Source organism: Nocardia sp. NPDC004711, from assembly GCF_053601595.1.
Window position 1 is genome coordinate 1 of the sequence record NZ_JBSGCB010000036.1, and the last position, 106,816, is coordinate 106,816.

The following is a 106,816-nucleotide window of genomic DNA, read 5'->3' on the forward strand; positions in this document are numbered from 1 at the left end:
AGCACGATGATGATCATGCCGAAGATCGAGGTGTCGTCGAGGATGTCCTTCTGGCAGCCACGCAGCAGCTGACCGCGGGAGGCGAGCGCGACCAGACCGGTCGACTGCAGCACGGCCAGCGCGATCGACAGATACCGCGTGTACTGGGTCATCTTGTTCTGACCCGACTGGCCTTCTTTGCGCAGTTCCTCGAACCGCGGGATGACGACCGTCAGCAGCTGGATGATGATGCTCGCCGTGATGTACGGCATGATGCCGATCGCGAACACGGACAGCTGCAGCAACGCGCCGCCGGAGAAGAGGTTGATCAGCTGGTAGATACCGGCGTCATTGCCGCCGTTGACCAGGTTGATGCATTCTTGAACGTTCTTGTAACTGACGCCCGGCGAGGGCAGCGACGCACCGAGCCGGTAGAGCGCGATCAGTCCCAGCGTGAAGAGAATCTTCCGCCGTAAGTCCGGGGTCCGGAAAGCCGACACGAAGGCGGAAAGCACAGATCCTCCTGGCTAACGACATGGGTCAGGCCACGGATTCAGCGATGGGCTGGTTTAGCCGAAAAACGCCGAGAACCATGACGGTGTTGGCAGACAACACTTGAACTCTAACAGCGGCACCGGGCGAGCTCGCGACTCGCCCGGTGCCATTGCTATTTCAGGTTACCGTCAGGCCAGCTCGGTGGCAGTGCCACCCGCCGCGGTGATCTTCTCCTTGGCGGAGCCGGAGAACTTGTCGGCCGAGACCTGAACGGCCACACCGATTTCGCCCTCGCCGAGCACCTTCACGAGCTCGTTCTTGCGAACGAGGCCGTTGGCGACCAGCTCGGCCTTGCCGATGGTGCCGCCCTCGGGGAACACCCGGGCGATGTCACCGACGTTCACGACCTGGTACTCGGTGCGGAACGGGTTGGTGAAGCCCTTGAGCTTGGGCAGACGCATGTGAATCGGCATCTGACCGCCCTCGAAGCGGACCGGGACATTCTTGCGAGCCTTCGTACCCTTGGTACCGCGGCCCGCGGTCTTGCCCTTCGAGCCTTCACCGCGACCCACACGGGTCTTCTCGGTCTTGGCACCGGGGGCAGGACGCAGGTGGTGCAACTTGATGGTCATGCGGAAACCTCCTCAACAACAACGAGGTGGCGCACGACGTTGATCAGGCCGCGGTTCTGCGAGTTGTCCTCGCGCACCACGGTCTGGCGGATACCGCGCAGCCCGAGGGTGCGCAGCGACTCCCGCTGGTTCGCCTTGGCGCCGATGCTGGACTTGATCTGGGTGACTTTCAGCTGTGCCATATCAGGCTCCCTGTCCCGCACGCGCACGCAGCATGCCCGCCGGAGCCACGTCCTCGATCGGCAGACCGCGGCGCGCGGCAACCTCTTCGGGACGCTGCAGCATCTTGAGGGCAGCAACGGTGGCATGCACAACGTTGATGGCGTTGTCGCTACCGAGCGACTTGGCCAGAACATCATGGATACCGGCACATTCGAGCACGGCACGGCACGCGCCACCGGCGATCACACCGGTACCGGGCGAAGCCGGACGCAGCATGACGACACCGGCGGCCGCCTCACCCTGAACCGGGTGGGTGACGGTGGAGCCGATCATCGGAACGCGGAAGAAGTTCTTGCGAGCCTCTTCGACGCCCTTCTGGATGGCCGCGGGAACTTCCTTGGCCTTGCCGTAGCCGACGCCGACGAGACCGTTGCCGTCACCGACGATCACGAGGGCGGTGAAGCTGAAGCGACGACCACCCTTCACGACCTTGGAGACGCGGTTGATCGCGACGACGCGCTCGAGCTGGTTCTTCTCGGCGGCAGTGTCGCGACGGTCGCCACCGCCGCGGCGGTCGCGACCGCCACCGCGCTGATCGCGGTTGTCGCTGCCACCATTCTGTCCGGCGGGACCGTTTCCGCCGTCGCGCCGCTGACGTCCCGGCATCAGACGTTCCTTCCGTTCGCAGTGTTGATCATCAGAACTTCAGCCCACCTTCACGGGCGGCGTCAGCGAGAGCCGCGATACGGCCGTGGTAGTCGTGACCACCACGGTCGAACACGACCGCCTCGACGCCGGCAGCCTTGGCGCGGGCGGCGATCAGCTCGCCGACCTTGGCGCCCTTGGCGGACTTGTCACCCTCGAGAGCGCGCACATCGGCCTCGATGGTCGACGCGGCGGCAATGGTCTTGCCGGCGGAGTCGTCGATCAGCTGGGCGTGGATGTGGCGCGAGGAGCGGTTGACCACCAGGCGCGGACGCGTGGTGGTGCCGACGACCTTCTTGCGCAGACGGAAGTGACGACGCGTCTTGGACAGGCGGCGCGCGGTCGAGGCGTCCTTGCCGATCGGCTTGCGAGCGGCCTTCTGCTTTTCGGTTTGTGCCATGGCTTACTTACCCGTCTTTCCGACCTTGCGGCGAACGACCTCGCCGGCGTAGCGGATGCCCTTGCCCTTGTACGGGTCGGGCTTACGCAGGCCGTGGATCACCGCGGCGATCTGGCCGACCTTCTGCTTGTCGATGCCGGACACCGAGAACTTGGTCGGGGACTCCACCGCGAAGGTGATGCCCTCGGGCGCGTCGACCGGAACCGGGTGGCTGTAGCCCAGGGCGAACTCGAGGTTCGAGCCCTTGGCCTGCACGCGGTAACCGACGCCGAAGATTTCCATCTTCTTCTCGTAGCCCTGCGTCACACCCACGATCATGTTGCTGATCAGGGTGCGGGTCAGACCGTGCAGGGAGCGGTTCTGGCGCTCGTCGTTGGGACGAACCACCTCCAGCTCACCGGACTCGGCCTTGGCGACGGTGATCGGCTCGGCGATCACGTGCGAGAGGGTGCCCTTGGAACCCTTCACCGTGATGCTCTGGCCGTCGATGGTCACCTCGACGCCGGCGGGAACCGGGATCGGCTTCTTACCGATACGCGACATTGTTCCTACCTCCCTTACCAGACGTAGGCGAGGACTTCGCCGCCCACGCCCTGCTGCTTGGCCTGACGGTCAGTGAGCAGACCCGAGGACGTGGAGATGATCGCCACGCCCAGGCCGCCGAGCACCTTGGGCAGGTTGGTGGACTTCGCGTAGACCCGGAGGCCCGGCTTCGACACGCGGCGCACACCCTGCAGGGAACGCTCACGGCTCGGGCCGTACTTCAGGTCGACGATCAGGTTCTTGCCGACGGGCGCATCTTCGACGCGGAAGTCGGCGATGTAGCCCTCGCGCTTGAGGATCTCGGCGATGTTCACCTTGAGCTTCGAGTGCGGAGCCTTCACCTGATCGTGGTACGCCGAGTTGGCGTTGCGCAGACGGGTCAGAAAGTCTGCGATCGGATCAGTCATGGTCATGTGTTTGACCGGTACCTTCCTGCCGCGGTTCCCATTCAGCACCGTCTGAGATCGGCGGTCGTGGGCCTACGACAATTCGGGGCGGTCCAGCCGGGAACGCCCGACTGGAGAAAACGCTTGCGCCCGGAGCAAAAAGGCCGCACACGCGAGGCGCATGCGGACACAGGTGTGCCCGAGCAACCGGTCTAGTGTAGACAAGGGCTGATCAGCGGCCAAATCGAGGCCGCCGTCACACCCGACGACGCCCGCTCCCGACGCCGCGGATCAGTGGGCTGCGCCGAGGCATAGAGCCTTGGGGATGTCGCCGGGGCGTTCGTATGAGTAGGTGGCGATGGAGCCCTTGATGTGGTCGCACATGGACTTGTCGAGGAGCGAAGCCAGCAGTTTGTATTCGGCGTCGGGGCTGGTACAAGGAGTCAGTTCGACATCGTTGGCGCCCGACTTCCGCAGGCAGTCGCCTTCCTTGGCGTTGTCGACGGTGCGCGTCGCGTCGGAATCCTTTGCGATCAGGCAGAAGACGATACCGGTGCCGAATGCTCCGATCCCCTTCTTGGCCTTCAGCAGGTAGCTGTAGGTGGTCTGGGTGCCGGGGACGTCCTTGCAGGCCATGTCGGTCATGAACTCGGACCCGTCGGGGCGGGCCAGGACGCGGTAGACGGCGGTGCGGTCGCCGCAGTCCACCTTCTGCACGGTGCTGCCGGCGGTGTCGGTGAGGCAATCGCCCTTCTGGGCGGCGTTCGCGGCGTGTGCCGGGTCGGCGCCCTTGATGCCGACGCAGATGGAACCGCTTCCCTTGTCGGTGTAGACGTATTCGGTGCCGGCGACGTCTACGCAGCGGTCATGGGCCTTGCCGGTGCCGGCTCGGTCGAGCACGACGAATCCGGCGTCCGATGCAGAGCAGGACACCTTGTCGAAACCGTTGTCGCCGGCCTTCTTCAGGCAGTCGCCCTGCTGGACGGCGCTCGCGGAACCGTCGATCAGGCCGCATCCACTCGTGAACAATGCCAACAGCAGCGCGGAAACGGCCACCACCCAACGCATTCGGAATCCTCCCCCGATTCAAACCCGTCATTTCCGACGAATCGCCACGGTAGCGTGCTGCGGCGACGACCACCAATCGCCGATCCCCGCTCTGCCATGCCGCGCGAAGTGCGTGGCGGTTGATCTGACGGTTCCGCACGCGAATTCGATGGAATGGCAAGGGGTTGGGCCGGCGCCCTATGTGACCACCGACGAGGGGACAACGGTCCACTACCTGGGCACCGAGATCGACGGACCGGCCCTGGTGCTGGGGCACGGGTTCTTCATGGACGGCGAGATGTGGCTGCCGCAGTTGGAGGGGCTGGCCGATCGGTATCGCGCGATCGCGGTGGATGTGCGGGGGCACGGCAGGACCGAGGATGCCGGGAATCCGTTCACCTATTGGGATCTCGCGTGGATGCGTGGAAGGTCGTCGTCGATCGGCACCGCGCCCCCGACCCAGCTCTCGAGGAGGTGGCCAGGCCTTCAACCATGGCCACATGCAAGGGCTCGCAACAGGATTGGGCGGTCCGGCGCGAGTACAGACGATTTCCGCGGATACGGCCACCGATATCTGCAACCTCACCCATCCCGAGCTGGTGAATCCCGAGATCAGGGAACTCCTGGACGGACTGCCGGCTTGATCAAGCCCCGGCTCCGGCCGGGAACCCGATGACCAGCCAGCCCGACGCCTCCGGAATGACAGACTCCCGCAGCACGCGTCCACTAGCGATCGAACACGGCTTCGACGCACTGCCGTTCTGCACCGCGTCCGCTCGACGGTTCACCTCCATGGCGAAACTCGTTGTCGCATCGGGCCGTAGCCCAAAACCCCGCAAAATGGATTTGATGATCGCGGCCATCGCCTCGGCGAATGACCTGCCTCTGTTCACCCGCAATGCCGACGATTTCAAAGGACTGGAACCGCTGCTGACCGTCGTAACGGTGTAGGTGGCGATGGAGCCGGAAACGATGCCCGAACGACGTTGGCGCGAAGAACGCCGAAGGCCCCCGCCGAGTCGGAACTCGGTGGGGGCCTTCGGGTTTGGTATTACCAGGTCACCAGGACCGGTAAGTCACCAGGACGACTTGTGGACGCCCGGGAGTTCGCCGCGGTGGGCCATCTCGCGCAGGCAGACACGGCACAGGCCGAACTTGCGGTAGACGGCGTGCGGGCGGCCGCAGCGCTGGCAGCGGGTGTAAGCGCGCACCGCGAACTTCGGCTTGGCGTTGGCCTTGTTGATCAGAGCCTTCTTAGCCATGGATCAGTTCTCCTTGAACGGGAAGCCGAGGTGCTTGAGCAGGGCCCGGCCTTCTTCGTTGTTGGTGGCGGTGGTCACCACGGTGATGTCCATACCACGCGGACGGTCGATCTTGTCGACGTCGATCTCGTGGAACATGGACTGCTCGGAGAGACCGAAGGTGTAGTTGCCGTTGCCGTCGAACTGCTTCGGCGACAGACCGCGGAAGTCGCGGATACGCGGCAGCGCGATCGAGATCAGACGGTCCAGGAACTCCCACATCCGGTCGCCGCGCAGGGTGACCTTCGCGCCGATCGGCATGCCCTCACGCAGCTTGAACTGCGCGATGGACTTGGTCGCCTTGCGGATCTCGGGCTTCTGGCCGGTGATCAGGGTGAGGTCGGCGACCGCACCGTTGATCAGCTTGGCGTCACGGGCGGCGTCGCCGACACCCATGTTGACGACGACCTTCACCACGCCCGGGATCTGCATCACGTTGGCGTAGTTGAACTCGTTGTTCAGGGCCGGCTTGATTTCCTCGCGGTAGCGGGTCTTCAGGCGCGGCTGCACCTTGTTCTCAGTAGAAGTCATCTCAGATGTCCTTCCCGTTGCGACGGGAGATGCGGACCCGCTTGCCGTTCTCATCGGTGCGGTAGCCCACGCGGGTCGGCTTGCCGTCGGAGTCGACGACCATCACGTTGGAGGCCTGGATCGGCGCTTCCTGGGTGACGATGCCGCCCGAGCTGGCGCCACGCTGGTTCGCGGAGTTCGCGACGTGCTTCTTGATGCGGTTCACGCCCTCGACGAGGACCTTGCCGGTCGCCGGGTAGGCCTGGATGACCTTGCCCTTGGCGCCCTTGTCCTTGCCCGAGATCACGATGACCGTGTCGCCCTTGTGCACCTTCATGGTTACAGCACCTCCGGGGCCAGCGAGACGATCTTCATGAAGCGCTTCTCACGCAGCTCACGGCCGACCGGGCCGAAGATGCGGGTGCCACGCGGATCGTTGTCCGCCTTGATCAGCACCGCGGCGTTCTCGTCGAACTTGATGTACGAGCCATCCGGGCGACGACGCTCCTTGACGGTGCGCACGACGACGGCCTTGACGACCTCGCCCTTCTTGACGTTGCCGCCGGGGATGGCGTCCTTGACAGTGGCGACGATGATGTCACCGATGCCGGCATAGCGACGCGACGAACCACCGAGAACGCGGATGCAGAGGATCTCCTTGGCACCCGTGTTGTCGGCGACGCGCAGCCGCGACTCCTGCTGAATCACTTCAGCTCCTCCTAGACCTGGACGATATGCACGCCGGATTGCCGACCCGACGGGCATGGTCAGTTGCCCTTCAGCTGAGCCAATGGCCCGCTCCGCGGATACGCGGGGCAGCGCCTGCCAGCGGTTTTTCACCGAACAGGAGAACAACCACTGTGGGTTCGCGGCCGAAGTGCGGGCATAGCTCCCGCAGGCAACCGGAACAGTTTAGCGAAGACCCTGCTCAGGGTGAAATCGGGGGCGGAGCCGACGGCTCGGCGCGGATTCAGATTTTCCTCAGTCGGGTCAACTAGCGTCGGCGCGAGCAACGTCCGAGCTGTTCCGATCATCCGGTAGAGGAGATTCGCGTTGTCCGAGCGCCCCATCGCTCTCGACCGCCGTACGTTCCTGATCGCCCTGGGCCTGGCGCCCGCGGTGGCGGTATTGCCCGCCTGCTCCCCGGAATCCCAGTCGTCGAAACCGCCGACGGGCCCGGACATGTCCGGGTCGGATCCGACGGTGCGGCCGCAGGACGATCTGTACCGGTTCGTCAACGGGAAGTGGCTGCAGGAGTATCAGCTGCCGCCGGACAAGTCGTCGTTCGGGACCTTCGACGACGTACAGGAGCGCGTCCAGGGTCAGCTGAGGGAGATCATCGAGGGGATCCGCGATCCCAAGGCCGGGTCGGACGAGCAGAAGATCCGCGACCTCTACGACGCGCGGATGAACCGGGACGAGATCGAGACGCTCGGCATGACGCCGCTGCAGGATCTGTTCGATCAGATCGACAAGGCCGCGACCAAGCCGGATCTCGCGCATGTGATGGGCGGATTCACCAGTGTGGGTCTCATCGGCCTGAGCGTGGGCCCGGACCCCAAGAACTCCAATGCCTATCTCCCCTCGGTCGAGCAGTCCGGGCTCGGCATGGGCGAGCAGTACTACCGCAAGCCCGAATACGCCGCCCGGCTCGCCGCGTACCGGACGTTCATGCAGCGCCTCGCCGCCGGAGCCGGGTTCCCCGACCCGACGGCGATGGCCGACCGGGTGGTGGACCTGGAGACCCGCATCGCCGGATTCCATTGGGACAATGTCAGAACCCGCGACACCGACGCGACCTACAACCTGATGGCCTGGACCGAGCTGACTGCGCTGGGACCGCAATTCGACTGGGACCCTTGGCTTTCGGGGAACACCGACCGGCCGAAGAACATGTTCGACAAGGTCGATGTGGCCGAGCCGTCGTTCGTGACCGGCGCGGGGCAGCTGTGGGCCGGCGTCGACCTCGCCGCCTGGCGCGAGTACCTGAAGCTGAGCCTGGTGCGCGCGTACGCGCCCTATCTGCCCAAGGCGATCGCCGACGCCAATTTCGATTTCATGGGCAAGGTGGTCCAGGGGCTGCGGGAACAGCCGGAGCAGTGGCGGCGGGCCGTGGAAACGGTCAACGGCGCCGTGGGCCAAGCGCTCGGAAAGCAGTACGTGGACAAGCATTTCCCGGCCGAGGCCAAGCAGCGGGCACTCGAGATGGTCGACGATCTGCGCGCGGCGTACCGGGAGAACTTCCAGAATTCGACGTGGATGTCGCCACCCACCCGGGACGCGGCCATCGCGAAACTCGGGAAGATCAACGCCAAGATCGGCTACCCGGACAAGTGGGAGGACTACTCCAAACTCACGGTCACCAGGGGCAGGCTGGTCGAATCCCTGCGCGCCGCAGACGCTTTCGAGGCGAAGCGGATGTTCGATCGGCTGGGGACGCCGGTGGACAAGTCGGAATGGGTCATGCCGCCGCAGACGGTGAACGCCTACTACAACCCCAGCGGCAATGAAATCGTGTTCCCCGCGGCCTTTCTGCAGCCGCCGTTCTTCGATCCGGATGCCCAGCCCGCGGTGAACTACGGTGCGGGCGGCGCGGTCATCGGGCACGAGATCGGCCACGGCTTCGACGATCAGGGCTCCAAGTACGACGGGGACGGCAATCTGAAGGATTGGTGGACACCGGAGGACAAGGCGGCCTTCGCGGCCAAGACCAATCAGCTGATCGCGCAGTACAACGCGCTGGTGCCGGCGGGCCTGCCGCCCGATCAGCACGTCAACGGCGAGCTCACGGTCGGCGAGAATCTGGCGGATCTGCGAGGACTCGAGATTTCGCTGTCGGCCTATCGGATGGCCGAGAAGCGCAAGGGGACGGATACTCCCGACTATCGGCCGATGTTCGAATCCTGGGGCCGGACCTGGCGCACCAAGATGACCACCGAGGAGCTGCAGAGTCAGATCGCGTCCGATCCGCACTCCCCTGCCGAATTCCGGTGCAATCAGGTGGTGCGGAATCTGGGCGAGTTCTACAGCACCTATCACCTGAAGGACGGTGACAAGGAATACCTGCCGCCGGACCAGCGCGTCACCCTCTGAGAACGCGACAACCCGCGCGAGGCCGCCGTCCCCGGTAGCCTCGCGTCGGTATCGCAGCTTCGGGGAGAGGTAGTGCCTGTGAGTTCGTCGGATCGTCCGGCCGTTATGGACCGTCGTCGTTTTCTGATCGCGCTCGGTCTCGCGCCGGCCGTCGCCACGCTGGTGGCGTGTGGCAGCGATACGAAGAACACGGTCACCTCGACCCAGCTCACCGGCCCCGACATGTCCGGGTCGGACGCGACGGTGCGGCCGCAGGACGACCTGTACCGGTTCGTCAACGGCAAGTGGCTGCAGGAGTATCAGCTGCCGGCGGACAAGGTGTCGTTCGGGACCTTCGACGATGTCGCGGATCGGGTCCAGGGCCAGCTGCGCGAGATCATCGAGGACATCAAGGATCCCAAGGCGGGCACACCCGAGCAGCAGATCCGCGATCTGTACGACGCCCGGATGGATGTCGACACCATCGAGCAGCTGGGCCTCACACCGCTCGCCGACATGTTCGCCGACATCGACAAGGCCGCGGGCAAGCCGGAGCTGGCCAAGGTGATGGGCGCGCTGCCGATCGGCGGGCTGATCGGGCTGGGCGTCTCGGTGGACCGGAAGAACTCCAGCGCGCACATCGCCTCGGTCGGCCAGTCCGGAATCGGCTTGAGCGAGCAGTACTATCGCAAGCCCGAATACGCCGACAAGCTGGCCGGATACCAGGCCTTCCTGGAGAAGATCGCGACCGGGGCCGGATTCCCGGACCCGGTGGCCATGGCGGGCCGGGTACTGGATCTGGAGAAGCGGATCGCGGCCGGATTCTGGGACAACATCAAACTGCACGACACCGAGGCCAGCTACAACAAGATGTCGTGGACCGACATGGTGGCGCTGGCGCCGCAATTCGATTGGGATCCCTGGCTTTCCGGGAACACCGATCGGCCCAAGAGCCTGTTCGCGACGGTGATCGTCGGCGAGCCCTCGTTCGTCACCGCGGCCGGACAGCTGTGGCACGACGTGGATATCGCGGTGTGGCGGGACTACTTGAAACTGGCGGTGGTGCGGGAGTTCGCCCGGTTCCTGCCGAAGACGCTCTCCGACGCCAACTTCGAATTCTTCGGCACCGTGATGAGCGGGCAGCAGCAGCGGCCGGAGCGGTGGAAGTCGGCGGTCGGCACCGTCGACAGCACGGTGGGCGAGCAGCTCGGAAAGCTGTACGTGGCCAAGCATTTCCCGCGTGAGGCCAAGGATCGGGCGATGGACATGGTGGCCGACCTGGTCGCGGCCTACAAGGACAACTTCACCAATTCGACGTGGATGTCGCAGCCCACCCGGGACGCCGCGCTGGTCAAGCTGGGCAAGATGGGCGTGAAGATCGGTTATCCGGACGAGTGGGAGGACTACTCCGGGCTGACGATCACCCGCGGCCAGCTCGTCCAATCCCTGCGCGCCGCCAATGTTTTCGGCGCCAAGAAGATGTTCGACAAGCTGGACAAGCCGGTCGACAAGACCGAGTGGGGTATGACGCCGCAGACGGTGAACGCCTACTACCAGCCGGTCAACAATGAAATCGTGTTCCCCGCAGCCTTTTTGCAGCCGCCGTTCTTCGACCCGAAGGCCGAGGCGGCGGTCAACTACGGCGCGGGCGGCGCGGTCATCGGGCACGAGATCGGCCACGGCTTCGACGATCAGGGCTCCAAGTACGACGCCGACGGCAACCTGAAGGACTGGTGGACCCCCGAGGACCGGGCGAAGTTCGACGCCCGCACCAAGAAGCTCGTCGACCAGTACAACGGCCTGGTCCCCGCGGGTCTCGACCCCGCGCACCACGTCGACGGCACCCTCACCCTCAGCGAGAACGTGGCCGACAACCGCGGCCTGCAGATGGCCTTCGCCGCCTATCGCATCAATCAGAAGCGGGCCGGCGTCGAGAACCCCGACTATCAGCCCATGCTCGAATCCTGGGGCCGCAACTGGCGGTCCAAGCAGACCTCGCAGTACACCGAGAATCTGCTCGCCAACGACTCCCACTCGCCCGACGAGTTCCGTGCGAACCAGGTGGTCCGCAACCAGGCCGAGTACCACGCCGCCTTCACCACCAAGGACGGCGACAAACTCTTCCTGGCCGAGGACCAGCGCGTCACCTTCTGACCCAGCCCGATCGCGGCGGGATCCGGCCGTTCAGGCCGGATCCACCAGTTCCCGGGGTGCGGCCAGCCGCCAGGAGTCGGTGACGATGGCCGTCAGTTCGTCGTGATCGTCCAGGGCGGCGAGTCGCACCCGCACCCACGCGTTCCCGGCCTCGTGCGGGGCGATCCAGAATTTCTCCGGCTCGGCCTGCACCAGTTCGTCCCGATCCACGGTGGGGCACCGGACCGCCATGGAGGTCTCGTTCTCGGGCAGGGTGAGGAACAGTTTCCCGGCCACCCGGAAGGTGGGCATCTGCCATTCGAACTGCTCGGTGGTGCGCGCCAGCGCGAGCGCCACCGCCCGCACCTGATCCCCGGTCGCCGTCATGATCTCGATGCTCCCAGCCGGGTATGACACCCGGACTAGCAGGTCCCGGCGGGGGTGCCGAGGATCATGCTGCCCACATTGCATTCCTCCAGTTCGTCGGCACCGGTGGCGGCGGTGAAGGCGGCGGTGTCGGAGAAGCCCTGGGCCACCGCGCCGAGGTTCATGGCGGTGGCGGTGAGATAGAGGGTCTGCATGAGGACCCCGACGTGTTTGAGGATATTGGCGTAGGCGACCGACTCGTAGGACCACATGACCCGGCCCGCCCGAGCCGAGATCAGCAGCAGCAGTTGGGGTTCGGCGGCGTTGGCGAGGGTGGCCGTGGTGGTGCGCAGGAGTCGCTGGACCGCGGGGGAATCGGCGGGGGCGACGAGGCGCAGGGCATGCTCGAAGGAGTCGTAGTGGTACATGCCGGGGGCCAGGCCCTCGACAGTGCGGACCACCGGATACAGCTCCAGTTCGTGAACGCTGCCGCCGGAAGGGTAAGGGCGGGAAGGAAGTTCGCCGCCGTCCGGGGTGGACTCCACCGAGCGGGTGCGGGCGCTGCGGTAGAGCAGTTCGGCCAGCTGGGCGACGGTGATCGGCCGGGCGTCGTCGAAGGACCGGCAGGAGCGACGGTCCTCGAGGACGGCGGTCAGAGCGGGGTCGGTGGCGCGGAGGGTGGCGAGGTCCGGCGCCGGGAGCACGATCGGGGCGCCCGGGTAGGGCGCGCGCTGCGCCGGGCGTTGCGGGAACTCGTCTTTCGCCCATGCCGTGGGACCGAAGTTGTCCCAGCTGACGGTGCGGGAGCCGAGCGTGCTGCGCCGGTGGAACCAGAGGTCGGGGGCGCTCCAGCTGCGGGTGGTGAACTCGCGGTCCTCGGCGGTGGGGTCGGCGGTGAAGCCGCCCCAGCGCAGGTCGGCGGCGATGCGGGCCGAAAGGGACTCGGGCAGGCCGAGTTCGGTGGGATCGGCACCGGCGGCGAGGGCCAGCAGGCGGGGGTCGTGAACGCGCAGGTCGCACCACGAGGTGGGGTGTTCCAGGACCAGGCCGTCCGGATCACGGTGGATGACAGTGAATTTCGAGAGGACCGTGCGCGGCGCGCCTCCAGCGCTCGGCCGCGCGGGCGGGGTGGCGAAGGGGCGCAGGGTGTAGAGGTCCCGGTCGCCGTCGCGGATGGTGACCTCCAGCCAGCCCGCCCCGGCCAGCCGGTCGAGAAGGGTTGCCACCGAGTCGGATTCGGCCGCGAGCTCGCGCGTCGTCGCCGGACCCCGATTGAGGGTCTTCAGCGCCTGGCTCTGGGCCGCGGTGAGCCCGGTCAGTTTCTCGTTGTGCGGCGGGTTCAACAGGACCGCGCCGCCGGGGACGGTCAGGCAGGTGACGCCGGGGCGGAGGGCGTAGCGGATGTCGTCGGTGCGGATCATTTGGCGGCGTTGGCGAGAGCCGGTTCGAGCTTGTCGAGCAGGTAGGGCAGGGCCAGCGGGGTGGGCTGGTTGATGGCGCTGATCTCCTGGACGGTGAGGAAGACCGCCGAGTTCTTCTTGACCGAGGGCAGCGCGCCGAATCCCGGCAGGCCGCGGTACTTCTCGTCCATGCCGGGCGAGTAGCCCGCCAGCAGCAGGTCGGAGTCGAGTTCGTCGAGGCGTTCGGGCGAGAGCGCCAGGCGGCCTCCGGAGCCGCCCTGGTCCACCAGGTGCTGCGGGATGGTCATGCCGAGCTGGGTGAACAGGCGGCTGGACCCGTCCTTGGGGTCGGTGAGCACCATGAGCTGCGACGGCCCGGCCAGCCAGGAGCTGATGAAGGTCTTGTTCTGCAGGCCCGGATTGCGTTGCGCGATACCGTCGATGCGGCCGTTCAGGTCGGCGATGAGCTTGTCGGCGGCGTCGGTCTTGTGCAGCACCTGGCCGAGCGCGCGCACCTGGTCGGCCCAGGGCGTGACGGCCTCCTTGGTGAGCCCGGGCAGGGTGGGCGCGACCTTGGACAGGTCGCCGTAGGTCTTGACGTCGGCGATGAACGGGTCGGCCAGGATCAGGTCCGGGTTCAGCGCGGCCACCTGTTCGGCGAGGTTGCCGGTTGTCTGCAGCGCGGTGGACTTTGCCAGCGCGGCCGGTTCCCACGGCGGTGCGCCCTTGCTGAGCACCGCGATGTTGTCGATGTAGCCGACCGGGGTGACGCCGAGCGCCTGCGCGGTGTCGAGCCACTGATTGCCCAGCGCCACGATGCGGGCCGGGGTCCCGTTCACGGTGGTCTGCCCGAGGGCGTGGGTGATGGTGACCGGTTCGCCGCCGCCGGCGGCAGAGTCGTCGGACTTCGATCCGCAGGCCGCGAGCCCGAGGGCGAGCAGGCTCACCACGGCCGCAATCGCGGCTCGCGCGGTGATCGATCGCCCGCTACGCGCGGTGAACGCCGACTTCATCGTGACTCTCCTGTCTGCCGATGCCCGCCCGTTCGGAGTGAGCGGTAGGTGAGCCTAGCCTAATTTTCTCAAGGGGTGGGGGCCGTTGTCGCCGATTCGATCCCCTACGGGGTGGTCGATCGTGCCCTTGATCGATTAGGTTAGGGTTGCATAAGTTAGAAACCGGGGGTTTGGAACGATGGAGCGAGCGGTGCCGGAAACCTTGTCCGCCGTCGAGCGTCATCGGCTCGTGGACGAATGGGCCAATGGCGTCGAACTGTACGACGTGCCGTCGGTCTCCATGCTCATCGAATGCGGGCGCCGCGTGCCCTCTCTGCGGACCGCCGTGCGCTGCGGCGATCACATCCTCACCTACGCCGAGCTCTTCGAACGCCTCGACGGCGGCGTCACCGGGACCGCCGGGCCCACGCTCGACGATCTGGCCCGCGTGCTGTGCGATATCGCCGCGGCCGCCGAATTCGGCGCGGTGCTGGCCGAACTCGGGCCACACGGCACCGGCATGAAGCCCGTCGCGGTGGCCGCGGCCGCCGACGATCGCCGCGCGGTTGCCGCCGATCAGCGCTCCTGCCCCATCGACCGGGCCTACGGCTCGCCGGATGTGCGGCTGCTGGCCATCCGCTGGGACACCACCGACGCCGCGGTGGAACTGCTGGCCACGCTGGCCGACGGCGCGACCCTGGTACTGGCCACCGCCGCTCAGCGCGCGGACGCGGCCGCCCTGGCCGAGCTGATCGCCCTGAGCGCCTCGACCCATGTGGTGGCCGACGCCGGGACCCTCGCGAACCTGGCCTTCCTGCCCACCCCCGCGCTGCCGACCGTGCGGCGCTGGGATGTGTTCGGAAACGACTGCCCGGCAGCGCTTTCCGCCCTGCTCCGCGAACTGGCCCCCGGATCGTGCACCGGATTCGCCTACACCACACCGGAATACGCGGGCGTTGCGGCGCGCGGACCGCTGGACGGCTCCGGCCGGGTGCGGCCCATCCCGGGCGCGCGGCTGCTGGTGCTGGACGAGTCGCTGCGGCTGGTGCCGCCGGGCCGCTCCGGACGGGTGTACATGGGCGGTTCCGCGCTGGCGCTGGAATTGGACGGTGCCGCCGAGGGTTTCGTGGACGACCCCTTCGTGCCGGGCGGCCGGCTGGTACGCACCGACACGCACGGCGGCTGGACCGCCGATGGCTGGCTGCTGCTGGACATGATCGAATCCGTGTCTTCCGCGGCGCCTTCGGCCACCGAGCCGACCTCCGCACCGGGCCGGGACGACACCACCGGCTACGCCGCGGCCTGACGACCCCGCACCTGTCCTCGGCCGGCCGCGCAGCTTCTCCTGCGGTACCGGCCGCCCGCCTGTTCTCCCGCGGCGGACGGCCCCTACCGCCCGGGTGATCAGGACACGGCGGCTGCCAGGGCGGCCAGGCTGCGCTGCCAGAGTTCGGTCAGGCGGTTGGCTTCCGCTGCGGTGAACAGGGTTTCGCTCCAGCGCCAATTGGTGCTGAGCTGCGGGCCCTCCGAGGTCGAGCCGATGCCCGCGATGACATCCAGCGCGTAGCGCAGGGGTAGGTCGGGTTCCGGGTCCAGGGGCAGCGCCTCGTTGAGCGAGCCGGTGAGCAGGGACCAGGATCGGGGGTCCTGGCCGCTGAGGTCGACTCGGCCGAGGTAGTTGAACTCGATCTGGGGGTGCCGTGCGGTGGCCAGTTCGGGCACGCGGGCGGTGTAGCGGAGCAGGCCGTAGTCCAGGCCCTGGCCGGGGATGGCGGACAGGTACGCGGTCACCGACTCCAGGAGGGCGCGGGCCGCGGCCGGATCCTGTTCCGCCCGTTCGGCATCCACCGTCTCGCCCGCGCCGAGTCGGATCGGGAACACGGTGGTGAACCAGCCGAGGGTGTTGCTGGTGTCGGCGCCGAGCAGGTCGTCGGCGCGGCCGTGGCCCTCCAGGGCGAGCAGGGCGCCGTGGGAAGGATCCTGGGCGCGCTCGCGCCGCCAGCTCGCCAGGGTGATGGTGAGGGCGGTGAGCAGTAGTTCGCGCACCCCCTCGTCGCGGGTGAGCGCGGCGAGCAGGCGGGCGGTGACCTCGACCGGGGTCACGGCGGTGGCGACCCGGAGGGAGGACCACGTGTCGGTGTGCGGGTAGGGGATGCGGCGCCCGATGGCGGGGTCGGGCGCGGCGAGCTGGTCGCGCCAATAGTCGTGCTGTGCGCGGACTTCCGCGGACTCGGCCCGCTCCGCCATGCGGCGGGAGAACTCACGGTACGAGGTGGATTCGGGCAGGGCGGCGCCCTCGTTCAGGGCGGCGATGAGCAGGTGCCAGGAGACCACGTCCACCGCCAGGTGGTGGATGGTGAGCAGCAGGACATCGCCGTGCTCGGTGCCGGAGAACCAGACGGCGCGCACCATATCGCCGGTGCGCGGGTCGATCTGATCCATGACCGTCCGGGCCGCGGCATGGACGGCCGCGGCGGTGTCGGCCGGATCGGCTGTCTGCGTGAGGATGTCGGCCGCGCGGACCGTGCCCGGCGCGGCGGTGACCAGACGCGGGCCGTCGTCGGTGTCGACGAGGCGTGAGCGGAGGGTGTCGTAGCCGTCGAGGACGGCCTGCAGCGAAGCCTCGAGGGTGTCGCGGTCGATGCCGTCGGGCAGCCGGAGCAGGGCCGTCTGGGTGAAGCGGCGGTAGTTGCCGTACTCGTACATCCAGGAGACGACCGGAAGCGGCTGCACCGCACCGTAATCCGCCATGCGCTCCGCGGCGTTCGAGTCCGCGGCGTCGAGGGCGGCGGCGAGTTCGCGCAGGGTCGGAGTGGCCAGCACCATGCGCGGGGTGAGGGTGAGGCCGCGGCGGCGGGCCTTGTTGACCAGGGAGATGGCGACGATGCTGTCCACGCCGAGGGCGAAGAAGTCGTGGTCGAGGCCGGGGGTGCGGCCATCGAAGAGTTCGGCCAGGACCTCGGCGAGCTCCTTCTCGGTGGCGGTACTGGGCGCGGCGCCCGACCCGGTGTCGGCGAGGGCGGCTTCGGCGAGCCGCGTCAGCTCGGGACCGTCGAGTTTGCCGTTGGCGTTCACCGGCAGCCGCGGCAGGGCGAGCACGCGGGCCGGAATCATGTAGGCGGGCATGCGTTCCGCGAGCGCGGCGCGGGTGCGCGCGGGATCGAGGGACTCGCCCCGCTCCCCCACGACGAAACCGACCAGGCTCGCCCCGCTCGCGCGGCGCACCACGGTGACGGCGGCGGTGTCCACGCCGGGCAGTCGCCGCAGGGCAGTCTCGATCTCGCCGATCTCGATGCGGTAGCCGCGCACCTTCACCTGCGCGTCGGCGCGGCCCAGGTAGCCGAAGCCGCCGTGGGGGAGGCGGCGGACCAGATCGCCGGTGCGGTACATGCGGCGGCCGGGCCGGAAGGGGTCGGCGACGAAGCGGTCGGATGTGGTTGCGGCGCGGCCGATATAGCCCCGGGCCAGCTGCGGCCCGGACAGGTACAGCTCGCCGACGACGCCGCCGGGGACCGGGCGCAGCCTGGAATCCAGGACATAGCCGGACATTCCGGTGTTCGCGGTGCCGATGGTCGGGGTGCCGAAGTCGGCGACCGGGGCCACCACGGCCTCGACGGTGGTCTCGGTGGGTCCGTAGCAGTTGTAGACCGCGGTGCCGGACCGGCCTTCGGACGGGGCCAGCGCGCGCAGCCGCGCCCACAGCGCGGCGTCGATGGCCTCACCGCCCAGCGCCAGCACGGGCAGCTCGCGGTCCACCAGCCCGGCGGCGTTGAGCTGCGCGAACATCGACGGGGTGGTGTCGATCATGTCGATGTCGTGGGCGATCATGCCCGCACACAAGCGTTGCGCGTCACGCATTTCCGTGGCGTCGAACAGGTGGATGGTCTGCCCGGCGAGCAGGCCCACCATGGGCTGCCAGGAGGCGTCGAAGCTCAGCGACCAAGCGTGCGCGATGCGCAGTGGCCGGCCCAGGCGGGCCATGGCGGGCCGGTAGACCCGGTCGCGATGGTCGGCGAAGTAGGCCATGAGGGCGGCATTGGTCCCGGCGACGCCCTTGGGTTCACCCGTCGAGCCGGAGGTGAAGATGAGGTACGCGAGCTGGTCCGGGTGGCGGACGACGTGCGGGAGTTCGACCGGGGCGGTCGAGGGTTGTCCGGCGGCAAGGGGATCGCCGAGGAGCAGCACCGGCACCCGATGCTCGCCGACGGCTGCGACACCTGCACCGGACTGCGGGGAATCGGCAGTTTCGAGCAGATCGCGGGTGTTGTCGTCGGTGACCACCAGCGTCGGCCGCGCCTGCCGGAGGATCGACTCGATGCGTGCGGCGGGCAGCGTGATATCCACCGGCACATAGGCGCCGCCCGCCGCGAAGGCCGCGAGCACCGCCACAATCGATCGCACGGTGCGTGGGAGCACCATCGCTACCACCGTTTCCGGACCGATACCCTGCGCGGCGAACTCGGCGCCGAGCCGGACGGCCGCGTCGTGCAGGGCGCGGTAGGTGTAGCGGGAGCCGGAGCTGTCCTGGAGTGCAACGGCTTCCGGCGTAGCGGCCACCTGCCGCTCGAACAACTCCCAGACCGAGCCGGCGTCGGCGACCGCGGTCGTGGACCCTTCCGTCGTCGCGGCGGGCGAGACGAGACTGATCGGCGCGGCGGACATCTCCTGCTCCGACGCGGTGAGCACGCTGAGCGAATCGGGCGTGGCCGCACCGGTTTCCGGTAGTTGCCGCAGCAGCGCGAGCAGCCGCTCGCCCAGGTCCGCGGCCGGGAAGTAGGGCAGCGCGGCGGGCATCACCTCGAGCTGGACCAGCAGCTCGTCGCCGCTCATGTGCGCGACGACCGTGAGCGGGTAGTGCGCGAGGCTCTCCATCTCGATCGGACGGAAGCAGGCGCCGTCGGGGGCGGTGACGGTGCGGATGGCGTCGTCGATGGGGGCGTTCTCGAAGACGAACAGCGTGTCGAAGAGGGTGCCGTGCCCGGCGGCGCGCTGCACGGCCGACAGGCTCAGGAAGCCGATGTCGCGCATGGCGGCGCACTCGCGCTGCAGGCGGGCGCACTGGTCGGCGATGGAGGTGCCGGAGTCCAGATGGTGGGCGACGGGCACGGTGTTGATGAACAACCCGACCATGCCCTCCACGCCCGGAAGCTGGTCGGGCCGACCGGAGATGGTGGTGCCGTACACGATGTCGCGGCGATCGGTGAGCCGCCCGAGCAGCACCGTCCAGGCGAATTGCACGGCGGTGTTGAGGGTCAGCCCGTGCGCACCGGCCCAGGTACGGACCCGGTCGGTGTCGGCGGCGGACAGCAGCAGGCGGGTCTTCTCCGGCACGGCGTCCGGGCCGACCGGCGCGCCGTCCGCCAGCATGAGCGGACCGCTCACCCCCGCGAGGTAGTCGACCCAGCGCTGGGTGACCGCGGCGGTGTCCTGTGCGCCCAGCCACGCGATGTAGTCGCGGTAGGGACGCGGTTTCGGCAGTGCCGCAACGGATCCGCCGGACCGGTAGACGGCGAGCAGTTCGGTGAAGAACACCGCCACCGCCCAGCCGTCCATCAGGATGTGGTGGGCGGTGAGGATCATGCGCCGGGTGCCGCTGTCCGGCACGGTGAGCAGCAGGATACGCAGGGCCGGGCCGCGGCTCAGGTCGAACGGCGCGTGGCGTTCGGCCGTGGCGATGGCGTCGAATTCCGCAGGCCGAGCCAGCTTTTCGGTCCAGGGCAGTTCGGCCTGTGCGGGCACGATCTGCACCGGCCGCGGCACGTTCTCGTCCCAGAAGGCGGCGCGCAGGTTGGGATGCCGGTCCAGCATGGCCTGCGCGCTGCGCCGCAGCAGCTCGGTGTCCAGCGGTCCGTCGATATCGACCACGAACTGCATGGTGTACAGGTCGAGGCCGTCGCCGCTGAGGCGCGACAGCGAGAACAGCCCCTCCTGCAGCGGGCTCAGCGCCAGCACGTCCTCGATCTGCGCTGGCGCGGTACGGTTTTCGGTGGTGGTCATCGGGCCTGCCAGGACGAGGTGAGGGCGGCGAGGGCGGCGGCGTCGAGGCCGGAGGCGCTCATGGGGGCGGATTCCTCCTGCGGGATCGACTCCGCTTGCACGGCACCGGGTTCGGCGGCGTCGACGGCGGCGGCGAGTTCGGCGATGGTGAGGTGCTCGAACACCAGCTGCGGGCTGAGCGGCAGGCCGAGCGCGGTGGCGCGGGCCGACCACTGGATGGAGATGACGCTGTCGCCGCCGAGGGCGAAGAAATTGTCGTCGGCCTCGACCTCGCTGATATCCAGCAGCTCTTCGAGCAGTTCGATGAGCGCGCGTTCGGTCCGGGCGTGGTCGCCGGTGGCGGCGGCGCGGGTCGCCGCGGCGGGGGCGGGCGCGGCGAGCAGCCGCGCCAGCCGGTCGACGGGCAGCACCTCGAGCTCGGCCACGGTGCGGTCGGGCGCGGTGGCGTACGCCTCCAGGGTGGTGGCCAGCGCGGTCGCGATGTGCTGCACGGTCTCCGGGTCGTACAGGTTGGCATTGGCGACCACGCGCACGGCCAGGCCGCCGTCACCGGTGACGTTCACGGAGACATTGAGGTCCAGGAAGGAGACGTCGAAGTCGACCGGCAGCACGGTGGCGGTGGTCGCGCCCGCCACGGCCAGGGTGGCGGGCGCCCAGTCCGCGCCGCGGAAGTGCAGCATGCTCTGGAACAGCGGGTTCCGGGAGCGCGAGCGCGGCGGGTTGAGCGCCTCCACCAGGCGTTCGATCGGAAGTTCCTGGTGCGCCTGGGCATCCAGGACCACGTCGCGGCCGCGCAGCACGGTGTCGCGCAGGGTCGGGGTGGCCGACAGATCGTTGCGCAGCACCGCCATATTGGCGAACAGACCGACGAGCGGTGCGGTCGCATCGTCGACGCGGCAGGCCACCGGGGTGCCGAGGGTGATGTCCGTGCCGCCGCCCAGCTTGTGCAGCAGGGTCGCGACGGCGGCCTCGTACACCATGAATTCCGTTGCGCCGCAGGCTTCGGCGAGCGCGGCCAGCCCGGAGCGCAGGGCGGCCGGCGCCGCGAAGGTGGCGACCTCGCCGCGCTTGCCGAGGACCGCGGGCCGCGGCCGATCAGGGGCGACATCGATCTGGTCCGGCACACCGGCGAGGGCGGCGCGCCAGAAGTCCAGCTGCGCCCGGCCGTAGTCGCCGGGCTGGCCATCCGCACCGGAGGCGAACGCATCGTGCTGCCACAGCACGTAATCCGGGTACTGCACGGCAAGCGGGGTCCACTGGGGCGCCCGCCCGCCCTCGACCCGCGCACGGTAGGCGGCGATCAGGTCCTCGAGCAGGATGCCCAGCGACGCGTGGTCGGCCACGATGTGGTGGACCAGCAGCGACAGCACATGCGTGCCCGGGTCGAGGACCAGCAGGCGCGCCCGCAGCAGCGGCTCGGCTTCGACTTCGAAGGGATAGCGGCCGATCTCGGCGAGCTCGTCCGTCAACCGGTCTGCATCGATGCCGGCGACCTCGAGCTCGACCGCCCCGGCGGCTCGCACCACCTGGTACGGAACGCCGTCCTGCTCACCGAAACCGGTGCGCAGCGCCTCGTGCCGCGCCACCACATCGGCGAGGGCGGCCCGCAGCGCGGCGATATCGATGCCGCCGTCGAAGCGGACGGCGAAGGGCAGATTGCCGACCGCGCTCGGGCCCTCCATGCGGTACTGGAACCACATGGCCAGCTGCGAGTAGGACAGCGGCAGCCGGTCCGGACGCGGGCGCGCGGTGACGGCCGGACGCCCGGAAGCCGGTGCGGTCACGGCGGTCTCGGCCGTGTCCACGTCGTCGTCCATGGCATCCAGGTCGATGCCGAACTCGTCGCGGAACCGCGCGACCAGACCGGCGGCCAGCCCGGCCGGGGTCGGGGTGTCGAACACGATCCGCACATCCAGCTCCACACCGAATTCGGCGCGGATCTGCGCGACCAGGCGCGCGGCCAGCAGCGAATGCCCACCCAGTTCGAAGAACGAATCATCCGCGCCCACCGTCGGAATCCCGAACAGCTGGGTGTAGATGGCGCACAGGCGGCGCTCGGTGGCGGTGGCGGGCGCGCGGTGCACCCGCTCCACCGCGGGCGCCGGCGCGGGCAGCGCCCGCTTGTCCAGCTTGCCGTTGACGGTCAGCGGGATCTCGTCGATGACGGCGAAAGCGCTGGGCACCATGTACTCCGGCAGCGCGGCGGCGGCGTGGGCGCGCACCTGGTCCACTTCGACCGTCGCACCGGCCGCGGGCACCAGGTAGGCGGCGAGCTGTGCGCCCACGGCCGGATCCTCGGTCACGATCACCACGCAGTGCCCGACGCTCGGATGCGCGGTCAGGGCCGACTCCACCTCGCCGAGCTCGATCCGGAAGCCGCGCACCTTGACCTGCTCGTCGGCGCGGCCGACGAAGTCCAGTTCCCCGAACTCGTTGCGGCGGGCCAGATCTCCGGTGCGGTAGAGCCGCGCGCCGGCGGTGAACGGATCGGCGACGAAGCGGCTCGCGGTGAGTGCGGGCCGGCCCAGGTAGCCGCGCGCCAATTGCGCACCACCCAGGTAGATCTCGCCGACCACCCCGGCGGGCACCAGCTGCAGGGCCTCGTCGAGCACATAGGCGTGCACGTTCTGATTGGGTACGCCGATGGGCACGATCCCGGTGCCCTGCGGGCCCGCCACCGGCTGATGGGTCGCGCACACCACGGCCTCGGTCGGCCCGTAGTGATTGCGCAGTTCGGCGTCGAAGACGGCGGCGAACCGGTCGGCCACCTCGCCCGGTAGCGCCTCGCCGCCCACTGGAACATGGCGCAGCGCACGCCATTCGCTCACCTCGGGCAGCAGCAGGAAGGTGCCGAGCATGGACGGCACCATGTGCAGCACGGTCACGCCGCGGCGGGTGATCAGGTCTGCGACATAGCGGATGTCGCGGAAGGCATCGGGTTTCGGCACGATCAGCCGCGCGCCCAGCGCCAGGGTGACGAAGATGTCCAGCAGGGAGGCGTCGAAGCTCACCGAGGACGATTGCAGCAGCCGGTCGTCGGCGGTCATGCCCCATTCGGCGGTGAAGCTGAGCACGTGCTCGGCGATGGCGGCGTGCGAGACCGGAACGCCCTTGGGCCTGCCGGTCGAACCCGAGGTGTAGATGACGTAGGCCAGATTCGCCGGAACCAGCGGGCGGACGCGGTCGGTGTCGGTGGGATCGGTGTCCGGCAGCCCGGCGGCGGCGTCCTCGGCGGCGTCGAGTTCGACGCGGCCCAGCACCAGGCGCGGGCCCGCGTCGGCGATCAGGTAGTCGATGCGGTCGTCCGGGTAGGCCGGGTCGATGGGCAGGTAGGCCGCGCCCGCCTTGAGCACGCCGTAGACGGCCACGATGAACTCGACCGAGTTGCTCAGGCGCAGGGCGACGATGTCCTCGCTGCCGATGCCCTCGCGAATCAGCCAGTGCGCCAGGCGGTTCGCGCGGCGGTTCAGGTCGGCGTAGGTGAGTTCGAGGTCGTCGGAGACCAGGGCCAGGGTGCCGGGTCCGGCGGCGACACTGGCCTCGAACAGGTCGACCATGCTGGCCGGGCCGGTCGGCACGTCCGCGCCGCGCGACTGTTCCAGGATGGCGAAGCGATCGTCACCGCCCAGCATGTCCAGGTCGGCGAGCCGGCCGCCCGGGGTGCTCAGCGCCCGATCCAGCAGCCGCACATAGTGTTCGAGCATGCGCCGCACCAGTGGCCGGGGCAGCACGTCCACCTGGTATTCGGCCTCGAGCGCCGCGCCGTGCGCGCTCTCGGTCACGACCGCGACGGCCAGCGGGACCTGCGCGGTGGGGGCGCCCAGTTCGTCCAGCTGGGTCGAGGTGACGCCGTCCAGCGCGAAGCCGTCGGCGCTCTTGCGGACGCTGAAGCCCAGGCGCACCAGCTGATCCATGCCGTCCCGTCCGGCGACGCGCTCCGGGTTCACCTCGCGCACCACGCGGTCGATGCCGACGGCCTGATGGGCGAAGGCGTCCAGGCAGGTGCGTTTGGTGGCCGCGACCAGGCCGGTGAAAGTCTCGGCGGGGTCGAAGGTTTCGCGCAGCAGCAGGGTGTTGCCGAAGTAGCCGATGAGCTGTTCGGCGGCCGCCGACCGGCGATTGGTGACCGGGATGGAGACCAGGAAATCGCCGGCGGCGGTGTAGCGCTGGATCAGCGCGGCGTAGCCGGCGAGCAGCACCATGAACGGGCTGGCCGCCTGCTCGCGGGCGAAGACGTCCACCCGGTTCAGGAGGTCGGCCGGTAGCGCGACGGTGCAGCGGTCGGCCCGCTTCGACGGCGCGACCACGGCCGAGCCGGGCAGTTCGAGGGGTTCCGGCAAGGGGCGCAGGGTGTTCCGCCAGTAGGCGATGTCCGCCTCGTCCTCGGCCGGGGCGTCCAGGACCTCGAGATCGACGAACTGCGCGGCCGGGGCGGCGGTCCGGGCTCCGTTGTAGGCGGCATTGAGGTCGGTGAAGAACACGCCCCAGGCGTCGTCGTCCCAGCAGCTGTGGTGCGCGGCCAGCAGCAGCACCCACTCCGCGGTTCCGGTGTGCACCAGCGTGATTCGCAAGGGCAGCTCGGTGGCCAGGTCGAAGGGGCGGCCGAATTCCCGGCGGGCCAGCACCTCCACCCGCACCGGGCGGGCGGACTCGGCCAGGTCGGTCAGATCGTGCGATTGCCACGGCAGCGTGATGTCGTCGGTGAACACCTGGAACGGCTCGCCGTCCGCGTCCGTACCGAAGGTGGTGCGCAGCACGTCGTGCCGGGCGAACACCGCCGCCACCGCGGTCCGCAGGCGCTGCTCGTCGAGCGCGCCGGTGAGCCGGTACGCCACACAGATATTCAGTGTGGTGTCCTCCGGGTCGCGCGTCTGCAGGAACCACATGCGGCGCTGCCCCGCCGACAGCGGACGCCGTTCCCCGGCCCGGGTGCGGCGCACCGGCGCGGTGGTGGCGGCGGCGAGGCCCTGCTCGGCGAGCCTGCGCCGCAGCAGTTCCCGGCGGCGGTCCGCGACGGAGGTTCCGGCCACGGTCACGGTGGCATCGGTGTCTGACATGAAATCTGGCCCCTAGCCCTAGTTGGTGTTCTCTGCCATCAGCAGCACGACATCGTCCAGCGACGCGCCGCCCAGGATCGCCGCGACCGGCAGCTCCCGGTCCAGCGACGCCTGGACCCGCTTGCGGAAGTCCAATGCCTGCACCGAATCCAGGCCCAGTGCGACCAGCGGCGTGGAGCGGTCGATGGTGTCGCCGGCATCGACGCCCATCACCCGTTCGAGTTCGGCGAGCACCTGGTCCGCCAGCGGGCGGTCCGGTGCCGACGCCACCGGCTGGTGATCAGCGGCAGGTACTGGCGGATTCGTCTCTGCGACAGGCTGATTCGCACCCACCACGGCAGCTGCCGTATCCGCGATACGCGACGGCGCAATCGTCTGCGGCTCCTGCACCTCCGACAGCACAGCAGCCTGGCCGAAGGCTCCCATGACGTCACGCAGGAACGGCCAGTCGGCGGAGATCACCACCGCGTCGGTCGGCTGCCCGGTGAACCCCGCGGCGATGGCGTCGGCCGGATTCATGGGGTACACCCCGGCGCTCTCGACCCGCGCCATACCCGCCGCATCGAGCGGACCCGCGACACTCCACAGGCCCCACGCCAGTGCGGCGCAATCGATCCCGCGCTCGCGCAGGCGGCGGGCGAGAATATCCAGCATCCGGTTGGTGACGGCATACAGAATCTGTCCGCGCCCACCGAGTGTCGCGGCCATGGACGAGCACAGCAGCACCCGGCCGTTCGGACGCAACGGCACCGCGTCGAGCACCGCCTCCAGGCCCAGCACCTTCGACGCCGCGGCGGTGGCGACCATCTCGGCGGTGATCTCCGCGATCCCGGCGTCCACATAGTTGACCGCCGCATGGACGAGCAGGCTCATCGGCCGCTCCCCCAGCCCTGCCGCGAGGCGCGCGACCGCGTCCGCATCGCTGACATCACAGGCCGCGACCACGATCTCGGTGGCACCGAGCGCACGCAGTCGCGCCACTTCCGCGGCGGCCGAGCCGGATTCGCCGGACCGGCTCACCAGCGTGATCCGCCCGGCGCCCTGCCGCGCGAAATGCTCGGCGAACAACAGCCCGAGCTTGCCGGTGCCACCCACGATCAGCACATGATCGAGCTCAGCGGCCTCCCCCGGCACAGACTCGTCCGCGACCAACCGCTTGACGAACACCTTTCCGCCACGCAGCGCCACCTCCGGCTCACCCGCCGTATGCAGCGCCGCGACAACCCGATTCGCCTCCCCGGCCCCGGCATCGGCCGCGAGATCCAGATGCCGGAACAGCACCCCGGGCTTCTCCACTCCGACACACCGGAACCCGGACGCCACGGCCCCGTGGAACAGCTGCGGCACCGTATCCTCCGGCACCACAACCTCACCCCCGACCGTCACCAGCCAGACCTCACCGCCCGCACGCACATCCGACACCGCGGACAGCCAGGTGCGCCCGGCGAAGAACTCCGTCAGCTCCATTACCGCCTCCACAGCGGTCGACTCGGGCAGCGCGGGCCACAGGATCACCACGCTGTCGAAGTCCGCCTGCTGCGGTGATTCCTTTCCGGTGCCGCGACCCGGGCCGGACAGCGTCGAGGCGGCTTCGACGGCCAGCGACTCGCCGAGCGCGCCCGGACCGGCGTTCTCCGCGGCGACCGCCGCCATTTCGGCCAGATCCAGCACCGAGCCGATATCGAAGCGGCCGACCGCTGTGCGGCCCAGCGGTTCCCGCTCGGCGCTACCGGAAGTCGCGGCGAGCGCGGCCGGCTCGAGGGCAATGGCCGTGGCGCCGTAGCGGTCTGCCGCGGCGAGCAGGGCAGCCACCTGTTCCGCGCAACGGCCGGTCGGATCGACGAAGGCCAGGCGTCGGGGCGGGGTCAGGGCGCGGCGCTCCCACGGGGTCCACTTCTCCACCAGGCGTTGAGGTTTGGGGACGGCCGGGGTCGGCGGGTCCACCGTGTCGGGGGCGTAACCCGGGTTGGCCCACAGGCGCTTGGGGTTCATGACCGTGTGGGGGAAGTCGCGCAATGGGAGGGCGGGGGGCGCGTCGGCGCGCAGGGCGGTCCAGTCGTAGGCGAGGTCGTGGACGGCGATGGCGGCCAGGTTGCGGGTGAATTCGCGCAGGGAGGTGGCGGTGCGCAGGGAGGTGCCGAGCACCTTGAAGTCGCGGGGGCCGCGGGACGGGTCGCGCGGGACCAGGGAGAGGTTCTCCTGGAGGGCCAGTTGCAGGACGGGGTGCTCGACGACCTCGATGAGGGTGTCGATGCCGTCGGTGGCGGCGGCGACCACGGCGCGGTCGAAGCGGACCCGGTTGCGCAGGTTCCAGTACCAGTACTGTTCCTGGATCAGGTCTGCGGTGATGGGGGCGCCGAGAGTCGCGCCGTAGCAGGGGATGTCGGTGTCCGTGAAGGCCGGGTCGCTCAGCTCGCCGCCGAGGAAGCCTTCGAATTCGGTGCGCAGCTCCGCCACGATCGAGGTGTGCGCGGGGTAGGCGACGCCGATCTCGCGGGCGAAATGGCCGCGTTCGATGGCGGTGGCGACCATGTCGGCGATGGTGTCGCGGTCGCCGGAAATGGCCATGATGTGCGGGGCGTTCACCACCGACAGCTCGGCCCAGCCCGAGTGGCGGGCCAGCAGCGCCTCGCAGTCCTCGCGGTTCATGGCCAGCACGGCCATGGCGTAGCCGCGCGGCGAGAGGCGCTCCACCAGGCGCGCGCGGTGGGTCACCACCAGCACGGCGTCGCGCACCGACATGACCCGCGAGACCGCGCCCGCGGCCAGCTCGCCCTGGCTGTGGCCGATGGTGGCGGCCGGGCGTACGCCGGCGGCCTGCCACATGGCGGCCAGACCGGCCATGTGGAACATCAAGGCGGGCTGCACCTCCCACACGGTGTCCTGGTACGCGCCCGCGGTGCCGAGCAGATAGTGCAGCGGCTGATCGTGGCCGAAGCGCTCGGCGTGCACGGCCGCGCACTCGTCGACGGCGGCCCGGTAGTGCGGCGACAGGTCGTAGTACAGCGCGCCCATGCCGGGACGCTGGCTGCCCTGACCGGGGAACACGAAGCCGATCCGGCGCGCGGTGGCGGGACCGTCACCCAGCACCACCGCGGGATGCGAGGTCCCGTCGGCGACGGCGCGCAGGGCATCGAGCAGGTCCGCACGCCCGGTGACCATGACCAGCGCCCGGTAGCGGCGGGCCGGGCGGGTGCGGAACAGCATGTCCGCCACCCGATCCGGGGCGACGGCGGGCCGCTGCTCCAGGTAGGCCAGGATGCCGGCGGCCTCGGCGCGCACGCCGGCGGCGGTGTCGGACGAGAGCAGGACGGGGATGCTGCCATCGGGCAGCCGGTGGCTACACATCGCTTTCCTCCAGCTCGGGCAGGCTCACGAGGGCATGGGCATTGGTGCCCGCGACACCGAACGAGGACACGGCCGCGTATCGCATGCCGTCCACGGCCGGCCAGGGTTCGAGTTCGGTGGCGAGCCGCAGAGTGGTCTCGGCCCAATCGATTTCGGCGGTCGGCCGGTCGGCGTGCAGGGTGGGCGGGATCTGCCCGTGCACTCCCGCCAGCAGCACCTTGATCAGGCCCAACACCCCGGAGGCGGCCTGCGCGTGACCGGCATTGGACTTCACCGAGCCCAGCCGCGGCCCCGCAGCGGACGGGAGGCCGTAAGTGGCTGCGAGCGCCGCCAATTCGAGCGGATCGCCCACCGGAGTGCCGGTGCCGTGACCCTCGATGAGCCCGACCTGTCCCGCGGAGATCCCGGACACGGCCAGGGTGTCGCGGATGAGCCGCTCCTGCGCCGCGGCGCTCGGCACCGCGATCGGCGCGCCCTTGCCATTGTGGTTCACGCGCGAACCCAGCAGCCGCCCGTACACCCGATGCCCGAGCGCACGCGCCCGCGACTCCCGTTCCAGTACAACGACTCCCGCTCCCTCGCCCCACAGCGTGCCGGTGGCGTCGGCGGAGTAGGACCGGCAGTGGCCGTCGGCGGCCAGCGCATTGTTCTTGGAGAACTCGTAGAACGCGCCCGGCGAACCCATGACGCACACCCCGCCCGCCAGCGCCCACTCACACTCCCCCGCCCGAATGGCGGCGGCCGCCTGATGCACGGCGGTGAGCGCGGACGCGCACGCGGTGTCGACGGTGACCGACGGCCCGATCAGGCCCAGCCCGTGCGAGATCCGCCCGGCCACCGCGCCCAGCGCGGTGCCGGTGGCCCGGTACCCGCTGTACTCGTTGACCGAGGCCGCCCGCGGCCCGTACTCCATGACCGAGGCGCCCATCCAGCATCCGGCCGAATCACCGTCCACCGCACCGGGATTGATCCCGGCCTGCTCGAGCGCCCGCCAGGCCACCCGCAGGCCGACCCGCTGCTGCGGATCCATGGCCACGGCCTCGCGCGGCGTGATGCCGAAGAACAGCGCATCGAAGTCGGTGGCGCCGGTGAGGAACCCGCCGGCGTCCGGCACCGCGCCCCAGCCCTCGTGCCGGTCCAGGGTCAGCAATTCCGCCAGCGGCCATTCCCGATCACGAGGAAAGGGGCCGAGCAATTCCCGCCCGGACGCCAGGGCCGCCCAGAATTCCGGCAGGGTGTCGATGCCACCGGGCGCCTCGATACCCATGCCGACGATCACAATGGGATCGCCGGAATCCAGCGCGCTCACGCGACGACGCTCTTCTCGGCTGCCAGCAGTTCGGCGATGCCGTCGACATGGTCGTTGAGATAGAAATGCCCGCCCGCGAACAGGGTCACCCGAATTCCGCCGCGGCTGTGGCTTTCCCATGCGTACAGGTCACGCGGCGCGACGAATTCGTCCTCGTCGCCGCCCAGCACCAGAATGGGCGCGTCCACGGCAATATCCTGCGCGCACGAATACGCGTCGAAGGCCCGGTAGTCGGCCTTCATGACCGGCAGCGCCATGCGCAGCACCTCGCGACTGCCCAGCACCTCCGCACCGGTGCCGTTGAGCGCCGACATGTGGTCGAGCAGGGCCTCGTCCTCGGTGGGATGCCCCGGCAGCGCGGCGACCCGGGCGGGTGCGGCGGCCGAGGAGGCGACCAGCAGTCGCACGCTCAGCCCCGCGGCCTCGGCCAGGCGGGCGAATTCGAACGCGATCACCGCGCCCATACTGTGCCCGAAAATCGTGAGGGGAACACCGTTTTCACGCGCCGATTCCCGGAATTCGGCGAAGGCCCCGGCCGCGATGTCGGGCAGCGTTTCCAGGGCCGCCTCGCGGGCCCGGTCCTGACGGCCCGGGTACTGGAACACCACGACATCGAATTCGGCAGCCAGCGTCTTGGCGAAAACCCGATAGGCGGAGGCGCCCGCACCGGCGTGCGGGAAGATCAGCAGCGGTGGCGCGGATTCCGCACTCGGGGCCTGAAATTGCCTGATCCAGCCGAGTTCCCGTGGCATTTCCCGCATCTCTCCTACGCAACTGCCCGACCGCATTCGGCGTCGGTTCCGCTTGTCCCCCTTGCAATGTCCGGGCAACCGTAACACCACCTACTTAGTATAGGCTAGCCTTACCAAGCAGGGTGATCAAGCTAACCGACGAACGGAGCGCCACAGCGATGAACCGGACGACCTACGTCCTCGCGCGCGAACTCACGGACCTTCCCGACCACATCCGCCGCGCGCCCGCACCGGTGCTGCCCGAGTTCGCCGCACCGTTCACGCTGCGGCCGGTGGACCTCGACTCCCGCGATCCGGAGACCATCACCGAATGGATGCACCGGCCGCACCTGCTCGAGACCTGGGAACAGGCCTGGGACGCCGATCGCCGCCGCGCCGACTGCGCGGCCCAGCTCGCCGGAACCTTCTCCCGCCCGTGCATTCTCGAATACGACTTCGCCGCCCTGGACCGCCCCGACCTGGGCAACCGCGAGGTGGCCTATGTGGAGTTGTACCGCCCCGCCAAGGACGAGATCGCGCGCCTCTACGACGCCGACGCCCGCGACATGGGCTTCCACATCGCCACCGCGGACACGACGCTGCTGGGCCGCGGCGTCATGTCGGGCTGGATGCGCCTGCTGGGGCAGGCGATCCTGGCGGCCGAACCCGAATGCCGCCGGCTGCTGTGCGAACCCGATCATCGCAACACCCCCATGCGGAAGGCGTTGGAGAAGATCGGGTGGCAGCACCTGGGCGACTTCGACATCCGGCCGGATCGGCGCATCTCGCTCTACGCGCTGCCGCGTAGCGCCGCCGACCTGCCCGAGATCCGGTAGCGCGGCGCGGGATTCACCGCCGGCTGCAGGATTCGGTCCGAAAGCTCCCCCAGGCAGCTGAGATTCGGGAATCCCGGACCCTGCGCCATGGCGGCCATGTTCGGCAGGTACAGCTTGGCGTCCAGCCCGGACACCGCCAGGTCGAAGCCGATGGCCGCCTCGATGCGCGCGGTCTCCAGCGGGCCGCCCACCGCCAGTTCGAGCAGATCGGTTGCGGCCGAATCGAACAGATCCAGGAACCACAGCGGTTGACCGCCGGTGGCGTCCACCACCAGATCGAAGGTATGCACCTGATCGGCGCGCAGGTCGTTGCGCAGGGTGAGGGCGACCCGGTCGTCCTGGTCGGCGAGGTTCACCACCCGGCCCTGCAGATGGTGAACCCGGTTGTCCCCCAGCAGGCTTTCCTGTACCCGCACCGAGAACACCCCGCGATCGGTGCGCCGGATGACATCGCGGCGCTCGGCCATGCCCAGGCCCGCCCACTTGGTCGGATCGCTGTAGAGCGAGTTCTCGAAATAGCTTTCACCGCGCGTGTACAGCGTCGCTTTGGGCGAGATCACCGAGACGGTGAGCATCTCGTGGCGAACCAGTTCGTCCAGCGCCGAACCCGCGGTCTCGCCGCCGCCGATCACCGCCACCCGCGAGGACGGGGGCAGTTCGCGGCGGCCCGCCAGCTCCCAGAATTCGGAGATGCTGAGTACCTTCGGGTGCTCGGCCAGGGCCCGGTCGCTGCGGCCGGGTCCGGTGATCATCACCGCGTCGCAATCGATCTCGTCCAGGTGGCCGGCGGTGTCGTCGGTGCGGCCGGCAGTGTCGGCGACCGACACCAGCCAGCCGTCGGCCGCGGCGGCGATGCCGGTCACCGTGCCCTGGACCAGATCCAGGTCGATGCGCCGGGCCACCCACTGCAGGTATTTGGCCCACACGTGATGCTGCGGGCTGGGCCGGCCGCGGTCGATCCACTCGGCGTAGGTGCCGTGCTCGACCAGGAAGGCGGTCCAGCTGAAAGCCCGCATGGCGGCGTCGATCTCGCGGTTGTGGCCGCGCGCCCAGGTCGAGTGGTACGGGAAGCCGACATCCTTCTCGGGGCTGGTGCCCAGGCGGTGCCGGCCGTCGGTCCAGCCGCCGGTGGGTAGCCAGTTGCCACCGACCGTCTGCGCCTCGACCACGGTCACCCACGGCGCGGGCAGGCCGAGTTCCCGCAGCACATGCGACTTGGCCGCTACCGCCAGGGCTTTCGGCCCCGCACCGACCACCAGAAGTGTCTCCACCGCTTCTCCGTCCCAGTTGCTCACTGTTGTCTGCCTCGCACAACCCACCAACCACTTTAGGTTTGCATAGCCTTACCTTATATTGCTTGGCAGCGCTTGCGAAGCGCTCGTGACGAAAACGATTGGACTGGAAACCATGCCCCGTACCTCGCGCCTCCTCGGTGCCGCCCTCGCCACCGCCGCCCTGCTCGCCGGAACCGGCGTCAGCGCCGTCACTGCCACGGCCGCACCGGCTTTCGCCCCCGTGCGCACCGCCGCCCCGAGCACCGGCGACCTGAAGGCCAAGCTGCAGACCGCCCTCAACACCGGCGCCCCGGCCGCCACCCGGGCCGCCGAGCTCGAGGCCGGCGAGGCCGGACTGCCGCTGCTGGACCAGATCGGCACCGCCATGAACGCCGCCCCGCCGAGCTTCCGCTGGACCATCCTGGGCCCGGTCACCGAGAACGGCGACACCCTCTCGGCCACCCTGCAGACGGCCGTCGACGGTTTCGATCCGTTCACCTTCCCGCTGACCTGGAAGCTCGTCGACGGCGACTGGAAGCTGTCCCGTGAGGGCGAGTGCACCGTCGCGAGCGTCGCGATGCTGCCCTGCAGCCTCTGACCCGTCGACATGACTCTGGCAATTCGAGAGTGACCCACCCCGAACGGCCCCGGACTCGCGCGGAATCCGGGGCCGTCCGGCTACGCGGGTACCGGCGCCAGACGCCAGCCGGAGGCACGGGTGCGCTCGGTCCAGAAGGCGGCGTAGCGGCCGCCGAGCGCGAGCAGCTCGGCGTGCGTACCGCGCTCGACGATGCGACCACCGTCCATGAACAGGATCTGATCGGCGTGCGCGATGGTCGCGAGACGATGCGCCACCACGAGAACGGTTCTGTCACGGGTGAGTTCGTGCACACCGCGCACCACCGCCGCCTCGTTGTGCGGGTCGAGGGCGCTCGTGGCCTCGTCCAGCAGCACGATCGGAGCAGCTTTGACCAGGGCGCGGGCAATCGAAACACGCTGGCGCTCACCACCGGACAGCGCGGAGCCACCCTCACCGACCGCGGTCTGCCAGCCGTCGGGCAGCCGGTCGGCGATCTCGTCCACCCGTGCGACCCGGGCGGCCGCGAGGACCTCGGCCTCGGTCGCGTCCGGACGGCCCGCCCGGATGTTCTCCAGCACAGAGCGATCGAAGAGGTAGACGTTCTGGAAGACCAGCGCCAGCCGGCTCAGCAGGGTCGCCGCGGGCTGCTCGCGCACATCGTGGCCGCCGACCAGGACACGACCGGAATCGGTGTCGTGGAAGCGGGCGGCCAGGCGCAGCAGCGTGGATTTGCCCGCGCCGCTGGGACCCACGATGGCGGTCGTGGTGCCGGGCACCGCGGTGAACGAGATGTCCTGCAGCACTGTCTCGTCCGGGCCGTAGCCGAAGCTGACCCGGTCGAACTCCACCTGCGGGGCGCCCGGCGGCACCGGTGAATCCGGCTGCGGCAGTGCCGGTTCCGCCAGCAACGCGCTCACCCGATCGGCCGCCGCGGCGGCGGAGCGCAGCGCGCCACCCAGCTGCGCGGCCTGGGTCAGCGGCTCGATGAAACGGGAGCTCACCGCGATCAGGGCGATCGCCGCGGCGGCGGAGAGCGCGCCGTCGGTGGCCCGGCCCACCACCAGGTAGACCAGTACCAGGAAGACGGCCTGCACCACCAGCGAGAAGACGATCAGGCCGGGCACCGCGGCGATCAGCAGGCCATTGGCGGCCCGGCGCTGGCGGGCCAATGCCGCGTCCAGCGCGCGATTACCCGCGCCGACCGCGCCCAGCGAACGCAGCACCGGTTGCGCCTGCGCGAATTCCAGCACCCGGACGTTCGCCTCGGCGGCGGCCTCGTGCATGCGCTCATCGGCGGCGACATAGGAGCGGTTGGCCCACACATTCACCACGAACAGCACCGGGGCCGTCACCAGCATGGCCAGCGAAATACGCCAGTCGACGACCAGCATGCCCACCGCCACACCGAGCGGAACCAGCACGCCGGTCAGCATTTTCGCCAGCAGATAGGCGATCAGGCCCTGCACCTCGCGGACGTTCTCGACCATCACCCGCGACAGCTCCCCCGCGTGCCGGTCGTCGAACCAGCCCAGCGGCAGGGCATTCAGGTGATCACCGAGCCGGGTCTGCAAACCGTGCTGCATGCCCACGCCGACGCGCAGGCCCAGCACCGACTGCAGGTAACCGAACACCACGACCCCGGCCACGGCCAGCGCCAGCCACAGCGTCCACCACCAGGCCCGGCCCAGATCCCGGTCGAACAGCGCCTGCAGGACCGGCACCAGCAACACGTAGGCGGCGGCCTGCGACAGCGCCTGGGCCACGATGGCCAGCAGCAGTCGCGGTGTCAGCCGCGCGAATTCACCCGGCACCAGGCCGAGCACCCTGCGGATCATCGATTGCCCTCCTCAGCAGCGACGGACAGGCCGGCCTTCGTCCCGGCCCGGCCGTCTCCGAGATCGCTTGCCACCGTGTCGGTTCCGTCCGACCGTGCGCCCGAAGCCCGGTCGACACTCCCGGCGGCGCGGTCGGCGCCGGCGACGGCCTCCAGGGCCGCCTCATTGAGTTCCCAGAGCCGCTGGTAGAGGCCGCCGGCGGTGTGCAGACTGGCGTGGTCACCCTGTTCGACCAGGGTTCCGTTCTCCAGCACCAGGATTCGGTCCACGCCGGTGATGGTGTGCAACCGGTGCGCGATGACCAGCACGGTGCGACCGGCCACCAGTTCGGCCAGCGCGTCCTGCACCGCTGCCTCGGATTCGGGGTCGGCGAAGGCGGTGGCCTCGTCCAGCACCAGGATCGGGGTGTCGGCCAGCAGGGTGCGGGCGATCGAAAGTCGTTGCGCCTCACCACCGGACAGCACAGCGTCCACCCCGATCTCGGAGTCGTAGCCGCGCGGCAGCGCCAGGATGCGGTCGTGGATGCGGGCCGCGCGGGCCGCGCGCTCCAGGGCCGCGGCATCGGCGCCGGGGCGGGCCAGGCGCAGATTGTCGGCGATGGTGCCACGGATCAGGCGGACGTCCTGGAAGACGAATCCGACCGTGCGATAGAGCTCTTCGCTCGGGAAGTCGCGAATATCGCGGCCACCGAGGGTGATCCGGCCCGCACGCACGTCGTAGAAGCGCGGCAGCAGCTTGGCCAGCGTCGACTTGCCGGAACCGCTGGGGCCCACCAGAGCGGTCATGGTGCCGGGCGCCAGCTCGAGGTCGAGGTCGCGCAGCACCTGATGGTCGGCGCGGTAGCCGAAACTCACACCCTCGAAACGGATCAGCCCGGCGGGAGCCTGCCGCGGTGCGGAATCGCCCGTGCCGGACGCCAATTCGGCGGTCTGCAGCAGATCGTGCAGCCGCAGCGCCGCGTCACCGGCCGTGCGCAGCGCCTGGGTGCCGTAGCCCAGACCCAGCAGCGAACTGCCCAGCCCGAGCCCGACCAGCAGGAACGGCAGCACATCCAGCGGCTCGATCCACTCGAGGCCCACGCCCGCGAGCCCGGCCACCACGACCAGCAGCATGACGAACACCGGCGAGACCACCGTGTCCGAGATCGACTGCACCGTCATCACCGGCAGTTTCAGCCGCCGCAGCCGCTCGGTCTGCTCCTCGACGGCGGCCCGGAACTCGCTGTGCGCCCTGCCCGCTCGCCCGAAGGCCCGCACCACCTGGATGCCGTCCACGAATTCGACGGTCGCGGCACGGGTGCGCTGCTCGGCGGCGTTGTAGGCCAGCAGGCGTTCGCGGCCGGGCTCGTCCAGCATCGCGCGCATGCACAGCGCGTAGACGACCAGCGGCAGCAGCAGGATCAGCGTCAGCCGCCAGTCCACGGTCGCCAGGTAGACCAGGGTGACCAGCGGGACCGTCACCGAACCGATGAAGTCCAGCCGCGCATGCGCCACCAGATAGTGCAGCGCCTCGACATCGTCCTGGAGGTACTTCTTCACCTCGGTGGAGGTACGGGCGCCGAACCAGCCCAACGGCACCCGGGTCAGCTTGTCGGCCAGCAGCCGGCGCAGGGTCAGCTGGTAGCGGGCGTCCACGGCGTGCGACCAGGTCAGCGCGACCGCCTGCAGCACCGCCCGGGCCACCAGCACCAGCACCGCGATCAACAGCAGCCGCCACACCCGGCCGGTGTCGGGCGTATCCCGCAGCAGCTCACGGCAGGCCGAGACGATCAGCAGGAACGGCAGCACCGAGCACACCGCGGCCACCGCCACGATCAGCCCGGCCACCGTGAGCGGCCCGCGCACCGGGGCGAGAATCTCCTTGCGCGCGGCGGCCTCTCGCCGCCGGCACGCCTTCACCTCCGCTTTCGCATCGGGCCCGCCCGTGTCGGCTGCCGCCGGGCCCGGATCGATGGCATGCGCCTCGACCGCGGGCGGTGACTCGACCGTCATCAGTCCGCCTCCCACCTTCCTCGGTCCGGCGCTCCCACGAACACCGGCGAGAAGATAGGTTAGGCTAACTTTTGCTGAACGACCATACCGTCGGTCAGCGCGGCACCTTTCCGGTCAGCTTCTTGCCGCTCGCGTCGTGGACCATGCACGTCGCGCGGCCATTGAGCTTGTTCCACTGGGTCTCGTTCGCCGGGTAGAGAATGAAGGTCTCCAGCTGGTCGTACATCGAGCTCTTGCTCAGCTGTTTGTCGATCTCGTCCAGGCAGGCGTCATTGGCCTGCTGGAACGAGGCATCCAGCGAACCCGGCCAGGAACCGGTCAGATGCACCTGGGCGATCACCTCGGCATCGTGCGCGGAATCGCAGGGCAGCACCGTCACCTTGCGAATGTGGTTGTTCTCCTCGACGGTCTGCAGGCAGTCACCGACCTTCACCTCGTCGACCGAGATGGAGGTGGGCGAATCCGGCAGGGCCGAGGTACGGGTCGTATTGTCCTGTGACGCAGAGGTATCCGGGCTGTTCACCGCGCCGACGGCGAGCAGGATCACGACGATCAGGGCCCACACGCCGGAGGCGGCCAGGCCGACGATGGCCAGCCCCTTGCCGCTCTGATTGCGCTGCTTGATCTGGGTCAGCGCGATGATGCCGAACGGGACGGCGAGCAGACACGCGCCGAGCAGACCGAGGATCAGCGTGGCGATGGCCAGGCCATTGGTGCCCTGCGGAGGCGCCGGCGCCATCGGATAGCCCGGCGGCATCGGCTGATACCCGGGCGGGTAGCCGGGCTGACCACCCTGGCTGTAATCCCACTGACCCGGCTGGCCGTAGGCGGGCTGGGCGTATCCCGGCTGCGGCTGGCCGTAGTCCGGTTGCGGGGGTTGTGGAACCTGGCCGTAGTCCGGCTGACCGGGCTGGCCCGGGTACCCTTGCGGCTGTTGGTCGTTCGGGTACACGAGACCCCCCGATCACTCGTTTCGACCCGGACATTCCGGGCGTTGGCCAACCGTACCCCCTGGTCCGGACAAACTCGGGGACTAGGGTTTGGCGAGTGAGACGCAGGCAGCAACCACCGCTACCCAAGCGGCACGGGCTGGACCCGGCCCGGTTGCGGCTACCCGAGGACGGCCACTGGACGACCATTCGCGACCACCTCGTGGAGCGATTGCCGCGGGTGCGCCCCGAACGCATCGACGAACTGCTGTCCACCGGCGGCATCGTGGATCTGGACGGCCCGATCACCCTCGACACGCCCTACGCGCCCGGCGGCGCGGTGTGGTTCCACCGCGATCTGCCGGACGAGACCGAGGTTCCGTTCCCCATCGGCATCGTCTACCGCGACGACGACATCCTCGTCGCGGACAAGCCGCACTTCCTCTCGACCATCCCGCGCGGGCAGCACATTCTGCAGACCGCCCTGGTGAAACTGCGCCGCGACCTGGACCTGCCCGATCTGGTGCCCGCGCACCGGCTCGACCGGGTCACCGCCGGGCTGGTGCTGTTCATCGTGAATCCGGCGGTGCGCGGGGCGTATCAGACCATGTTCCACAAGCGGCTGGTGCACAAGGAATACGAGGCCGTCGCGCGCTTCGATCCGGAGCTCGCGCTGCCGCGCACGATCATCAGCCGGATCGTCAAGGAGCGGCAGGTGCTGCGCGCCTACGAGACCGCGGGCGAACCGAATGCGGAGACCCTCGTCGAATTGACCGAGCAGCGGGACGGATTGGGGCGCTACCGGCTCCGGCCGCGGACCGGGCGGACGCATCAGATCCGGCTGCACATGAACAGCCTCGGGGTCCCGATCCTCGGTGACGACTTCTATCCCGAACTCACCGACAAACCGGTCGACGACTACACCCGGCCACTGCAACTGCTGGCCTCGGCACTGGAGTTCATCGATCCGATCACCCGGGAGCCGCGCCGCTTCGACACCGCGCGCACGCTGCAGGCCTGGGACGATCCCGAGGGCTGGGCGAGCGGACGAGCGCCGGCGGCCGGGTATTCCGCACAGCGGGATTAACCACAATCGAAGGCCGTTCCAAGAATCCACTCGTAGACTGGCCGGGATGTCGCGAAACGATAACGGCGCGGTCGCGGTGCTCCCTGACCCGCCCCCGCTGCCCGGCCACAAGCTGCACGCCTACGTGGATGTGGCCGTCGTCGTTGTGGTCCTGATCTGCACGAATCTCATCGCGCACTTCACCAACCGGTGGGCCAGCATCTTCACGGTGCCGATTGCCGCACTGATGCTGGTCGCCCTGGTGCGCCGCCGCGGGCTGGGCTGGGAGGACCTCGGCCTGTCGCCGCGACAGTGGCGGCGCGGGTCGCTGTGGGCGCTGGCGGCGGTGGGCGTGGTGCTCGCGGCCGTCGCCATCGGCGCGGCACTGCCGATCACCCGGCCCTTCTTCCTCAATGACCGCTACGCCGCGGTCTCGGGCGCGCTCATCGCGTCCATGATCGTGATCCCGCTGCAGACCGCGATCCCGGAGGAGCTCGCCTTCCGCGGCGTGCTGCACGGCACCCTGGACCGGGTGGCCGGGGCGCGCGGGGTGTTCGCGGCGGGATCAATGCTGTTCGGGCTCTGGCACATTGCCTCGTCGCTGGGATTGACCAGCGGGAACAAGGGACTGACCGGATTCCTCGGCGGCGGCCCGGCCGGACAGCTGCTCGGCATCGGGCTCGCGGTCCTCGCGACCGCCGGGGCGGGCGTGGTCTTCACCTGGCTGCGGCGCCGCAGCGGCAGCCTGCTCGCGCCCATCGCACTGCACTGGGCGGTGAACGGCGCGGGCGCGCTGGCCGCGGCCGTGGTCTGGCACGTGACCGTGCACTGACCGCGGCCGGGCGCGCGAACGGAGAGGGGGCCGGCTGACCTGGGAACAGAGGATTATGGTCAGCCGGCCCGGGGACGGTTCGGCGGGTCGGGCCCATACCGAACCGAGTCTTTTCCGAGCTCGGGAAGCTCTGCTACGAGCCCAGGAAACCCAGCGGGCCCGCGCCGCAGGTGGCGCTGCCGGTCAGGGTGGGCTCGAGGACGTTCACCTTCAGCTCCCAGGCCGAACCCTGCAGGGTCGACAGGGTGTGGGTGCCCGCGCTGTGCGGGGTCCACTGAATGGTGGCCTGCCCGTTGCTCGGGGTGATCGGGCTGCCCGAGATGATCGCGCCATTGTCGTAGAACCAGGCCTGGATCCAGCTGTCATAGGTCGCGGTGATCTGGTACACGCAGCCCATATAGATATTGCGGGCGTTCACCGACAGGCCGGTGGGTACGGCCGAGGCGGTGGAGGCGGTCAGGCCCACGGAACAGGCCATCGCAGCGACGGCGGTGAGGCCGACGCCGGCCCGCCGGGCGATGCGCTTGTTCAGGGACACTGTCATGTCTTCAACTCCTTGGTGCCAACCCGCTTCGTTGCGGTCCGGCGAACTGTATCGGTTGTCCAGTTCATTGCGTGGCACTTTTGAGAAAATACTGAAACACGTTTCTGTCAGACGCGGTGCCATGCAGGTCAGCGGCATGATCGCAGCAACGAGATCGGCCCGCCTCCCCGGAGGAGAAGCGGGCCGAACCGTTCGGAGCAAACTCTGATCGTCAGCGGCGAGCGTCGCTCACCACATCGGACGGCGTCCATTCCGTATCCCACTGCGGCTGCTGTTCCGCATCACCGCCGTGGCCCGGCCACCAGGCGCGGCGGCCGATCAGCGCGGTCACCGCGGGGGTGAAGAACATGGCCATGACGAACGCGGCGATGGCGATACCGACCGAGATGGCGAAGCCCATCTGCGACAGGGTGTCGTTGCCCGCCAGCATCATCGAGGCGAAGGTGCCCGCCAGGATGACACCGGCCGCCGCCACCGTCGGGCCGGTGTGGCGCAGGGCCAGGGCGGCCGCGCGGTGCGGGTCGTTGCCCTCCCGCGCCTCCTCCCGCAACCGGGCGACCATGAGGATGTTGTAGTCCGTCCCGAGGGCGACCACGAACAGGTACATGATCAGCGGCAGCGTGAAGATCAGCCCCGAATCCCCCTGCAGATGCTGGAAGACCAGCACCGCCGAACCCAGCGTCGCGGCGAAGCCGAGGAACACCGACGCCATCAGGTACCAGGGCGCCACCACGCTGCGCAGCAGCAGGGCCAGCACGATCATGATCAGGATGGCCGCCACCGGGAACACCACCGTGTAGTCCCGGTTCATGGCGTGCTGGAAGTCGACGAACACCGAGGTCATGCCGCCCACCACTGCCGAGGTGCCGACCGGGGCCGCCGCATGCGCGGCATCCCGGAGCGGACCCTTCACGGTCTTCAGGGCCGCATCGGATTCCGGCTTGTCGGACAGCGTCACCTGATATTCGGCGACCGTCTTGTCGGCCGACAGTGCCGGCTGCGGACCCACCTCGCCCACACCGTGGACGCCGCGCAGTGCCGCGCCGAAGGCGTTCAGCTCGTCGGCGCTCAGCGCGCCGTGCTCGCTGCGCAGATACACCTGCGAGGGCTGGGTGCTGCCCGCGGGCATGCCCTTGAGCAATTCCTTGCCGTAGACCACGGATTCGGAGCTGCCCGAGGTCGAACCCGAGCTCAGGTCGAAGGTCGGATTGAAGCCGAAGGCGAAGACGCCCAGGGCGATCAGGACACCACCGGACGCCACGGCGAACAGACCCGGCCGCTTGCCCAGCGCGCCGCCCACGGCCGCGAACCGCGCACCCGTCGGCTCCACCTGCCAGGCCTTCGAGGGCCAGAAAACCTTGGTGCCCAACAGGGAGACGATCGCTGGGATGAGCGTGAGCCCGGCCAGCAGCGCCACCGCGACCGCGATGGCCAGGGCGATACCCATGGACCGGAACATGCCCAGGGTGGACAGCGTCAGCGCGCCGAAGGCGATGATCACCGCCGCGGCCGCCGAGGTGATGGCCTCACCGACCCGGGTGACCGCGCTGACCACAGCCGTCTTGGCGTCCTCACCGGCGCGCAGGCGCTCCCGGAAGCGGAACATCAGGAAGAGGATGTAGTCGGTACCGACGCCGAAGAGCACCACGACCAGCAGCGACTGCACCGAGCTGTCGATCTTGAGGTCGAAGGTGTTGCTGGCGATCGCGATCAGACCGCTGGCCAGCGGGGACACCGCGATGAAGATGACCAGGATGGGCAGCAGCGCGATGATCGGGCTGCGGAAGATGAGCAGCAGCAACACCAGGATCAGCACCACGGTCGACACACCGATGATGATCAGGCCCTTGGTACTGGAATCCTGCTGATCCAGGGTCTGGGCGGCGGTACCGGTGATGCCGGCCTTCAGGTCGGTGCCGTTCACCTGTTCCTTCAGCGCGTCCCGGAGGGACTTCACCGCGTCGGACTGGTGGGTGTCATTGGCGCTGGTGACCTTGGTCATCTGCACCGCGACCACCTCGATCGACCGGTTCTCCGCGGGGGGCACCGCTTGGATTCCGGTGACATCCTTGATGTTCCGCTCCGACAGCTTGGTCGCGGCGGCGGCCACCGCGGTCGAGTCGGCATCGGTCATCGGGGCTCCGTCGGAGCGTTCGAAGACGATGAGCGCAGCGGGGGTATTGCTGCTGGGAAATGCCTGCTGCTGCAACTTCGCTGCCTGGATGGATTCGTAATGCGAAGGCAGGAAGTCGGATTGGTCGGTGGTGGCGGTGAGCTTCGGCGCGGTGGCGACGACCGCGACAATGGCGATCAGCCACGCGGCGATCACCAGCCACGGGAATCGGACGACGAAGCGTCCCAAGCGGGAGAACATGCGGGAGAAGTCCTTTCCGGGTTCGGCCGCGTTATTCAGATGTCGAGGACCTGCGAGGAGGGGTTCTCCACCACGTCGGCGACGATGCGATAGACCTTCGCCGGAATGCGGTCGCGCAGTTCCGCGAGCGAGTCCACGATCTCCAATGTGAAGTCGCCATAGCCATCCTCACCCAGGCCGAGGAGTTCGCGCCAGTTCTTAAATCCCTTGGCCCAGTTCGTGAATACCGCAAGGTCCGACTGGTCGGAACTGTTTCGGGCGGTGCGGAACTCCTCCTTCCGCTCGCGCGCGGCGTTCTTGGAGGCCTGGGCGAAATCCGACCACTCGACATAATGCCGGTGAACGACCAGCTTGCCCTTGCGGCTCAGGAAGACCTGCACGGACTCGCTGCCCTCCTTGGTCACGTGCTGGGCCTCGGCCAGCAGCCGGCCGACGAAGCGCTGGGTGCGGCCACCGCCGGGGCCGACGCGCAGCGTGATCTCGCGCATGCCCTCGGGCAGCGGGTCCGGCACCAGCTCGGTGCCGGTCGCGGCCGGGGCCTCCGGCGCCGGGGCGTCCTGCGGGTCGGCGTCGTTGGACTTGTCCATATCGAGGGCCATGGGGTGCTCCAAATCATCAGTGAATGCGCATATGGGCATGCGTGTACATCACGGCCCTGTGGGTCGATACCCGCTGCGCCGCTGCACTTCTCAGGGTTCCGGACGGTCATTCCCCGTCTTCAGCCACTATAAGTAGACGTATACGTATAGCGCAACCCTGACTCGACCCTGAACTTTCTCCAGATGCTTCCCCGAGCATCCGGACACGAAAGGGCCCGCCTCCCGAACGGGAGGCGGGCCCTCGTGGGTCGTCCACGCGGAGCTGCTCGCTAGCGCCCGCGCCGCTTGCCCGGCTTCTTCGCACCGCCCTGCTTCGACTTCGCGGCGGTCTGCGGCTTCTTCCCCCCGGCCTGACTGCGCGCCCCGCCCGCCCTGGCCGCACCCGTCCGCTTCGGCGAATTCTGTTGCCCCGCAGCCTTGTCCGGCTGCTGACCGGACGGCGAACGGGAACTGCGCTGGGAGCGGCCGCGCACCACGCCCACGAACTCCTCCACCAGCTCGGTGGTGCGGTCGGCGGGCCAGGCCAGCGCGATCTCGGTCTCGGGCACATCGGTGACGGTCCGGTAGACCAGGTCCTTGCGGTGGTGCAGGCGGGCGATCGAGTGCGGCACGATGGCCGCCCCGCTCACCGCGGCCACCAGCTCCATGGTCATGGCGGCGTCGTCCAGGTCGGCGGCGTCCTGCATGCGCTCATCGGACAGATCGGCCGTGGCGACCTGATCGAACAGGGCGATCGGATGATCCTTGGGGACGACCACCACCGGGACCTCGCGGTAGAGCGGAATCGCGCTCACCCCATCGCGATCGATGGGCAGCCGCACGAAACACATGTCGACCGCGTCCGTGCGCAGGGCCTGCTCCTGCTCCTTCATCGGGATCGGCGTCAGCTCCAGCGCGACCTCGGGGAACCGCTCGCGCCAGATGCGCTCCCATTTGGTGACGGTCACGCCCGGGACGAAGCCGACCCGCAGGCGGTCCGCCGCGGCCGGCGCCGGCGCCGGCTGCGCGGCCGCGGCGGCCGCGATGAGGGCGCGGGCCTCGTCCAGCAGCACCCGCCCGTCCTCGCTCAGCTGGGTGGGCTGCGCGCCCGGTACGAACAGTCTGGTTTCGAGCTCTTCCTCCAGCTCGATGACCGTCCCGCTCAAGCGCTGCCGCGAAATACCGAGGCCACGCGCCGCCCGGGCGAAATGCAATTCCTCGGCAACCGCGACGAACCAGCGCAGGCGCGTCAGATCGATGGACTCCAACCGGCTCATGGCGTCCACGGTATTGCACCGGCCAGCAGGTTCACCCCACCCGCCCGATACCCTTGATCGGTGAGCCCGGACAAGAACCCCCAGACCATGAAGCCGCTCACCGCGGCGAACAAACTCGGCATCTACCTCCCGGCAACCCCGGCGGAGTTCCGGAACTCACCCGTCACCCGCGCTCAGCTCGAGGAACTGCGCACCGATCCCCCGCAGTGGCTGCTCGAGCTGCGGGCCAACGGCCCCTTCCCGCGCGATGTGGTGGCCCGCAAGCTGGGCATCTCCAACTCCGGTCTGGCCCGCGCCGGCGTCGCCGACGCCCTCACCGCGGACGAGATCGCGGCCCTGCTCGCCGACCCGCCCGAATGGCTGCTCCGGGAACGGGAGAATCTGGTCGCCGTCCGCAAGGAAGCCGACCGCGTCAAGGAGAAGGAGGCCGCCCGCCGCGCCGCCTCCAACCGCCCGCCCAAGAACCGCTTCGGCAACTGAACGCGACGCCCCGGCTCGGTCATCCGCGCTGAACTCCCTTCCGCCACCGCCGAATCGGATCAGATCCGGCGCAGTACCCGGTCGACCAGGTCGGGCGCCGCGCCGAGATAGTTCTCGGGGCGGAGGAGTTCGGCCAGTTGGGGTTTGGTCAGATGCAGGGCGATATCGGGGCATTCGGCGAGGATGTCGGCCAGCGGCCGGGTCGTGGTCCGGGCCTCGAAAGAGGCCGCCTGCAAGGCTTTCTTGGCGATCGGCTTGCCGAGCAAGGGGGCCAGGCGGATCGAGAGGCGTTCGGCGACGATCTGCCCCTCGGTGAGCGAGAGGTTCTCGGTCATGCGGTCGGCATCGGCCATCAGGCCCGCGGCGAGTTCGACCGCGGTGTGGGCGGCGCCGCCGACCAGGAGCAGGCATTCGCGCAGCGGCTGCCATTCGGCGTGCCAGGCGCCGGCGGGACGCTCGTCCTCGGCCAGCAGCGCGCCGAACAGCGTCGAGGCCAGCGCGGGGACCTGCAGCGCCGCCGCACGAATCATGGTGCTCAGCACCGGGTTTCGCTTCTGCGGCATGGCCGAGGATTCGCCGCGGCCCGGGGCGGCGGGCTCGAGCAGTTCGGCGGTCTCGTCGCGGGACTGGGAGATCACGTCCACGGCCAGCTTGCCCAGGGTGCCGGAGGTCAGGGCCAGCGCCGCGGCCAGATCGGCGATCGGCGTGCGCACGGTGTGCCAGGGGGTGGCGCTCACGGTGAGAGAGAGTTCCGCGGCGAACTCGCGGGTGAGGCGCTCCATGATCTCGCCGGCGGGCGCCTGCGACAGTTCCGACTCCGCGCAGCGCGCGCATTCGATATAGGACGCCAAAGTGCCCGCCGCGCCGCCCAATTGGACCGGCAGCGTGTCGCGCACGCGGTCCAGGCGTTCGCGGGCGTCGAGCAGGCCCTGCATCCACACCGCCACCTTCGCGCCGAAGGTCGTCGGCACCGCGTGCATGGCGAGGGTGCGGCCGGCGATCGGGGTGGTGCGGTGGCGGCGGGCCAGCTCGGCCAGGGAGCCGACGATGGTGTCCAGGTCCGCGATCAGCACGGCCAGCACCCGGGCGGCGATCACCATGGTCGCGGTATCGAGTATGTCCTGGCTGGTGGAGCCGTAGTGCACGTAGTTCGCACTCACCGGATCCACGTCCGCCACCGCGTCGTGCAGGCGCTCCACGAAGGTCACCACCGGATTCGCGGCGCCACGCGAGGCCCGCGCGATCTCGCGGGCGTCGAACGCGTGCTCGCGCACCGCCACCGCCAGATGATCGGTGACGATGTCGGGCACCATGCCCAGGCGGGCCTCGGCGCGCGCCAGCGCCAGCTCCACCTCCAGCATGGCCTCGATCCAGGCGTCGTCGCTCAGCAGGGACTCCACCGGCGTGCCCACCCCGACGGGGGCCAGCAGACCACATTCCAGCGCCATGTCATCGTGCCTTTCACTGTCGTGCCGGAGTTCGAAATGCCGCTGCACCCCAAGCTGATTCGGCGGGATCGCCGGGCCCTCGTACCGGTGGGCGGTGAGGATCTCGCGGGCGATGGCGTCGCCGTCGGCCAGCGTCACCGAATTGACCCCGGGTCGCGCGCCCGCCGCCGTCACCCAGCGCACCGCCTCGGTCGGCACTCCGAAGGCGTAGCGGCGCGGGTGGATTCGCCCGAAGGTGTCCACCGGATGGAACGAGCCCGGCGCGAGCGCCAGGCCGCCGGTGCGGTAGCGGCTGCCGTCCGGGGAGGCGATGACGTAGCCGCGCACCTCCTCGCGATGCAACAGGTTGCGCAGCAACGGATCCGCGGTGCGATGCAGGTCCGGTGCGGGCATCCAGGCATCGATGAGAGTCTGTGCCGACGCCACCGAATCACCCACCAGGGGTGAATCGGCGACGAAGCACTCGTGCCCGGTGTCCGCCCGGACCCGCATGCCGGGACCGGCGACTCGCACCACACCCGCGCGAATCAGTGCCGCCAGTTCCGAAATCCGGTGCGCCGGTGGTCCGATGGAGAGGAAGGCGTTCATCGGTGTGTACCAGCGATCCAGGTCGTCGCGGTAGGAGGAGCCCGCGATGCCGCCGTGGTCGACGACCAGCCGGACCTCATTGCGGAGGTCGCGCAGGACATCCAGCGCCGCCTTCACCGGGCCGTGCACATTGCCCAGGCGCGCCTGCCGCACATCGGCGTCGAGGTAGGCCAGCAGCCAGGCGTGGAAATCCCCGGGATCGGTGAAGCAGCGGCCGCCGGTGGGGTCGGCGAGTGCGCTCCAGTCCCAGCGGTCCTGCGGGGGCACGCCGAAGCGGTTCAGCAGTTCCCCGGCGTCCTCGGCGGTCGGGGCGATCAGGTAGCGGTCGCGGAAGGAGGCCAGGCGGTGCGGGCTCACCCGGTCCGCGATCAGGCGGGTGTAGTAGACCGATTCGACCTCGCGCGCGATATGCGGCCAGACGTCGCGGCGGAAGGAGACGTCGCCGAATTTCCGTGCGCGGTGGCGTAATCGGGCGATGCGGTCGGCGTTGAGCAGCAACGGCTCGTAGCGGCCGGCCACCCCCTTCTGGTGCTCGCCGCGCGCGTGATGCGGGATGCCGCGGCGGCAGCCGGTGACGATGAGCGGCTCCCGGCCCGAGGCGACGTACTCCAGCCCGGCCTCGGACTCCTTGAACCGGCCGCCGCGGCCCGCCGTCAGCAGGGCGAGGTAGTCGAAGAAGGTCAGGCCCAGGCCGCGGATGATGACCGGGTCGCCCTCGGGAATGCGGTCCAGATCCACATCGGCGGCATTGCCGGGCGGAATGTAGGTGAGGCCCAGGCGATCCGCGGTGTCGGCGAGCGAACCGGCCGTGCCGGGCGGCGCTTCGGCCAGGTGGCCCTGGGTGAGCACCACCGCGTGCAATCCGCGCAGGCGTTCGCCGGTATCGAGTTCCAGCTCCTGGAATCCGCCGGGGCCGTCGCGCATATCCACCACGGTTGCCACGATTTCGCTTACCCGCACCCAATCGGCGTATCTGTCGCGGGTGCGCTCGAAGGCCCAGCGCAGGTAATGGCCGTAGAAGGCCCGTGGTGGATAGCTCTCCGGGGAAATCCGCAGGGCCGCAGCGTAAGCATCGCCGGGCAGGCTCGCGAAATTGCCGATCTTCGCCAGAAAGTTCGACCATTCGTAGAGGCTGGGGCCGCGTTCCACCGGGCCCGCCATCTCGACGGTGTCGTCGGTGAATATGGTGACCTGCTCGGCGACCGTGTTCATGAGCAGGTGCGCGGGCTGGTCGGTGCGCCAGACCGCGCCGGTACCGACCCGTGTCGAATCGATGAGCACCAGTTCGACGCCGGCCGAGATGCCTAACTGCCGAGCGTTGGCGCAAATGCGTTCGAAAACATTCAGACCCCGCGGTCCCACTCCAACTATGGCGATCCGTAAAACATTGTCGAGCATGCAAACTCACCGATCGCGCTCGATTAGCCGTGACCGAATCCGGGCACGTCGGCGAGGTTAGCGCGGCGCGGACAAGCGCTCAAGAATGGACGGTACGGTACGCCTGGTTCGTCTGAAATGTCGAAAGCTGCTGTGCGGCACGGCGCTCCAGCGCCTCCGACAGGCAGGCCCGCAGCAGCGCCGAAACCGCCAGCGCGGCACCGACCCAGTTCGATGCCGGGTAACCGAATCCGGCCGCGATCACCAGCCCGCCCAGCCACGCCGAGATGGCATTGCCCAGGTTGAACGCACCGATATTCATGGCCGAGGCCAGCGTCGGCGCCGCGTGCGCCTGATCGAGCACCCGTTTCTGCAACGACGGCACGGTCGCGAAGCCGAGCACGCCGATCACGAAGATCGTCACGGCTCCCCGATCCTGTCGCGCGCGGTCACCGTGAACAGACCCAGCGCCACCGCGAGCCCCGCCGGCCGCGCGACCAGCATGAGCATCGGCGCCCGGTCGGCGAATCTGCCGCCCACCAGGTTTCCGGCGAACATGCCGAGGCCGAACAGCACCAGGAGCCAGGTCACCGACCCGTCGGCGAAACCGGTCATCTCGGTCATCATCGGGGCGATATAGGTGATGGCCGCGAACACGCCGCCGAAACCCAGCACCGTCATGGCCATGGCCAGCGGCACCCAGATGAAGCGGGTGGCCAACACGATCGTCCTCTCCAATCCGCCACCACCCGCCTGGTGACTCGCCTCGAAGATCGTGGGCCCCTCGAGCGCTACCGCTGCCCTGACCACCGCAGCGGCACCTACACCAAGGTCACCGACTCCGGGCACAACCTCCCGGTAAAAGCTCGCCCACCACGGCCACCGCGAGGCCCTCACCGTGGTCTCCCGCAATCCAGAACTGGCACCGCTCGTCCACACCCTCGAATCGCTCCGCACAACAGCCTGATTCTCAGGACCGACCCGCGGCGCGGAGCCCTGCGATAGCTGTCCGCAAGTAGTCGGCTACCTACAACACGCAGCGAAGGGTCGACTCGTGGGTTGTCGATCTTGTTGTGCCACAACGGACTCGGCGCGCCGCGGCGGCGATGGCCGGCTCCATCCCACTGCGGATGATGGCATAGCACGAGCCGCATTGCCCGTTTTGCCAGGTTCGGGTAGTCGCGTACGCGTGAGACGCCGGATACCAGCGATGAGAATCGGTCTTGTCGATTCGCATCCTGGTCGGCGTCGGCCGCCCAGGCGGGAAAGAGGTTTCCGATGGGTATCGCGCAGAACGACCACCGCGGCGTGACAGTTCGAGTATCGATGGCCGCCACGGAGATCGACGACGAGCGCTTGGACCGGCAGACCCGGATGCTGCGGGCGGAGCTGGCCGCGCTGGACGGCGTCGAATCGGCGGCGCTGGCGCGGGACAGCGCCGGAACGGCGCCGGGTACGAAGGTGGCCGACCCCATCACGATCGGCGCGATCGTGCTGGCGCTGAGTGCTTCCGGCGGGGTGTTCACCACCCTGATCGAGACGGTGCGGGACTGGCTGGGCCGCCACCCGGGCACCCATCGGGTGACGGTCACGATCGACGGCGAGAGCATCGAGCTCGAGGCCGCGAGCGGCGACCAGCAGCGCGCACTGGTCGACGCCTATATTCGCCGCAACGGCGGCGTCGTGGCGGGGTGACGGCAATGACCGGCCGATTCGCCCTGGTAGTGGCGACCTACACGTTCCACGATCCCGGATTGCGGCAGTTGACCGCACCCGCGCACGATGCCGAGGCACTCGCCGAGGTGCTGGCCGACCCCACGATCGGCGGGTTCGAGGTCACCACCTTGATCAACCAGCCGCACCACGTGGTCGGCGCGGCGATCGGCGATTTCTTCTCGGACCGGCGACGCGATGATCTGACGCTGCTGTACTTCAGCGGGCACGGACTCAAGGACGACGCCGGCAAGCTCTACCTCGCGATGACCGACACCCGCCCGCTCAACCCCCTGTTCACCTCGGTCCCCGCCGATCAGATCGACTACGCCATGACCGGATGCGACTCCAACCATCAGGTGCTGATCCTGGACTGCTGCTACAGCGGCGCCTTCCCCGTCGGCACCATCGCCAAGGCCGACGACCAGGTCCATGCCCTGGAAACCTTCAGCGGCCGCGGCCGGACCGTGCTCACCGCCTCCGACGCCACCCAGTTCGCCTTCGAGGGCAACACTCCGCACGGACAGGCGACGCAGTCGGTGTTCACCCGGCATCTCGTCGCCGGTCTGCGCGACGGCGGCGCCGACCTCGACCAGGACGGCGACATCACCGTCGACGAGCTCTACAGCTACGTACACGACCATGTCGTCGCCGAACGCCCCCGCCAGCGACCCAAGAAGCAAGACAATATCGAAGGCCGCACCCTCCTGGCCCGCAACCGCAATTGGCAAGTACCGCAACATATTCGAACCGCACTCGAGAGCCCGGCCGTCCGCGATCGGCGCAACGCGCTCGATGACCTGGACCAGCTGCACCGCACCGGCGGCGCCATTGTCCGGTCCCGCGTCCGCGACGCCATCACCCGACTGCTGGACGACGACAGCCGCGCCATCGCCGCCGCGGCTGCCCACTGGCTCGACGCCAGCCCCACCGGCACGGCAACGCCGCCGGCCGATGACGCCACCGACACAGCCATGGAGCCCGATCCCCACCCGGTCGGCGAGAACGTCCCGACAATGTCGCCGGTGCGCGGCACCGACGCCGCGCAACACGAAGACGCGCCGACCATCGCCCAGGTGTTCAGTGAACCCGAGCCGCTTCTCTCACCGGAACACCGGACAATCGAACGCGGCGACGGCCGGGGCCGGCGCAGACTCCGCGACCGGAAATGGGCCATATCCCGGAAATGGGCCATACCGATGACAGCCGCCGCCGTGACGATCGCTTGCGCTGTCGCCGTGGGTGGCTGGCACGTCGCCCGTACCGGCGTAGCCGGGCACCCCATCGCCGACGAAACAGCACTTCGAGGGGCCGACATCGACCTGCTCGAGCTGATCAACTCGAACGGCAGCCACCGCAGCAACTGCTACCACTCCGACCCCGACCCGGGCCAGATCGCCCATATTGTCTGTGAAACCACCAAGGCAGCGGGCGCGCCCTTTTCGCAGTTCTACCGATTCTCCAGCGCCGACAAACTCACCGACTTCTTCCAGACCATCGGCCGGACATTGCACACCGGCAACTGCCCGGGCGACCCGCCAGGACCAGACGCACCCGTCTTCGACAATCTGCACAAACTGGTAGGGCGCAAGACCTGCGGCCTCGACGCTTCGGTCAGCCCCGCCGCGTCAGTGCTGACCGTGACCGACGAACCCGACCTCGCGATCGCCAGTTTCGCCTACCTGCCCACCGACTGGACATCACCTCTCGCTGAAGAACTACGCGACTACGACGCGGCGCGGGGCTACCGACAGTTCCTGGCGCCGGACGTGGCGAACGACCCAGACGTATTCACCGCCGCCGACAGAAACCTACTGTCGCTTCTCGGACCAGACTTCACCCCCGCGAACTGCCGACACACAGACCCATCACAACCCGCGAATGCGGAAATCGACTGTGACACACCGGTGAACTACCCCACAGCAGGGTTCTTGAGCTATCCCACCGCCGACACAGCGAGAATGATCTACCAAACAATTATCAACGTGCACTCGGGGCACGCCTGTGACGGTCGGCCGGGACAGGACAGCATCTGGACCCGAAACAATCAACCGATCGGCCGGTTTACCTGTTATCCGTTCCCCGGCGATCCGATCCACCCCGACGACCACCAGCCCTGCCTGCTGGCGGCCCTCGACGGCCACCCCGTCATAGGCGTGTACTGCGCCAAGGCCGCGGGAGCACCCCCGACCGCGATCACCACCGAGCCAGACCTGCTCGCCTGGTTCCAGAAAGAGGCCGGCTAATACCGCAACGGAACTCGGGACTCCTTCGAGTCGGTATCTGCAGCGGCGGTACTGCGACCAATTCGGGACGCCCGCAACAAGTTCCGGACGTAGGTTCGGGGCATGCCTCTTGGACATCTCGGGATCAATGTCAGCGATCTGGCGGGTGCGCGGAAGTATTACGACGAGCTGATGCCGCTGCTGGACTATGCACCGCTGCTGGCCGACGAGACCCAGTTCGCCTACTGGCCCGCGGCCCGGAAGATCGGCACCTACGTGTTCTTCTACCCGGCGACGGCGGGCGAGTATGCGCGGGCGCTGCCGGGACTTCAGCACCTGGCGTTCATGGTGCCCACGCGCGCGGCGGTACGGCGGGTGCACGAGTGGGCGGCCGGGCGCGGGGACGAAATCCTGCACGCGCCACAGGAATTCCCGCAGTACCCGCCGCCCTGTTACGCGACGTTCTGGACCGGCTTCGACGGGATCATGCTGGAGGCGGTCTGCCACAAGGACGCGTGACGACTCTGGAAACTCGAAGACCCGCTCCGGGGGAAGCGGGCCTTCGAGTTCCGGCTCGACCGCGCGTCAGCAGTAGTAGCAGACGCCGTTGGCGGGGAGTTCGGTGAAGCAGGAGTTGCAGACCGCCTTGCGGGCCTCGGGCTCCGGCTTCGGGGTGGAGACCGGACCGGCCGGAGTGACCCGGCGGGGCGCGCCGCCGTTGCGCGGGATCAGGGGCGGGATACCGCCGTCGGAGGGGATGTCCGCGCCGTAGGCCGCGTAGCACTGCCAGCGGGCGTAGGCGGCATGGACCTCGAGGTCGGCCGGGACGGGCAGGTGCGCCAGCTCCAGCACGTACTTGTAGCTGTCGCCGACCTTGTGGTTCTGCTTGACGCACAAGGCCGTCAGCGGCGGCTCGCCGGCATTGTGGCAGCGGCGGGCGACCTTGCGCAGGATGGCGTCCATCCAGGTGCGGGTGGGGGCGTCGGTACGGATGCCCGACATCTCCTGCGCCCGCTCGGCCAGCTCATTGATGGTCACGAAATGGCCGTAGCCGGAGGCGCATTCGGCCAGCACCTCGTGGGCGGCCAGAGCCCAGGCCACCGCCGCATCGCGGAATGTCACCGCGGTCCGGTCGTCGATCCGCCAAGCCCCGGAAGTTGTTGCAGCATCCCTCATAGCCAGACAAAACTAGCGCCTCACCGGGGCGACACGCCAATTCCGTTCGGATATACCGGGTTTCGGTTTGATCACACTCGAGCGCGGGCACGCATAGAACCTATCGACCCACAGAAAAACAACCACACATATGCGACGTACTCCTCGAACCACGTGTCCCCAAGGGCAGCCGAGTCCACCCACACCCACAAAACACATTGGCCCGCTTCCCTTTCGGGAAGCGGGCCAATGTTCTATGACTTGTTCAAAGTCATGGAGCAGGCTTACTTGGCCTTCTCCAGGACCTCGACCAGACGCCACCGCTTGGTGGCGGACAGCGGACGGGTCTCCATCAGCTGCACGCGGTCGCCGACACCGGCGATCTCGTTCTCGTCGTGGGCCTTCACCTTCGAGGTGGTGCGGATGATCTTGCCGTAAAGCTTGTGCTTCACGCGATCTTCCAGCTCGACCACGATGGTCTTGGTCATCTTGTCGGAGACGACGTAGCCGATGCGCACCTTGCGCTGGCCCCGCTCCTCCTGCTTGGCCGGCGTCTTGGCCGGGCCCTTGGCGTCACTCATGCCGCGTCTCCCTTGCCTTCAGGACCGGAGGCCAGGCCGAGCTCGCGCTCACGCATGACCGTGTAGATGCGCGCGATCTCGTGGCGGACCACACGCAGGCGCCGGTTGTTCTGCAACTGGCCGGTCGCCATCTGGAAGCGCAGGTTGAACAGCTCTTCCTTGGATTCGCGCAGTTTCGCGACGAGCGCGTCATTGTCGAGCTCGCGGAGCTCTGCGGCCGGATTGGCAGTAGCCATCAGAACTGCTCCTCTCGGGTCACGATCCTGCACTTCATCGGGAGCTTGTGCATCGCGCGGCGCAGGGCCTCGCGAGCGGTCTCCTCGTTCGGGTAAGAAAGCTCGAACATGACCCGACCGGGCTTCACGTTCGCGATCCACCACTCCGGCGAACCCTTACCGGAACCCATTCGGGTTTCGGCCGGCTTCTTGGTGAGCGGGCGGTCCGGGTAGATGTTGATCCAGACCTTGCCGCCACGCTTGATGTGGCGGGTCATCGCGATACGAGCGGACTCGATCTGACGGTTGGTCACGTAGGCGGGCTCCAGAGCCTGGATGCCGAACTCGCCGAACGAAACCGCGGTGCCGCCCTTGGCCATACCGGAGCGCTTCGGGTGGTGCTGCTTACGGTGCTTGACCTTGCGGGGCATCAACATAGGTCAGCCCTCCTGGTTCTCTGCCGGAGCCTCCGCGACAGCAGTCGCGGCACGCCCGGCCTCAGTGCTGGTCGCGGTGGTGCCCTGGGCTCCGCTGCGACGGGGACGGCTCGGACGCTCGCGACGCGGGCGGTCGTCACGCTCGCGGCCGGACGGGGCCACCGCGGTGACCTCACGCTTGCCGCCGACGATGTCGCCCTTGTAGATCCAGACCTTCACGCCGATGCGGCCGAAGGTGGTCTTCGCCTCGTACAGGCCGTAGTCGATGTCGGCGCGCAGCGTGTGCAGCGGCACCCGACCCTCACGGTAGAACTCCGAGCGCGACATTTCCGCGCCGCCGAGACGGCCGGAGCACTGCACACGGATGCCCTTGACGTTCGGCGAACGCATGGCCGACTGGATGGCCTTGCGCATCGCGCGACGGAACGCCACACGGTTCGACAGCTGCTCGGCCACACCCTGGGCAACCAGCTGCGCATCCGACTCGGGGTTCTTGACCTCGAGGATGTTCAGCTGAACCTGCTTCTTGGTGAGCTTCTCCAGCTCGGCGCGAATGCGGTCGGCCTCGGCGCCACGACGGCCGATCACGATGCCCGGGCGCGCGGTGTGGATGTCCACACGCACGCGGTCACGGGTGCGCTCGATCTCGACCTTCGAGATGCCGGCCCGCTCCATGCCGGTGGCGAGGAGCTTGCGGATCGCGACGTCTTCCTTCACGTAGTCCGCGTACTGCTTGTCCGCGTACCAACGCGACTTCCAGTCGGTGGTGATACCGAGGCGGAAGCCATGGGGATTGATCTTCTGTCCCATTTACTTTGCCCCTCCCTTCCGGCGGCTACGAGTGGCAGCGCCGGCGGTGGGCACGCTCTCGACCTCGATGGTGATGTGGCTGGTGCGCTTGCGGATCCGGAACGCGCGGCCCTGGGCACGCGGCTGGAAACGCTTCATGGTCGCGCCCTCGTCGACGTACGCGGTCGAGATGACCAGCGTGGCCGGGTTCAGGCCGAGGTTGTTCTCCGCGTTGGCGGCGGCCGAGGCCACCACCTTGGCGACCGGCTCGCTCGCGGCCTGCGGCGCGAACTTCAGGATGTTCAGCGCATCCTCGACACGGCGGCCACGGACCAGGTCCACGACTCGGCGGGCCTTCATCGGCGTCACGCGAACGTGCTTGGCGGTCGCGCGCGCGGTCGGGTTCTGAGTTTCAGTGCTCATCGCCGCTTGCTCTTCCGATCTTCCTTGACGTGGCTCTTGAACGTGCGGGTCGGCGCGAATTCACCGAGCTTGTGTCCAACCATGTTCTCGGACACGAACACCGGCACGTGCTTGCGGCCGTCGTGGACCGAGAACGTGTGGCCGATGAAATCCGGGATGATGGTGGAACGACGCGACCAGGTCTTGATGACCTGCTTCGTGCCCTTCTCGTTCTGGACGTCCACCTTCTTGAGGAGGTGTTCGTCGACGAACGGGCCCTTCTTCAGGCTGCGTGGCATGTCTAACCTCCTCCTTAACGCTTCTTGCCGCGGCGGCGGACGATGAGCTTGTCGCTGGGACGGTTGGGCTTACGGGTGCGGCCCTCGGGCTTGCCCCACGGGGAGACCGGGTGGCGACCACCGGAGGTCTTACCCTCACCACCACCGTGCGGGTGGTCGACCGGGTTCATGACCACACCACGGACGGTCGGGCGAACGCCCTTCCACCGCATACGGCCGGCCTTACCCCAGTTGATGTTCGACTGCTCGGCGTTGCCGACCTCGCCGATGGTGGCGCGGCAGCGCACGTCGACGCGACGGATCTCACCGGAGGGCATACGCAGGACGGCGTAGGCGCCTTCCTTACCCAGCAGCTGGATGGACATGCCCGCGGCACGAGCCAGCTTGGCGCCGCCGCCCGGACGCAGCTCCACCGCGTGGACGGTGGTACCGGTCGGGATGGAGCGCAGCGGCAGGTTGTTGCCCGGCTTGATGTCCGCGCCGGCGCCCGACTCGATCTTCGTGCCCTGGGCGATGCCCTTGGGCGCGATGATGTAGCGCTTCTCGCCGTCGGCGAAGTGCAGCAGCGCGATGTTGGCGGTGCGGTTGGGGTCGTACTCGATGTGCGCGACCTTGGCCGGGATGCCGTCCTTGTCCAGTCGACGGAAGTCGATCAGACGGTAGGCGCGCTTGTGGCCGCCACCCTTGTGACGAGTGGTGATGCGGCCCTGCGCGTTACGGCCACCGGTCTTGGTGAGCGGACGCAGCAGCGACTTCTCGGGGGTCGCGCGGGTGATCTCGGCGAAGTCCGAGACCGAGGCACCGCGGCGGCCCGGGGTTGTCGGCTTGTACTTACGGATTGCCATGAGTTCTTCTCTGCTTTCTGGAGCTCCAGCCGCTTACGCGACCGGGCCTCCGAAGATCTCGATGGGCTTGCTGTCGGCCGAGATGGTCACGAGCGCGCGCTTGGTGTCCTTGCGCTTGCCGTAACCGAAGCGGGTCCGCTTGCGCTTGCCCTGACGGTTGGCGGTGTTGACGCTCGTGACCTTCACACCGAAAACCTTCTCAACGGCGATCTTGATCTGCGTCTTGTTCGAGTCCGGGTGCACCAGGAAGGTGTAGGTGCCCTCTTCGATCAGTCCGTAGGACTTCTCGGAGATCACCGGCGCGAGCAGGATGTCGCGGGGATCGGCGATGGTGGTCACTTGCTCTCCTCCTGTGCAGCTTCGGCGGGGCCGTGCACGAAGGCGTTGAGCGCCTCGACCGAGAACACGATTTCGTCGCTCTTGAGAACGTCGTAGGTGTTCAGCTGGTCCGGGGCGATCGGGTGCACGCCCTGCAGGTTCGCCACGCTCTTCCACGCGGTGACATCTTCACGGCCGACGACGACCAGGATGTTCTTCCGCTCCGACAGCTCGGCGAGGAAGGACTTGGCCGACTTGGTCGACGGGGTCTGTCCCGCAACCAGTTCGGTGATCACGTGGATGCGCTCGTTGCGAGCCCGGTCCGACAGAGCGCCACGCAGCGCGGCGACCTTCATCTTCTTGGGCAGGCGCTGGGTGTAGTCACGCGGCTGCGGGCCGTGGACGGTGCCACCGCCGGCGAACTGCGGCGCACGGGTCGAACCCTGGCGCGCACGGCCGGTGCCCTTCTGGCGGTACGGCTTCTTGCCACCACCGCGGACCATGCCGCGGGTCTTGGTGGCGTGCGTGCCCTGGCGAGCCGCGGCCTGCTGGGCCACGACGACCTGGTGCATCAGCGCGATGTTCGCGGTCACGTCGAAGATCTCCGCGGGGAGCTCGACGGTGCCCTCGGTCTTGCCGCCAGCGGCCTTGACCGTGAGCGTCAGGTTGGTCTTGGTCTCGGTGCTCATGCCCGGGCACCACCCTTCACTGCACTCTTGACGATCACGACGCCGCCGGTGCGGCCCGGGATCGCGCCCTTGATCAGCAGCAGACCGTTCTCGGCATCCACCTTGTGGACCGAGAGGTTCTGCGTGGTGACGCGGTCGTTACCCATCCGGCCGGACATGCGCATGCCCTTGAAGACACGGCCCGGGGTGGAGCAACCACCGATGGAACCCGGACGACGGTGCACGGCCTGCGCACCGTGCGAGGCACCCTGGCCACGGAAGCCGTGGCGCTTCATGGTGCCCGCGAAGCCCTTGCCCTTGGAGGTGCCGGTCACGTCGACGTAGGCGCCTTCTTCGAAGACGTCAGCGTTGAGCTCCTGGCCGACCTCGAGGTTCGAGACATCGGCGAGGCGGAGCTCGGCGATGTGGCGGCGCGGGGTGACGTTGGCCTTGGTGAACTGGCCGGAGACCGGCTTGTTCACCTTGCGCGGGTCGATGGCGCCGTAGGCGACCTGGACGGCGGAGTAGCCGTCACGCTCGACCGTGCGAATCTGGGTAACGACGTTCGGGCCCGCCTTGACGACGGTCACGGGAACGACGCGGTTCTTCTCGTCGAAGACCTGGGTCATGCCGAGCTTGGTGCCCAGGATGCCCGCGGCCGGACGGCTCTTGTTGTCAGTCATATTCGAAGTCCCCGTCACTGAATGTTGACGTCGACGCTGGCCGGCAGGTCGATACGCATCAGGGCGTCAACCGTCTTCGGCGTCGGGTCGAGGATGTCGATCAGCCGCTTGTGCGTACGCATCTCGAAGTGCTCGCGCGAGTCCTTGTACTTGTGCGGCGAACGGATGACGCAGTACACGTTCTTCTCGGTGGGCAACGGCACCGGGCCGACGACGCGGGCACCGGTACGGGTCACCGTCTCGACGATCTTGCGCGCAGACGCGTCGATCGCCTCATGGTCGTAGGCCTTGAGCCTGATGCGGATCTTCTGTCCCGCCACGCTGAGTGTCCTTTTCTCCGCTTACGTTGTGGTCCAAGAGCTTTCGCTCTCACACCACCCTCATTTGCACAGCCCGAACACACGAAGACGCATCAGCCACCACACGACCGGCCACCTGGGCCCGATCCATCGCCGCTGTTCATCTGTCATGGTTCATCCGGTCCACGCGGTCGGGCGTGTCGCTCCGCCGCCCATTCCTCAGCCCGGACCAAAATCCTGTAAGCCTCGGAACATTGTTCCGGACGCACCCACGCCGCAATCCAGCGGGGTGCAAAATTGGGTCTTGCTCACCCACGACCAGCGCCGATCCAACGGAAAAGACGCAACCCGGTGTGGGCAACCCGAACAGTATGCCTCGAGTCCCCAGCCCACTTCAAATCGCCCCCTCCCCACCGCGAACCCGATGGCCCTGGTCACACCGGGTCGCCGGAATGGCACGAAGCCGAACGGCCGCCACGGGAAGGGTTCCCGTGACGGCCGCTCGGGGCACTCGGTCAGCGGAAGGTCGAGCCGTGCTGGACCGGGCTGGGGAGGACCTGGACGACACGGAAGAACGCGCCGTCGTTGCGGGACGGATCGTAGATGCCCAGGGCGACGACGCCGTGCCGAATGGCGGCCTCGGTGGTGATCTCGCTGATGTCGGCGTAGACGTAGGTCCCGTCCCAGGGCAGGACCGAGTCCGGGTCGAGCACGAAGTACTGCTGGTCCGCCGGAAGGACGGAGTCCAGGAACCCCGGAATGGGGCTGTTGGCGAGAGCCGCGGTCTCGCTCTCGTTCAGGATGACGGCGAGGTAGATGCCCTTGCCCGGATCGATGATCGGCGTGATCGCCGAAGCCGACCCGGCCGTAGCGGTGGCGCCGAACGAGGCCACCGCGACTGCGATGCCGAGCGAGGCCACCGCGGTACGAATGCGCATGATGTCGAGAACTCCAATATCGAGCGATGTCGGCAGATCTGAGGCCGACTCCCAGCCGCGCCCCCGGCGCAACCCACCCAGCTAACAATCAACCGCACGGTCTCGCACCGCCGAACCCGCCACCCGACCGATTCGCCGACCTATTCGGCAGCCCCCGGGAACGCCACGCTTCCGGTTAACTTACTTCTGAGTAAGATAATGGGCATGGCCAAAGAGACCGCTACTTATCGCGGGTGGAAGAAGCTTCCCGACAATCGGATCGGGCACACGTTGTTCTCGCTCGGGATGGTGGCGCGGGTGCCGTATTTCGGGACCGTGCTGCCGAGCGTGGTGCGGCTGGAACCGGGGCTGTGCGAGGTGACCGCACCCAAGTGGTTCGGGATTCACAATCATCTGGGGACGTTCCACGCGATCGCAGCGTGCAACCTCGCCGAGGTGGCGATGGGCATGCTGTCGGAGGCGACGGTGCCGGAGACGCATCGGTGGATCCCCAAGGCGATGAACGTGCAGTATCTGGCGAAGGCGAACTCGGGACTGCGGGCGGTCGCGAAGTTGCCGGAGGTTCCGGATTTCTCGCAGATCACCGAGGGGCGGGATCTGGTGGTGCCGGTGTCGATCTTCGACCGGGCGGGCCTGGAGGTCGTGCACGCCGACATCACCACCTGGGTGACCCCGAAGTAGTCACACCCGACTGGAAGTGACTCACCAGCCGACGCCGAGGAACCTCACAGCCACCGTCAATAGCGTTGCGGCCATGACAGATTCAATTCCCGCCGCGGACAGTTCCCACCCTCTTCCGGGACGACGCCGGCCCGGTCGCGTCACCCTCTCCGTGGCCGGCGCGGCGCTGGCCCTGGCGGCCACGCTGGGCCTGGCCGCCTGCGGGTCCAGCGATCACAATTCCGCGGGCGGCGGCACTCAGCAGCAGGAACCCGGCGGACACCATGGCGACGGCCAGGGTGGTCAAGGCGGCCGGGGCGTCGGCGGCAAGATCACCAGCGAAGGCTCCGGATCCTGGGTGATCACCAAGCAGGACGGCAGCACCGAGACCGTGAACATCTCCTCCACCACGGAATTCGGCACCAAGGCGAAGAGCGAGACCGCCGTGCAGTTCGCGGTCGGCGATCAGATCATGGTGCAGGGTCAGGAATCCAACGGCGCCATTGCCGCGACCCGCATCGCTCACGCCCGCGAGCACGCCAATATGAATGGGACGCCGCATAATTCGCCCGGCGCCACCCCGCCGGCCGCACCCGGCGGTACCCCGCCCGCGGCGCCGTCGCCGACGCCGGCCGCGTGAGCCGTTCCGTCACACCGAACCTTCGATGGCCGGCAAGTCCGTTGTGCCGCAATGGACTTGCCGCCCCTGCCCCCGGTTCTTTCATTGGCCGACCGGGGTACTCATCAGCATGACCAGGGCCGCGAGACCCAGCCCGATCGGCACCACCGCCAGCACGATGCGCACCGCCCACGGCGCCCAGTAGGCGACGACCCATTGCGCGGTCACCGCGAGCAGCCCGAACAGCAGCAGCTGCTGCGCGTCGTCGAGGTGGCCGAAGGTATTCGGGCAGGAGTCGCGGCCGTTGCACGAGTCGGTGGCGAACCCGCTGAGCACGAAGAGCGCGAAGTAGACGGGCAGTCCGAACCCGAACAGCACCGATGACGCGGTCGGCGGCACCCACCAGTACCGCTTGCCGGTGTTCATTCCGTCTCCCCCCCACCGCGTCGCATCCGCCGGGTCGCCCACGGCACGCACGATAGCAAGCGGCAATAACCACCGAGGTGTGCCGCGCGCGGCGAGGATTCGGCCGCACAGCGCGGGGGTGCGAAGTCGGAGTCGGCCTGGCGGGCCCGGGACGCGACTGTTTGAATGCGGGTATGAGTGGCCGTGAGGTCGGCGGCGCGGCCGACGTGTGCGTGGTGGGGCTCGGTCCCACAGGGCGGGCGCTGGCGCATCGCGCCATGGCGGCGGGTATGCGAGTGGTCGCGGTGGATCCGCGGCCGGCACGGCTGTGGGCGCCGACCTTCTCGTGCTGGGTGGACGAGCTGCCGGAGTGGCTGGGGCACGGCGCGATTGCCAGCCGCATCGAGGCGCCCGCGGTGTGGACCACCACCGAGCACCGGATTCCCCGGCCCTACTGCGTGCTGTCCAAGCAGGGCCTGTTCGACGCGCTGCCGCTGGACGACGCGACGGTCATCGCGGGCCGCGCGCGCACGGTGGAGGCGCACCGGGTGGAGTTGGCCGACGGCACCGAAGTGCGCGCCGCCACCGTGTTCGACACCCGCGGCCAGGCCGCGCCGGGCGCCCGGCGCACCGCCAGCGCGCACGGCATCTTCGTGGACGAGGACACCGCGGCCCCGATGGTGACCGCCGGCGAGGGCCTGCTGCTGGACTGGCGCGACGAGAACGGTGCGGGCCCGGACGAGCCGCCGTCGTTCCTGTACTCGGTGCCGCTCGGGGACGGCACGGTGATCTTCGAGGAGACCAGCCTGGGCCTGCGCGGCGGCATGCCGCAGCACGAGCTGCGGCGGCGCACGCTGAATCGGCTGGCGGCGCACGGGATTCGGCTGCGCGGCGACGAGCCGACCGAGGCCGCCCACTATCCGCTCGACGAGCTGCCGCCGAAAGCCGGTCGCGGCCGGGTGATTCCGTTCGGCTCGCGCGGCGGCATGATGCATCCGATCACCGGTTACTGCGTGGCGGACTCGCTGGCGCTGGTGGACACCGCCCTGGCCGCGGTGCGCCGCGGCGACGATCCGGTCGAGGCGCTGTGGCCGTGGCAGGCGCGCCTGGTCTATTGGATGCGCATGCGGGGCGTGTACGGCCTGGGCCGGCTGACGACCGCCCAGTCCATCGCCATGTTCGACGCGTTCTTCACCCGCCCGCCCCGGCAGCAGCGCGCGCTGCTGTCGGCGCACGATGACTACTCGGCGCTGGGCACGGCGCTGTTCATGACGGTCGGCACCACCCGGCCGTTCCGCTGGCGCTACGACCTGGTCGGCTGGCGGAACCGGAACCGCTGGGTGGGTTGGGATTACGGCCGCCCGCGCCCCCTGGACGACCTGTTGCTACCCCGGGAGGATCTGCTGCTACCCGGGGAGGATCTGCTACCCGGGGACACCGCGCAGTAGCACGCCGGACCGAGGCAGGGGCTCAGACCCAGTTCTCGATCCAGTACTTCCAGACGATCGCGGCGTAGGCGGCCAGTGGCGGCACCTTGATATCGGTGCCGGCGAGCGCGGCCGCGGCGTGGCGGAAGTCGAAGCGGCAGGACAGTTCGGTGTCCTCGATGACGTCCATGGGGATGCCGACCTGGCGCAACACCCAGCCCATGCCGGGCACACGCAGGGTGAGGTCGAGGGTCTGCTTGGGCATGACCTGGATGAGGTGCGGCGCCCCGGCCTCGTCGGCGAAGAGGTTGAAGACGTCGGCGACACTCTGCTCGCGCGGATCCACCAGGTGGTAGGTGCCGGGTGTGTCGCCGGGCCGGTGTGCGATGTGGTCGAGGGCGCGCGCAACGAAATCCACCGGCACCAGATTGGTTTCGCCGAGTTCGGGCGCGATCACGGGCAGGATGCGGGGCAGCTGCGCGGCCATCCGCAGCAGCCGGAAGAAGTAGTAGGGGCCGTCGATGCGGTCGATCTCGCCGGTGCGGGAATGGCCGATCACGATGGCGGGCCGGTAGATCCGCCACGGCACCGCGGTCTGCTCGCGCACGTCCTGTTCGGCCCGCAGCATGGCCCGCTGGTAGTGGGTGGGCAGCAACTGCCCGACATCGGTCATGTCCTCGGTGAACAGGCCCTCCCAGGCCCCGGCGACGCGCACCGTCGAAACATGATGCAGCCGTCCGGCTTCCAGCGCCGCCGCGAGTTCGGCGACCCGCCGGGTGCCGCCGCCCGCGCTGCGGGTGTCGAAGCCGGCGGCCAGGTGGAAGATGTGGTCGATCGAACCGCGGTGCGCCGCTATCCAGCCCGTGTCGATGCCGAGCCCGGGCGCGCCGAGGTCGCCGCGCACCGGGCGCACCCGGTCGGCGGCGCCCCAGTCGCGCAGACAGCGGTTGAAGCGCAGCACGGAGTCTTCGCCCGGGCGTACCAGGACGTGGACGTCCGCGCCGCGTTTCAGGAGTTCGGGAAGCAGAAATCGACCGATGAACCCAGTTGCCCCGGTAACCAGGTAAGTCATGGCGCCCACCTTAACGTGACGCGCGCCACTCGAACTCCGGTGCGGCCCCGGGGAAACGGGCCGGGCGTGTCTAGGCTCCGGTCTCGGCCGCCCGCCGGTACCCGCGGATCGCGGGGTAGGCGAACACCACGATCATGCCGACCGACCACGCCACGGTCTTGCACAGCGGTGTCGCGATCGGACCGTCGTAGGACAGTCCGCGCATGGCGTCGATGGCGGTGCTCATGGGCTGGTTCTCGACCGTCTTCTGCAGCCACACCGGGTAGGCGAACACCGGCACGAAGCCGGAGTTGAAGAACATCAGCAGCGTCTGCACGATGCCGACGACCGCCACCAGCATGACGCCCTCGGTGAGCGTGGCCAGCGCCGTCACCAGGACCGCGAACCCGATGGCGAACAGGATCGGAATGGCCAGCATGGCAATCGAAGCCGCGGGCCCGTACCAGAACCGGAAGCCCAGCGCGAGGCCGACCGCCAGCACGAACAGCGAGGTGATCAGCACGCGCACGGCCTCGGCCAGCAGCCGTCCGGTGAGTCCGGCGGCGCGGTGGATCGGCATGGTGTAGAACCGCCCGAGCAGTCCGGTGGCCTTCTCCGACTTGAAGCCGAGCGCGCTCACGATGGATCCGGACATGGCCGCCACCAGCATGACCATCGGCACGAAGCCGTAGATGGCGGGCATGCCGGTGGCCTGTTCGATGGAGTCGCCCAGCACGATCCGAAACATGATCAGCGTGGCCGCGGGGAACACGAGCGTCTGAATGGTGGTGGAGGGATCACGCATCCAGCCGATGAGCAGCCGCTTACACTGGATGAAGCTCTGCTCCACCCAGATCGCGAGCGTGCGCTCGGAGCGCGGTTCCACCGTCGGCAGCGGCTGATGCCCCGCCCACGAATCCTGTTCCGCCACTTCTGCCGTGGTCGTCGTACTCATGACCGCCTCACACTCGCCCAGACCGCGAACGGCGTGAAGACGACCGCCGCGCCGACCAGCCACACCAGTGGCACCCAGAACACCTGCCACGTCACCCCGTGGTCGGCCATGTCCCGCAGGGCGAAGGAGAACTGCGAGATGGGCTGATTGCGCACGAACGGCCGCACCCACGCCGGGAATCCGGACTCGGGCACGAAGCCGCAGGACAGCATGCCGAAGATGAGCGTCGGCAAAGTCAGCGCCTGGCTGAGGGATTCGGGGCTCTTGGTCAGCGACCCGAGCCCGTCCGCGCCGATGGCCAGTACGGTGCCGACCGCGAGCGAGAACACGCAGAACAGCACGGCCTGACCCCACCCGGCGACGAACCGGAAGCCGATCATGTGGCCCCAGCCCAGCGCCGCGACGAGCGACACCACCGACCGCACGAAGCCCGCGGACTGCCGCGACACCAGCGGCACCATCTTGCCGATGGGCATGGTCTGCATGCGGGTGTTGAGTCCGGTCATGGCCTCGAACGCGGCCAGCTGCGCGTTCGACATCATGGTGAAGGACATGGTCTGCAGCACGATGATCGGCATCACGAACTGCTCGTAGTGAATGCCCTTGACCTGCATGACGAATTTCAGCGGCAGGTAGAAGCCGAGGGTGAAGACCAGCGGGATGATCACCGCGACGATCAGTTCGCCCTTGGTGGCCATCACCCACACGATGCGTCCGGTCAGCGCCCGCCACTGCGCGAAGCTGTTGGGCCGGGCCTGAGGTACGCCGGCGAAGAGGTCGGCGGCGCGTTCGCTTTCCACTGCCGTCACGATTCCTCCGCCTCCTTGGTCCCGGAGTGCCCGGTGAGGGTGAGGAACACGTCGTCGAGCGAGGGGCGGCGCAGCCCGATGTCGGCAAGTCGCACCCCGGCGCTGTCGAGCCGGCGCAGCGCCTCCGACAGGGTGTCCGCGCCGTCCGGGGCCGGGATCGAAAGCCGGTCGCCGCCATCGAGTTCCGCGCGCACCGCCTCGGGCACCAGGTCCCCGAGCGCGTCGGCGGCGGTGGTGAGCTGTTTGGGGTCCAGCGGCACGACCTCGCAGTAGCTGCCGCCGGTCTTCTCCTTGAGAGCGTCGGCGGTGCCCTCGGCGATGACCGTGCCCTTGTCGATCACGATGATGTTGTCGCTGAGCACGTCGGCCTCTTCGAGGTACTGCGTGGTCAGCAGGACGGTGATGCCCTGGTTCTTGAGGGCGGTGACGAGATCCCAGACGCCCTGGCGGCTGCGCGGATCCAGGCCGGTGGTGGGTTCGTCGAGAAACACCACCTCGGGCCGGACCACCAGGCCGCAGGCGATGTCGACGCGGCGGCGCATACCGCCGGAGTAGTGGCGCACCGCGCGGCGGCCCGCGCCCGTGAGGTCGAATTCCTCGAGCAGATTGTCGGCGCGCTGCCGGGCGGCCTTGCGCGGCAGGCCCATCAGGCGGCCGAAGAGCTCGAGGTTCTCGCGACCGGAGAGGTTCTCGTCGAGGGCCGCGTACTGGCCGGTCATCATGATCGATCGGCGCACCGCGGCGGGGTCCGAGCGCACGTCGTGCCCGGCGATGCGGGCGATGCCGGAGTCGGGACGCAGCAGGGTCGACAGGATCTTGACCGTGGTGGTCTTGCCCGCCCCGTTGGGGCCGAGAATGCCGAGGACCTGTCCGCGGGCGGCGGTGAAGCTGATCCCCTGCAGCGCGTGCACCTCGCCGAAGGACTTACGGACGTCTTCGACGAAAACGGCCGGATCATCGGGTGCTCCGGGTTGCGGTCTGTCCAAGCTGGGCATCAACTCTCCACTATCGGCTGGTCGGGCTGAACGATGTCGCCCCGTGCGGCGGATCCCACATCCCGCGAGGATAGGTCGTTACCGCCCGCCGGGATGATCCACACCGCCGGGCGTGATGTTACCGGCGCATCCCAAACAAGGCCGTTTCTTTGTCGAAGCAGCATTCTCCAAACTGTGTGCTTGGTCACAAACCAGCGGGTTCCGGCATAGCTGCTGATCCAGGCGCAGACCGGCCGGTATGCGGCAATTTCGCTACCTTGTCGCATCTGCGACTCGAACCATAGTCTGGCGTTGGCGGGGAGAGACATTCACAGGCCACGAGAGGTTGACCATGGCCGAGTCGGCGCAGCCGGCAACAGGGCGCGCCGATGCGCGCCGATCCAAGGTGCTGACATCCTTCGACCCACGGACCGGGGAGGTCGTCGGCGAATACGCCAGCATGGGCGCGGGCGAGCTCACCCGGACCGTCCGCTCGGCACGCAGTGCCGAACAATGGTGGGCGGCACTGGGATTCGACGCGCGCAAACGCTGGCTGCTGGACTGGAAACGCAGCCTGGCCCGCGGCACCCGCGATCTGGTCGAGCTGATCAGCAGCGAGACCGGCAAGCCGCGCATCGACGCGGCCATCGAGGTGACGCTGGCGGTGGAACATCTGGATTGGGTTGCGCGGCACGCGGAGAAGACGCTGGGCCGCACCACCCGGCTGGGCGCCGCACTGCGCCGCGAGGCGGGCGGCACCGTCGGCTACCTGCCGCTGGGCGTGGTCGGCGTGCTCGGCCCCTGGCAGAATCCCGTTCTGACACCGATGAATTCGATCGCCGGTGCGATGGCGTCGGGCAATGCGGTGGTGTTCAAACCCAGTGAGCTGACCCCCGGCGTGGGCGCCTGGCTGGCCGACACCTGGAACCATCTGGCCCCGAATCAGCCTGTGCTGCAGGTGGTCACCGGTGACAGCGGCACCGCCGCCGCCCTGTGCCGCGCCCGCGTGGACAAGCTGGCCTACGCCGGATCCGGCGCGGGGGCCCGGGAGGTGGCCACGCTGGCCGCGCAGGCGTCCACCCCCCTGCTCGTCGAGCAGGGGGGACGCGGGTCGATGGTGGTCCAGGTCGACGCCAAGCTCGATACCGCCGCGGCGGCCGCGGTGTACGGCGCCATGGCCAATTCCGGTCAGCAGCCCGCGGGCGTGCAGTGCGTGTACGTGGCCGACTCGGTGTACGAACCGTTCCTGGAGCTGGTGGCCGATCAGGCCCGGCGGCTACGCCCGGGTGCGGATCGCCGCGCCTCCTACGGCCCGATGATCCTGGACGCCCAGATCGACGTGGTGCGCCGCCAGGTGCGCGACGCCGTCACCCGGGGCGCGCGGCTGGTGGTCGGGAGCCTGGAGTCGATCCGCGAACCGTATATCGAGCCGATCGTGCTCACCGAGGTGCCCGAGGTGAGCACCGCGGTCACCGGGGACGCGGTCGGGCCGGTGCTGGTGGTGAATCGGGTGGCCACCATGGACGAGGCCGCCGATCGGGTGAATGCCGCCGAAAGGCCGCGCGCCGTCTCGGTTTTCACGCGTGACACCCGCAGCGTCCCGGAGTTCGCGGCCCGGCTGCGCAGCGAGCTCATCACGGTCAACGCGGCCCCGGTCTACGGGGTCAACGGGCCGGGCCGCATTCGCGATCCGCGCACGCTGCGGGAATTCGCGCGGCCGCAGACGATCACCGAGAAGCATCCGCCGGACCAGATCACCTCGGGCACCTTCGAGAAGCATCCGCGCCGTCTGCGGGTGGCCCGCGCGCTGTTCCGGATGCGGCACCGGGTCTGACGGTGGAAGTGGCTGCCGCCGGAGACTATTCGGCGGCGGGCACGCCTAGCAGCACCGCGCGCATGAGCGCGCTCACCCGGGCCAGGTTCTCGGGACGCCCGTCGAAGCGGATGCGCCGGCCCACATCGATGACCTGGGCGATGGCCGCGTGCACCCGGAAGCGCGCCTCGACCTGGTCGCCCTCGAGCAGGTTGGCCCATTCGAGCACGTTCTGCCGCTGCACCGAGCGCAGCCGATGCTGTTCGGAGGCGGGCAGATTCGAGAATTCGGAGAAGTAGACCGGCAGGATCTCGGGCATGGCGAAGGTCATGCGGGAGAACCGGTCGGCGATCCGCACGGCCGCGTCGGCGCGGCTGATGGCCTCGGCCAGCGCCTCGTTGTTGCCGATGGCGACCCGTTCGCCAGTGCGGTGGAAGGCGGCGGCCAGCAGGTCGGCCTTGCTGGCGAAGTAGCGGTAGACGCTGGAGGCGTTGATGCCGGCGGCGGCGCCGATCTCCTCGATGCTGGCCTCGTGGTAGCCCTGCCGTCCGAAGATGCGAATGGCCTCGGTGAGCAGCTGCTCGCGCTTGGAGATGACCGGCAGGCCGCGCACCAGCGGGTCGCCGGTGGCCGGGGCGGGCGCGGGCGGCAGGTCGCAGCGCAGCAGGTCCCAGCAGATCTCGGTGATCAGGTTGACCAGGCGGGTGGTGGACAGCGCGGTGCGGTGTGCGGTGATGGAGCCGATGGCGCTCAGTACCGCGGCCGCGCGCAGCTCGATGTCGGCGGTGTCCGCGTCGGGGTACAGCTCGGCGATGGCGGCGGCGAGGGTGGCGCGCAGTTCGTTGTAGATGACGCGGATGCGGTCGCGGTCCGCGCGTTCCAGGTAGCGGCGCTCCCACCGGTACAGCCCGCCCTCGCGGCGCACGTCGATGGTGTACTCGGCGATGCCGCGGATCAGCGCGGTGAGTCGCGGTTCCGGTTCCAGCTCGGGATGGTCGGCGGCCTTGGCGGCATCCAGCAATTGCTGTGCGCCCATTTCCGCGGCGGCCACCAGCAGCGCGTATTTATTGGTGAAGTGGCGGTACAGTGCCGGACCGGAGATGCCGACCTCGGCCGCGATCTCGTCCACCCCGACCGGGTGGTAGCCGCGTTCGGCGAACGCCCGGGCCGCTACCCGCACGATTTGGGCCTTGCGGTTCTTGGGGCGGCGGCGGGGACCGGGTTCGCTGTCGGATGGCCCGGAGCTACTGTCCGGTCGCGCGGAAGCGAGGGTTGCCTCGCTGCGATCGGCGACCATACAGTTTCTCCTTCTCGACGAACACCGGCTGTTGACAGTGCCGGACGAACCCCCCTAAGTTAACCACAATTCGCAAAGCCGAACACAGTCTGCGGCATCGCTGCCGCATATATATCTGGGGAGCGCCCGATGACGAACATCGCGACCACGCCGGGGTACACAGCGGTTCAGGACGGGCGGGTACTGCGTATCACCATCACCAATCCCAAGCGTAAGAACGCGCTCAGCTACGACACCATGGCCGGTTTGGGCGATACCGTGCTCGCGGCTTCGCAGGATCCGGCCGTGCGGGTCATCGTACTGACCGGAGCGGGCGGCGACTTCTGCACCGGCGCGGATCTGGCCGCCGCCCCGGGCGAGAAGGAACGCGGCATCACGCCCGAGATGACCATGGACGTGGCCAACCGGATGATCAAAGCGATCGTCGACTCCCCCGTTCCGGTGGTCGCCCGGGTCAAGGGCGCGGCGGCCGGGGTGGGCGTGGCCTTCGCGCTGGCCGCCGATCTGGCCTACGCGTCCGAGGACGCCTACCTGTTGCTGGCCTTCATCAATATCGGCCTGATGCCCGACGGCGGCGCGGCGGCCCTGGTGGCGGCCGCGGCCGGTCGCCCGCTGGCCGCGGAGATGGCACTGCTCGGCGAGCGGCTCCCGGCGCGAAAGGCCGTGGAGCACGGCCTGATCGTGGGCGTGTACGGCGACGAGGAGCTCGACGCCAAGCTGGAGGCGGTCGTTGCCAAGCTCGCGCACGGCCCGCGCCGCGCTCTGGAGCTCACCAAGCGCGCCCTCAATGCGGCGGCGCTGACCTCGCTCGACGCCGCCCTGGCCGCCGAGAAGGCCGGCCAGTGCGAACTGCTCGGCTCGGCCGATTTCGCCGAGGGCGCGGCCGCCATGCTGCAGAAGCGCCGGGCGGTCTTCGCCGAATAGCGTGGCGCGTCAGCCCTTTCCGGCGACGGTCAGGTAGATCAGCACCACGTTCAGGGCGGTGATGACCGCGGCCACCAGCCAGGCCAGGCCGGTGGTGACGCGGTGGTTGACGTTCGCGCCCATGAGCCCGGCATCGCTGGTGAGGCGCACCAGCGGGACGAGCGCGAACGGAATGCCGAACGACAGCACCACCTGCGAAATGATCAGGGCGCGAGTGGGATCGACGCCCAGCGCGAGCACCACCAGGGCGGGAATCAGCGTGATCACGCGGCGCACGGCCAGGGGAATGTGCCGGTCCAGCAGGCCCTGCATGATCATGGCCCCCGCATAGGCCCCTACCGACGTGGACGCCAGGCCCGAGGCGAGCAGGCCGACCGCGAGCAACAGCCCCGCCGCCGGGCCGAGCACCTGCTGGACCGCGGCGTGCGCGCCCTCGATGGTGTCCACCCCGTTGCGGCCGCGCAGCGTGCTGGCCGCCATCAGCAGCATGGCCAGGTTCACCGTGCCCGCCAGCAGCATGGCCAGGCCGACGTCGTACCGGGTGACGCGCAGCAACCGGTTTCGCGAGGCGCCCACCTCCGGATGCCCGTGCCGGTCGCGGGCCATGCCGGAGTGCAGGTAGACCACGTGCGGCATGACGGTCGCACCGATCATGGCCGCGGCCAGCAGCACGCTGCCGGAGCCGTCGAAGCGGGGCACCAGGCCGCCCACGGCTTCCGAGGCCGACGGCGGCGAGAACACCAGGGAGGCAAGGAATCCGATCGCGATGATGCCGAGCAGGCCGATGATGACGCGCTCGAAGGGCTGCTGCCCGCGGAGATTCTGGATCAGCAGCAGGATCATCGACACGATGCCGGTGATGATGCCGCCGATCATGAGCGGCAGTCCGAACAGCAGGTTCAGCGCGATCGCCCCGCCCACCACCTCGGCGAGATCGGTGGCCACCGCCACGGTCTCGGCCTGCGCCCAGTACGCGAGCCGCACCGGACGGCCGGACTTCTCCCGCACCACCTCCGGCAGCGACTTGCCGGTCACCAGGCCGAGTTTCGCGGACAGGAACTGGACCAGCCCGGCCATCACATTGGCCATGACCACCACCCACACCAGCAGGTAGCCGTACTGCGCGCCGGCGCTGATGTTCGAGGCGACATTGCCCGGATCGACGTACGCGATGGCGGCGACGAAGGCCGGGCCGAGTAGCACCGCGGCCGACCGCGCTCGCTGGAACGGGCTGCGCTGATAGGCCAGGCTGGTACTCACACACCGAGTTTACGGGTACCCGAACTTTTTGTTTAGCCCCTCCTGCCAAGCTGTGACCACAGCCATAACGCGCAACAGCCCGGCACCGTGCCGGTGCCGGGCTGTCTTGCGTTGTCCGCGTGGACCTTCGGTCAGATACCGAGGCCCTGGGCGAGGACCGGCCACGAGTTGATGAACTCGTCGTTCCAGTAGCCCCACGAGTGGGTGCCGGTGGCCCGGAAGTTGTAGGTGGCCGGGATGCCCAGCGAGTTCAGCTTGTTCGCCAGGTTGTGGCTGCAGAAGTTGGTGCCGGCCTCGATCACGCCACCGATGATGATCTGGTTGGCCAGGCCGTAGGCGCCGGGCAGCGCGTACTGGCCGTTGAGGGTGTCGTACACGCCGGGCAGACCGCTGCCGGAGGAGATGTAGAGGTTGATGCCGCGCAGCTTTTCGGCGTTGATGACCGGATCGTGCTGGGCCCACTCGGGCGAATCCGCCGGGCCGTACATGTTCTCGAGCTTGCCGCCGCCCCAGGTCTCGACGGTCAGGCGCATGAACTCCTGGCCCTGCGGGTCGGCCATCTGGGCGCAGCCGGAGTAGGCGGCGACGGACTTGTACAGGTCCGGCTTGGCCTCGGCCAGCGTGAGCACGGTGGTGCCGGAGGTGGAGATGCCGGCGATGGCGTTGACGCCGTTGGTGCCGAGGGCGGCGTCGATCAGCGGGGGCAGTTCCTCGCTGAAGAAGGTGGTCCACTTGTTGCGGCCGAGGACCGGATCGTCGTTGTCCCAGTCCTGGTAGTAGGACCACTTGCCGCCGATGGGCTGCACGACATTGACGTTCTTGTCGCCCAGGAAGCCGTTGACGATATTGGTCTTCTTGACCCAGGAGGCGTCGTCCTGACCGCCGCCCGCGCCATTGAGCAGGTACAGGGTCGGGCGCGGCACCGAGGTGTCCGCGGGCCGCTGCACGTCGACCGGGTAGGTGGCGCCCATGGCCGCGGAGTAGACGTAGAGCCGTATGTTCCGGTCGTCCTTCATCTCGGCCTTGGTGATCTTCGAACCATCCGCCGAGACCGGATCGGCCAGCAGCTTCTTGCCGTCGATGATCGGGTCAGCGGAGGCGGTGCCGCCACCGACGCCGGTCATCAGACCGGTGAGAACCGCTGTGGCAGCAAGGAAGGCCGCGGCTCGCAGCCCGCGCCGCCCGTTCCGGACATGTCGACGAATCAATGTTTCGCACCTTCATCTCGTGTCGAATTCAGCTGATACTACGGGTCGGTCACACCGCGGGCGTCAGCGCCCGTGCTCGGCGAGTCCACCCAGCGCCTGGACCCAGCCCTCCACCAGTTGCTTGACCTGGTCCAGGCCGAGCACCGTGCCCACGAAATCGAAGCGGGCGATCAGGCCGTCCTGGCTGGTGTCCACGGTGACGTCCAGGTACAGGTCGTCGGCGACCGGTTCCGGGTAGACCCGGGCCGGGCGCAGGTCACGGTAGCGGAAGCCGATGCGGCCCACCGGGAGTACGGCGATCTCCGCCACCGTCTCCGGGTTCAGGTGCCGCAGCAGCCCGAAACCGACTCCCTGCGAGGGTACTTCGCGGGTCCGGTCGCGGATCTGCTCGATCACCGCGCCCGCGGTCGGGCCGCCGACCCGCACCTCGGTGAGGTCGACGCCGTCCAGGCGCAGCGGGAACGGGTAGGTGGTGCTGAACGCGCCGACCGTCCGCACCCCGGCCGGATCGCCGGGGGTGCGGCCGTCGGCGATCAGCCGCACCACCGAACCCAGTGTGTCGCGCAGGGTTTCGGCAGCCGGGTCGAGCAGGGTGGCGGCCAGGGCGGCCAGCAGCACGTCGTCGATGCTGGCGCCGTAGCGGCGCGCCACGCCGTCGACGGCCGCCGCGCCCTCGCCGGTGATGGACACCGAGACCCGGCCGCGGGCGCCGGAATCGGCGTCGCCGAGCACCAGCTCCGGCGACACGCCCTCCGCGACGTCGGCGAGCTGGCCGCGCCACCAGTCCAATTCGTCGATGGTGTCGGCGTCCACGGCGCGTTCGGCCAGCGCGCGGGCGATGCCGAGCGGGTGGGCGTCCGCGCTGTGCGGGGTGGCGTGGCCGCCGGACCAGGAGGCGGTGAGGTCCTCGATGACGGTGCGCCAGGAGGCGTCGTCCACGACCAGGCCATTGGCGACCACGACGAGCATGGCGGCGGGCCGGTCCTGCGGGTCCTCCGCCGGGTCGGTCGCCGCGTTCTCCACCAGCACGAAGCGCATGTTGTACCCCTTCTCGGGGTCCAATTCGGCGGCGGCGGCGTGGATCACGGCCTCGATGGGGTCACCGACGGCCTCCAGGTTGGGGTCGATCTGCCAGACCACCGCGGCGCCGCGCGGCTGGGCGGCCGGGATGTCGAGCGCCACCGCGTCGCCGTTGCGGCGCAGTCGCGCCCACAGGCCCGGATGCCGGTCCAGCAGTCCGGCGACCGAGCGGCGCACCCGGGTGCCGGAGATGCCGGCGGCGATATCGAGGGTGATGGCCCGGACCCAGACCCCGGACGGCTCCACCTCGAGCAGGCCCATGGCGCCCGCGGGCAGCGGCGAAACCTCGCCCACCGCACTGAGTCTCGGCCCCATGACCGGGTTCTTGACGGCCACGCGCGGCGGCGCGGCCGGTGCGGTCTCCTCGGGTGCGGCCGTCGCGTCCGTCTCCGGCGTGACGGCGGTGACGGCGGCGGCCGGGCGCACCGGCTCGGGCTCGGCAACCGGCCGGAACGCGATATCGGGATCCGGCCCGGAATCCCGGACCGATTCGGGTTCGGCGGGCTGTTCCGGATCGCGCAGCCTCACCGACCGCTCGAGGTCCTCGGGCCTGATCACCGGCAGCACCGCGGTGGTGGCCCAGTCGACCTCGAGCTCCTCGGACTGCCCTGCGGCGGACGTGGATTCGTCCGTGGCGGACACCGGCTCGCCGGTCGCGGACACGGCATCGTCGCGGGTGCCGGTCACGGGCCGGGCGCGCAGGTCCGCGGCGGCGATGACCCGCACGTCCGCGGGGACCGCCGGGGACAGGGCGTCCCGCACCAGTTCGGCAAGGACCAGGTGGGTCACCGCCTCGCGGGTGAGCAGCTCGCTGAGTTCGCCCGGCTCGTAGGCCCGGTGCTGCGCGACCACCAGGGCGGCGGCAGCGCCGAGCGGCAGCAGCGGTTCCAGCGGCGACAGGCTCGACCCGGCCGCCGCGAGATAGATCGCCCGCGCCTCGCCGTGCAGGCCGAAGGACAGCGTCCGGGTGGCGATCGCATACAGGTCCGCCTGGGCGAGCACCACTTCGCCGGAGCCGTCGGCCGCGCGATCGACCCAGGCCGCGTCGCCGGGCGCGACCGGTGCGCGGCGGTCCGAGTCGGCGACCGGTGCGGGCGAACGGGATTCGACATCCGCGCCGACGCGCGGATCGTCGACCACGAGCCACTCCCCGCCGGCGGCCAGCGGAGGCAGTGCGGCCGCCGCGGCGCTGAGGGTCAGGCCGTGCGTGGTCCGGTTGTCGATCGCACCCGTGTCACCGGTGGCCGGATCCACCGGCAGCACGGTCGCACCGGTTTTGGCGACCGCCCACACCGCGAGGATGAGCGCCACCGAGCGGGGCAGCGCCACGGCCACCCGGGTGCCCGGGCGCGCGCCCTGATCGATGAGAACCCGTGCCAGACGCGAGGATTCGGCATCGAGCTGGGCGTAGGTGAAGGCACGACCGCGGATGATCACCGCCGGGCCGTTCGAATTCGCCTCGACGGCGGCGGCCATGAGCTCGGGCAGGGTGCCCACCGGCTCGGCGGCAGCGGCGGTATCGCCGGCCGGTTCGGTGTCGGCGCGCTCGATGAGGCCGGCCAGCACCGGGCCGATCACGGCGAGGGCTTCCGCGGTGGTCATCAGCTGGTGGGTGCCGGGCACCGGGTGCTCGCCGACGGCCCCGCTGACGTAGGGACGCCAGTCGGCGGACGACTTCGCCTGCGGGACACCGGCGCTCAGGAACTCGGCCCGGAACAGCTCGACGCGGCCGTCGAAATGCCGCGGCCGGTACTGCGATTCGAGCTCGAGGCTGCGCACCGCGCCGCGGTAGATACGGCGCAGGCGGTCCAGGGTGAGGACGCCGAGGTCCGGCGGCACCGCGCCGTGCAGCGCGCTGAGCGCTTCCTCGCTCAGATTCAGCAGGTCGCCGTCGGGGAAGGCCTCGGGGCCGACGCCGATGGTGGCGAACTCGTCCAGGATCGAGGTCCGGAAGTCGGACTTCGACTCCGGGTAGGAGTCCAGGATGGCGACCAGGTCGACCTGCTGTCCGGCGGCCTGCAGCTCGGTGGCGATGGCGTAGGCCAGGATGCCGCCGAGCGAGTAGCCGAGCACCCGGTAGGGGCCCTCCGGCTGGATGGCGCGCATTTCGGCGGCATAGCGGCGGGCCACGTCGGCCAGGTCGGCCGGGTCGTAGTCGGCCTCGGTGAGGGCGGGCGACTGCAGGCCGAGCAGCGGCTGGTCCTCGGGGAGGAAGCGCGCCAGACCGGCGTAGCACCACGACATTCCGGACATGGGCGGGGCACAGAAGATCGGCGTCCGGGTGCCCGTGGCGCGAATCGGCAGCACGACCTGAAGTCCGGCTTCGGAATTCGAGTCGAAGTCGTGTTCGCCCTCGAGCGCGGCCAGGATCTGCGCGGCGAGTCCGGCCACGGTCGGCGCGGTGAAGAACCACGCCACCCGGACCTCGGCGCCGGTCAGCGTGCGCAGGCGGCTCGCCACCTGGGTGGCCAGCAGCGAGTTGCCGCCGAGGGTGAAGAAGTCGTCGTCCGCGCCGACCCGCTCCAGGCCGAGCACGTCGGCGAAGACCCCCGCCACGGTCTGTTCCAGGGCGGTGGCCGGGGCACGGAAGACGGCCGCCTCGAATTCGGGGTCGGGCAGCGCGGCGCGGTCCAGCTTGCCGTTCACGTTCAACGGCAGGGCGTCGAGGACCACGAAGGCGGCCGGGACCATGTACGACGGCAGCGCCGCCGACAGGGCCGACTTCACCTGCGGCACCTCGATATCCGAGCCGGACGGGACCAGGTAGGCCACCAGCCGGTCGCCGGTCCTGGCGTCGGTCCTGGCGAGCACCGCGGTCTGGGCGATCGCCGGCTGGGCCAGCAGCGCCGCCTCGATCTCGCCGAGCTCGATACGGAAACCACGGATCTTCACCTGGAAGTCGGTGCGGCCCCGGTACTCCAGCTCGCCGGTCGAGTTCCACGCGACCAGGTCACCGGTGCGGTACATGCGCTCGCCGGTCGCGAACGGGTCGGCCACGAAGCGATCCGCGGTCAGATCCGATCGCCCGAAGTAGCCGCGCGCCAATTGCGCACCGGCGAGATACAACTCGCCCGGCACCCCGGCGGGCACCGGCCGCAGCCGGGCGTCGAGCACGTAGACGCGGCTGTTCCATTCCGGCGCGCCGATCGGCACCGAGACGCGGTCGGCGGCGGTGACCTCGTGGTTGGTGATGGACACCGCGGCCTCGGTCGGGCCGTACAGGTTGTACAGGCCCACCGCCAGGAAGGCGGCGCGGAACCGCTGCGCGAGCGTCGCGGGCAGCGCCTCACCGATGGCCAGCACGCGCCGCAGCGCGCCCAGTCCGACGGCCGAATTCGATTCGGCCAGCAGCGCGTCCAGCATGGACGGCACCGTGTGCAGCACGGTCACGGCCGTGCGGGCCATGAGCGCGTTCAGGTACACGGGGTCGCGGTGGCCGTCGGGCTCGGCGATGACCAGGCGGCCGCCCGAGACGGCGGCGGACCAGAATTCCCACACCGACAGGTCGAAGGTGGACGCCGTCTTCAGCAGTACCGCGTCGTCGACACCGAGATCGAATTCCGCTGTCTTCCACTGCAACTGGTTGACGATCGCCGCGTGCGGCACGGCCACGCCCTTGGGGCGGCCGGTCGATCCCGAGGTGAAGATGACGTAGGCGGTGTTCGCCGGCCGCAGGGGCGCGACCCGCTCGGCGTCGGTGATCGGCCCGGCCGCAACCGAATCCGCCGCCAGCTCGTCCATGCGGACCATCGGTGCGAGACCGGTCACGAAGCCGGTCGCGCTGGTGGTGAGGACGCACACCGGCGCCGCCGATTCCAGGATGTGGCCGGTGCGCCCGGCGGGCTGATCCGGATCGACGGGCACGTACGCGCCGCCCGCCGCGGTGACCGCGTACATGGCCACCACCAGGTCGGTCGAGCGCCGCAGGGCCAGCGCCACCCGGGACTCGGGGCCGACGCCCAGCGAGATCAGGTGGCGTGCCAGGCGGTTGACCCGCTGTGCGAGTTCGGCGTAGGTCAGCTCGCCCTCGCCGTCGGCGACCAGGGCGGTCCGCCCGGCGTGGGCGCTCGCGGTCCGGTCGAGCAGGGACGCCAGCGTGGCGCGGGTGTCGACCTCGTGCCGGGTGTCGTTCCAGCCCTGCAGGATTCGGGCCCGCTCCGCGGTGGCGAGCAGCTCCACCTCGCCCACGGGGGTGGCCGGCTCGGCCACCACACTGGTCAGCAGCCGCACGAAGCGCTCGGCGAACCCTGCGACGGTGGCCTGGTCGAACAGGGCGGTCGCGTAGGTGAAGTGGCCGAGAATGCCTGCGGGCTCACCGGTTTCGCTGTAGCGGTCGGCGGCGATCAGGTGCAGGTCGAACTGCGACAGCTCGGTGTCGATGTCGAGGCCCGCGACGGTCAGCTCCGGCAGTTCCAGACCGGCCTGGCTGTGGTTCTGGAAGGACAGGCCCACCTGGAACAGCGGGTGCCGGGCGGTGGAGCGCACCGGGTTGAGCACCTCCACCAGGCGCTCGAACGGGACATCGGCGTGTGCGAAGGCGGCGAGGTCGGTTTCGCGCTGCCGCGCCAGCAGTTCGGTGAAGCTCGCGCCCGCGTCCACCCGGGTGCGGAAGACCAGGGTGTTGACGAACATGCCGATCAGGTCGTCGAGCACCTCCTCGCCCCGGCCCGCGATCGGGGTGCCGATGGCGATGTCGTCGGTGCCCGAGAGCCGGGCCAGCAGCACGGCCAGCGCGGTGTGCACGACCATGAACAGCGTCGCGCCCTCGGCGCGCGCCAGCTCCACCAGCGCGCGGTGGCCGGCGGCGTCGATGCTGAGCTCGACCTTGCCGCCGTGGAAGGACTGCACGGCCGGGCGCGGCCGGTCCGAGGGCAGGTCGAGCTGGTCGGGCAGTCCGGCCAGGGCCTGCTGCCAGTAGCCGATCTGGGCGGCGGCCACCGACTGCGGATCGTGCTCGTCGCCCAGCAGTTCGCGCTGCCAGATGGCGTAGTCGGCGTACTGCACCGGCAGCGGCTGCCAGGCCGGTTCCAGATCCATGGACCGGGCGGCGTAGGCCACCATGAGGTCCCGGGTCAGCGGGGTCACCGACGAGCCGTCGCCGGAGATGTGGTGGATCACCAGGGCCAGCACGTATTCGCCCGGGGCGTCGGTGATCTCGAACAGCGCGATGCGCAGCGGCACCTCGGTGGTGACGTCGAACAGGTGCGAGGCCACCGCGAGCACAGCGCCCGGAACCTCGCCGGAGGCGACGGCGCGGACCTCGAGGACGGGCGTCGCCTGCGCGACCGGCAGCACCACCTGCACGGGGCCGTTGTCGGTCTCGGGGTAGATGGTGCGCAGGATCTCGTGGCGCGCAACCACATCCGCGACGGCCGCGCGCAGCGCAGCCACATCCAGGGCGCCCGTGAGCCGGACCGCGGCGGGGATGTTGTAGGCGGCGGACTCGATGTCGAAGCGGTTGAGGAACCACATGCGCTGCTGCGCCGGGGACAGCGGAATGCGCTCCGGGCGCGGACCGGCCACCAGGGCGCGGCGGCCGGTGCCGGTGGCCGATTCGAGGGCGGCGGCCAGCGCCGCCACCGACGGCGCGTCGAAGAGGATGCGGACCGGGACGCGGGTGTCGAGGGCCGCGCCGAGGCGGGCCACCACCTGGGTGGCGACCAGGGAGTTGCCGCCGAGGGCGAAGAAGTCGTCGTCCCGGCCGACCGGGTGGCCGAGGCCGAGGGTCTCGGCGAAGACGGTGGCGACGGTCTGCTCGACCGGGGAGACCGGGGCGCGGAACTCGCGGGCCTCGAATTCCGGTGCGGGCAGCGCCTTCCGGTCCAGCTTGCCGTTGGCATTGACCGGCATGGCGTCCAGCACCACCAGGGCGGCGGGCACCATATAGGACGGCAGCCGGGCAGCCAGGTGCGCCTTCAGCGCTGTGCTCAATTTGCCTCCGCTGCGCTCCGGCGGGTTCGCGGCGCTGAAGTCTCGTTCTTCCCTCCTCCGCTCCTCCGCTTCGCTCCCCCGCTCCAAGCGCGGGGAGGCGGAGCGCAGTCCAGAACGAGACGCGCCGCGAACCTGTGTGTTCGACCTCTCGGGGACCACGTAGGCCACGAGCTGGTCGCCGAGGTCCGAGTCGGAACGCATGACGACGACGGCCTGGTCCACGGAGGCGTGCGAGGTGAGGGCGGCCTCGATCTCGCCGAGCTCGATGCGCAGGCCGCGCAACTTCACCTGGAAGTCGGTGCGGCCCAGGTAGACCAGGTCGCCGTCGCCGTTCCACCGGACCAGGTCGCCGGTGCGGTACAGGCGCTCGCCGCGCGCTCCACCTCCCTGCGCTTGGAAGGGGCTGGCCACGAACCGATCCGCGGTCAGGTCGGCGCGGCCGACGTAACCGCGGGCCAGCTGCGCGCCCGCCAGGTAGAGCTCACCCACCAGGCCGGGGGCGACCGGGTGCAGGCGTGAGTCCAGCACGTAGGCGCGGGCGTTCCAGACCGGGCCGCCGATCGGCACGGCGCCGGAGACGTCGCCGGCGACCGGCGCGTAGGTGGCGTGCACGGTGAATTCGGTGGGGCCGTACAGGTTGTGCAGCTCCGCCGGGCTGATCGCACGGAAGGCGTCGACCGCGTCGGAGGTGAAGGCCTCACCGGCCACCAGCAGCGCCCGCAGCGACGACAGCAGCGCGGGATCGGCGGCCGCCGAGAAGGCGCGCAGCATGGACGGCACGAACGAGGTGAGGGTGACCCGTTCGGCGGCGATGACATCGGCCAGGTACAGCGGGTCGCGGTGCCCGTCGGGCGTGGCCACGACCATGCGGCCGCCGGTGGCCAAGGGGCCGAACAGTTCCCACACCGACACGTCGAAGGTGGCCGGGGTCTTGAACAGCACGATGTCGTCGCCGTCGAGCGCGTATTCGGCGGTGATCCAGCGGATCTGGTTCACGGCGGCGGCGTGCGGCACGGCCACGCCCTTGGGGCGGCCGGTGGAGCCGGAGGTGAAGATGACGTACGCGGTGTTCTCCGCGCGCAGCGGCGCACGGCGTTCCACGTCGATGACCGGATGATCGGCGTAGCCCGCGAGGATGGCGGTGTCGATCTCGAGCACCGGGTGCGCGCCCGCGTCGAAGGCGTCGCGGGAGGTGGTGAGCACGCACACCGGTTCGGCGGTGTCGAGCACGTGCGCGATGCGCTCGGCGGGCTGGTCCGGGTCCAGCGGCACGTACGCGCCACCCGCGGCCAGCACGGCGTAGACGGCCGTCACGAAGTCCAGCGAGCGCCGGATGTGCAGGGCCACAAGCGATTCCGGTCCGACGCCCGCGGCGATGAGGCGCCTGGCCAGGCGGTGGACGCGGGCCGAGAACTCGGCGTAGGTGAGCTGCTCGCCGTCATGGACCAGGGCGATGGCCTCGGGGGTGCGCAGCGCCTGGGTCTCGAACAGCGACACCAGGGTCGCGGTGGCCGCGCGGGGCAGCCCGGCCGCGACGTCGACGGCGGTGGCGTTCCAGTCCGACAGCACCCGCTGCCGTTCGTCCACGGCCAGCAGGTCGAAGTCGCCGACGGCCCGCTCCGGGTGGGTGGCCACCGCGACCAGGGTGCGGCGCAGCCGCTCGGCCAGCCGATCCAGGGATTCCGGATCGAACAGGTCGGTGGCGTAGGTGAACGCGGCCGAAATGCCCTGCGCCACACCGTCGGCGGTGATCCGCTCGACGAGTGTCAGGTCCAGGTCGAACTTGGCGACCGGCACGGTCAGGTCGACGTCGGAGACGGTGACGCCGGGCAGTTCGAATACGGCCGGGGTCATGTTCTGCACGGTCAGTGACACCTGGAACAGCGGGTGCCGGGCCTGCGAGCGCGGCGGATCCAGCAGCTCCACAATGCGTTCGAACGGCGCGTCGGCGTGCTCGAAGGCGGCCAGGTCGGTCTGCCGCACGGCGGCGAGCAGTTCGGCGAAGCTGGCGTTGGGGTCGACCTCGGTGCGCAGCACCAGGGTGTTGACGAACATGCCGATCAGGTTGTCCAGCTCGGCCTCGCCGCGGCCCGCGATGGGCGCGCCGATGGCGATGTCGGAGGTGCCGGACACCCGCGCCAGCAGCACCGCGAAGGCGGCGTGCAACACCATGAACAGCGTCGTATTGTGCTGCTGCGCAACCCGGTTCAGGGCGCCGTGCACGTGCGGGTCGATATCGAAGGCGTGCACCGCGCCGCGCCCGGAGGCCACCACCGGCCGGGGCCGGTCGGTGGGCAGCTCCAGCTGATCGGGCAGTCCGGTCAGGGCGGCGCGCCAGTAGTCGAACTGGCGGGCCAGCAGCGAGCCGGAATCGTGTTCGTCGCCGAGGCTTTCGCGCTGCCACAGCGCGTAGTCGGCGTATTGCACCGGCAGCGGCGTCCAGGACGGTTCCTGCCCCTGCATGCGGCCGAAGTAGGCGGTCATGAGGTCGCGGGTGAGCGGGCCGCCGGAGAAGCCGTCGCCGGCGATGTGGTGGACCACACAGACCAGCACGTGGTCCTCGGCATCCAGGCGCAGCAGCCGCAGCCGCAGCGGCGGGGCGGCGGTCACGTCGAAGGGCGCGAAAGCGGCCTCCGAGACCACCTGCGCCACCTCGGCTTCGGTGACCGGGACGACCGGCAGCGAGGGCATGGCGTCGGGCTCGTGGACGTCCAGGATCACCTGGTGGCCGACGCCCTCGTGCTCGGGATAGTAGGTGCGCAGCACCTCGTGCCGGGCGACCAGGTCGGCCACGGCGTCGCGGAGCGCGGGCACGTCGAGCGGGCCGGTGACGCGCAGCGCGATGGGCAGGTTGTAGGTGGCGGCGTCGGTGTCCAGGCGGTTGAGGAACCACATGCGCTGCTGCGCGTAGGACAGCGGCACCAGCTCCGGCCGCGGCATCGGCCGCAGCGGCGCGACGGCCGAATCATCCAGTGCGCCCAGCGAATTCGCGAGTTCGGCGACGGTGGGCGCCTCGAACAGGGCGCGCACCGGCACCCGGGTGCCGACCGCGGCGCCCAGCCGCGCCACCACCCGGGTGGCGTTCAGCGAGTTGCCGCCCAGCTCGAAGAAGTCGTCGTCCGCGCCCACCCGGTCCAGGTGCAGCACGGTCGCGAACACCTCGGCCACCGTGCGCTCGGCGGCGGTGGCGGGCTCGCGGTATTCGCGAGCCTGGAACTGCGGCACCGGCAGCGCCTTGCGGTCCAGCTTGCCGGAGGCGTTGAGCGGCATGGCGTCCAGCCGCACCACGGCGGAGGGCACCATGTAGGACGGCACGGATTCACGGGTGTGCGAGAGCAGTTCGGCGTCGGTGACCTGCGCGCCGTCCTCGAGCACCAGGTACGCGACGAGGCGGTCGCCGCTCGCGCCGCGCACCAGCGAGACCGCGGCCCGGTGCACGGCCGGGTGGCCGAGCAGCACGGTCTCGATCTCACCGAGCTCGATGCGCTGGCCGCGCAGCTTGACCTGGAAGTCGCTGCGGCCCAGGTACTCCAGGGCATGCGAGGCGCCGGCCGCGGGTTCGGCACCGCCGACGTGGATCCAGCGGACCACGTCACCGGTGCGGTAGAGCCGCTGCCCGTCCTCGTGGGCGACGAAGCGTTCGGCGGTGAGCGCGGGCGCGCCGAGGTAGCCGCGCGCCAATTGCACGCCGGCGACATAGAGTTCACCGGCCGCGCCGAAGGGCACCGGCCGCAGCTGCCGATCCAGCACCAGCACCCGGGTATTGGCGACGGGGCTGCCGATCGGCACGGCGACGCCGTGGGTGCGCTCGGCCGGGTGCGCGGTGACCACGGTGGCCTCGGCCGGGCCGTACCAGTTCACCAGCTCGGTATCCGGCAGCGCGGCAGCGAATTTCGTGGCGCTCTCCGCCGTGAGGGCCTCACCGGCGGCGAACACCCAGCGCAGCGAGGGGTGCCGCCGGGCCGCGCCGTCGAGGTAGGCGTCGAGCATGGACGGCACGAAATGCACGGAGGTGACGGCGTATTCGTCGATCGTGCGCGCGATGTAGGCCGGGTCGCGGTGCCCGTCCGGTTCGGCCACCACCACGGCCGCGCCGGTCTGCAACGGCCAGAACAGCTCCCAGGTGGAGATGTCGAAGGTGATGGGCGTCTTGTGCAGCACCACGTCGCCCGCGCGGTGCGGGTAGGTGCGCTGGGCCCAGCGGAACTGGTTGGCCATCTGCCGGTGCGTGATGACCACGCCCTTGGGGCGGCCGGTGGAGCCGGAGGTGTAGATGACGTAGGCGGCATTGTCCGGGCGCACACCCGCGGGGGCGACCTCCACGAACGGATCCGCGCCCGCGAGCGCGTCCACGAAGAACAGCGGAACGCCGGAGGCGGTTTCGAAGTCGTCGGCCGCGCGGGTGAGCACGCACACCGGCGCGGAACCCGCGAGGACGTACTCGTTGCGCTCGGCCGGGTGATCGGGATCCACCGGCACGTACGCGCCGCCGGAGCGCAGCACCGCGTAGACGGCGACCACCAGATCGATGCCGCGCCGCATGGCCACGGCCACCCGGGATTCCGCGCCGACGCCGCGCAGGGTGAGCTCCTGCGCGAGACGGCGGGAGCGGGCGTCCAGCTCGGCGTAGGTCAGGGTGGTGCGGCCGAAGATCACGGCCGGGGCGTCCGGGGTCCGCGCCACCTGGGCGTCGAACAGGGTGAGCAGTGTCGAATCGTCCAGCAGCTCGGGCACTTCGGTGGCATTGACGGCCGCCAGCTCGCGGCGCTCGCCGTCGAGCAGCGCGTCCACCGCGGCCACCCGCGCCCGCGGGTCGGCGGCGATGCGGGACAGCAGCGCCGAAAGCCGGTCCGCGATGGCCTGGGCCGCGTCCGCCTCGAAGAGGTCGCGCAGGTACTTCACGCCGAAGCCGAGGCCCTTGCCGCGCGGCTGCACCATGACGGTGAGCGGGTAGTGGGTGCCGTTCACCGCGGACGCGCCGAGAATGCCCGCGCCGTCGATGGGCGCGGCGGCGTCGTCGAGGGACTGCTCGTCCACCGGGAAGGAGGCGAACACCACGATGGAGTCGAAAAGCCCGTCGACTCCGGCGATCTCCTGGATCTCGCCCAGCCCGACGTAGTGGTGGTCGAGCAGTGCGGCCTGCTCGTCCTGCAGCGCCCGCAGCACCTCGGTGAGCGTGCTGCCCGGGGTCAGCCGCACCCGCACCGGGATGGCGTTGAGGAACAGGCCGATCATGGTCTCGATGCCCGCCAGCTGCGGCGGACGGCCGGACACGGTGGCGCCGAAGACGACATCGTCGCGGTCGGTGCTGCGGCCGATGAGCAGACCCCACGCGGCCTGCACGACGGTATTGAGGGTGACGCCCGCCTCGTGCGCCACCCTGGTGAGCGCGGCGGTGTCGTCCTCGGACAGCTGGAAGGCGACTTCGCCGATGCCCGAGGTGATCTCGCGCGAGGGATCGACGGCCGCGAGCGGTGTCGGCTCGGTGAACCCGTCGAGGGTCTCGCGCCACGCCTCCCGCGCCGCGGCGTGATCGCGCGCGGCCAGCCAGGCCAGGTAGTCGCGGTAGGACCGCACCGCCGGGATCTGCGCCGCGTCGCCGCCGGCCGCGTACAGCAGCAGCATGTCCTGGATGAGCAGCGGCATGGACCAGCCGTCGATGAGGATGTGGTGGCTGGTGACGCACACCCGGTACGCTCCACCTCCCTGCGCTTGGTCGGCGGCCGTGCGGTACAGCGCCACGCGCAGCAGCGGCCCGGCGCTCATATCGAAGTGGCGGGCCACGTCGAAGGCCATCAGGCGGTCGGTCTCGGCCAGCGCCTCGGCGGGCACCCGGTCACTGAGATCCAGGTACTGCCAGGGCAGTTCGACCTCGTCGAGGACGACCTGCAGCGGATTGCCCGCACTGTCCTCGGCGAAGACCACCCGCAGGTTCACGTGCCGGTCCAGCATGGCGCGGGCGGCGGCATGCACGCGCGCCACGTCGATCTCACCGGCCAGGTCGAGGGCGAACTGGACCATGTAGGCGTCGACGGAGGATTCGGCCAGCCGCGCATGGAACAGCATGCCGGTCTGCAGCGGCGTGAGCGGCCACACCTCCGACAGGTTCGGGTAGCGCTCGCGCAGCCGCGCCTCGTCGTCGGCGCTCAGCTCGACCAGCGGTCCGGTGGCGAGTTCCTCGGTGGCGGCGGCGGTGTCGAACGGCACCGCGAGCTCGGCCAGCGCGGCCACGGTGCGGGCGGCGAACATCTCCTTGGGCTTGAAGCCCAGACCCCGGGCCCGGGCCCGGGACACGATCTGGATGGCGGTGATGGAATCCACGCCGAGGCTGAAGAAGTCGTCGTCGAGGCCGACCCGGTCCAGGCGCAGCACCTCGGCGATGACCTCGGCCACCGCCTGCTGCGCCGCCGTCTCCGGGGCCCGGTACTCGGTGACCTCGAGCTCCGGCTCCGGCAGCGCGCGGCGGTCCAGCTTGCCCGCGGGCGTCAACGGGATGGTGTCGAGAACGATGATGGCAGCGGGCACCATGTGCGCGGGCAGCGTCCGCTCGGCCAGCTCCGACAACACCGCGGTGTCCGCCGGGAAGCCCGGGGCCGCATGCACATACGAGACCAGCGCGGTGGCGCGGCCGTTCACCTCGTGACCGACGGTGACCGCGAAGTCGACCGACTCGTGCCCGGCGAGCACCGCGTCGATCTCGCCCAGCTCGATGCGCAGGCCGCGGATCTTCACCTGGAAGTCGTTGCGGCCCACATACTCCAGCTCACCGGCGGCATTGGCGCGCACCAGGTCACCGGTGCGGTAGAGCCGGGCGCCCGCGCCCCCGTCGAACGGGTTCGCGACGAAGCGGGCCGCGGTCAGTTCGGGCCGGGCGTGATATCCGCGCGCCAGCAGCGCACCGGCGATGTACAGCTCGCCCGGGGTGCCGACCGGCACCGGCCGCAGCCATTCGTCCAGCACGTACGCGCCGGCGCCGCGAATGGGGGCGCCGATGGTCACCGGCCGGTCCGGGGACAGCGGATCGGAGATATTGGTCGCGATGGTCGCCTCGGTCGGGCCGTAGGCATTGTGGAAGCGGCGCCGACCGGACGGGTCGCCGGACCAGCGGCGCACCAGCTCGGCCGAAATGGCCTCGCCGCCACCGACGATGGCCTCCATGGTGGTGAGCTGATCCGGGTCCAGCGAGGCCAGCACCGACGGCGTGATCAGGCCGTGGGTGACCCGCTCCCGGGCGATCAGGCGGCCCAGTTCGTCACCGCCGTACACCTCGGGCACCGCGACCACCATGGTCGCGGCCGCGCCGATGGCCATCAGCAGCTCCATGATCGAGGCGTCGAAGGACGGGGTGGCGACCTGCAGCACCCGCGACTCCGGCCCGATGCCGAAGCGTTCGCGCATCTCCGCGGTCAGCGCGGCCAGGCCGGTGTGGGTGACCACGACGCCCTTGGGCAGGCCCGTCGACCCCGAGGTGTAGATGGCGTAGGCCGGATGCTCGGCCCGCAGCGGGCGCGCGCGGTCGGCGTTGGTGACCGGTTCGGCCGGATAGCCCTGGGCGGCGGCCGCGATCTCCTCGGTGTCCAGTTCCAGCCAGGGCAGCGTGGTCGGCAGGCCCGAGCGGGTGTCGGCCACGGTCAGGCCCAGCACCGCCCGCGAGTCCGCGATCATGTGCCGCACGCGGTCGGCCGGATAGTTGGGGTCCACGGGGACGAAGCCCGCGCCGGTCTTGGCGACCGCCCACACCGCCACCACCGACTCCAGCGAGCGGCGGATACCGACCGCGACCAGATCCTCCGGGCCGATGCCGCGGGTGATGAGCAGGCGCGCCAGCCGGTTCGAACGCTCGTCGAGTTCGGCGTAGCTCAGCGCGGCCAGGCTGCGGTCGGCGTCGGCGACCGTGACGGCGAGGCCGCCCGGATTGGCCTCGACCGCGGTCGCCAGCAGCTGCGGCAATGTCGGAATGTGGGGTCCACGGCGGGTCCGGGTGGGACGTACGCGAGCCGTGCGGGTCATGCGGCCACCGCCACGAGCTCGATCTTCCGGTCCCCGACCACCCGAATCATGCAGCCTGTCCTCATCCTGTCCGTCATTGCCCATACCGCCGCGTGCACCGACATTGTTCATCGGGCTCACGCAGGCCGCGTTACTCGACCCTGCTGGTGGCAGGGCTGTCGGTCCCCCGCCGAGGGACCGGTCACGCGCGCTTCCCCAAAGGAGTATTCAGTCCTGCGGGCGGGAGGGCCACTCCGGGCCGCTCACCAGGCGCTCATCGGGCGGTGGCGGCCCCCGGGACGGCGACGACGGTCAGACCCGACCACCGCGCGGGGACGGGCAGCCCGTCCACCACGAGGGCGGTGAGATCGTCCAGTTCCGCGGGGTCCGGCCCATCGAGCCGGGACCGGTCGGCGAACAGGTGGGTGACCCATTCGTCGGCGAGGGTCTCGGTCAGATCGGCTCCGGCCTCCGCCAGGACCATTGACGCCCCGACGCCGCCGGCGGCGACCGGTTCGATGAGCGCGAGGGGGTGATCCGCCAAACCGGACCAATAGGTGCGTGATTCGAAGATGAGCTCGGACTCGGCCCGCACCCGATCCACCATGGCCGCGACCTCGTCATAGCTCAGCGACGCCCGGCCCGGCGCCGCGAAGGCGGTGTCATCGCCGCGCAGCGCGCGAATGCGGTGCGCGTAGGTGACCGGCCGGGCCGATTCGGTGGCGACCTCGGCGGCCACCCCGGGATCGTCCAGGGCGAGCCAGTCGATGCCGGGCACGGCGACCGGTTTCCCGGCGGTCAGGCCCACCTTCACGTCCAGTCCGCTGGGCGGCAGCCGGTCCAGACCGGCCAGCGGCACCACCGCCGCACCGGTCTTGAGCACGGCCCAGGTGGCCACGGCCAGGTCGGCTCCCCGGTCCAGCCGCACGGCGACGCCGGTGCCGGGGCCGCAGCCGCGCCCGATCAGGAAGCGGGCCAGTCGCGAGGAGCGGGCGTCGAGGTCCCGGTAGGACACCGTCTCCTCACCCCGGACCAGGGCCGGACCGTCGGGGTCGTCCTCGACCGCGGCGGACAGCGACTGTGGCAGCGCCGTGCCGTGCGCGGTGGTGGTCACCGCCGGCGCGGGCGCGGGCAGCGCCCGGGCGCGGGCGCGCTCGGCCGGGCTCAGCAGGTCGATGTCGCCCACCGGCACGTGCGGATCGGCGGCCACCGCGGCCAGAATGCGCACCAGGCGCGCACCCAGGGCCTCGATGGTGGACTCGTCGAAAAGCTCGGTGGCATAGGAGAAGACGACGGCGAGGTCGCCCGGGGTGCCGTCCGCGGCGAGCGGCCCGGCCTCGACGCCGATCTGCAGGTCGAACTTGGCGGCCTCCAGCGCCGCGTCCACCCCGGAGACCGACAGCGCTCCGCCTCCCCGCGCTTCGGGCAGCTCGAGCTCGGCCACCTCGTTGTGCTGCAGCGCCAGCACCACCTGCAGCAGTGGATCGGCCTGGCCACGGCCGGGCGCGACCGCCTCCACCACACGCTCGAACGGCACGTCCGCGTGCGCGAAGGCCGACAGATCGGTTTCGCGGGCGGCGGCCACCAGATCGTCGAAAGAGGCGGCGGGATCGACCGTGCTGCGCAGGGTGAGGGTATTGACGAACATGCCGACCAGGCCGTCGAGCACCTGCTCGCCGCGCCCCGCGATCGGGGTGCCGACGATGATGTCCCGGCTGCCCGACTGCCGCGCCAGCAGGACCGCGACGGCCGCGTGCATCACCATGAACAGTGACGCATTGTGGCGGCGCGCAATGCGATTCAGCTCGGCGTGGATCTCGGCGGGCACCACGTAGTCGACCAGCGCGCCCGCCATGGACGGCGCCGGCGGGCGGGCCCGGTCCAGCGGCAGCAGCGGCCGCGCGGGCAGACCGGCGAGCTGTCCGCGCCAGTAGTCCACCTGCGCCGCGGCGACGGAGTTCTCGTCGGTGTCCGAGCCGATCACCGCGTGCTGCCACAGTGCGAAGTCGGCGTACTGCACGGGCAGCGGCGCCCAGCCGGGCGTCTCGCCCGCGGCGCGCGCGGTGTAGGCGATCATGAGATCGCGGGCCAGCGGCGCGAAGGAGGCGCCGTCGGCCGCGATGTGATGGGCGACCAGGATCAGCAGGTAGTCGTCGGGCGCGTCCCCGGTGAGCAGTCGCATGCGCACCGGAACCTGGTGCGCGACATCGAATCCGGCGTAGATGAGCTCCTGCACCCGCGCGCCGATGTCGCGGGCGCGCTCCGTCTCGAGACCACCCGCCAGCGCCTCCGCGACCGAGAGCACCTCCTGATAGGGAGCGCCGCCGGGGCCCGATTCCGGGTAGCGGGTGCGCAGTACCTCGTGGCGGGTCAGGACGTCCTCCGCCGCCCGTGCCAGCGCGGGCACGTCGAGGATGCCGGTGAGGCGGATGACCATCGGGATGTTGTAGGCCGGGGATTCCGGGTCCAGCTGATTGAGCACCCACATGCGCTGCTGCGCCAGCGACAACGGCACCCGCGCCGGCCGTTCCCCGGCCACCAGCGGCGGACGCGCACCGGTCGCGGTGCCCGGCACGATCCGGGCGGCCAGACCGGAAACCGTTGCGGTCTCGAAGAGTTCGCGCACCGAGACGGTGGCTTCCAGCGCTTCGTTGATCCGCGAGACCGCCCGGGTGGCGATCAGCGAGTTGCCGCCCAGCTCGAAGAAGTCGTCGTCCGCGCCGACCCGGTCCGCGCCGAGCAGATCCATGAAGACGCCCGCCACGATCTCTTCGATCGGGGTCGACGGCGCGCGGAAACGCCGGGGCTCGAACACCGGGGCGGGCAGGGCCCGGCGGTCCAGCTTGCCGGAGGCGTTGAGCGGGAAGGCGTCCATGACCGCGATCGAGGAGGGCACCATGTAGGCCGGAAGCAGCTGCGTCAGAGCGGCTTTCACCTGGGTAGGATCGACCTCCGCGGCGGGGTCGCGGGCCACGTAGCCGACCAGCTGCTCACCGCCCTGCGCATCGGCGCGCACCACCACGACCGACTGGGCCACCCCGGGCTGGGCCAGCAGGGCCGCCTCGATCTCGCCCAGTTCGATGCGCAGGCCGCGCAGTTTCACCTGGAAGTCGGTGCGGCCCAGGTATTCCAGTTCGCCGTCGGCACGCCACTTCACGAGGTCGCCGGTGCGGTACATGCGCGCGCCGTGACCGAAGGGGTCGGCGACGAACCGGTCGGCGGTCAGGTCCGGGCGGGCCACATAGCCGATGGCCAGCTGGTCACCGGCCAGATACAGCTCGCCCGCGACGCCGGGGGCGACCGGTCGCAGCCGCGAATCCAGCACGTACAGTGCGGTATTGAAGACCGGCCGGCCGATCGGCACCGACACGGTGTCGGCGTCGGTCACCTCGTGATAGGTGACGTCGACCGCGGCCTCGGTCGGACCGTAGAGGTTGTGCAGGCGGGCGGTGGTCAGCTCCCGTAGTCGCTGCGCCGTCGGCGCGGGTAGTGCCTCGCCGGAGGCGAACACCTGACGGAGTTCGATTGCCCTCCGCTCCGCTCCGGGCGGGTTGCTCTCACCCAGTGCCGCAAGGAAGACCGCGAGCATGGACGGCACGAAATGCACGGTGGTGACACCCTGTTCGGCGATCACCCGGGCCAGGTACACCGGATCGCGGTGCCCGTCCGGGGTGGCGAGCACCAGGCGTGCGCCGGTCTGCAAGGGCCAGAAGAACTCCCACACCGAGACGTCGAAGGTGGCGGGCGTCTTCTGCAGCACCACGTCCGCGGAGGTCAGGCGGTACCGCGCCTGCATCCAGACCAGCCGATTGACAATGGCGGCGTGACTGACGGCCACGCCCTTGGGCCGACCGGTCGAGCCCGAGGTGAACAGGACATAGGCCGGGTGCCCCGGCCGCAGCGGACGGGTCCGTTCGGCGTCCGAGATCGGGGTGCTCGTCCACCTCCGCGCCCGTTCCTCGGCCTCCTCGACGAAGCGGGCGGGAGTGCCGCTCCCACTGTCGAAGCCGTCCCGCCGGGTGGTCAGCACCAGGCGCGGCCCGGCGGTGCCGAGAATGTGCTCGTTGCGGTCGAGCGGCTGTTCGGGGTCCAGCGGCAGGTAGGCGGCGCCGGTCATGAGGACCGCGTACATGGCCACCACCAGCTCGGTGGAGCGCCGGATGGCCAGGGCCACCGAGGTTTCCGGCCCGACCCCGTAGCCGTCGATGAGTTCGCGGGCCAGCCGGCGGGCGCGGTCGGCCAGTTCCCGGTAGGTGAGGCGCTCGTCCGCGCAGACCAATGCCACGATGTCCGGAGTGTCGGCGACCTGCGCCTCGAACATCGAGATCAGGGTCGGCGCGACAGCGTTCGGCAGGCCGGCCGCGGCGGTGACGTCGAAGCCGGTGGCGTTCCAGTCGGTCAGGACGCGTTGGCGTTCCTCGGGTGCGAGCAGGTCGAGGTCCCCGACGGGTGCACCCGGGTCGGCCGCGACCAGTTCCAGCACGCGGGCGAAGCGGCGGGCGAACGACGCGATGGTCGGCTCGTCGAAAAGGTCCAGCGCATAGGAGAATTCGGCCGCCATCCCGGTGCCGTCGCCGCGCTCGTCCACCGTCTCCTGTACGGTCAGCTGCAGGTCGAACTTGGCGAAGGGCACCTCGAGGTCGGTGCCGGAGACGGTGAGCCCGGGTAGCCGGAATTCGGCGGGCGCCAGGTTCTGGAACGAGAGCATCACCTGGAACAGCGGATTGCGCGCCTGCGAGCGGGCCGGGTCGAGCAGGTCCACCAGTCGTTCGAAGGGCACGTCGGCGTGGCCGAAGGCGCGCACGTCGGTGTCGCGCACCAGGTCCAGCAGGTCGGCGAACCCGGCGGCGGGATCGACGTCGGTGCGCAGCACGAGGGTATTGACGAACATGCCGATGAGGTCGTCCAATTCGGCCTCGCCGCGCCCGGCCACCGGCGTGCCCACGGCGATGTCCCGGGTGCCGGACAGCCGAGCCAGCAGGACCGCGAGTGCCGTGTGCACGACCATGAAGGTGGTGCCGTTGTGGCCGCGGGCCAGCCGACGCACGGCGGCGTACACGTCGTCGGCGAGTTCGAAGCGGTAGGTGCCGCCGCGATACGAGGCGACCGGCGGGCGCGGGCGATCCGACGGCAGCACCAGTTCGTCGGGCAGTTCGGCCAGTGTCTCGCGCCAGAAGGCGATCTGCCGTGCCAGCGTGGAGTTCTCGTCGTCCTCGGCGCCGAGTGCCGTGCGCTGCCACAGGGTGTAGTCGGCGTACTGCACCGGCAGCGGAGCCCAGTGCGGCGCGGCCCCGGAACTGCGGGATACGTACGCGGTCATCAGGTCCCGGGTGAGCGGGCCCATGGAGAAGCCGTCGGCGGCGATGTGGTGCACCACGCCGACCAGCACCTGCTCGCCGGGTCCGAGGCGCAGCACCCGCAACCGGATGGGCGGGGTGGCGGTGACGTCGAAGCCCGTCCCGCCGAGAGCCATCACCCGGGTGGTCAGCTCCGCGGCATCGATGTCCTCGATCGGCAGGTCGGGTATCGCACGGGGATCGGTGAGCGGCAGCACCTGCTGATAGCCCTCGCCGTCCACCTCCGGGTAGACGGTGCGCAGCACCTCGTGCCGCTCGACCAGGTCCCGGACGGCGGCGCGCATGGCCTCGAGGTCGAGTTCGCCCGAGAGCCGCACCGCGAGCGGCACATTGTCGACCGCGCTGCCGGGCGCGAACCGATTGAGGAACCACATGCGCTGCTGCGCATAGGACAGCGGCACGCGATCGGGCCGCGGCCCGGATACCAGTGCGGGGGCGGTATTCCCGCTCGCCTCCCCGGCCAGCAGTGCGGCCAGGTCGGCGACGGTGGACGCCTCGAACAGCACGCGCACCGGAACCCGCAGGTCCAGCGCGGTACCGATGCGGGCCACGGCCTGGGTGGCCAGCAGCGAGTTGCCGCCCAGCTCGAAGAAGTCGTCGTCGGAGCCGACACGTAGCGGCTCGGCGCCGGGCGGGGTGAGCAGGCCGGAGAAGACCTCCGCGACAGCGGCTTCGGCGGCGGTGGCGGGGGCGCGGAAGGCCCGGGTGGTGAAGACCGGTTCCGGCAGCCGCTCGCGGTCGACCTTGCCGACCGGGGTCAGCGGGATCTCGTCGAGCACCATGATGGCGGCGGGAACCATGTACGCGGGCAGCGATTCTCCCGCGAAGGCCGCCAATTCCGCCGTGTCCAGCGCGGTTCCGGGGCTGGGCAGCACATAGGTGACCAGGGCGGCGGCGCCGGTGGGCAGGGTGGTGCCCAAGGTGACCGCGAAGTCCACGCCGGGGTGCGCGGTGAGGGCGCTGTCGATCTCGCCGAGTTCGATGCGCAGACCGCGGATCTTGACCTGGAAATCGGTGCGGCCGTGGTGTTCGAAGTTCCCGTTCTCCAGGCGTTTGACCAGGTCGCCGGTCCGGTACAGCCGCTGCCCGGGTTCGCCGTAGGGTCCGGCGACGAAGCGTTCCGCGGTCAGCACGGGCCGGTTCAGATAGCCCGCGGCCAGTGCCGGTCCGGCCAGATAGAGTTCGCCGACCACGCCGGGCGGCACCGGCCGCAGGCCCGCGTCCAGCACGTACGCGCCGATGCCGGGCAGCAGGGTGCCGATGTGCGTGCCGCCGCCGGGCGGCAGCGCCGCGGTACCGGTGGACAGCGCGGTGACCTCGGTCGGGCCGTATTCGATATGGAAGTCGCGGTCGGGGGTGATCCAGCGGTCCACCAGGGCGGGCGGCACCCGCTCGCCGCCGCACATGATGGCGCGCAGGTCCTGCGGGACAGCCGGATCCAGCGATTCCAGCACCGCCGGGGTGATGCAGATGTGGGTGATCCGTTCGCGGCGGAGCAGCTCGGACAGCTCGTGGCCGCCGAACACGTCCGGCGGCACCACGACCAGGGTGGCGCCCGCGGTGAAGGCGTACAGCATCTCGACGATGGAGAAGTCGAAGCTCGGGGTGGTGAGCTGGGTGATGCGGGAATCCTCGGTCACCGCACGACTTTCCCGGCGGGCGGCCAGCCCGGCCAGCCCGGAGTGGGTGATGGCCACACCCTTGGGCTTGCCGGTCGAGCCCGAGGTGTAGATGACGTAGGCCAGGTGCTGCTCGGTCAGCGGCCGGGTGCGGTCGGCGTAGGAGATCGGGTGCGCGGGCCGGGCCGCGATGCGCTCGGCCCGGGTGGGATCGTCGAGTTCGATCCAGTAGGCGGCGGTCCCCAGCCCGGCCCGGTGGGTCGCCAGGGTGACACCGAATTTCGCACCGGAGTCGGTGAGCATGTGCTCGATCCGGTCGCCCGGATAGGTCGGATCCACCGGCAGATAGGTGGCGCCGGTCTTCACGATGGCCCACATGGCCAGCACCGATTCCACCGAGCGCGCGATGCCCATGGCCACCACGTCACCTGGGCCGATGCCCAGGGCGATGAGTTCGCGCGCCACCCGCGAGGACTGCTCGTCGAGCTCCCGGTAGGTGAGTTCGCGCTGGTCGGAAGGGTTTCCGGTGGGATTGAAGCTGATGGCGACGGCATCGCCGGCGGATTCGACTGCCGCGGTGAGCAGTTGACCGAAGAAGGGGCTGCCGGACCGGCGGCGTCTGCTCCCACGGACTGATCTACGGGTTGTATCCATCCGTGTTGTCCACCTCACACGTCCAGCAATCCACACACGTCGAATTTCTTCGACAGCCCGGGCCGAGAAACCGACTCGCCCGGGCGAACCGGCACAGCATAGCCGCGCACAGCAGCTACGGCGGCTCGAACTGGAGGGACTATCGGCGGCCCGGCCCCGGCGTTGCACCATGTGACCTGCGCCATAGCGATTGCTTTTCGCTACCACTCGCGCCGCCGGGAGGTGGATCCGGCGGCGCGAGCACGGCCCGCTAGCGCTCGGCTACTCGGGCAGGACGAGCACGGCGGCGTCCGTCCAGCGCTCGGCGGCCGTCGTCGGCGCGTCGAGCACCACGGCCCGAAGATCCTCGAGCGGAGCGGGATTCAGCTCGCCGAGGCGATCGTGGTCGGCGAAGACGTGGGTGACCCACTCGTCGGCCAGCGTCTCCGAGAGATCCGGTCCGGCCGAATCCACCAGGACCACAGAGGCTCCGACCGCGCCCGCCGCGACCACTTCGATCAGGGTCAGCGCCGAATCGGCCGCACCGTGGTGGAAGGTGCGCGACTCGAAGGTCAGGTCGAGAGCGCGGGCCCGGTCCACCGCGGCGGCCAGGCCGTCGTAGGTGAGGGTCCGGTCCGCCGCCGCGTAGGCGATGTCGGTGCCGCTCAGTGCGCGAATCCGGTTGGCGTAGGTGACCGGTCGCGCCGATTCGGCGGCGATCTCGGTCGCCGTCTCGGAGTCGTCGAGCGAGAGCCATTCGATGCCGCGCACGCTGTCGGGCGCGGTGCCGACGGTGATGCCGACCTTCACATCCCGGCCCGGGACTTCCGCGGCGGCGAAGGGCACCACCATGGTGCCCGCCTTCAGCACCGCCCACGCCGCGACCACCTGGTCGACGCCACGGTCCAGGCGCAGCACCACGCCGGTGCCCGGACCGCTGCCCCGGGCGATGAGCACCCGGGCCAGCCGGGAGGAGCGGGCGTCGAGTTCCTGATAGGTGAGCGCCTCGTCGCCCCACACCAGCGCCGGGCCGTCCGGGTCGTCCTCGGCGGCGGTGGTGAGCACCTGGGCCAGGGCGGCACCACGCACGCCGAGCCCGGCGGGTTCCGGCGCGGGCTGCGACAGTGCCTGCACCGCAGCGGATTCCGCGACGTCCAGCAGCACGATGTCGCCGACCGGCAGCTGTGGATCCGCGGCGACCGAGGTGAGCACCCGCTCGAGGGCCCGGCCGAAGGACGCCATGGAGGATGCCTCGAACAGCTCGGTGTCGTAGTTGAGGATCACGGCCAGCTCACCCGCAGCGCCCGCCGCGCCGGGGCGCGGTTCCACGCTGATCTGCAGATCGAACTTGGCCGTCGCCAGCTGGGTGTCGACCGCCGCCACCGTCAGGCCCGGCAGCTCCAGCACCGGGGTCTCGGTGTTCTGCAGCGAAAGCACCACCTGCAGTAGCGGATTCGCCGCAGTTCGGCCGGGCGCGGCGAGTTCGGCGACCCGTTCGAACGGCACATCCGCGTGGGCGAAGGCCGACAGGTCGGTCTCGCGGGCCCGCTCGACCAGCTCGTCGAACGGCGCGGCCGCGTCGACCCGGGTGCGCAGGGTGAGGGTATTGACGAACATGCCGACCAGATCGTCGAGCGCACGCTCGCCGCGCCCGGCGACCGCCGTGCCCAGGACGATGTCGGCGCTGCCCGACAGCCGCGACAGCCAGGCCGCCACCGCCGCGTGCACCACCATGAACAGCGACGCATTGTGGTTGCGCGCCAGGCGATTCAGCCCCGCGTGCACCTCGGCGGGCAGGGTGAAGTCGAGCAGCGCGCCGCGCATGGCGGCCGCCGCCGGGCGCGGCCGGTCCAGCGGCAGGATCGGGCGGTCCGCCAGTCCGGCCAGCTGCTCACGCCAGAACGCGACCTGCGCGGCGGCGGGCGAGTCCGAGTCGTCCTCGACGCCGATGGCCGCCCGCTGCCACACCGCGTAGTCGGCGTACTGCACCGGCAGCGGCGCCCACGCCGGGGCCTCGCCGGCGGCGTGCGCGAGGTAGGCGGTCATCAGGTCGCGGGCCAGCGGGGCCATGGAGGCGCCGTCGGCGGCGATGTGGTGGGCCACCAGGACCAGCAGGTAATCCTCCGGGTCGTCGCCGGTGATCAGGCGCACCCGCACCGGAACCCGCTGGGCCACATCGAATCCGGTGCCGACCAGCTCGGCGACCCGGCCGCCGATATCGCCGGACCGCTCCACCTCGAGGCCGTGCGGCAGCACATCGGCGACCGAGAGGATCTCCTGGTAGGCCGGTGCGCCCGGAGCCGATTCGGGGTAGCGCGTACGCAGCACCTCGTGGCGGGTCAGCACATCCTCGACGGCGTGCCGCAGGGCGGGCACATCCAGTGCGCCGGTGAGGCGGACGACCATCGGAATGTTGTAGGCCGGGGACTCCGGATCCAGCTGATTGAGCACCCACATGCGCTGCTGCGCAAGGGAGAGCGGGACGCGCGCCGGACGCTCCCCCGCCACCAACGGCGGACGCACGCCCGTCGCGGCCCCCGGCACGATACGCGCCGCCAGACCGGAAACCGTTGCGGTCTCGAAGAGTTCGCGCACGGCCACATTGGCGTCGAGGGCGGCGTTGATGCGGGCCACCGCGCGGGTGGCGATGAGCGAGTTGCCGCCCAGCTCGAAGAAGTCGTCGTCCGCGCCCACCCGGTCCGCGCCGAGCAGTTCGGCGAAGACATCGGCCACGCTCTCCTCGATCGGGGTCGAGGGCGCGCGGAAGGTCCTGGCCTCGAACACCGGGGCCGGGAGCGCCCTGCGGTCCAGCTTGCCGGAGGCATTGAGCGGGAACGCGTCGAGCACCACGACGGCGCTGGGCACCATGTAGGCCGGAAGCGCCCGGGCCAGACCGGCTTTCAGCTCCTCGGCGGTGGCCTCGGGGCTCACCACGTAGCCGACCAGCTGATCACCGGTGTGCGCGTCCGCGCGTACCACCACGACCGACTGCGCGACGCCCGGCTGCGCCAGCAGCGCCGCCTCGATCTCGCCCAGCTCGATGCGCAGTCCGCGCAGCTTCACCTGGAAGTCGGTGCGGCCCAGGTACTCCAGTTCACCCGCAGCATCCCACTTCACGAGATCGCCGGTGCGGTACAGCCGTTCACCCGTGCCGAACGGATCGGCCACGAAGCGGTCGGCGGTCAGATCGGGCCGTTCGACGTAGCCGCGCGCCAGCTGCACACCGGCGAGATACAGCTCGCCCGCGACACCGACGGGCACCGGATTCAGGCGCGAATCCAGCACGTAGACACGGGTGTTGAAAACGGGGCGGCCGATCGGCACCGACACCGTGTCGGCATCGGTCACCTCGTGATAGGTGACGTCGACCGCGGCCTCGGTCGGACCGTAGAGGTTGTGCAGCCGCGCACCGGTCAGCTCCCGCAGCTGCCGCGCGGTGGGTGCGGGCAGCGCCTCACCGGAGGCGAACACCCGACGGAGTTTGATTGCCCTCCGCTCCGCTCCGGGCGGGTTCGCGGCGCTGAAGGTCTCGTTCTTCCCTCCCTCCGCTCCTCCGCTTCGCTCCCCCGCTCCACTCGGTCCAGAACGAGACGCGCCGCGAACCATCTGGCCGGCTTCACCCAGTGCCGCAAGGAATACCGCGAGCATCGACGGCACGAAATGCACGGTGGTGACACCATGTTCCGCGATGATCTGCGCCAGGTACACCGGATCGCGATGCCCGTCCGGTTTGGCGACCACCAGGCGCGCACCGGTCTGCAAGGGCCAGAAGAACTCCCATACCGACACGTCGAAGGTGGCCGGGGTCTTCTGCAGCACCGCGTCTTCCGCGGTCAGCGGATACTCGTGCTGCATCCACACCAGGCGATTGACGATGGCCCGGTGCTCGACGGCGACGCCCTTGGGGCGGCCGGTCGAGCCGGAGGTGAAGATGACGTAGGCGGTGTGTTCCGGCCGCAGCGGCCGGACGCGCTCGGCATCGGTGATCGGCGCGCCGCTGTGCGACCGCGCCGCGGCCTCCGCCCGCTCCACCGTGACGGTCACGACATCACGTGCACCGGTGTCGAATTCGTCCCGCTCGGCGGTGAGCAGCAGACGCGGGCGCGCGGTGTCGAGAATGTGGCCGATGCGGTCGAGCGGCTGGTCCGGATCCAGCGGCACGTACGCGGCGCCGGCGTGCAGCACCGCGTACATGGCCACGACCAGTTCCGTCGAGCGCCGCAGGGCCAGCGCCACCAGTGACTCCGGCCCCACGCCCTCGGCGATGAGCAGCCGCGCCAGGCGATTGGCCCGTTCGGACAGCTCGCGATAGGTGAGGGTCTCCTCCGCGAAGCTCAGCGCGACGGCGTCCGGGGTGGCCGCCACCTGCGCCTCGAATCGCGAAACCAGGGTCGCCGCAGCGCCTTCCGGCAGCGTCGCCGCCACGTCGAAGGCGGTGGCGTTCCAGTCGCCCAGCACCCGCTGCCGCTCCCCCGCGGAGAACAGCGCGAGATCGCCGACCGGAGCGGCCGGGGCGGCGGTCACCGCGGCGAGCACCCGCTGGAAGCGGGCGGCCAGCTCGGCGACCGTGGCGGCGTCGAACAGGTCCAGGGCGTAGGAGAATTCGGCGGCCAGGCCGGTGGCGTCGCCGTGCTCGTCGTGCGACTCCTGCATGGTGAGCTGCAGGTCGAACTTGGCGAACGGGATCTCGAGGTCCGCGCCGGCCACCGTGAGCCCGGGCAGTTCCAGGCGGGTGGGCGCCATGTTCTGGAAGGTCAGCATGACCTGGAACAGCGGATTGCGGGCCTGCGAGCGGGCCGGGTCCAGTAGTTCCACCAGGCGCTCGAACGGCACGTCGGCGTGGCCGAAGGCGCGCACGTCGGTCTCGCGCACCCGTGCCACCAGGTCCGCGAAGGAGACGGCCGGGTCGATGTCGGTGCGCAGCACCAGGGTGTTGACGAACATGCCGATGAGGTCGTCGAGTTCGGCCTCACCGCGTCCGGCCACCGGCGTGCCGATGGCGATGTCGCGGGTGCCGGAGAGGCGGGCCAGCAGCACGGCCAGCGCCGAGTGCACCACCATGAACAGGGTGGTGTTGTGCGTCTCGGCGAAATGCCGGGCGGCCGCGTAGATCTCGTCGTCGATGCGGAAGGCGTGGGTGCCGCCGCGGTAGGAGGCGACGGCGGGCCGCGGCCGATCCCAGGGCAGCACCAGCTCGTCGGGCAGGCCCGCGAGAGCCTCGCGCCAGTAGGCGATCTGGCGGGACAGCGCCGAGTCCGGATCGTCCTCGCTGCCCAGCGATTCCCGTTGCCACACCGCGTAATCGGCGTACTGCACCGGCAGCGGGGCCCACTGCGGCGCGCCGCCGCGCATGCGCTCGGCGTAGGCGGAGACCAGATCGCGAGCCAGCACGCCGATCGAAACACCGTCGGCGGCAATGTGATAGATCGCGGCCACCAGCACGTGCTCGTCGGGCGCGAGCCGCAGCAGGCGCAGCCGCAGCGGCGGCGCGGCGGTGACGTCGAAGCCGGCGCCGACCACCTCGGCCACCCGGGCCGGGATCTCGGCGGCGTCGATGTCGACGACCGGCAGTTCGGGTAGCGCCCGCGGATCGCCGGCCGGCAGCACCAGCTGGTAGCCCTCGCCGTCGACCTCCGGGTAGATGGTGCGCAGGACCTCGTGGCGCGCAACCAGATCCGCGGCCGCGGCGCGCATGGCGTCCACGTCGAGGGCGCCGGACAGCCGTACCGCGAGCGGCATATTGTCGACCGCGCTGTTCGGGTCGAAGCGGTTGAGGAACCACATGCGCTGCTGTGCGAACGACAGCGGCACCCGGTTCGGGCGGGGCAGCGAGCCGAGCGCCGGTCCGGCGGTGGCCGGGGCCGATTCGCCGTCGAGCCGGCGGGCCAGCTCGGCCACGGTCGAGCCCTCGAACAGCGCGTGGACCGGGACCCGCACACCGAGTGCGGTGCCGATGCGCGCGGCGGCCTGTGCGGCCAGCAGCGAGTTGCCGCCGAGTTCGAAGAAGTCGTCGTCCGCACCCACCCGCGCGTCCGGATTGTCCGGAATCAGCAAGGCGGCGAACACTTCCGCGACGATCTCCTCGGCGCGGGTGGCGGGGGCGCGGAACTCGCGGGCCGCGAAAACCGGTTCCGGCAGGGCATTCCGGTCCAGCTTGCCGACCGGGGTCAGCGGAATCTCGTCCAGCACCAGCAGGGCGGCGGGCACCATGTAGGCAGGCAGCGATTCGCCGACGTGCGCCGCCAGCGCCGCGGTGTCCAGGGTCGCGCCCGGCCGCGGCAGCACGTACGACACCAGCGCGGTCGCGCCGGAGGGCAGCGTCTTGCCCAGTGTCGCAGCGAAATCCACGTCGGGGTGCGCGCTCAGCGCATTGTCGATCTCGCCGAGTTCGATGCGCAGGCCGCGAATCTTGACCTGGAAGTCGGAGCGGCCCAGGTACTCGATGACGCCCGGGTTGTCCGATTCGGCGGGGGTGCGGCGCACCAGGTCGCCGGTGCGGTACAGGCGCGCGCCCGGCGTGCCCGCGGCCTCGCCGAAGGGACTCGCCACGAAGCGTTCCGAGGTCAGCCCCGGTCGCCCCTTGTAGCCCTGCGCCAGCGCAGGACCCGACAGGTACAGCTCGCCGACCACGCCGTCCGGCACCGGCCGCAGGCGCGAATCCAGCACGTACGCACCGACACCCGGGATGGCGGAGCCGATGGTGATCGGCTCGCCGGGCAGCAGCGGGGCGCTCGAGGTGGCGAGAATGGTCGCCTCGGTGGGGCCGTAGCCGTTGTAGAAGGAGCGCTCGGCGGTCGCCCAGCGCGACACCAGTTCCGGACCGAACTTGTCACCGGCCACCACCACGGTGGTCAGCTCGGTCAGCCCGGCCGGATCCACCGATTCCAGTGCGCCCGGGGTGATCAGCACATGGGTGACGGCCTCGCGGCCCAGCAGCTCGGCCAGTTCCACGCCGCCGAAAACCCCGGCCGGTGCGATGACGAGGGTCGCACCGGCGGTGAAGGTCAGCAGCAGTTCCAGCACCGAGACGTCGAAGCTCGGCGAGCAGACGTGCAGCACACGCGAATCCGCGGTGACCGCGTAGTGCTCCCGCTCGGCGGCCACCAGCCCGGCCAGGCCGGTGTGGGTGACCACCACGCCCTTGGGCTTTCCGGTCGACCCGGAGGTGTAGATGACATAGGCCGGATGCTGCTCGGTGAGCGTGCCCGGCCGGTCGGCGTAGGAGATGGGGTGATCCGGGTGCGCGGCGATACGCTGCGCGTGCGCCGGATCGTCCAGTTCGATCCACTCGGCGGCGGTGCCCAGCGCGGCGCGGTACTCCCGCGTCGTCAGGCCCAGCACCGCGCCGGAGTCGGTGAGCAGGTGTTCGATGCGATCGGGCGGATAGGCCGGATCGACCGGCACGTAGGCGGCGCCCGTCTTGGCGATGGCCCAGACCGACAGCACCGATTCGATGGAGCGGGTGATGCCGATCGCGACCATGTCGCCGGGGCCGACGCCGCGGCCGATCAATTCCCGGGCGAGCTGCGAGGATCCGGCATCGAGTTCGCGGTAGCTGATCTCGCGCTGGTCGGCCGGGTTTCCAGTGGGATTGAACCGGATGGCGACGTCGTCGGCGGCGGACTCGACCGCGGCGGTGAGCAACTGCCCGAAGAGTGGGCTGCCGGACCGACGCCGACGATTACCGCGAGCTGTACGGCGGGCAGTATCCATTCGCGTGCATTCACCTCTCGGGTTCATCTTTTCCGCAGGCCGAAGACACTCGGCCCGACCCACGAAAAATGGCGTCTTGTTCCCTATGGATCGCCAACGGGTGAGCGGATCAAACAATCATATCGATGCTCGCGCGCGGCCTCGAGCGGCCCGAGCACAGTGACTATCGCTGAGCAGCAATGATTGTTGCTATGAAGTGACTTGCACCACAGCGGTTCAGAGCCAGCCGCGGCGTGTCGCCTGCACGCCGGCCTGGAACCGCGTGCTGGCGCCCAGTCGCTCGAGCAGACTCGCGGTGCGGCGCACCACCGTTCGACGCGAGAGGCCGAGCCGGCGGGCGATGGTGTCGTCGGTGGCGCCCATGCTCATCAGCGTCAGGATGGCCTTGTCGCGCTCGTCGAGGGCTTCGGCCGGGTTCACCGAGATCGGCGTGGCCATCAGCCACAGCGAGTCGAAGGTCTTGACCAGCAGGTCGAGCGTGGGCGACGGGCCGACGCGCACGCCCATGGGGTCGCCGCGGCGCTCGTCGGTGTGCAGCACCAGCACCGCGCGCCGATCGTCGGCGACGATCAGCTTCATGGGCGGGTCGGGCAGCGTACGCGCTTGCGCCCCAATCGCATTGGTGGCCAGGACGTGGCGCAGCCGCTCCGGGTCCTGGTAGATGGTCTCCTGGTACAGGGTGCGGTAGGCGATGCCCGCGGTGATGCGCGAGGACTTCAGCTCGAACATCCGCTCCTCGGTCTCCACATCGGAGAGGAACGGGCCGCGCTCCACCACCTTCACGCAGGCGTGCGCGGTGTGCTGCAGGTCCTCGAAATCGGCCAGCAGCTGGCGGCGTTCATAGACCGCCACCACCGCGCCGTCGGCATCGGCGGTGCGGCGCACCGAGCGGAAGGTCTCGCCCAGGCGCGCGGCGGCCGACTGCATGCGCAGCATGTCCTGATTACGCCGGCGAGTCTCGGCCTCCGACAAGGCTTCCGGCGCATGCGCGTCGAAACGCACCACGCCCTTGCCGTCGGTGAGGCGCACCGCGGCCTCGAGCTGGCACAGCGCCTCCAGCGCGGCCTCGGCCGCGCGCGGCGGGATGGTCAGCCGCTCGGCCACCTCGAGCACGGTCGAGCGCGGGTGCTGCACGAGCACCGCGTAGGAGCGGCCGGGCACGGAGGCCGGGTCGAAGAGGTCGTCCAGTGTCGTCACCGCACCCACCGGCGGGCGCCGGTCCGGAAAGCGTCCGGTCGAGGGCAGCGGTGAACGGTCTACTGGTCCGGTCCCCACTGCTGCTGCATGAGAACGCCCTTGCTGGCTAGCCATGGCAGCGGATCCATCTTGTTGTCGGCGGCGTCCCAGATCTCGAGGTGCAGATGGGGACCTGTGGAGTTTCCGCGGTTTCCCACGGAGGCGATGACATCGCCGGTGTTCACCCGCTGGCCGACGGTCACGTACATGTCGTTGACGTGGCCGTAGACCGCGGTGGTGCCGTCGTCCTGCTTGACGCGCACCCAGAGGCCGAAGCCCGAGGCGGGGCCGGCGGAGATGACCTCGCCGCCCATCACCGAGTGGATCGGCGTGCCGATCGGGTCGGCGAAGTCGATGCCGTAATGCATTGCGCCCCAGCGCATGCCGAAGCCGGAGGTGAGCTGGCCGTCGACCGGCTTGACCACGTTCGGGCCCGGGTTCAGCTGCTGCTGGAGGTTCTTGAGGGTCTGCTCGGCCTGCTGCAACGGCGCGGAGATCTCCGGCGGCAGGTTCTGCAGGCCGAACGGGGCCGGGTCGGGCGTGGTGGCCGCGATCGGCTGGGCCTGCGGGGTCTGCGCCGCGGGGGCGGAGTCCCTGGCCTGCTTCAGATCGAGGTCGGCCTGCTCGGCCGGGGCGACGTCCTCGCCGATGGTGGCGGGCTTCTCGTCGTGCGTGGGTAGCAGCGGCGCGGCGTGCGCCAGGGCCGGGACCAGCTGGGTTCCGGTGCCGATCAGGGCGCCGGCGGCGACGGCCACGCCCGCGGCGGTCTTCACGCGCTCGGCGGTGGAGGGTTCGGCCCGGTGGCGGCGGCGCGGCATGGTGACAGTGCTGCCCGCACCGGAATCACCGAGCAGATCCATGACTGTGACAGAGTTCGCGGTCGTTCGATGGTGCGGCACTGCAAGTCCTAGCGCTCGGTGGGTCCGGTAACGATTCGGCATCGCTGTGACGGAAACAGTACTCGCTCGTGACCAATTCGCAACCTTTTGTGCGATAACGCCAGGTCGAGTGCTCGAACCCTTGGTCACAAACCGTAACCGAAGGCGCACACTGGCGAGATGGTTCTCGACGAGTTGGATACGCCGATCGTTCTTGCCCCCATGGCGGGCGGACCCTCCACCCCCGAACTGGCCGCCGCCGTGACCGAGGCCGGCGGGCTGGGCTTCGTGGCCGCCGGATACCTGCCCACGAGCGAACTGGCCGCCCGGATCAAGGCCACGCGGGCGCTGACCTCCGGGGCGTTCGGGGTCAATCTGTTCTATCCCTCCGAACCGAGTCCGACCGATCGGTTCGATACATATATAAGGACGCTGGCGGCCGAGTTCCCGGTCGGCGAGGCCCGCTACGACAGCGACGACTGGGCCGCCAAGCTGGATCTGCTGATCGCCGATCCAGTGCCGGTGGTGTCCAGCACCTTCGGCTGTCCGTCCGCCGGGGAGATCGCGCGCCTGCACGCGGCCGGGTCCGAGGTGTGGGTGACGGTCACGACCGCGGCCGAGGCCCGGCAAGCGGTCGCCGCGCGCGCGGACGTGCTGATCGCACAGGGCGCGGAGGCGGGCGGGCACCGCGGCGTCTTCGTCGACGATCCGGCCGACGACCTCACCGACCCGCTGGGGCTGCTGACGCTGCTGCAACTGCTGCGCGCCGAGATGGCCGCGCTCGGGAACGACACGCCGATCGTGGCGGCGGGCGGCATCGCGACCGGGGCGGCGGTC

Annotated in this window: 75 protein-coding genes and 2 pseudogenes; 20 read left to right on the forward strand and 57 right to left on the reverse strand. The window is 69.8% G+C overall.

Going from position 1 to position 106,816, the window contains the following annotated elements; translation table 11 throughout:
* The 8 genes from ACWEKS_RS31565 to ACWEKS_RS31600 all read right to left on the reverse strand — a co-directional run.
* On the reverse strand, positions 1-494 hold a 494-nt coding region (locus ACWEKS_RS31565), incomplete at its 3' end, for a preprotein translocase subunit SecY (RefSeq protein WP_452343468.1).
* Between the two features lie 168 nt (positions 495-662).
* Positions 663-1,106, reverse strand: a complete 444-nt coding sequence (rplO, locus tag ACWEKS_RS31570) for a 50S ribosomal protein L15 (protein WP_452343469.1) — start codon at positions 1,104-1,106, stop codon at positions 663-665.
* Positions 1,103-1,288: a 50S ribosomal protein L30 gene (gene rpmD, locus ACWEKS_RS31575; RefSeq protein ID WP_364605587.1), complete on the reverse strand. Its 186-nt coding sequence runs from the start codon at positions 1,286-1,288 to the stop codon at positions 1,103-1,105. Before rpmD ends, rplO begins: the two co-directional genes overlap by 4 nt.
* Before the next feature lies 1 nt (position 1,289).
* Positions 1,290-1,934: a 30S ribosomal protein S5 gene (gene rpsE / locus ACWEKS_RS31580; protein WP_452343470.1), complete on the reverse strand. Its 645-nt coding sequence runs from the start codon at positions 1,932-1,934 to the stop codon at positions 1,290-1,292.
* Between the two features lie 31 nt (positions 1,935-1,965).
* Positions 1,966-2,373, reverse strand: a complete 408-nt coding sequence (rplR, locus tag ACWEKS_RS31585; RefSeq protein WP_452343471.1) for a 50S ribosomal protein L18 — start codon at positions 2,371-2,373, stop codon at positions 1,966-1,968.
* 3 nt (positions 2,374-2,376) lie between these two features.
* Positions 2,377-2,916, reverse strand: a complete 540-nt coding sequence (gene rplF, locus ACWEKS_RS31590) for a 50S ribosomal protein L6 (RefSeq protein ID WP_452343472.1) — start codon at positions 2,914-2,916, stop codon at positions 2,377-2,379.
* Between the two features lie 14 nt (positions 2,917-2,930).
* Positions 2,931-3,329: a 30S ribosomal protein S8 gene (gene rpsH / locus ACWEKS_RS31595; protein ID WP_213558035.1), complete on the reverse strand. Its 399-nt coding sequence runs from the start codon at positions 3,327-3,329 to the stop codon at positions 2,931-2,933.
* Between the two features lie 264 nt (positions 3,330-3,593).
* Positions 3,594-4,370 carry an LppU/SCO3897 family protein gene (locus ACWEKS_RS31600; protein ID WP_452343473.1) on the reverse strand — a complete coding sequence of 259 codons (777 nt, stop codon included), beginning with the start codon at positions 4,368-4,370 and terminating at the stop codon, positions 3,594-3,596.
* A gap of 148 nt (positions 4,371-4,518) precedes the next feature.
* Between ACWEKS_RS31600 and ACWEKS_RS31605 the strand changes: the two are divergent.
* The 3 genes and pseudogenes from ACWEKS_RS31605 to ACWEKS_RS31615 form a co-directional block, all read left to right on the forward strand.
* A pseudogene (locus ACWEKS_RS31605) lies at positions 4,519-4,758 on the forward strand (alpha/beta fold hydrolase); the annotation flags it as partial.
* 91 nt (positions 4,759-4,849) lie between these two features.
* The gene (locus ACWEKS_RS31610) at positions 4,850-4,993 is read left to right on the forward strand and encodes a hypothetical protein (RefSeq protein WP_452343526.1); all 144 of its coding nucleotides are present in this window, start codon (positions 4,850-4,852) and stop codon (positions 4,991-4,993) included.
* A 28-nt stretch (positions 4,994-5,021) separates the two neighbouring features.
* Positions 5,022-5,300, forward strand: a complete 279-nt coding sequence (locus ACWEKS_RS31615; protein ID WP_452343474.1) for a hypothetical protein — start codon at positions 5,022-5,024, stop codon at positions 5,298-5,300.
* Between the two features lie 125 nt (positions 5,301-5,425).
* On the opposite strand, the gene ACWEKS_RS31620 is transcribed toward ACWEKS_RS31615, so the two are convergent.
* The 4 genes from ACWEKS_RS31620 to rplN are packed head-to-tail and all read right to left on the reverse strand — an operon-like array spanning position 5,426 to position 6,868.
* Positions 5,426-5,611: a type Z 30S ribosomal protein S14 gene (locus ACWEKS_RS31620; RefSeq protein WP_029923637.1), complete on the reverse strand. Its 186-nt coding sequence runs from the start codon at positions 5,609-5,611 to the stop codon at positions 5,426-5,428.
* Between the two features lie 3 nt (positions 5,612-5,614).
* Entirely contained in the window at positions 5,615-6,181 is a 567-nt protein-coding gene (rplE, locus tag ACWEKS_RS31625) for a 50S ribosomal protein L5 (RefSeq protein WP_354830525.1), read from the reverse strand.
* A 1-nt stretch (position 6,182) separates the two neighbouring features.
* Positions 6,183-6,497 (reverse strand): 50S ribosomal protein L24, encoded by a 315-nt coding sequence (gene rplX, locus ACWEKS_RS31630; protein WP_040804283.1) that lies wholly within the window; start codon positions 6,495-6,497, stop codon positions 6,183-6,185.
* A gap of 2 nt (positions 6,498-6,499) precedes the next feature.
* Positions 6,500-6,868 (reverse strand): 50S ribosomal protein L14, encoded by a 369-nt coding sequence (gene rplN / locus ACWEKS_RS31635; protein WP_033090674.1) that lies wholly within the window; start codon positions 6,866-6,868, stop codon positions 6,500-6,502.
* A 345-nt stretch (positions 6,869-7,213) separates the two neighbouring features.
* Between rplN and ACWEKS_RS31640 the strand changes: the two genes are divergently transcribed.
* Together ACWEKS_RS31640 and ACWEKS_RS31645 are read left to right on the forward strand one after the other, a co-directional pair.
* Positions 7,214-9,253: a M13 family metallopeptidase gene (locus ACWEKS_RS31640; RefSeq protein WP_452343475.1), complete on the forward strand. Its 2,040-nt coding sequence runs from the start codon at positions 7,214-7,216 to the stop codon at positions 9,251-9,253.
* Between the two features lie 78 nt (positions 9,254-9,331).
* Positions 9,332-11,386, forward strand: coding sequence for a M13 family metallopeptidase (locus ACWEKS_RS31645; protein ID WP_452343476.1), 2,055 nt, complete (start codon positions 9,332-9,334; stop codon positions 11,384-11,386).
* Positions 11,387-11,416: 30 nt separating this feature from the next.
* Here the strand turns inward: ACWEKS_RS31645 and ACWEKS_RS31650 are convergent, their stop codons facing one another.
* The 3 genes from ACWEKS_RS31650 to ACWEKS_RS31660 are packed head-to-tail and all read right to left on the reverse strand — an operon-like array spanning position 11,417 to position 14,144.
* Entirely contained in the window at positions 11,417-11,752 is a 336-nt protein-coding gene (locus ACWEKS_RS31650; RefSeq protein ID WP_452343477.1) for an MmcQ/YjbR family DNA-binding protein, read from the reverse strand.
* Positions 11,753-11,787: 35 nt separating this feature from the next.
* Positions 11,788-13,152 (reverse strand): SagB family peptide dehydrogenase, encoded by a 1,365-nt coding sequence (locus tag ACWEKS_RS31655; RefSeq protein WP_452343478.1) that lies wholly within the window; start codon positions 13,150-13,152, stop codon positions 11,788-11,790.
* Complete coding sequence (locus tag ACWEKS_RS31660; RefSeq protein ID WP_452343479.1) at positions 13,149-14,144, reverse strand: ABC transporter substrate-binding protein; 996 nt, start codon at positions 14,142-14,144, stop codon at positions 13,149-13,151. The genes ACWEKS_RS31655 and ACWEKS_RS31660 overlap by 4 nt, the downstream gene beginning before the upstream one ends.
* Positions 14,145-14,334: 190 nt before the next feature.
* Between ACWEKS_RS31660 and ACWEKS_RS31665 the strand changes: the two genes are divergently transcribed.
* A complete protein-coding gene (locus ACWEKS_RS31665) occupies positions 14,335-15,429 on the forward strand; it encodes an AMP-binding protein (RefSeq protein WP_452343480.1) in 1,095 nt (364 codons plus the stop codon).
* A 98-nt stretch (positions 15,430-15,527) separates the two neighbouring features.
* Here ACWEKS_RS31665 and ACWEKS_RS31670 read toward each other — a convergent pair whose 3' ends face one another.
* Genes ACWEKS_RS31670 through ACWEKS_RS31690 form a run of 5 tightly spaced genes read right to left on the reverse strand, consistent with a single transcriptional unit; the run spans position 15,528 to position 30,586 of the window.
* The gene (locus ACWEKS_RS31670) at positions 15,528-20,120 is read right to left on the reverse strand and encodes an amino acid adenylation domain-containing protein (RefSeq protein WP_452343481.1); all 4,593 of its coding nucleotides are present in this window, start codon (positions 20,118-20,120) and stop codon (positions 15,528-15,530) included.
* On the reverse strand, positions 20,117-25,177 hold the full coding sequence (locus ACWEKS_RS31675; protein ID WP_452343482.1) for an amino acid adenylation domain-containing protein: 5,061 nt from the start codon (positions 25,175-25,177) through the stop codon (positions 20,117-20,119). Before ACWEKS_RS31675 ends, ACWEKS_RS31670 begins: the two co-directional genes overlap by 4 nt.
* A gap of 18 nt (positions 25,178-25,195) precedes the next feature.
* Entirely contained in the window at positions 25,196-28,525 is a 3,330-nt protein-coding gene (locus ACWEKS_RS31680; protein WP_452343483.1) for an SDR family NAD(P)-dependent oxidoreductase, read from the reverse strand.
* Entirely contained in the window at positions 28,518-29,825 is a 1,308-nt protein-coding gene (locus ACWEKS_RS31685) for a beta-ketoacyl [acyl carrier protein] synthase domain-containing protein (protein WP_452343524.1), read from the reverse strand. The genes ACWEKS_RS31680 and ACWEKS_RS31685 overlap by 8 nt, the downstream gene beginning before the upstream one ends.
* Positions 29,826-29,830: 5 nt before the next feature.
* The gene (locus tag ACWEKS_RS31690) at positions 29,831-30,586 is read right to left on the reverse strand and encodes a thioesterase II family protein (RefSeq protein ID WP_452343484.1); all 756 of its coding nucleotides are present in this window, start codon (positions 30,584-30,586) and stop codon (positions 29,831-29,833) included.
* 158 nt (positions 30,587-30,744) lie between these two features.
* Here ACWEKS_RS31690 and ACWEKS_RS31695 point away from each other — a divergent pair, with 158 nt between their 5' ends.
* Positions 30,745-31,401 (forward strand): GNAT family N-acetyltransferase, encoded by a 657-nt coding sequence (locus ACWEKS_RS31695; RefSeq protein WP_452343485.1) that lies wholly within the window; start codon positions 30,745-30,747, stop codon positions 31,399-31,401.
* On the opposite strand, the gene ACWEKS_RS31700 is transcribed toward ACWEKS_RS31695, so the two are convergent.
* Positions 31,356-32,672, reverse strand: coding sequence for a SidA/IucD/PvdA family monooxygenase (locus ACWEKS_RS31700; RefSeq protein WP_452343486.1), 1,317 nt, complete (start codon positions 32,670-32,672; stop codon positions 31,356-31,358). The genes ACWEKS_RS31695 and ACWEKS_RS31700 overlap by 46 nt on opposite strands.
* A gap of 136 nt (positions 32,673-32,808) precedes the next feature.
* Between ACWEKS_RS31700 and ACWEKS_RS31705 the strand changes: the two genes are divergently transcribed.
* On the forward strand, positions 32,809-33,273 hold the full coding sequence (locus ACWEKS_RS31705) for a hypothetical protein (RefSeq protein ID WP_452343487.1): 465 nt from the start codon (positions 32,809-32,811) through the stop codon (positions 33,271-33,273).
* 80 nt (positions 33,274-33,353) lie between these two features.
* Here ACWEKS_RS31705 and ACWEKS_RS31710 read toward each other — a convergent pair whose 3' ends face one another.
* From ACWEKS_RS31710 to ACWEKS_RS31720, 3 genes are all read right to left on the reverse strand, one after another.
* Complete coding sequence (locus ACWEKS_RS31710; RefSeq protein ID WP_452343488.1) at positions 33,354-35,090, reverse strand: ABC transporter ATP-binding protein; 1,737 nt, start codon at positions 35,088-35,090, stop codon at positions 33,354-33,356.
* On the reverse strand, positions 35,087-37,081 hold the full coding sequence (locus tag ACWEKS_RS31715) for an ABC transporter ATP-binding protein (protein ID WP_452343489.1): 1,995 nt from the start codon (positions 37,079-37,081) through the stop codon (positions 35,087-35,089). Before ACWEKS_RS31715 ends, ACWEKS_RS31710 begins: the two co-directional genes overlap by 4 nt.
* Positions 37,082-37,175: 94 nt before the next feature.
* On the reverse strand, positions 37,176-38,033 hold the full coding sequence (locus tag ACWEKS_RS31720) for a DUF4190 domain-containing protein (RefSeq protein WP_452343490.1): 858 nt from the start codon (positions 38,031-38,033) through the stop codon (positions 37,176-37,178).
* A 95-nt stretch (positions 38,034-38,128) separates the two neighbouring features.
* Between ACWEKS_RS31720 and ACWEKS_RS31725 the strand changes: the two genes are divergently transcribed.
* Entirely contained in the window at positions 38,129-39,097 is a 969-nt protein-coding gene (locus ACWEKS_RS31725) for an RluA family pseudouridine synthase (protein ID WP_452343491.1), read from the forward strand.
* Between the two features lie 46 nt (positions 39,098-39,143).
* Positions 39,144-39,908 (forward strand): CPBP family intramembrane glutamic endopeptidase, encoded by a 765-nt coding sequence (locus tag ACWEKS_RS31730; protein ID WP_452343492.1) that lies wholly within the window; start codon positions 39,144-39,146, stop codon positions 39,906-39,908.
* Positions 39,909-40,041: 133 nt separating this feature from the next.
* Here the strand turns inward: ACWEKS_RS31730 and ACWEKS_RS31735 are convergent, their stop codons facing one another.
* The 4 genes from ACWEKS_RS31735 to ACWEKS_RS31750 form a co-directional block, all read right to left on the reverse strand.
* Positions 40,042-40,452: a hypothetical protein gene (locus ACWEKS_RS31735; protein ID WP_452343493.1), complete on the reverse strand. Its 411-nt coding sequence runs from the start codon at positions 40,450-40,452 to the stop codon at positions 40,042-40,044.
* Between the two features lie 211 nt (positions 40,453-40,663).
* Positions 40,664-42,826, reverse strand: a complete 2,163-nt coding sequence (locus ACWEKS_RS31740; protein ID WP_452343494.1) for an MMPL family transporter — start codon at positions 42,824-42,826, stop codon at positions 40,664-40,666.
* A 35-nt stretch (positions 42,827-42,861) separates the two neighbouring features.
* Positions 42,862-43,425: an EXLDI protein gene (locus ACWEKS_RS31745; protein WP_452343495.1), complete on the reverse strand. Its 564-nt coding sequence runs from the start codon at positions 43,423-43,425 to the stop codon at positions 42,862-42,864.
* A gap of 269 nt (positions 43,426-43,694) precedes the next feature.
* Positions 43,695-44,681 (reverse strand): LysR family transcriptional regulator, encoded by a 987-nt coding sequence (locus tag ACWEKS_RS31750; protein ID WP_452343496.1) that lies wholly within the window; start codon positions 44,679-44,681, stop codon positions 43,695-43,697.
* Between the two features lie 60 nt (positions 44,682-44,741).
* Here ACWEKS_RS31750 and ACWEKS_RS31755 point away from each other — a divergent pair, with 60 nt between their 5' ends.
* Positions 44,742-45,161 (forward strand): DUF5997 family protein, encoded by a 420-nt coding sequence (locus ACWEKS_RS31755; RefSeq protein WP_452343497.1) that lies wholly within the window; start codon positions 44,742-44,744, stop codon positions 45,159-45,161.
* A 59-nt stretch (positions 45,162-45,220) separates the two neighbouring features.
* On the opposite strand, the gene ACWEKS_RS31760 is transcribed toward ACWEKS_RS31755, so the two are convergent.
* The 3 genes from ACWEKS_RS31760 to ACWEKS_RS31770 all read right to left on the reverse strand — a co-directional run bounded on the left by ACWEKS_RS31760 (position 45,221) and on the right by ACWEKS_RS31770 (position 49,384).
* Positions 45,221-48,595 carry an FAD/NAD(P)-binding protein gene (locus ACWEKS_RS31760; RefSeq protein WP_452343498.1) on the reverse strand — a complete coding sequence of 1,125 codons (3,375 nt, stop codon included), beginning with the start codon at positions 48,593-48,595 and terminating at the stop codon, positions 45,221-45,223.
* Between the two features lie 79 nt (positions 48,596-48,674).
* Positions 48,675-48,986 carry a hypothetical protein gene (locus ACWEKS_RS31765; protein WP_452343499.1) on the reverse strand — a complete coding sequence of 104 codons (312 nt, stop codon included), beginning with the start codon at positions 48,984-48,986 and terminating at the stop codon, positions 48,675-48,677.
* Between the two features lie 8 nt (positions 48,987-48,994).
* Positions 48,995-49,384, reverse strand: a complete 390-nt coding sequence (locus tag ACWEKS_RS31770) for a hypothetical protein (RefSeq protein WP_452343500.1) — start codon at positions 49,382-49,384, stop codon at positions 48,995-48,997.
* 468 nt (positions 49,385-49,852) lie between these two features.
* Here ACWEKS_RS31770 and ACWEKS_RS31775 point away from each other — a divergent pair, with 468 nt between their 5' ends.
* The 3 genes from ACWEKS_RS31775 to ACWEKS_RS31785 all read left to right on the forward strand — a co-directional run bounded on the left by ACWEKS_RS31775 (position 49,853) and on the right by ACWEKS_RS31785 (position 53,031).
* Complete coding sequence (locus ACWEKS_RS31775) at positions 49,853-50,269, forward strand: effector-associated constant component EACC1 (RefSeq protein ID WP_452343501.1); 417 nt, start codon at positions 49,853-49,855, stop codon at positions 50,267-50,269.
* Between the two features lie 5 nt (positions 50,270-50,274).
* The gene (locus ACWEKS_RS31780) at positions 50,275-52,533 is read left to right on the forward strand and encodes a caspase family protein (protein ID WP_452343502.1); all 2,259 of its coding nucleotides are present in this window, start codon (positions 50,275-50,277) and stop codon (positions 52,531-52,533) included.
* Between the two features lie 102 nt (positions 52,534-52,635).
* Positions 52,636-53,031: a VOC family protein gene (locus ACWEKS_RS31785; protein ID WP_452343503.1), complete on the forward strand. Its 396-nt coding sequence runs from the start codon at positions 52,636-52,638 to the stop codon at positions 53,029-53,031.
* A gap of 66 nt (positions 53,032-53,097) precedes the next feature.
* Here ACWEKS_RS31785 and ACWEKS_RS31790 read toward each other — a convergent pair whose 3' ends face one another.
* The 13 genes from ACWEKS_RS31790 to ACWEKS_RS31850 form a co-directional block, all read right to left on the reverse strand.
* Positions 53,098-53,688 (reverse strand): hypothetical protein, encoded by a 591-nt coding sequence (locus ACWEKS_RS31790; RefSeq protein WP_452343504.1) that lies wholly within the window; start codon positions 53,686-53,688, stop codon positions 53,098-53,100.
* 263 nt (positions 53,689-53,951) lie between these two features.
* Positions 53,952-54,248, reverse strand: coding sequence for a 30S ribosomal protein S17 (gene rpsQ, locus ACWEKS_RS31795; protein WP_354830578.1), 297 nt, complete (start codon positions 54,246-54,248; stop codon positions 53,952-53,954).
* The gene (gene rpmC / locus ACWEKS_RS31800; protein WP_040855205.1) at positions 54,245-54,484 is read right to left on the reverse strand and encodes a 50S ribosomal protein L29; all 240 of its coding nucleotides are present in this window, start codon (positions 54,482-54,484) and stop codon (positions 54,245-54,247) included. Before rpmC ends, rpsQ begins: the two co-directional genes overlap by 4 nt.
* Positions 54,484-54,900, reverse strand: a complete 417-nt coding sequence (gene rplP / locus ACWEKS_RS31805; RefSeq protein WP_040804212.1) for a 50S ribosomal protein L16 — start codon at positions 54,898-54,900, stop codon at positions 54,484-54,486. Before rplP ends, rpmC begins: the two co-directional genes overlap by 1 nt.
* A gap of 3 nt (positions 54,901-54,903) precedes the next feature.
* Positions 54,904-55,710 (reverse strand): 30S ribosomal protein S3, encoded by an 807-nt coding sequence (rpsC, locus tag ACWEKS_RS31810; RefSeq protein WP_354830580.1) that lies wholly within the window; start codon positions 55,708-55,710, stop codon positions 54,904-54,906.
* Positions 55,711-56,112, reverse strand: coding sequence for a 50S ribosomal protein L22 (gene rplV / locus ACWEKS_RS31815; protein WP_040855202.1), 402 nt, complete (start codon positions 56,110-56,112; stop codon positions 55,711-55,713). It abuts the gene before it with no gap.
* Positions 56,109-56,390 carry a 30S ribosomal protein S19 gene (gene rpsS / locus ACWEKS_RS31820; protein ID WP_019931198.1) on the reverse strand — a complete coding sequence of 94 codons (282 nt, stop codon included), beginning with the start codon at positions 56,388-56,390 and terminating at the stop codon, positions 56,109-56,111. The genes rplV and rpsS overlap by 4 nt, the downstream gene beginning before the upstream one ends.
* 14 nt (positions 56,391-56,404) lie before the next feature.
* Entirely contained in the window at positions 56,405-57,235 is an 831-nt protein-coding gene (gene rplB, locus ACWEKS_RS31825) for a 50S ribosomal protein L2 (RefSeq protein WP_452343505.1), read from the reverse strand.
* 33 nt (positions 57,236-57,268) lie between these two features.
* Complete coding sequence (rplW, locus tag ACWEKS_RS31830; RefSeq protein ID WP_014981657.1) at positions 57,269-57,574, reverse strand: 50S ribosomal protein L23; 306 nt, start codon at positions 57,572-57,574, stop codon at positions 57,269-57,271.
* On the reverse strand, positions 57,571-58,242 hold the full coding sequence (rplD, locus tag ACWEKS_RS31835; RefSeq protein WP_379381510.1) for a 50S ribosomal protein L4: 672 nt from the start codon (positions 58,240-58,242) through the stop codon (positions 57,571-57,573). The genes rplW and rplD overlap by 4 nt, the downstream gene beginning before the upstream one ends.
* On the reverse strand, positions 58,239-58,904 hold the full coding sequence (rplC, locus tag ACWEKS_RS31840; protein ID WP_452343506.1) for a 50S ribosomal protein L3: 666 nt from the start codon (positions 58,902-58,904) through the stop codon (positions 58,239-58,241). Before rplC ends, rplD begins: the two co-directional genes overlap by 4 nt.
* A gap of 14 nt (positions 58,905-58,918) precedes the next feature.
* Positions 58,919-59,224: a 30S ribosomal protein S10 gene (gene rpsJ, locus ACWEKS_RS31845; protein ID WP_003938093.1), complete on the reverse strand. Its 306-nt coding sequence runs from the start codon at positions 59,222-59,224 to the stop codon at positions 58,919-58,921.
* 494 nt (positions 59,225-59,718) lie between these two features.
* Positions 59,719-60,141 carry a hypothetical protein gene (locus ACWEKS_RS31850; protein WP_452343507.1) on the reverse strand — a complete coding sequence of 141 codons (423 nt, stop codon included), beginning with the start codon at positions 60,139-60,141 and terminating at the stop codon, positions 59,719-59,721.
* Positions 60,142-60,345: 204 nt separating this feature from the next.
* On the opposite strand from ACWEKS_RS31850, the gene ACWEKS_RS31855 reads away from it, so the two are divergent.
* Entirely contained in the window at positions 60,346-60,822 is a 477-nt protein-coding gene (locus ACWEKS_RS31855; protein ID WP_354830622.1) for a hotdog fold domain-containing protein, read from the forward strand.
* Between the two features lie 73 nt (positions 60,823-60,895).
* The gene (locus tag ACWEKS_RS31860) at positions 60,896-61,441 is read left to right on the forward strand and encodes a hypothetical protein (protein ID WP_452343508.1); all 546 of its coding nucleotides are present in this window, start codon (positions 60,896-60,898) and stop codon (positions 61,439-61,441) included.
* An 81-nt stretch (positions 61,442-61,522) separates the two neighbouring features.
* Here ACWEKS_RS31860 and ACWEKS_RS31865 read toward each other — a convergent pair whose 3' ends face one another.
* Positions 61,523-61,846: a hypothetical protein gene (locus ACWEKS_RS31865; protein ID WP_452343509.1), complete on the reverse strand. Its 324-nt coding sequence runs from the start codon at positions 61,844-61,846 to the stop codon at positions 61,523-61,525.
* Positions 61,847-62,019: 173 nt separating this feature from the next.
* Between ACWEKS_RS31865 and ACWEKS_RS31870 the strand changes: the two genes are divergently transcribed.
* A complete protein-coding gene (locus ACWEKS_RS31870) occupies positions 62,020-63,273 on the forward strand; it encodes a lycopene cyclase family protein (RefSeq protein WP_452343510.1) in 1,254 nt (417 codons plus the stop codon).
* 22 nt (positions 63,274-63,295) lie between these two features.
* Here ACWEKS_RS31870 and ACWEKS_RS31875 read toward each other — a convergent pair whose 3' ends face one another.
* The 4 genes from ACWEKS_RS31875 to ACWEKS_RS31890 form a co-directional block, all read right to left on the reverse strand.
* On the reverse strand, positions 63,296-64,324 hold the full coding sequence (locus ACWEKS_RS31875) for an SDR family oxidoreductase (RefSeq protein WP_452343511.1): 1,029 nt from the start codon (positions 64,322-64,324) through the stop codon (positions 63,296-63,298).
* Positions 64,325-64,394: 70 nt separating this feature from the next.
* Positions 64,395-65,258, reverse strand: a complete 864-nt coding sequence (locus tag ACWEKS_RS31880) for an ABC transporter permease (protein ID WP_452343512.1) — start codon at positions 65,256-65,258, stop codon at positions 64,395-64,397.
* Entirely contained in the window at positions 65,255-66,067 is an 813-nt protein-coding gene (locus tag ACWEKS_RS31885) for an ABC transporter permease (RefSeq protein WP_452343513.1), read from the reverse strand. The genes ACWEKS_RS31880 and ACWEKS_RS31885 overlap by 4 nt, the downstream gene beginning before the upstream one ends.
* Positions 66,064-67,062, reverse strand: a complete 999-nt coding sequence (locus ACWEKS_RS31890; protein WP_452343514.1) for an ATP-binding cassette domain-containing protein — start codon at positions 67,060-67,062, stop codon at positions 66,064-66,066. Before ACWEKS_RS31890 ends, ACWEKS_RS31885 begins: the two co-directional genes overlap by 4 nt.
* 331 nt (positions 67,063-67,393) lie before the next feature.
* On the opposite strand from ACWEKS_RS31890, the gene ACWEKS_RS31895 reads away from it, so the two are divergent.
* Positions 67,394-68,875 (forward strand): aldehyde dehydrogenase family protein, encoded by a 1,482-nt coding sequence (locus ACWEKS_RS31895; protein WP_452343515.1) that lies wholly within the window; start codon positions 67,394-67,396, stop codon positions 68,873-68,875.
* 25 nt (positions 68,876-68,900) lie between these two features.
* Here ACWEKS_RS31895 and ACWEKS_RS31900 read toward each other — a convergent pair whose 3' ends face one another.
* On the reverse strand, positions 68,901-70,151 hold the full coding sequence (locus ACWEKS_RS31900) for a TetR/AcrR family transcriptional regulator (RefSeq protein ID WP_452343516.1): 1,251 nt from the start codon (positions 70,149-70,151) through the stop codon (positions 68,901-68,903).
* Between the two features lie 129 nt (positions 70,152-70,280).
* Between ACWEKS_RS31900 and ACWEKS_RS31905 the strand changes: the two genes are divergently transcribed.
* Positions 70,281-71,075 (forward strand): enoyl-CoA hydratase-related protein, encoded by a 795-nt coding sequence (locus tag ACWEKS_RS31905; RefSeq protein ID WP_452343517.1) that lies wholly within the window; start codon positions 70,281-70,283, stop codon positions 71,073-71,075.
* Between the two features lie 9 nt (positions 71,076-71,084).
* On the opposite strand, the gene ACWEKS_RS31910 is transcribed toward ACWEKS_RS31905, so the two are convergent.
* The 7 genes and pseudogenes from ACWEKS_RS31910 to ACWEKS_RS31940 form a co-directional block, all read right to left on the reverse strand.
* Entirely contained in the window at positions 71,085-72,335 is a 1,251-nt protein-coding gene (locus ACWEKS_RS31910; RefSeq protein WP_452343518.1) for an Nramp family divalent metal transporter, read from the reverse strand.
* Positions 72,336-72,466: 131 nt separating this feature from the next.
* Entirely contained in the window at positions 72,467-73,459 is a 993-nt protein-coding gene (locus tag ACWEKS_RS31915; protein WP_452343525.1) for an alpha/beta hydrolase, read from the reverse strand.
* A 417-nt stretch (positions 73,460-73,876) separates the two neighbouring features.
* Positions 73,877-88,444: pseudogene (locus tag ACWEKS_RS31920) on the reverse strand (amino acid adenylation domain-containing protein); the annotation flags it as partial.
* A 373-nt stretch (positions 88,445-88,817) separates the two neighbouring features.
* The gene (locus ACWEKS_RS31925) at positions 88,818-96,173 is read right to left on the reverse strand and encodes an amino acid adenylation domain-containing protein (protein WP_452343519.1); all 7,356 of its coding nucleotides are present in this window, start codon (positions 96,171-96,173) and stop codon (positions 88,818-88,820) included.
* Positions 96,174-96,434: 261 nt separating this feature from the next.
* On the reverse strand, positions 96,435-103,865 hold the full coding sequence (locus tag ACWEKS_RS31930) for an amino acid adenylation domain-containing protein (RefSeq protein WP_452343520.1): 7,431 nt from the start codon (positions 103,863-103,865) through the stop codon (positions 96,435-96,437).
* A 216-nt stretch (positions 103,866-104,081) separates the two neighbouring features.
* Positions 104,082-105,062: a LuxR C-terminal-related transcriptional regulator gene (locus ACWEKS_RS31935; RefSeq protein ID WP_452343521.1), complete on the reverse strand. Its 981-nt coding sequence runs from the start codon at positions 105,060-105,062 to the stop codon at positions 104,082-104,084.
* A gap of 59 nt (positions 105,063-105,121) precedes the next feature.
* On the reverse strand, positions 105,122-105,961 hold the full coding sequence (locus tag ACWEKS_RS31940; RefSeq protein ID WP_452343522.1) for a M23 family metallopeptidase: 840 nt from the start codon (positions 105,959-105,961) through the stop codon (positions 105,122-105,124).
* A 198-nt stretch (positions 105,962-106,159) separates the two neighbouring features.
* On the opposite strand from ACWEKS_RS31940, the gene ACWEKS_RS31945 reads away from it, so the two are divergent.
* A partial coding sequence (locus ACWEKS_RS31945) for a nitronate monooxygenase (protein ID WP_452343523.1) occupies positions 106,160-106,816 on the forward strand: 657 nt, incomplete at its 3' end.

Excerpts from the sequence above, each read along its gene's own strand:
- rplO (WP_452343469.1), bottom strand. The coding sequence starts at position 1,106 with ATGACCATCAAGTTGCACCACCTGCGTCCTGCCCCCGGTGCCAAGACC.
- rpmD (WP_364605587.1), bottom strand. The coding sequence starts at position 1,288 with ATGGCACAGCTGAAAGTCACCCAGATCAAGTCCAGCATCGGCGCCAAG.
- rpsE (WP_452343470.1), bottom strand. The coding sequence starts at position 1,934 with ATGCCGGGACGTCAGCGGCGCGACGGCGGAAACGGTCCCGCCGGACAG.
- rplR (WP_452343471.1), bottom strand. The coding sequence starts at position 2,373 with ATGGCACAAACCGAAAAGCAGAAGGCCGCTCGCAAGCCGATCGGCAAG.
- rplF (WP_452343472.1), bottom strand. The coding sequence starts at position 2,916 with ATGTCGCGTATCGGTAAGAAGCCGATCCCGGTTCCCGCCGGCGTCGAG.
- rpsH (WP_213558035.1), bottom strand. The coding sequence starts at position 3,329 with ATGACCATGACTGATCCGATCGCAGACTTTCTGACCCGTCTGCGCAAC.
- ACWEKS_RS31600 (WP_452343473.1), bottom strand. The coding sequence starts at position 4,370 with ATGCGTTGGGTGGTGGCCGTTTCCGCGCTGCTGTTGGCATTGTTCACG.
- ACWEKS_RS31610 (WP_452343526.1), top strand. The coding sequence starts at position 4,850 with ATGCAAGGGCTCGCAACAGGATTGGGCGGTCCGGCGCGAGTACAGACG.
- ACWEKS_RS31615 (WP_452343474.1), top strand. The coding sequence starts at position 5,022 with ATGACCAGCCAGCCCGACGCCTCCGGAATGACAGACTCCCGCAGCACG.
- ACWEKS_RS31620 (WP_029923637.1), bottom strand. The coding sequence starts at position 5,611 with ATGGCTAAGAAGGCTCTGATCAACAAGGCCAACGCCAAGCCGAAGTTC.
- rplE (WP_354830525.1), bottom strand. The coding sequence starts at position 6,181 with ATGACTTCTACTGAGAACAAGGTGCAGCCGCGCCTGAAGACCCGCTAC.
- rplX (WP_040804283.1), bottom strand. The coding sequence starts at position 6,497 with ATGAAGGTGCACAAGGGCGACACGGTCATCGTGATCTCGGGCAAGGAC.
- ACWEKS_RS31650 (WP_452343477.1), bottom strand. The coding sequence starts at position 11,752 with ATGACGGCGACCGGGGATCAGGTGCGGGCGGTGGCGCTCGCGCTGGCG.
- ACWEKS_RS31655 (WP_452343478.1), bottom strand. The coding sequence starts at position 13,152 with ATGATCCGCACCGACGACATCCGCTACGCCCTCCGCCCCGGCGTCACC.
- ACWEKS_RS31660 (WP_452343479.1), bottom strand. The coding sequence starts at position 14,144 with ATGAAGTCGGCGTTCACCGCGCGTAGCGGGCGATCGATCACCGCGCGA.
- ACWEKS_RS31670 (WP_452343481.1), bottom strand. The coding sequence starts at position 20,120 with ATGACCACCACCGAAAACCGTACCGCGCCAGCGCAGATCGAGGACGTG.
- ACWEKS_RS31675 (WP_452343482.1), bottom strand. The coding sequence starts at position 25,177 with ATGTCAGACACCGATGCCACCGTGACCGTGGCCGGAACCTCCGTCGCG.
- ACWEKS_RS31680 (WP_452343483.1), bottom strand. The coding sequence starts at position 28,525 with ATGTGTAGCCACCGGCTGCCCGATGGCAGCATCCCCGTCCTGCTCTCG.
- ACWEKS_RS31690 (WP_452343484.1), bottom strand. The coding sequence starts at position 30,586 with ATGCCACGGGAACTCGGCTGGATCAGGCAATTTCAGGCCCCGAGTGCG.
- ACWEKS_RS31695 (WP_452343485.1), top strand. The coding sequence starts at position 30,745 with ATGAACCGGACGACCTACGTCCTCGCGCGCGAACTCACGGACCTTCCC.
- ACWEKS_RS31705 (WP_452343487.1), top strand. The coding sequence starts at position 32,809 with ATGCCCCGTACCTCGCGCCTCCTCGGTGCCGCCCTCGCCACCGCCGCC.
- ACWEKS_RS31710 (WP_452343488.1), bottom strand. The coding sequence starts at position 35,090 with ATGATCCGCAGGGTGCTCGGCCTGGTGCCGGGTGAATTCGCGCGGCTG.
- ACWEKS_RS31715 (WP_452343489.1), bottom strand. The coding sequence starts at position 37,081 with ATGACGGTCGAGTCACCGCCCGCGGTCGAGGCGCATGCCATCGATCCG.
- ACWEKS_RS31730 (WP_452343492.1), top strand. The coding sequence starts at position 39,144 with ATGTCGCGAAACGATAACGGCGCGGTCGCGGTGCTCCCTGACCCGCCC.
- ACWEKS_RS31735 (WP_452343493.1), bottom strand. The coding sequence starts at position 40,452 with ATGACAGTGTCCCTGAACAAGCGCATCGCCCGGCGGGCCGGCGTCGGC.
- ACWEKS_RS31740 (WP_452343494.1), bottom strand. The coding sequence starts at position 42,826 with ATGTTCTCCCGCTTGGGACGCTTCGTCGTCCGATTCCCGTGGCTGGTG.
- ACWEKS_RS31745 (WP_452343495.1), bottom strand. The coding sequence starts at position 43,425 with ATGGCCCTCGATATGGACAAGTCCAACGACGCCGACCCGCAGGACGCC.
- ACWEKS_RS31750 (WP_452343496.1), bottom strand. The coding sequence starts at position 44,681 with ATGAGCCGGTTGGAGTCCATCGATCTGACGCGCCTGCGCTGGTTCGTC.
- ACWEKS_RS31760 (WP_452343498.1), bottom strand. The coding sequence starts at position 48,595 with ATGCTCGACAATGTTTTACGGATCGCCATAGTTGGAGTGGGACCGCGG.
- ACWEKS_RS31775 (WP_452343501.1), top strand. The coding sequence starts at position 49,853 with ATGGGTATCGCGCAGAACGACCACCGCGGCGTGACAGTTCGAGTATCG.
- ACWEKS_RS31780 (WP_452343502.1), top strand. The coding sequence starts at position 50,275 with ATGACCGGCCGATTCGCCCTGGTAGTGGCGACCTACACGTTCCACGAT.
- ACWEKS_RS31785 (WP_452343503.1), top strand. The coding sequence starts at position 52,636 with ATGCCTCTTGGACATCTCGGGATCAATGTCAGCGATCTGGCGGGTGCG.
- ACWEKS_RS31790 (WP_452343504.1), bottom strand. The coding sequence starts at position 53,688 with ATGAGGGATGCTGCAACAACTTCCGGGGCTTGGCGGATCGACGACCGG.
- rpsQ (WP_354830578.1), bottom strand. The coding sequence starts at position 54,248 with ATGAGTGACGCCAAGGGCCCGGCCAAGACGCCGGCCAAGCAGGAGGAG.
- rpmC (WP_040855205.1), bottom strand. The coding sequence starts at position 54,484 with ATGGCTACTGCCAATCCGGCCGCAGAGCTCCGCGAGCTCGACAATGAC.
- rplP (WP_040804212.1), bottom strand. The coding sequence starts at position 54,900 with ATGTTGATGCCCCGCAAGGTCAAGCACCGTAAGCAGCACCACCCGAAG.
- rpsC (WP_354830580.1), bottom strand. The coding sequence starts at position 55,710 with ATGGGACAGAAGATCAATCCCCATGGCTTCCGCCTCGGTATCACCACC.
- rplV (WP_040855202.1), bottom strand. The coding sequence starts at position 56,112 with ATGAGCACTGAAACTCAGAACCCGACCGCGCGCGCGACCGCCAAGCAC.
- rpsS (WP_019931198.1), bottom strand. The coding sequence starts at position 56,390 with ATGCCACGCAGCCTGAAGAAGGGCCCGTTCGTCGACGAACACCTCCTC.
- rplB (WP_452343505.1), bottom strand. The coding sequence starts at position 57,235 with ATGGCAATCCGTAAGTACAAGCCGACAACCCCGGGCCGCCGCGGTGCC.
- rplD (WP_379381510.1), bottom strand. The coding sequence starts at position 58,242 with ATGAGCACCGAGACCAAGACCAACCTGACGCTCACGGTCAAGGCCGCT.
- rplC (WP_452343506.1), bottom strand. The coding sequence starts at position 58,904 with ATGACTGACAACAAGAGCCGTCCGGCCGCGGGCATCCTGGGCACCAAG.
- ACWEKS_RS31850 (WP_452343507.1), bottom strand. The coding sequence starts at position 60,141 with ATGCGCATTCGTACCGCGGTGGCCTCGCTCGGCATCGCAGTCGCGGTG.
- ACWEKS_RS31855 (WP_354830622.1), top strand. The coding sequence starts at position 60,346 with ATGGCCAAAGAGACCGCTACTTATCGCGGGTGGAAGAAGCTTCCCGAC.
- ACWEKS_RS31860 (WP_452343508.1), top strand. The coding sequence starts at position 60,896 with ATGACAGATTCAATTCCCGCCGCGGACAGTTCCCACCCTCTTCCGGGA.
- ACWEKS_RS31865 (WP_452343509.1), bottom strand. The coding sequence starts at position 61,846 with ATGAACACCGGCAAGCGGTACTGGTGGGTGCCGCCGACCGCGTCATCG.
- ACWEKS_RS31870 (WP_452343510.1), top strand. The coding sequence starts at position 62,020 with ATGAGTGGCCGTGAGGTCGGCGGCGCGGCCGACGTGTGCGTGGTGGGG.
- ACWEKS_RS31875 (WP_452343511.1), bottom strand. The coding sequence starts at position 64,324 with ATGACTTACCTGGTTACCGGGGCAACTGGGTTCATCGGTCGATTTCTG.
- ACWEKS_RS31880 (WP_452343512.1), bottom strand. The coding sequence starts at position 65,258 with ATGAGTACGACGACCACGGCAGAAGTGGCGGAACAGGATTCGTGGGCG.
- ACWEKS_RS31890 (WP_452343514.1), bottom strand. The coding sequence starts at position 67,062 with ATGCCCAGCTTGGACAGACCGCAACCCGGAGCACCCGATGATCCGGCC.
- ACWEKS_RS31895 (WP_452343515.1), top strand. The coding sequence starts at position 67,394 with ATGGCCGAGTCGGCGCAGCCGGCAACAGGGCGCGCCGATGCGCGCCGA.
- ACWEKS_RS31900 (WP_452343516.1), bottom strand. The coding sequence starts at position 70,151 with ATGGTCGCCGATCGCAGCGAGGCAACCCTCGCTTCCGCGCGACCGGAC.
- ACWEKS_RS31905 (WP_452343517.1), top strand. The coding sequence starts at position 70,281 with ATGACGAACATCGCGACCACGCCGGGGTACACAGCGGTTCAGGACGGG.
- ACWEKS_RS31915 (WP_452343525.1), bottom strand. The coding sequence starts at position 73,459 with ATGACCGGCGTCGGTGGCGGCACCGCCTCCGCTGACCCGATCATCGAC.
- ACWEKS_RS31925 (WP_452343519.1), bottom strand. The coding sequence starts at position 96,173 with ATGGATACAACCCGTAGATCAGTCCGTGGGAGCAGACGCCGCCGGTCC.
- ACWEKS_RS31930 (WP_452343520.1), bottom strand. The coding sequence starts at position 103,865 with ATGGATACTGCCCGCCGTACAGCTCGCGGTAATCGTCGGCGTCGGTCC.
- ACWEKS_RS31940 (WP_452343522.1), bottom strand. The coding sequence starts at position 105,961 with ATGGATCTGCTCGGTGATTCCGGTGCGGGCAGCACTGTCACCATGCCG.